This window comes from Vibrio metschnikovii CIP 69.14 (genome assembly GCF_000176155.1).
Classification (GTDB): domain Bacteria; phylum Pseudomonadota; class Gammaproteobacteria; order Enterobacterales; family Vibrionaceae; genus Vibrio; species Vibrio metschnikovii.
Genome location: NZ_ACZO01000006.1, coordinates 1,095,761 through 1,211,103 on the forward strand (window position 1 = coordinate 1,095,761; position 115,343 = coordinate 1,211,103).

General features: G+C 44.1%; 107 protein-coding genes, 1 other RNA gene and 8 pseudogenes (2 of these 116 running past the window's edge). 39 read left to right on the forward strand and 77 right to left on the reverse strand.

What is annotated here, in order from left to right:
• On the reverse strand, positions 1–1,380 hold the 5' portion of the coding sequence (locus VIB_RS08345; RefSeq protein ID WP_004395510.1) for a methyl-accepting chemotaxis protein. It extends 357 nt beyond the left edge of the window; only the first 1,380 of its 1,737 coding nucleotides appear in the window; it begins with the start codon at positions 1,378–1,380; the stop codon falls past the left edge of the window.
• A 259-nt stretch (positions 1,381–1,639) separates the two neighbouring features.
• On the opposite strand from VIB_RS08345, the gene VIB_RS08350 reads away from it, so the two are divergent.
• Positions 1,640–2,113 (forward strand): methylated-DNA--[protein]-cysteine S-methyltransferase, encoded by a 474-nt coding sequence (locus tag VIB_RS08350; RefSeq protein WP_040904856.1) that lies wholly within the window; start codon positions 1,640–1,642, stop codon positions 2,111–2,113.
• Positions 2,114–2,140: 27 nt separating this feature from the next.
• On the opposite strand, the gene VIB_RS17600 is transcribed toward VIB_RS08350, so the two are convergent.
• Together VIB_RS17600 and VIB_RS08355 are read right to left on the reverse strand one after the other, a co-directional pair.
• Positions 2,141–2,317, reverse strand: a complete 177-nt coding sequence (locus VIB_RS17600) for a DUF6435 family protein (protein ID WP_004395512.1) — start codon at positions 2,315–2,317, stop codon at positions 2,141–2,143.
• A gap of 210 nt (positions 2,318–2,527) precedes the next feature.
• The gene (locus VIB_RS08355; RefSeq protein ID WP_040904393.1) at positions 2,528–2,908 is read right to left on the reverse strand and encodes a hypothetical protein; all 381 of its coding nucleotides are present in this window, start codon (positions 2,906–2,908) and stop codon (positions 2,528–2,530) included.
• A 364-nt stretch (positions 2,909–3,272) separates the two neighbouring features.
• Here VIB_RS08355 and VIB_RS08360 point away from each other — a divergent pair, with 364 nt between their 5' ends.
• Positions 3,273–4,913 carry a methyl-accepting chemotaxis protein gene (locus VIB_RS08360; protein WP_004395514.1) on the forward strand — a complete coding sequence of 547 codons (1,641 nt, stop codon included), beginning with the start codon at positions 3,273–3,275 and terminating at the stop codon, positions 4,911–4,913.
• Positions 4,914–5,106: 193 nt separating this feature from the next.
• Positions 5,107–7,287 carry a TonB-dependent receptor domain-containing protein gene (locus VIB_RS08365; protein WP_004395515.1) on the forward strand — a complete coding sequence of 727 codons (2,181 nt, stop codon included), beginning with the start codon at positions 5,107–5,109 and terminating at the stop codon, positions 7,285–7,287.
• A gap of 267 nt (positions 7,288–7,554) precedes the next feature.
• Here VIB_RS08365 and VIB_RS08370 read toward each other — a convergent pair whose 3' ends face one another.
• Positions 7,555–8,421, reverse strand: coding sequence for a LysR family transcriptional regulator (locus VIB_RS08370; protein ID WP_004395516.1), 867 nt, complete (start codon positions 8,419–8,421; stop codon positions 7,555–7,557).
• Between the two features lie 101 nt (positions 8,422–8,522).
• Between VIB_RS08370 and VIB_RS08375 the strand changes: the two genes are divergently transcribed.
• Complete coding sequence (locus VIB_RS08375) at positions 8,523–9,137, forward strand: LysE family translocator (protein ID WP_004395517.1); 615 nt, start codon at positions 8,523–8,525, stop codon at positions 9,135–9,137.
• 358 nt (positions 9,138–9,495) lie between these two features.
• Here VIB_RS08375 and VIB_RS08380 read toward each other — a convergent pair.
• Positions 9,496–9,798: pseudogene (locus VIB_RS08380) on the reverse strand (CatB-related O-acetyltransferase); the annotation flags it as partial.
• Between the two features lie 203 nt (positions 9,799–10,001).
• Between VIB_RS08380 and VIB_RS08385 the strand changes: the two are divergent.
• A pseudogene (locus VIB_RS08385) lies at positions 10,002–11,403 on the forward strand (alpha-amylase family protein).
• 95 nt (positions 11,404–11,498) lie between these two features.
• Here the strand turns inward: VIB_RS08385 and VIB_RS08390 are convergent.
• From VIB_RS08390 to VIB_RS08405, 4 genes are all read right to left on the reverse strand, one after another.
• Positions 11,499–12,863, reverse strand: a complete 1,365-nt coding sequence (locus tag VIB_RS08390) for a TrkH family potassium uptake protein (protein ID WP_004395519.1) — start codon at positions 12,861–12,863, stop codon at positions 11,499–11,501.
• 1 nt (position 12,864) lies between these two features.
• The gene (locus tag VIB_RS08395; protein WP_004395520.1) at positions 12,865–13,518 is read right to left on the reverse strand and encodes a potassium channel family protein; all 654 of its coding nucleotides are present in this window, start codon (positions 13,516–13,518) and stop codon (positions 12,865–12,867) included.
• Between the two features lie 140 nt (positions 13,519–13,658).
• Complete coding sequence (locus VIB_RS08400) at positions 13,659–14,345, reverse strand: response regulator transcription factor (protein ID WP_004395521.1); 687 nt, start codon at positions 14,343–14,345, stop codon at positions 13,659–13,661.
• Positions 14,335–15,375 (reverse strand): sensor histidine kinase, encoded by a 1,041-nt coding sequence (locus VIB_RS08405; protein WP_004395522.1) that lies wholly within the window; start codon positions 15,373–15,375, stop codon positions 14,335–14,337. The genes VIB_RS08400 and VIB_RS08405 overlap by 11 nt, the downstream gene beginning before the upstream one ends.
• 157 nt (positions 15,376–15,532) lie before the next feature.
• Between VIB_RS08405 and VIB_RS08410 the strand changes: the two genes are divergently transcribed.
• A complete protein-coding gene (locus tag VIB_RS08410; RefSeq protein ID WP_004395523.1) occupies positions 15,533–16,453 on the forward strand; it encodes a LysR family transcriptional regulator in 921 nt (306 codons plus the stop codon).
• A gap of 125 nt (positions 16,454–16,578) precedes the next feature.
• The gene (locus VIB_RS08415) at positions 16,579–17,190 is read left to right on the forward strand and encodes a LysE family translocator (RefSeq protein WP_040904394.1); all 612 of its coding nucleotides are present in this window, start codon (positions 16,579–16,581) and stop codon (positions 17,188–17,190) included.
• A gap of 230 nt (positions 17,191–17,420) precedes the next feature.
• Here VIB_RS08415 and VIB_RS08420 read toward each other — a convergent pair whose 3' ends face one another.
• The 9 genes from VIB_RS08420 to VIB_RS08460 form a co-directional block, all read right to left on the reverse strand.
• On the reverse strand, positions 17,421–18,989 hold the full coding sequence (locus VIB_RS08420; protein ID WP_004395524.1) for an ATP-binding cassette domain-containing protein: 1,569 nt from the start codon (positions 18,987–18,989) through the stop codon (positions 17,421–17,423).
• 476 nt (positions 18,990–19,465) lie between these two features.
• On the reverse strand, positions 19,466–19,828 hold the full coding sequence (locus VIB_RS08425) for a RidA family protein (protein WP_004395525.1): 363 nt from the start codon (positions 19,826–19,828) through the stop codon (positions 19,466–19,468).
• 14 nt (positions 19,829–19,842) lie between these two features.
• Complete coding sequence (locus VIB_RS08430; protein ID WP_004395526.1) at positions 19,843–20,889, reverse strand: lactonase family protein; 1,047 nt, start codon at positions 20,887–20,889, stop codon at positions 19,843–19,845.
• Between the two features lie 80 nt (positions 20,890–20,969).
• Entirely contained in the window at positions 20,970–23,423 is a 2,454-nt protein-coding gene (locus VIB_RS08435; RefSeq protein ID WP_040904396.1) for a beta-N-acetylhexosaminidase, read from the reverse strand.
• A gap of 83 nt (positions 23,424–23,506) precedes the next feature.
• Positions 23,507–24,136, reverse strand: coding sequence for a bifunctional 4-hydroxy-2-oxoglutarate aldolase/2-dehydro-3-deoxy-phosphogluconate aldolase (locus tag VIB_RS08440; RefSeq protein ID WP_004395528.1), 630 nt, complete (start codon positions 24,134–24,136; stop codon positions 23,507–23,509).
• Positions 24,137–24,152: 16 nt separating this feature from the next.
• Positions 24,153–25,127, reverse strand: a complete 975-nt coding sequence (locus VIB_RS08445) for a sugar kinase (protein WP_004395529.1) — start codon at positions 25,125–25,127, stop codon at positions 24,153–24,155.
• Between the two features lie 103 nt (positions 25,128–25,230).
• Positions 25,231–26,754, reverse strand: coding sequence for a sodium:solute symporter family protein (locus tag VIB_RS08450; RefSeq protein ID WP_040904398.1), 1,524 nt, complete (start codon positions 26,752–26,754; stop codon positions 25,231–25,233).
• 233 nt (positions 26,755–26,987) lie between these two features.
• On the reverse strand, positions 26,988–27,380 hold the full coding sequence (locus tag VIB_RS08455) for a RidA family protein (protein ID WP_004395531.1): 393 nt from the start codon (positions 27,378–27,380) through the stop codon (positions 26,988–26,990).
• A 51-nt stretch (positions 27,381–27,431) separates the two neighbouring features.
• Entirely contained in the window at positions 27,432–28,877 is a 1,446-nt protein-coding gene (locus VIB_RS08460) for an N-acyl-D-amino-acid deacylase family protein (protein WP_004395532.1), read from the reverse strand.
• Between the two features lie 179 nt (positions 28,878–29,056).
• On the opposite strand from VIB_RS08460, the pseudogene VIB_RS08465 reads away from it, so the two are divergent.
• A pseudogene (locus VIB_RS08465) lies at positions 29,057–30,329 on the forward strand (amino acid deaminase).
• Positions 30,330–30,418: 89 nt separating this feature from the next.
• Positions 30,419–31,282: a MurR/RpiR family transcriptional regulator gene (locus VIB_RS08470; RefSeq protein WP_004395533.1), complete on the forward strand. Its 864-nt coding sequence runs from the start codon at positions 30,419–30,421 to the stop codon at positions 31,280–31,282.
• A 140-nt stretch (positions 31,283–31,422) separates the two neighbouring features.
• Here the strand turns inward: VIB_RS08470 and VIB_RS17605 are convergent.
• From VIB_RS17605 to VIB_RS08480, 4 genes and pseudogenes are all read right to left on the reverse strand, one after another.
• A pseudogene (locus tag VIB_RS17605) lies at positions 31,423–31,518 on the reverse strand (glycoside hydrolase family 3 N-terminal domain-containing protein); the annotation flags it as partial.
• A 269-nt stretch (positions 31,519–31,787) separates the two neighbouring features.
• Positions 31,788–32,510, reverse strand: a complete 723-nt coding sequence (locus tag VIB_RS08475; protein ID WP_004395534.1) for a sulfite exporter TauE/SafE family protein — start codon at positions 32,508–32,510, stop codon at positions 31,788–31,790.
• Positions 32,511–32,673: 163 nt separating this feature from the next.
• The gene (locus VIB_RS18205; protein ID WP_256593103.1) at positions 32,674–32,799 is read right to left on the reverse strand and encodes a hypothetical protein; all 126 of its coding nucleotides are present in this window, start codon (positions 32,797–32,799) and stop codon (positions 32,674–32,676) included.
• Position 32,800: 1 nt separating this feature from the next.
• A pseudogene (locus VIB_RS08480) lies at positions 32,801–33,711 on the reverse strand (EamA family transporter).
• A 147-nt stretch (positions 33,712–33,858) separates the two neighbouring features.
• Here VIB_RS08480 and VIB_RS08485 point away from each other — a divergent pair.
• A complete protein-coding gene (locus VIB_RS08485; protein WP_040904858.1) occupies positions 33,859–34,338 on the forward strand; it encodes a MarR family winged helix-turn-helix transcriptional regulator in 480 nt (159 codons plus the stop codon).
• A gap of 160 nt (positions 34,339–34,498) precedes the next feature.
• Here the strand turns inward: VIB_RS08485 and VIB_RS08490 are convergent, their stop codons facing one another.
• Positions 34,499–35,629 carry an ISAs1 family transposase gene (locus VIB_RS08490; protein WP_004394916.1) on the reverse strand — a complete coding sequence of 377 codons (1,131 nt, stop codon included), beginning with the start codon at positions 35,627–35,629 and terminating at the stop codon, positions 34,499–34,501.
• Positions 35,630–36,085: 456 nt separating this feature from the next.
• Here VIB_RS08490 and VIB_RS08495 point away from each other — a divergent pair.
• The 3 genes and pseudogenes from VIB_RS08495 (at position 36,086) to VIB_RS18210 (ending at position 38,863) form a co-directional block, all read left to right on the forward strand.
• Positions 36,086–37,726: pseudogene (locus VIB_RS08495) on the forward strand (AMP-binding protein).
• Positions 37,727–37,735: 9 nt separating this feature from the next.
• Positions 37,736–38,656 carry a bile acid:sodium symporter family protein gene (locus VIB_RS08500; protein WP_004395538.1) on the forward strand — a complete coding sequence of 307 codons (921 nt, stop codon included), beginning with the start codon at positions 37,736–37,738 and terminating at the stop codon, positions 38,654–38,656.
• A gap of 75 nt (positions 38,657–38,731) precedes the next feature.
• Complete coding sequence (locus VIB_RS18210) at positions 38,732–38,863, forward strand: hypothetical protein (RefSeq protein WP_004395539.1); 132 nt, start codon at positions 38,732–38,734, stop codon at positions 38,861–38,863.
• 234 nt (positions 38,864–39,097) lie between these two features.
• Here VIB_RS18210 and VIB_RS08505 read toward each other — a convergent pair whose 3' ends face one another.
• On the reverse strand, positions 39,098–40,132 hold the full coding sequence (locus tag VIB_RS08505) for a methionine synthase (protein WP_004395541.1): 1,035 nt from the start codon (positions 40,130–40,132) through the stop codon (positions 39,098–39,100).
• Between the two features lie 31 nt (positions 40,133–40,163).
• Entirely contained in the window at positions 40,164–41,138 is a 975-nt protein-coding gene (locus VIB_RS08510; RefSeq protein WP_004395542.1) for a DUF1852 domain-containing protein, read from the reverse strand.
• A gap of 821 nt (positions 41,139–41,959) precedes the next feature.
• Here VIB_RS08510 and VIB_RS08520 point away from each other — a divergent pair.
• From VIB_RS08520 to VIB_RS18350, 3 genes and pseudogenes are all read left to right on the forward strand, one after another.
• Positions 41,960–42,232: pseudogene (locus VIB_RS08520) on the forward strand (molybdopterin-dependent oxidoreductase); the annotation flags it as partial.
• A gap of 9 nt (positions 42,233–42,241) precedes the next feature.
• Positions 42,242–42,853, forward strand: coding sequence for a LysE family translocator (locus VIB_RS08525; protein WP_202598238.1), 612 nt, complete (start codon positions 42,242–42,244; stop codon positions 42,851–42,853).
• 16 nt (positions 42,854–42,869) lie between these two features.
• Positions 42,870–43,280: an AraC family ligand binding domain-containing protein gene (locus VIB_RS18350; protein WP_050782720.1), complete on the forward strand. Its 411-nt coding sequence runs from the start codon at positions 42,870–42,872 to the stop codon at positions 43,278–43,280.
• Positions 43,281–43,303: 23 nt separating this feature from the next.
• Here the strand turns inward: VIB_RS18350 and VIB_RS08535 are convergent, their stop codons facing one another.
• The 3 genes from VIB_RS08535 to tnpA form a co-directional block, all read right to left on the reverse strand.
• Positions 43,304–44,833 carry an IS66-like element ISVme1 family transposase gene (locus tag VIB_RS08535; protein ID WP_004395543.1) on the reverse strand — a complete coding sequence of 510 codons (1,530 nt, stop codon included), beginning with the start codon at positions 44,831–44,833 and terminating at the stop codon, positions 43,304–43,306.
• 89 nt (positions 44,834–44,922) lie between these two features.
• Entirely contained in the window at positions 44,923–45,270 is a 348-nt protein-coding gene (gene tnpB / locus VIB_RS08540; RefSeq protein ID WP_040904400.1) for an IS66 family insertion sequence element accessory protein TnpB, read from the reverse strand.
• Positions 45,264–45,572: an IS66 family insertion sequence element accessory protein TnpA gene (gene tnpA, locus VIB_RS08545; RefSeq protein WP_040904403.1), complete on the reverse strand. Its 309-nt coding sequence runs from the start codon at positions 45,570–45,572 to the stop codon at positions 45,264–45,266. Before tnpA ends, tnpB begins: the two co-directional genes overlap by 7 nt.
• Before the next feature lie 90 nt (positions 45,573–45,662).
• Between tnpA and VIB_RS08550 the strand changes: the two genes are divergently transcribed.
• Together VIB_RS08550 and VIB_RS08555 are read left to right on the forward strand one after the other, a co-directional pair.
• On the forward strand, positions 45,663–46,049 hold the full coding sequence (locus tag VIB_RS08550) for a helix-turn-helix transcriptional regulator (RefSeq protein ID WP_050782721.1): 387 nt from the start codon (positions 45,663–45,665) through the stop codon (positions 46,047–46,049).
• Between the two features lie 1,234 nt (positions 46,050–47,283).
• Complete coding sequence (locus VIB_RS08555; RefSeq protein WP_004395545.1) at positions 47,284–48,966, forward strand: DUF262 domain-containing protein; 1,683 nt, start codon at positions 47,284–47,286, stop codon at positions 48,964–48,966.
• 232 nt (positions 48,967–49,198) lie between these two features.
• Here VIB_RS08555 and VIB_RS08560 read toward each other — a convergent pair whose 3' ends face one another.
• The 4 genes from VIB_RS08560 to VIB_RS08570 form a co-directional block, all read right to left on the reverse strand.
• The gene (locus tag VIB_RS08560; RefSeq protein ID WP_040904405.1) at positions 49,199–49,501 is read right to left on the reverse strand and encodes a hypothetical protein; all 303 of its coding nucleotides are present in this window, start codon (positions 49,499–49,501) and stop codon (positions 49,199–49,201) included.
• A 211-nt stretch (positions 49,502–49,712) separates the two neighbouring features.
• Positions 49,713–49,928 carry a TIGR02450 family Trp-rich protein gene (locus VIB_RS08565; protein WP_040904407.1) on the reverse strand — a complete coding sequence of 72 codons (216 nt, stop codon included), beginning with the start codon at positions 49,926–49,928 and terminating at the stop codon, positions 49,713–49,715.
• A 174-nt stretch (positions 49,929–50,102) separates the two neighbouring features.
• Positions 50,103–50,199, reverse strand: an RNA gene (gene ffs / locus VIB_RS17290) — signal recognition particle sRNA small type.
• A 163-nt stretch (positions 50,200–50,362) separates the two neighbouring features.
• Positions 50,363–51,106, reverse strand: a complete 744-nt coding sequence (locus VIB_RS08570) for a VP0952 family biofilm-associated protein (protein ID WP_004395546.1) — start codon at positions 51,104–51,106, stop codon at positions 50,363–50,365.
• A 52-nt stretch (positions 51,107–51,158) separates the two neighbouring features.
• Here VIB_RS08570 and VIB_RS08575 point away from each other — a divergent pair.
• Positions 51,159–51,460 (forward strand): annotated as a pseudogene (locus VIB_RS08575) (MGMT family protein).
• 194 nt (positions 51,461–51,654) lie between these two features.
• Positions 51,655–52,512: an acyl-CoA thioesterase II gene (tesB, locus tag VIB_RS08580; RefSeq protein ID WP_004395547.1), complete on the forward strand. Its 858-nt coding sequence runs from the start codon at positions 51,655–51,657 to the stop codon at positions 52,510–52,512.
• A gap of 10 nt (positions 52,513–52,522) precedes the next feature.
• Here the strand turns inward: tesB and VIB_RS08585 are convergent, their stop codons facing one another.
• Positions 52,523–52,975 carry an Lrp/AsnC family transcriptional regulator gene (locus VIB_RS08585; protein WP_170905997.1) on the reverse strand — a complete coding sequence of 151 codons (453 nt, stop codon included), beginning with the start codon at positions 52,973–52,975 and terminating at the stop codon, positions 52,523–52,525.
• Between the two features lie 162 nt (positions 52,976–53,137).
• Between VIB_RS08585 and VIB_RS08590 the strand changes: the two genes are divergently transcribed.
• Entirely contained in the window at positions 53,138–54,205 is a 1,068-nt protein-coding gene (locus tag VIB_RS08590) for a PLP-dependent cysteine synthase family protein (protein WP_004395549.1), read from the forward strand.
• Positions 54,206–54,574: 369 nt separating this feature from the next.
• Positions 54,575–55,063: a copper resistance protein NlpE gene (locus VIB_RS08595; RefSeq protein ID WP_040904867.1), complete on the forward strand. Its 489-nt coding sequence runs from the start codon at positions 54,575–54,577 to the stop codon at positions 55,061–55,063.
• Positions 55,064–55,136: 73 nt separating this feature from the next.
• Here the strand turns inward: VIB_RS08595 and VIB_RS08600 are convergent, their stop codons facing one another.
• Positions 55,137–55,457 (reverse strand): DUF1244 domain-containing protein, encoded by a 321-nt coding sequence (locus tag VIB_RS08600; RefSeq protein ID WP_004395551.1) that lies wholly within the window; start codon positions 55,455–55,457, stop codon positions 55,137–55,139.
• Positions 55,458–55,558: 101 nt separating this feature from the next.
• Positions 55,559–56,428: a Tim44 domain-containing protein gene (locus VIB_RS08605; protein WP_004395552.1), complete on the reverse strand. Its 870-nt coding sequence runs from the start codon at positions 56,426–56,428 to the stop codon at positions 55,559–55,561.
• Positions 56,429–56,626: 198 nt separating this feature from the next.
• On the opposite strand from VIB_RS08605, the gene VIB_RS08610 reads away from it, so the two are divergent.
• Both VIB_RS08610 and VIB_RS08615 read left to right on the forward strand, forming a co-directional pair.
• Positions 56,627–57,217 carry a TetR/AcrR family transcriptional regulator gene (locus VIB_RS08610; protein WP_040904408.1) on the forward strand — a complete coding sequence of 197 codons (591 nt, stop codon included), beginning with the start codon at positions 56,627–56,629 and terminating at the stop codon, positions 57,215–57,217.
• A 16-nt stretch (positions 57,218–57,233) separates the two neighbouring features.
• Complete coding sequence (locus VIB_RS08615) at positions 57,234–59,105, forward strand: MFS transporter (RefSeq protein WP_004395554.1); 1,872 nt, start codon at positions 57,234–57,236, stop codon at positions 59,103–59,105.
• 5 nt (positions 59,106–59,110) lie between these two features.
• Here VIB_RS08615 and menE read toward each other — a convergent pair whose 3' ends face one another.
• The 6 genes from menE to VIB_RS08645 form a co-directional block, all read right to left on the reverse strand.
• A complete protein-coding gene (menE, locus tag VIB_RS08620) occupies positions 59,111–60,556 on the reverse strand; it encodes an o-succinylbenzoate--CoA ligase (protein ID WP_004395555.1) in 1,446 nt (481 codons plus the stop codon).
• Entirely contained in the window at positions 60,556–61,545 is a 990-nt protein-coding gene (gene menC, locus VIB_RS08625) for an o-succinylbenzoate synthase (RefSeq protein ID WP_004395556.1), read from the reverse strand. The genes menE and menC overlap by 1 nt, the downstream gene beginning before the upstream one ends.
• 89 nt (positions 61,546–61,634) lie before the next feature.
• Positions 61,635–62,501: a 1,4-dihydroxy-2-naphthoyl-CoA synthase gene (gene menB, locus VIB_RS08630; protein WP_004395557.1), complete on the reverse strand. Its 867-nt coding sequence runs from the start codon at positions 62,499–62,501 to the stop codon at positions 61,635–61,637.
• A 46-nt stretch (positions 62,502–62,547) separates the two neighbouring features.
• Positions 62,548–63,363: a 2-succinyl-6-hydroxy-2,4-cyclohexadiene-1-carboxylate synthase gene (menH, locus tag VIB_RS08635; protein ID WP_004395558.1), complete on the reverse strand. Its 816-nt coding sequence runs from the start codon at positions 63,361–63,363 to the stop codon at positions 62,548–62,550.
• On the reverse strand, positions 63,353–65,065 hold the full coding sequence (gene menD, locus VIB_RS08640; protein WP_004395559.1) for a 2-succinyl-5-enolpyruvyl-6-hydroxy-3-cyclohexene-1-carboxylic-acid synthase: 1,713 nt from the start codon (positions 65,063–65,065) through the stop codon (positions 63,353–63,355). Before menD ends, menH begins: the two co-directional genes overlap by 11 nt.
• Entirely contained in the window at positions 65,062–66,372 is a 1,311-nt protein-coding gene (locus VIB_RS08645; RefSeq protein WP_004395560.1) for an isochorismate synthase, read from the reverse strand. Before VIB_RS08645 ends, menD begins: the two co-directional genes overlap by 4 nt.
• Before the next feature lie 300 nt (positions 66,373–66,672).
• Between VIB_RS08645 and VIB_RS08650 the strand changes: the two genes are divergently transcribed.
• Positions 66,673–67,887, forward strand: a complete 1,215-nt coding sequence (locus VIB_RS08650) for a pyridoxal phosphate-dependent aminotransferase (protein WP_004395561.1) — start codon at positions 66,673–66,675, stop codon at positions 67,885–67,887.
• Positions 67,888–67,950: 63 nt separating this feature from the next.
• Here VIB_RS08650 and VIB_RS08655 read toward each other — a convergent pair whose 3' ends face one another.
• The 5 genes from VIB_RS08655 to VIB_RS08675 all read right to left on the reverse strand — a co-directional run bounded on the left by VIB_RS08655 (position 67,951) and on the right by VIB_RS08675 (position 71,818).
• Positions 67,951–68,400 carry a PTS sugar transporter subunit IIA gene (locus VIB_RS08655; RefSeq protein WP_004395563.1) on the reverse strand — a complete coding sequence of 150 codons (450 nt, stop codon included), beginning with the start codon at positions 68,398–68,400 and terminating at the stop codon, positions 67,951–67,953.
• On the reverse strand, positions 68,397–69,653 hold the full coding sequence (locus tag VIB_RS08660; protein ID WP_004395564.1) for a PTS ascorbate transporter subunit IIC: 1,257 nt from the start codon (positions 69,651–69,653) through the stop codon (positions 68,397–68,399). Before VIB_RS08660 ends, VIB_RS08655 begins: the two co-directional genes overlap by 4 nt.
• A gap of 13 nt (positions 69,654–69,666) precedes the next feature.
• Positions 69,667–69,936 (reverse strand): PTS sugar transporter subunit IIB, encoded by a 270-nt coding sequence (locus VIB_RS08665; protein ID WP_004395565.1) that lies wholly within the window; start codon positions 69,934–69,936, stop codon positions 69,667–69,669.
• 255 nt (positions 69,937–70,191) lie between these two features.
• Positions 70,192–70,662 (reverse strand): hypothetical protein, encoded by a 471-nt coding sequence (locus tag VIB_RS08670; protein WP_172465326.1) that lies wholly within the window; start codon positions 70,660–70,662, stop codon positions 70,192–70,194.
• Between the two features lie 256 nt (positions 70,663–70,918).
• Entirely contained in the window at positions 70,919–71,818 is a 900-nt protein-coding gene (locus VIB_RS08675) for a LysR family transcriptional regulator (protein ID WP_004395567.1), read from the reverse strand.
• 109 nt (positions 71,819–71,927) lie between these two features.
• On the opposite strand from VIB_RS08675, the gene accD reads away from it, so the two are divergent.
• Positions 71,928–72,794 (forward strand): acetyl-CoA carboxylase, carboxyltransferase subunit beta, encoded by an 867-nt coding sequence (gene accD, locus VIB_RS08680; protein ID WP_004395568.1) that lies wholly within the window; start codon positions 71,928–71,930, stop codon positions 72,792–72,794.
• 105 nt (positions 72,795–72,899) lie between these two features.
• On the opposite strand, the gene VIB_RS08685 is transcribed toward accD, so the two are convergent.
• Positions 72,900–73,781 carry a DMT family transporter gene (locus VIB_RS08685; RefSeq protein WP_004395569.1) on the reverse strand — a complete coding sequence of 294 codons (882 nt, stop codon included), beginning with the start codon at positions 73,779–73,781 and terminating at the stop codon, positions 72,900–72,902.
• 61 nt (positions 73,782–73,842) lie between these two features.
• Positions 73,843–74,265: a RidA family protein gene (locus VIB_RS08690; protein WP_040904410.1), complete on the reverse strand. Its 423-nt coding sequence runs from the start codon at positions 74,263–74,265 to the stop codon at positions 73,843–73,845.
• A 94-nt stretch (positions 74,266–74,359) separates the two neighbouring features.
• Here VIB_RS08690 and soxR point away from each other — a divergent pair, with 94 nt between their 5' ends.
• The 4 genes from soxR to VIB_RS08710 all read left to right on the forward strand — a co-directional run bounded on the left by soxR (position 74,360) and on the right by VIB_RS08710 (position 78,402).
• Positions 74,360–74,803: a redox-sensitive transcriptional activator SoxR gene (gene soxR, locus VIB_RS08695; RefSeq protein WP_040904412.1), complete on the forward strand. Its 444-nt coding sequence runs from the start codon at positions 74,360–74,362 to the stop codon at positions 74,801–74,803.
• 297 nt (positions 74,804–75,100) lie between these two features.
• The gene (gene trpS, locus VIB_RS08700) at positions 75,101–76,123 is read left to right on the forward strand and encodes a tryptophan--tRNA ligase (RefSeq protein WP_004395570.1); all 1,023 of its coding nucleotides are present in this window, start codon (positions 75,101–75,103) and stop codon (positions 76,121–76,123) included.
• Positions 76,124–76,394: 271 nt separating this feature from the next.
• Positions 76,395–76,979, forward strand: coding sequence for a 5'-deoxynucleotidase (gene yfbR / locus VIB_RS08705; protein ID WP_004395571.1), 585 nt, complete (start codon positions 76,395–76,397; stop codon positions 76,977–76,979).
• A gap of 97 nt (positions 76,980–77,076) precedes the next feature.
• Positions 77,077–78,402: an anti-phage deoxyguanosine triphosphatase gene (locus tag VIB_RS08710; RefSeq protein WP_004395572.1), complete on the forward strand. Its 1,326-nt coding sequence runs from the start codon at positions 77,077–77,079 to the stop codon at positions 78,400–78,402.
• Positions 78,403–78,413: 11 nt separating this feature from the next.
• Here VIB_RS08710 and VIB_RS08715 read toward each other — a convergent pair whose 3' ends face one another.
• Positions 78,414–79,025 carry a tRNA-uridine aminocarboxypropyltransferase gene (locus tag VIB_RS08715; RefSeq protein WP_004395573.1) on the reverse strand — a complete coding sequence of 204 codons (612 nt, stop codon included), beginning with the start codon at positions 79,023–79,025 and terminating at the stop codon, positions 78,414–78,416.
• 3 nt (positions 79,026–79,028) lie between these two features.
• Between VIB_RS08715 and rrtA the strand changes: the two genes are divergently transcribed.
• Positions 79,029–79,598, forward strand: coding sequence for a rhombosortase (gene rrtA, locus VIB_RS08720; protein ID WP_040904413.1), 570 nt, complete (start codon positions 79,029–79,031; stop codon positions 79,596–79,598).
• A 20-nt stretch (positions 79,599–79,618) separates the two neighbouring features.
• On the opposite strand, the gene sohB is transcribed toward rrtA, so the two are convergent.
• Positions 79,619–80,680: a protease SohB gene (gene sohB, locus VIB_RS08725; RefSeq protein ID WP_040904869.1), complete on the reverse strand. Its 1,062-nt coding sequence runs from the start codon at positions 80,678–80,680 to the stop codon at positions 79,619–79,621.
• A gap of 135 nt (positions 80,681–80,815) precedes the next feature.
• Between sohB and VIB_RS08730 the strand changes: the two genes are divergently transcribed.
• Entirely contained in the window at positions 80,816–81,556 is a 741-nt protein-coding gene (locus VIB_RS08730; RefSeq protein ID WP_004395576.1) for a YciK family oxidoreductase, read from the forward strand.
• Positions 81,557–81,646: 90 nt separating this feature from the next.
• On the opposite strand, the gene VIB_RS08735 is transcribed toward VIB_RS08730, so the two are convergent.
• Positions 81,647–82,588, reverse strand: a complete 942-nt coding sequence (locus VIB_RS08735; protein WP_040904416.1) for a chemotaxis protein CheV — start codon at positions 82,586–82,588, stop codon at positions 81,647–81,649.
• A 126-nt stretch (positions 82,589–82,714) separates the two neighbouring features.
• On the reverse strand, positions 82,715–83,932 hold the full coding sequence (gene mlc / locus VIB_RS08740) for a sugar metabolism global transcriptional regulator Mlc (protein WP_004395578.1): 1,218 nt from the start codon (positions 83,930–83,932) through the stop codon (positions 82,715–82,717).
• Between the two features lie 273 nt (positions 83,933–84,205).
• Here mlc and pyk point away from each other — a divergent pair, with 273 nt between their 5' ends.
• Positions 84,206–85,651 carry a pyruvate kinase gene (gene pyk / locus VIB_RS08745; protein WP_004395579.1) on the forward strand — a complete coding sequence of 482 codons (1,446 nt, stop codon included), beginning with the start codon at positions 84,206–84,208 and terminating at the stop codon, positions 85,649–85,651.
• A gap of 86 nt (positions 85,652–85,737) precedes the next feature.
• Here pyk and VIB_RS08750 read toward each other — a convergent pair whose 3' ends face one another.
• Both VIB_RS08750 and cydH read right to left on the reverse strand, forming a co-directional pair.
• Positions 85,738–86,928, reverse strand: coding sequence for a patatin-like phospholipase family protein (locus VIB_RS08750; RefSeq protein WP_004395580.1), 1,191 nt, complete (start codon positions 86,926–86,928; stop codon positions 85,738–85,740).
• An 18-nt stretch (positions 86,929–86,946) separates the two neighbouring features.
• The gene (gene cydH, locus VIB_RS17610; protein WP_110167917.1) at positions 86,947–87,036 is read right to left on the reverse strand and encodes a cytochrome bd-I oxidase subunit CydH; all 90 of its coding nucleotides are present in this window, start codon (positions 87,034–87,036) and stop codon (positions 86,947–86,949) included.
• A gap of 222 nt (positions 87,037–87,258) precedes the next feature.
• Here cydH and VIB_RS08755 point away from each other — a divergent pair, with 222 nt between their 5' ends.
• From VIB_RS08755 to VIB_RS17615, 3 genes are all read left to right on the forward strand, one after another.
• Positions 87,259–87,861, forward strand: coding sequence for a hypothetical protein (locus tag VIB_RS08755; RefSeq protein WP_004395581.1), 603 nt, complete (start codon positions 87,259–87,261; stop codon positions 87,859–87,861).
• A 630-nt stretch (positions 87,862–88,491) separates the two neighbouring features.
• Entirely contained in the window at positions 88,492–89,952 is a 1,461-nt protein-coding gene (locus VIB_RS08760) for a sodium-dependent transporter (RefSeq protein ID WP_004395582.1), read from the forward strand.
• Positions 89,952–90,053: a MetS family NSS transporter small subunit gene (locus VIB_RS17615; protein ID WP_110167920.1), complete on the forward strand. Its 102-nt coding sequence runs from the start codon at positions 89,952–89,954 to the stop codon at positions 90,051–90,053. The genes VIB_RS08760 and VIB_RS17615 overlap by 1 nt, the downstream gene beginning before the upstream one ends.
• Positions 90,054–90,106: 53 nt before the next feature.
• Here VIB_RS17615 and VIB_RS08765 read toward each other — a convergent pair whose 3' ends face one another.
• The 15 genes from VIB_RS08765 to yceD all read right to left on the reverse strand — a co-directional run bounded on the left by VIB_RS08765 (position 90,107) and on the right by yceD (position 103,252).
• Positions 90,107–90,511 carry a hypothetical protein gene (locus VIB_RS08765; protein ID WP_004395583.1) on the reverse strand — a complete coding sequence of 135 codons (405 nt, stop codon included), beginning with the start codon at positions 90,509–90,511 and terminating at the stop codon, positions 90,107–90,109.
• Between the two features lie 328 nt (positions 90,512–90,839).
• Positions 90,840–92,270 carry a PTS glucose transporter subunit IIBC gene (gene ptsG / locus VIB_RS08770; protein WP_004395584.1) on the reverse strand — a complete coding sequence of 477 codons (1,431 nt, stop codon included), beginning with the start codon at positions 92,268–92,270 and terminating at the stop codon, positions 90,840–90,842.
• Between the two features lie 444 nt (positions 92,271–92,714).
• Entirely contained in the window at positions 92,715–93,482 is a 768-nt protein-coding gene (locus tag VIB_RS08775; RefSeq protein WP_004395585.1) for a TatD family hydrolase, read from the reverse strand.
• Positions 93,473–94,438: a DNA polymerase III subunit delta' gene (gene holB, locus VIB_RS08780; protein WP_004395586.1), complete on the reverse strand. Its 966-nt coding sequence runs from the start codon at positions 94,436–94,438 to the stop codon at positions 93,473–93,475. The genes VIB_RS08775 and holB overlap by 10 nt, the downstream gene beginning before the upstream one ends.
• A gap of 2 nt (positions 94,439–94,440) precedes the next feature.
• Positions 94,441–95,076 (reverse strand): dTMP kinase, encoded by a 636-nt coding sequence (tmk, locus tag VIB_RS08785; protein WP_004395587.1) that lies wholly within the window; start codon positions 95,074–95,076, stop codon positions 94,441–94,443.
• Entirely contained in the window at positions 95,073–96,092 is a 1,020-nt protein-coding gene (gene mltG / locus VIB_RS08790; protein WP_004395588.1) for an endolytic transglycosylase MltG, read from the reverse strand. The genes tmk and mltG overlap by 4 nt, the downstream gene beginning before the upstream one ends.
• Positions 96,089–96,892, reverse strand: coding sequence for an aminodeoxychorismate lyase (gene pabC, locus VIB_RS08795; protein WP_004395589.1), 804 nt, complete (start codon positions 96,890–96,892; stop codon positions 96,089–96,091). The genes mltG and pabC overlap by 4 nt, the downstream gene beginning before the upstream one ends.
• Before the next feature lie 78 nt (positions 96,893–96,970).
• Entirely contained in the window at positions 96,971–98,215 is a 1,245-nt protein-coding gene (gene fabF, locus VIB_RS08800; RefSeq protein WP_040904872.1) for a beta-ketoacyl-ACP synthase II, read from the reverse strand.
• 87 nt (positions 98,216–98,302) lie between these two features.
• Entirely contained in the window at positions 98,303–98,539 is a 237-nt protein-coding gene (gene acpP, locus VIB_RS08805) for an acyl carrier protein (RefSeq protein ID WP_000065130.1), read from the reverse strand.
• A gap of 233 nt (positions 98,540–98,772) precedes the next feature.
• Positions 98,773–99,507 carry a 3-oxoacyl-ACP reductase FabG gene (gene fabG, locus VIB_RS08810; protein WP_040904873.1) on the reverse strand — a complete coding sequence of 245 codons (735 nt, stop codon included), beginning with the start codon at positions 99,505–99,507 and terminating at the stop codon, positions 98,773–98,775.
• Positions 99,508–99,533: 26 nt separating this feature from the next.
• Positions 99,534–100,457, reverse strand: a complete 924-nt coding sequence (gene fabD / locus VIB_RS08815; protein ID WP_004395599.1) for an ACP S-malonyltransferase — start codon at positions 100,455–100,457, stop codon at positions 99,534–99,536.
• A gap of 75 nt (positions 100,458–100,532) precedes the next feature.
• Positions 100,533–101,483 carry a beta-ketoacyl-ACP synthase III gene (locus VIB_RS08820; protein ID WP_004395600.1) on the reverse strand — a complete coding sequence of 317 codons (951 nt, stop codon included), beginning with the start codon at positions 101,481–101,483 and terminating at the stop codon, positions 100,533–100,535.
• Positions 101,484–101,488: 5 nt separating this feature from the next.
• On the reverse strand, positions 101,489–102,514 hold the full coding sequence (plsX, locus tag VIB_RS08825) for a phosphate acyltransferase PlsX (RefSeq protein ID WP_004395601.1): 1,026 nt from the start codon (positions 102,512–102,514) through the stop codon (positions 101,489–101,491).
• A gap of 11 nt (positions 102,515–102,525) precedes the next feature.
• Positions 102,526–102,696, reverse strand: coding sequence for a 50S ribosomal protein L32 (gene rpmF / locus VIB_RS08830; RefSeq protein ID WP_004395602.1), 171 nt, complete (start codon positions 102,694–102,696; stop codon positions 102,526–102,528).
• A gap of 31 nt (positions 102,697–102,727) precedes the next feature.
• Positions 102,728–103,252, reverse strand: coding sequence for a 23S rRNA accumulation protein YceD (gene yceD / locus VIB_RS08835; protein WP_040904477.1), 525 nt, complete (start codon positions 103,250–103,252; stop codon positions 102,728–102,730).
• A 217-nt stretch (positions 103,253–103,469) separates the two neighbouring features.
• Between yceD and VIB_RS08840 the strand changes: the two genes are divergently transcribed.
• Positions 103,470–104,051, forward strand: a complete 582-nt coding sequence (locus VIB_RS08840) for a Maf family protein (protein ID WP_040904479.1) — start codon at positions 103,470–103,472, stop codon at positions 104,049–104,051.
• Positions 104,052–104,112: 61 nt separating this feature from the next.
• On the opposite strand, the gene rluC is transcribed toward VIB_RS08840, so the two are convergent.
• Positions 104,113–105,060, reverse strand: a complete 948-nt coding sequence (rluC, locus tag VIB_RS08845) for a 23S rRNA pseudouridine(955/2504/2580) synthase RluC (protein WP_040904874.1) — start codon at positions 105,058–105,060, stop codon at positions 104,113–104,115.
• A 610-nt stretch (positions 105,061–105,670) separates the two neighbouring features.
• Between rluC and rne the strand changes: the two genes are divergently transcribed.
• Positions 105,671–108,814 carry a ribonuclease E gene (gene rne, locus VIB_RS08850; protein ID WP_208855680.1) on the forward strand — a complete coding sequence of 1,048 codons (3,144 nt, stop codon included), beginning with the start codon at positions 105,671–105,673 and terminating at the stop codon, positions 108,812–108,814.
• An 88-nt stretch (positions 108,815–108,902) separates the two neighbouring features.
• On the opposite strand, the gene VIB_RS08855 is transcribed toward rne, so the two are convergent.
• The 7 genes from VIB_RS08855 to hinT form a co-directional block, all read right to left on the reverse strand.
• On the reverse strand, positions 108,903–109,658 hold the full coding sequence (locus VIB_RS08855; RefSeq protein ID WP_004395608.1) for a DUF481 domain-containing protein: 756 nt from the start codon (positions 109,656–109,658) through the stop codon (positions 108,903–108,905).
• A 270-nt stretch (positions 109,659–109,928) separates the two neighbouring features.
• Positions 109,929–110,468: an alpha/beta hydrolase YcfP gene (gene ycfP / locus VIB_RS08860; RefSeq protein ID WP_040904480.1), complete on the reverse strand. Its 540-nt coding sequence runs from the start codon at positions 110,466–110,468 to the stop codon at positions 109,929–109,931.
• Between the two features lie 86 nt (positions 110,469–110,554).
• A complete protein-coding gene (locus VIB_RS08865; protein WP_004395610.1) occupies positions 110,555–111,424 on the reverse strand; it encodes a phosphotransferase in 870 nt (289 codons plus the stop codon).
• Positions 111,425–111,446: 22 nt separating this feature from the next.
• A complete protein-coding gene (gene lpoB, locus VIB_RS08870) occupies positions 111,447–112,037 on the reverse strand; it encodes a penicillin-binding protein activator LpoB (RefSeq protein ID WP_040904483.1) in 591 nt (196 codons plus the stop codon).
• A gap of 26 nt (positions 112,038–112,063) precedes the next feature.
• On the reverse strand, positions 112,064–112,453 hold the full coding sequence (locus VIB_RS08875) for a YcfL family putative periplasmic lipoprotein (protein WP_040904485.1): 390 nt from the start codon (positions 112,451–112,453) through the stop codon (positions 112,064–112,066).
• Positions 112,453–113,874: a COG3014 family protein gene (locus tag VIB_RS08880; protein ID WP_004395613.1), complete on the reverse strand. Its 1,422-nt coding sequence runs from the start codon at positions 113,872–113,874 to the stop codon at positions 112,453–112,455. Before VIB_RS08880 ends, VIB_RS08875 begins: the two co-directional genes overlap by 1 nt.
• On the reverse strand, positions 113,874–114,224 hold the full coding sequence (gene hinT / locus VIB_RS08885; protein WP_004395614.1) for a purine nucleoside phosphoramidase: 351 nt from the start codon (positions 114,222–114,224) through the stop codon (positions 113,874–113,876). The genes VIB_RS08880 and hinT overlap by 1 nt, the downstream gene beginning before the upstream one ends.
• Before the next feature lie 362 nt (positions 114,225–114,586).
• On the opposite strand from hinT, the gene VIB_RS08890 reads away from it, so the two are divergent.
• A protein-coding gene (locus tag VIB_RS08890; RefSeq protein WP_004395615.1) for a methyl-accepting chemotaxis protein crosses the window boundary here: on the forward strand, positions 114,587–115,343 show its beginning. Its footprint extends 1,235 nt past the window's final position; 757 of the gene's 1,992 nt are visible here — the first part of the coding sequence; the start codon lies at positions 114,587–114,589; its stop codon lies beyond the right edge, outside the window.

Here is a 115,343-nt window from a genome sequence, read left to right on the forward strand (position 1 = left end):
TGACTGTTGAGTTCGCTGGGCAAGAGAGCGAACTTCATCAGCGACAACCGCAAACCCACGCCCTTGCTCACCGGCACGAGCCGCCTCAATCGCCGCATTCAATGCTAGTAAGTTGGTTTGTTCGGCAATAGCCTTAATGACGTCAAGCACATTACCAACATTATTCGATTCATTCGCCAATTGCTGAATCACCTCAGACGTTTTGGTAAATTCGCTTTCCAGCTCACCAAACTCATGAGTCGTTTTATCAAATACCTGCTTACTGGTGCTGGCTTCTTTTTCTGCACTACCGGCGTACTGCTCAGCCATCGTAGTACTTTCAGCAACGGTAGACAATGCCGAGGTCATCTCTTCCATAGCGGTAGCCGCCATTTCTAGCTCTTGGCTCTGCTGATTCGCCACTTTTGCATTTTGCTCAGTCACATCACGAATCGTGTCTGAGATAGCAGAGATAGTATGGTTAACTTGGTTAATTTTGGTAATGGTCGAAGAATAGCTAACCAAGACTTTGTTGATAGTCGAACCAATGATCCCGAGTTCATTATTACTCTTATCATCCACTCGTAGGGTTAAATCTGAATCTTTATCGACTTTTTGGAGCAAGGTTGCCATGCTGTCTATCGGTTTCACGACCTTACGATTGACAATGAAGTAGCCAAGAATGGCAATCACAAAGACAATCACTAATGAGATATTACCGATCAATACGGTATTTTTTACTTTCTGTGCGGCCTCATTCATCTGTTGACTGGTACGATTCTCCAGTTCAGTAAAAAACTTATCAATTGGAGCCATGATTTTGGCTTTTTCTTGATGGTATTGATTACTGTGTAATAACTCGATGGCCATATTACGATCCGGCGCTCTTCTGACGGTATAATTCCCACTCGCATCAGCAAACAGTCCTTTAACCGCATTCATGGCTTTGACTTCCATGTTAACTAACGCATCGGAGTTAGCTTGAGCTTCTCTCAGTAAGCGAAACTCTTGTTCAGTAAAGCCTAGATCACTCATCATTTGATTAAGCGAAATAGCCTTACCATCTCGTTTCGGTTTTTGACCATGTTGTAAAACAAGATCCCAATAAATGGTGTGGTAATTTTCTGGGCGGGGTTTGTTTCCGTTACGAATATCTAAAATATCCATATACATTTTTTCGTACTTTTCATCACCGGTGACGACATAAGTACGTCCTAAACGGGTTAAATCATCAGAGCTTTGGCGAAGTTCATCTGCCGCTTGATAGGATTGATAGCGAACTTGCGCCATATGCTCAACTTGGTGCATTAGTCCATTGAGCTGCAATACGGTTAAGACACTGATAATAATACCCGCACCAATCACAGCAAATACGAGCTTCATAGTATTGTTGATAGTCATAACACTGCCTCTTTGTTTTTATCAACGAAAATAAATTAAGCCGTATTGTTTTTATTATTACTATCAGCATAGAACAGGGTGATGATTCATGAAGGACTTTTTCTGACTTGTGAGAGAAAAAGGAGTACTCATTCTCGCTTGCACCCTCTTTATAATGGCTAACAACAGAAAGACTGTAGAGGTAGAAATAGCTAGTATGTTTGTGAATAATGAATACACTATCCCTGAGACTGAACAGCGCATAGAGACCGTCACTATCATGAATACTTTTACCCATTACCAAAGCCCTTTTGGGGTCATGACGCTACAGGCTTGCCCACAAGGATTATTGGGCGCTTGGTTTGCTACCGAAACCACCATGCCAACAGACTTAGGTATCGAGTCCGCATACTGCCCGCTACTTATCGATACCATACAACAGCTAGAGGAATATTTTACTGGCAAGCGCACTCAATTTTGTTTGCCTTTAGCTGCCAAAGGAACGCCATTCCAGCGATCGGTTTGGCAAACACTGTGCAAAATCCCTTATGGAGAGACATGGAGCTATCAGCAGTTGGCTGAGGCAATCGGTAACCCGAAAGCCGTCAGAGCGGTAGGATTAGCCAACGGAAAAAATCCACTTTCCATTATCGTTCCCTGCCATAGAGTGATTGGAAAAAATGGCAAACTAACGGGCTATGCGGGAGGCATAGAGCGCAAAGCAGGCTTATTAGCATTAGAAAAAGGTGATTAAGTACTGGATACTAAAGCGCTCTCTGTATTACTTTTGTTCGGCTTCTAGACGCTCAATCTGCTTGTACATCTCATCCGCTTCAAAGGTGAGCTGTGAGTAGGTACGAATATCCCCTTTTCTCTGCGCCAGCATCGCATTTTCGAACTTCAGAGCATTTTGTTTTCTAAGCTTTTTGGTTGGGTCAGATTTAAATATTGAAAACATTCAACCATTCCTTGATTTGATAATTGGTTGTTATCAATTTCTACGTACGATCCGTAACCTTAGATCATCGGTATAACATAACGTTTAATGACGCTAACGGTTTCTAAAAATACAAATCGTTTAATAAGAAAAAAGCGCAAGCAAACTTGAATCTGCTCACGCCTTAAATCACGATAATATGATGAATGATACGCTAATTAGCGCTACATTTTACTCTCCATCAATATCGCAATTAGTACAACTTTGCAGGGCGATTTCGTGTTCAAATACAATCGACTCGCTACCATCGACTAACAGTTCTGCGATCTCATCCGCCACTTCTTGCGCATCTTCGGCTTCAACTTGGTCAGCAAGCTCTTCTTCAGAGTAACCAAAGAAATTAAGCAACAAATAATCACGCGCTTCGTCTTTCGTGCACGTCACCTTAACCGAAAGATCCGGTTCGATGCTGTCTTGCGCCGTGATTGTCGCCACTTGTGCTAATACGTCCTCTTTCATCATCGCCGTTAACCAACCCAAATCAGTACTGACTGTGGTTTTTTTACAGTTAAAACAAGGGAGTGGATGAAAGTAATATTGAAAATTAGTCATGGGTTATTTCTTCTTTGTTTGTTATCTAGCAAGATTATCCGCGTTTTGATAAAAAATACCATCTCTATATACCCAAACAACTTTGGCTACAGCTTTAAGCTGAATGGATAACAGACAGTTAAAATGACTAAAGGCTTGCGTTTCAGTGACGTCTCACCGCCCTTGCCTTATCTATAGTGCTGAAATTAACCTCTTTAACAACAACGTATTCATGCATGATTGGCATAAAAGCTAGACACTGTACACAACTTAACAAACTTACTTCTTTGGTCTAATTTACAGAACTCAGTATCATTTGTTACTGTAGATAAATATGAAATCTTAATCATATTATTATTTGGTCATATATCAAGGAGTGATGTTTATGACTTATGTTAGTCTGCGCCGACTTTCTATCCGTAATCGTCTATTTTTACTTACTGCCATCATTCTGGTCATGCTTGCCGTACCTTTTGCAATTACGGTCAAAGACTACCGAGCCGATCTGATGCGAGAAAAACAAACCCAAACACAGTACTTAGTCGAGAGCGCTTATACTTTAATGGAATATTATGCTCAGCAAGCAGATCAAGGCACACTTAGCACTGAGCAGGCACAACATGCAGCAAAAAAAGCAATAGCTCAATTACGTTATGGAACCAATGATTATTTCTGGATTAATGATACGCATCCCACTATGGTCATGCACCCAATGCAACCCCAGATGAATGGTCAGAGTTTACGCAATTTTAAAGACCCTAACGGAAAAGCCCTTTTTGTAGAAATGGCTAATATAACCCAGCAAAATCAACAAGGAGTCGTCGAATATCAGTGGCCAAAACCAGGGTCGAGTTATCCAGTAGATAAAATTTCCTATGTTAAACAATTTAAACCTTGGGGCTGGGTAATCGGCACAGGCATCTATGTCGATGATGTAAATGCGCTAATAATGGCTCGACTAAGTTCGATTGTTGTTTGGATCATTGGAACGCTAGTTCTTTTACTTGCCTTTGCCAGTCTAATTGGGCGCAGCATTACTCAACCTTGTGAGGAAACACTAGCTCGGCTCAAAGACATTGCTCAAGGCGAAGGCGATCTTACTCGCCAGTTAACAGTCACTGGTAAAGATGAACTGGCTCAAATTGGTGAGGCGTTCAATCTCTTCACTAATAAAATTCGCCATATCATCCAAAACATTACCCCGATCACCGAGAGTGTTACTGGCTCAGCGAAGGAATTAACCCAAGTAGCGCAAAACGCTTCAAGCAAAGCTTATGAGCAACACCAAGCTGTCGACACCGTTGCTTCCGCCATGAATCAACTACATGTGTCAAATCAAGAAGTTGCTCAATCGGCTTATCAAGCAGAACAATCGGCGCATAATGCAAATCAAGCTGCGAATCAAGGGCAACGAGTGATCACTCAAGCTTCAACCGAAATGCAATATTTGCGCGACCAGTTGACGCGTACCGAACAAGAAACACAAGCGCTAGCCAGCGAGACTCAATCAGTCAGCGCAGTATTGGAAGTTATACGCGGCGTAGCTGAACAAACCAATTTACTGGCACTGAACGCTGCCATTGAAGCAGCACGTGCCGGTGAACAAGGGCGTGGTTTTGCGGTGGTTGCTGATGAGGTACGGACTTTAGCAACTCGCACCCAAGCCAGTACCAATGAAATTGAGCAAATCATTTCTGGCCTACAAAAGAAAGCTCAAAACGTCTGTCAATCGATGACACAAACGCAACAGCAATCACACGTCACTCAGCAACAAGCAGAACAGGCGCAGCAAATGCTCAATGAGATTGAAACGCAGATTAAAACGATCTTGGCTTTCAACCAGCATATCGCTAGTGCAAGTAGCCAGCAATCTGAGGCCACCAATGAAATTACTCGTAATTTAACTCAGATTGCTGAGCATAGCACCCAAGCTACCGCACAAGCCAATCAAGTCGCTACCGCAAGTGAACAGTTGATGGAAAACGGTCAGCAACTAGCACGTAGTTTTGCTGTGTTTAAAACTTGATATTGTGGTATCTCTATGACGTGTAAGAGAGCTATAGTGCTTATCTTAATTATTGAACGCGGCTTACCCTTTAGGAGAACGGTATAATAGTCTCCAGAAATTAATGATAATAAATATCAATTGCATTTACAGAAAGGGGAAAGGTTCCTATAATCAGTCGCTTTAATAATAACGACAAAAGTAAATAGTTACCATGCTCACTGATTTTCCTATTTCTTGTAAAATAAGCTTAATCTCGTTGGTTGTATTCCACAGCATTCCTCTTCACGCGACTGAAAAAGCCGATGAATCCATTGAGGTGCTTGGTGTACGTTACGCCAAACCGATCACCATCGCTAAGCCCGCACAAACCACTATTGATTTTGATCAGATTGAAGAACAGCAATACGCCAACTTCGCAGAATTGGTTGGATCAGTGCCTGGCGCGACACTGGATGGTGGGGCACGCTCCGGAGGTGAACGGATTAATATTCATGGCTTCAGCGACCCTAGCGACCTTGCAGTGTACGTTGACGGTGCCCCGATCGGCTTTCAACAGTATCGCTATGGAACCTTCTTTTTTGATCCATTCTTAATTGGCGAAACAGAAATTATTAAAGGCACTCACGATTACCGAGCAATCAATGGTAAGTTTGGTGGGACCATTCGCGTTAAAACGAAAACGGTTGATGACCTCCTAGGCCACGGACAGAACTTCGGTACTCGTGTTTCTACCGGTTACAATACCAACGGTAATGAAAATAGCCAAACCTTAAGTGTCTACGGACGCACTGATACCGGTTTTTATTTCTTAGCGAATGGTTCAATCAAAGATTCTAAAGATACACAAGTGGGTGGTGGTGAAACGGTTGATTATTCAGCGTTTGAACAAAACAATCTACTATTGAAAACGGGTTATCAAAGCTATCATCATCAATTGAATATTATTAGTACACGCTACCGCGATGAGGGACGTAAACCTTGGGCTAACCGGCGTGGAAAAATGCCAGAAATCTCTGACTTCAACATCAAAAAATATGGTTCACTTGAAGCGGCACAGTACGCAAATACGGCGTATAATACTTACCAAGACAATACCACCACCTTGTCATACCGCTTTATTCCTTCTAATCCTTATATCGACTTCACACTAACCGCAGCGCGTTCCAAAAACGAACGTCATTGGGTGCGGCCAGATATTGCCTTTGAAAAAATGTTTGTTTCCGTTGGCAATTATGGGCACGAATCTTGGCTCAGTTATCAACGCGACTACTTAGATATTTCCAACCGATCGAGCTTTATCGATCATGAGCTGGTGGTAGGGCTACAATATGAAAAAACGGATCGTCAGTCACTCGTTTATAATGCATCTTATAAAACGAAAGCAGAGAAAAACTATGGTTGGTATACGCCCTACTTTGAACCATCAGGTGAACAATCCACTTATGCCGTGTATGTTGCCGATCACTATCGCCTAAGCGATGCACTGCGCATTATTCCCTCATTGCGCTATGAGTACATAGAAAGTCAGGGTGAAGGTAACTCGGCACCCGATTACAATGATCCGAATGCCGGACATGATTACAGCAAAACTACACATCAAGGTTTAAGTCCTCGTTTAGAAGTGCACTATCAATCAACGCCAAATACGCTGCTTAATTTCTCTTATGCCTATGCGCTCAAAGCACCAACCATTGATGACCTCTATTCGGTGCAGTTTGCTCTGGCCAGCGCCCCCGCCACAGCACGTGATTTAAAGGTATCACGTATTCATGCTTATCAAGCAAGTGTCATTCACAATACCAAGGATCTCATTGGTGATAATAGTACCCTCGCCACAGAGTTGACGGTATTTTTCAACGATATCAATAATAACGTTAGCAATCGACAAGGGGTAAACTTAGACAAAGAAAGCGATAAGTTACAAAGCTGGAATACTAATCTCGATGGCTACACAATTTATGGTTTCGATTGGATTTCTCAATATCGTTGGCGCAATTTCTATTCTGACTTTTCAGCCAGTTATGCTCGCGGTAAAAATAAAGGCAGTTTAAAAGATTCGACGGGAGCCGATGAGAACCGCCCCAATGTACCACCTCTTAATATCAACCTAGGCATAGGTTATGAGTGGATAGACGGTTTACGCACTGGATGGAAGGTGCGCTGGTACGATGCTCAAAACAAAACCGAAAAGGACAGCATGTTATCTAACCTGCCCAGCAGTCAATACACATTGCAAGATATCTACCTTCACTGGGATGTCAAACCAGTCGCAGGGCTACGCACAGGTCTAGTGATAAAAAACTTGACTGACCGCTACTACGAGCCTTATTTGATGAATGGTGTACCCGCACTTGGGCGAGAAATTAAACTACACCTTAGTTATCAATATTAACTCCCTTTCCTGTTTTTCCGGATCTAAAAGAGAGAGCAACGTGGCTCTCTCTTTTAGATTGATTGCTTACCATCCGATGTGTGAATATTTTGAACCGCTTGTAAAAAGATAAAAGCTAACTAAGCGCTCCTGCTTGATCACGAGTGACAGCTGGCTTAAGTTTAACCATAATCCAAAGCGCACATAAACTTATAACACCCTTTGACGATTACCGTTGCCCATGTTCCTTTTATAAAGTGTGTTCTTTAAAACATTTTGATTTTATTTTTATGGGGTGGGCACACACTCTCCCATCTCTTTCTGTAGCCAATGCTGAAACTTAAGTTCAAGCTCTGACAGCATTTTCTCTTGACTCAGTAGAATATAGTTATATCCAGACTTAACAAATCCAAAGGGCGCAATAAGATTACCACGCTCAATCTCATCCACGACTAAAGGATAGGAGCCCATCACTGCACCTAACCCATCGATGGCGGCTTGGATACAGAAATAGAAATGAGCGAAAGATTGTACAGCATTATCTCTCATGTCATAGTGTCCAACACTCATCATCCACTCTCGCCAAGCATTAGGCCTAGTATGACTATGTAGCAATTTCACTGTGCTCAAATCATCCTGTACTTGCTGCCAATAATCGGGGGAGAACACCGGACCGACCCACTCCTCTACCAATGTAGTTTTTGGATATAAATACAAAGGCTCAAAATCATCCCGCCGAATTGCCATTGAAAGTCCTGTTGAACCGAGTGTCACAGGACCTCCCGCGGTCGAAAGTCGCACATCAGCATCACTCTCGTCATTGAAAGTAGATAATCTAGGCATTAGCCAACGCATGGTTAAAGTCGGTTCGCACGACACTTCTAAGCATCGATTTTTCTCTTGGACAAGCTTAGTTACGCCACTTTCTAGTATGGCAAAGGCTTGCTGAGTATGATCTTTGAGTATCTTTCCTTCTTTAGTAAGAAGTAAGTTCCGCCCTTGCTTATAAAACAAAGGTAAAGAGAGGTAATTTTCCAACACTTTGATCTGCTTACTGACAGCACCATGGGTAATATTGAGTTTATCTGCCGTTTCAGTAAAACTCGTCGAAAATGCAGCCACATGGAAAACATGAAAAGCTTTAAGATGCCTCATGTGTGAAATTTTCTCACAGTTACAAGAATTTGTTTCGATTATAGTCTGTCATTAGTTTTCCTACAATTGCATCATCAAAAACCATCAAAACAGGAACAACTATGGAGATTTTTAGTCTTGCCTTATTAGGCGTTCTTATTGTTGTGAGTCCAGGTGTAGATTTTGTCCTAGTGCTCAAAAATAGTCTCAATCAAGGTAGACAAGCAGGGATTTATAGCGCCATCGGGATCAGTCTAGCCATTTCAATACACATCGCCTACTCCATGCTTGGGATCAGTTATTTAATTTCACAGAATGAATGGTTATTTAGTTTGATCCGTTACTTGGGAGCGGCGTACTTAGTGTATCTTGGTTTAAAAGGAATTTTCAGTTCTTCCCACCAACCAGAAAACAATGCCCCCCAATACACAGCTACTCAACAAGTTTGGCCATTTTTCTTACAAGGGTTTCTGTGCAATGTACTCAATCCAAAAACTATGTTGTTTTTCCTAAGCATTTTCAGCCAAGTCATCGACCCAGACTCAGCAACACAACATCTAGCCTTAATGTATGGGGGATACATGATTGTGCTACATGGTATTTGGTTTTCAATTATCGCGGTCTTATTTACCTCACCGAAACTGCAAGCTTTACTGCTGGGTGTAAAGCATAGATTGAATCAAGCCTGTGGGATAGGGTTAGTGCTATTTGGAACCATATTGGGGCTGAAGACATAACGAGTAAACCGTGTTTTAAGGGTACTCTGGAAGTGATACAAACCTCTCTAGAGAAGACTTATACCCAAACAACTTGGAGTTGCAGGTAGGCGGCAAGTGAGTGACAACTTTGTCTGGAACAAATTTGAACAGCCGTAGGCTGGCCTTTGGCGAGAGCCACGGATGGCTCTCATAATCCCCATGAGCATAGATAGACTATGTGATTGGGGCGAACGAACATAGCCAACACCCCTGCAGCTTCAAGTCGGAAGGGTATAGTGAGGTTTGTAGTCCCACGTTAATAATAACTACGTAAAAAATACCATTGTATCTTGTATTGTTTGAACGTAATTTCGGGATGATATTCAAGTAGACATAACTAGCTACATTGCCCTGATTCATAACAGATGATGGCTTGCTTAAGTTTTGCCATATCCGATGCGCACAGGTAAGGTTTGAGCGCCGCGAATTTCTCTTCTGGCCAATCGTACACTTTCAACGCCAGCAGCTCGTCAATCACGTTCGCTTGAAAACGATATTTGACCAACTGAGCAGGAGAGCCAACGACGATACTGTAAGGGGCAACATCTTTGGTCACAACGCTATTAGCCGCCACAATGGCACCTTCACCAATCTTAACGCCCGGCATGATCATCGCCCGCATGCCTAGCCATACTCCATCATACAAAGAGTGATAAAAATCACTCTTTGTAACCATATCAAAATCAAAACAGTTACCGTACAAATTTTCAGCTGTGCCACAATTTTGCCATTTACCGCCCTACACTGTTTGAATTGGATCAATGATTCCCAACCAAGTCATTCACAGAAAGAATGAAATTTATATGATTTCTCTCGATTTTATAATAATAAGAGAAGCATCTAATGAAACCATCGTACCTTATTGCTTACGCTGCGCTGATCAGCGCAGGTTTTACCACCAGCGTGCAAGCTGACGCCATCTTGCATGCTTTTAACTGGAAATATAGTGATGTGACAGCCAACGCAGAGCACATTGCCGCAGCGGGGTTACAAAAACGTGCTGGTTTCACCAGCGATGAAATCGAGTGGCAACGAATGGTGGGCTCGCTATCAACCTCAAGATCTTCGAGTGATTGACTCGCCAATCGGCAACAAAACCGATTTTAAAACCATGGTTAATACCCTACGCACTTATGGCGTTGGCGTTTATGCTGATGTAGTGCTCAATCATATGGCGAACGAAACTTGGAAGCGCAGCGACCTCAACTATCCCGGCAGTGAAATATTAACCAACTACGCGAATCAAGCGAGCTACTATCAACAGCAAACCCTGTTTGGTGATTTAACCCAAAATCTGTTTTCAGTGCATGATTTTCATCCTGAAGGGTGTATTACCGATTGGAGCAACCCCGGCCATGTGCAATATTGGCGTTTATGCGGTGGCCCGGGAGATCGCGGCTTACCCGATTTAGCAGCGAACGATTGGGTACTTGAACAGCAAAAATCCTACTTACGCGCACTAAAGCAAATTGGTATCAGCGGCTTTCGCATTGATGCTGTGAAACACATGAGTCAATACCACATTGATCAAGTGTTTACTCCTGATATTATTGCCGATATGCATGTTTTTGGCGAAGTGATCACCAGTGGTGGCCTAGGTGATGCCACTTATGATGGGTTTCTGGCCCCTTATTTAAATAACACTAACCATGCCGCTTATGACTTCCCACTGTTTGCCTCCATTCGTGCCGCTTTTTCCTATCTGGGTTCCATGACCTTATTGCACGATCCACAAGCTTATGGACAAGCATTGGATAATGCACGGGCGATTACCTTTACTATCACCCATGACATTCCGACCAATGATGGCTTTCGTTATCAGATCCTCGATCCGCAAGATGAACAGCTCGCTTATGCCTATATCCTAGGCAAAGACGGTGGCACGCCGCTGATTTACAGCGATGCCCTCGCGGCGAACGAAGATAGAGATAATGGTCGCTGGGCGAACGTTTGGAATCAACCAACTATGCTGCAAATGTTACGTTTTCATAACGCAATGCAAGGCCAATCGATGACCATGATACATAGCGATACATGCTTGCTGATGTTCAAGCGTGGCAAACAAGGGGTGGTCGGCATTAATAAGTGTGGTGAAGCAAAGCCCATCACTATCGATACCTATCAGCATGAGTTCAATTGGTATCGCCCTTATCAAGATGTATTAAGCGATGACGAGTTTATCGTTAATAACCGTTACCACACGTTATCAATCCCTGCACGTTCCGCTCGGATGTGGATGCAGTAATTGCTTGAGTACCATGGTCTGATTACAAAAGGAGTGATTTTAAATCACTCCTCTCTTCTAGGATCGTTGCCCATGAGCTATTTCAATCCATCTTATTAACCAATGGCTAGTTTGGTTTCAGCATAACGGAGCTTTCTTTTTCGTGGGCTTGCTAAAAAATAAGCCAATGTTAATGGACCAAGTCGTCCCATATACATCATAAAAATAATGATAATTTCCCCCGATAGTGAAAGCTCTCCCGTTAACCCACGAGATAAACCGACTGTACCTAACGCAGACACCGCCTCAAAAATAATATCGAGCATCGGAGCATTTTCACTCAGCAGCAAAGCAAAGATCGCTAACCAAGTCACAACGGCTGAAATCAAGGTCAACGCCAACGCCTTGCTGATGGTGTCTTTAGCAATTTCACGATTAAAAACAGAGACTTGTTCATCACGTCGTAAATAAGCATAAGTCGATAAAATCAGCACCATAAACGTCACGACCTTAATACCACTCGCAGTACTCAACGATCCGCCGCCAATAAACATCAGCATCAATATAATGGCTGTTGTGGCATCTTCGAGTTGATCAATCGCCAGCGTATTAAAACCCGCCGTTCTTGGTGTCACTGCTTGGAACCATGATGCTAACCATTTTCCTAATTCATCGAGCGGCGCTAAGGTATTAGGGTTATCGCGTTCAATCAAATAAATCGCAATCACCGCAACCGCGTTAATCAAAACCGTTCCGATGATCATCATCCGACTATACACGGTTAATTTTGACCAACGACGATGACGCTTTAAATCCATCCATACAGAAAAACCTAAACCACCAACAATAAAAAGACCCGTAATGGTGAAGTTAACGATAGGATCGGCAACATAAGGCATCAAACTATCAGCACTAAGCGCAAATCCAGCATTGTTAAAGGCACTAATGGTATAAAAGAAACCATGAAACAAGCTAGTTTGCCATCCCAGTTCGCCGCTCCACCGTAACGTTAAGATCAGCATGCCTACCAGCTCTACAGCCAATGCAAACATAAAAACGGATTTCGCGGTTGCAACCAAGGTCGAAGAATCGGTTTGATTAAACGCCTCACGAGCCACGGTACGCTCTAAAAAGCCGATTTTTCCACCTAAAGCGATTAAGGTAACAATGGCGAATGTCATTAGTCCTAACCCGCCACATTGGATCAATAATGCTATTACCACCTGGCCAAACTTCGTGAACTGAGTCCCCGTATCCACCACCACTAACCCAGTCACCGTGATGGCTGATGTGGCGGTAAATAAACTTTCAATCCAAGAGATGGGTTCGTGTGTTGCTATTGGCAATTTTAATAACATCGCCCCGACGAGAATTAACAACAAAAAGCTACCACTTAAAATCAGCGGCGGCGCGCCCACTAACTTTTTACCCGCTTTAGGTTTACGCTCAATCGGCGTGATGGATGGATGCCATAAAACCATGTCACACCAACCTTGGGGCAAGATATTTTAGCTCAGCACGGGTTCCACAGAGCAGAATGATGTCTTTCTCTCGCAACACAAAATCATGCGCTATTGAGTTAATGATCTCTTGATCCCGTTTAATCAATACCGTTTGTACGCTGCCTTTAGCATCACCCAGTACTTGACCAATCGATGAGTCGTGTAATGATGCTCGAATATTCACTTCCACGACGTACAAACCATGGCCTAATGAAAGGTAATCATTCACCATAGGATAGTTCAAAGCCTGTGCAACACGCACTCCCATTTCCTCTTCAGGATGGATAATACGCTGCACCCCCAGTTTAGAGACAATGGTATGATGCGCTTTAGTACTGGCTTTGACCCAAATCTCTTTCACCCCCAAATTTTTCAACGCCAAAGTGCACAGCAAGCTCGATTGCATATCTTCACCAATCGCCACTAAGACCGCTTCACTATTACCCAAATCCAACTCACGTAACGCATTTTCATCGGTGGAATCACAAATAATTGCCTGAGTAAGATCTTCCACGTATTTTTCGACAATTTTAGGGTCACGATCAATTCCAGTGACGGTGTGTCCAAGATGAACAAGTTCTAGACTAGCAGCAATACCAAAACGCCCGAGTCCAATAACGGTAAAATGAGCCATGACGGTTCCTTTATTATGTGTTGAAATATCGATAATTACGTCGCTGTGGCGTAAACGCCACTTGGTGGTTAATCCTATAATTATCAGGTTTACTGATTAACTTTTTCTCTAATAATGTGGATAAGTGATTAGTGATAAGATCACTCTGCACAGACCAAACGATAGCCGATTCCAGACTCCGTTTTTATTACCTGCTGCTCATCAGCACTATCATTGAGTTTTTTGCGTAACTGACTGACTAACACTCGCAGGTAGTGCGTATCTTCTGTGTGGCTGGCTCCCCAAATCTCGCGCAGTAAATCGGTCTGTTTCACCAATTGACCGGGAGTGCTCATCAGCATTTCAATAAAGGCAAATTCCTTTTTGGTCAGCTCAATTTCTGTGCTTGATAGCCAACACTGATGAGTGTCCTTTTGTAATTTCAGCGCCCCAAAAAGAAGGGTATTTGGGCATTCAGCGTCTGAAACTAAATCTCTTACCAACACCTTAACTCGGACAATGAGCTCACGAACACCAAAAGGCTTACTCAGATAATCATTAGCACCGGCTTCAAGTAAACGGATTTTCTCTTCTTCTTGATCTCGTGCGGTTAATATCAGGACTGGTGTTTTACTCATGGTACGAATATGAGTCAGAAAGCCAATACCATCGCCATCAGGCAACCCCAAATCAAGCACCACGACATGAGGCTGAAAACGAACAAAGGTTTCTCTTGCCATTGCGATAGAGTCTGCCCCCATGTAATCAAATCCTTCTGCCGCTAACGAAATACGCATAAAGGTTTGAATTTGCGGCTCGTCATCGACTACCAGTATTTTATAATTCACGATCCTCTCCTTGCTCACCGAATGGTAGCGAAATACGTATCAAACATCCCTGCTCAACATCGACAGATTCAATACTCCCCTGGTGGGCGCAGATCAGACCTTTAGCAACACTCAAGCCTAGCCCTGAGCCCGAGTCAGCGTTGTTATTGGTTGAGCCTGAATAAAAAAGCTCAAATACCTTTGCCGCCTCATCCGAGGTAAGTTTTTGACCTTGGTTATAGATGTCAACGACGACATTTTGCTTAGCTTGATACACGGTCACGGTCACCGCTGTATGATGAGGTGAATAACGCAGCGCATTATCCAATACATTCAACAACGCTTGTTCAATCAAAGTTCGACTAACAGGGATAGGCCGTATAACCCCATTGACCTGAATATCGACTTGCTGCGCCGAGCAAGATAGACGCTCAACAACCGTTTTCAGAATATGCACAACCGATTCTGGTTGTTTTTGGATACGAACCACGCCGTGTTGCAATTTCGTTGCTTGCAAAAGATTCTCGATATACTGGTGCAAGCGATGGCTTTCTTTTATCGCACTATCCAACAACTCATTTTTTTCCGCTTCTTTAAGTTGCTGTTGGTATTCTTGAAACGTAGTCAAATTGCCAATCACGCCTGCCAATGGCGTCCTTAAATCATGAGAAACAGAGAGCAAAATTTGGTGACGTAACTGAACTTGTTCGAGTGCACTTTGCGAACGACGATAACGCGCAGCAAGCTGACTGGTTGTAAACGCCACCACCACAAAAACCAGCAGATTGATGATGTCATCCCAATGAAACATCTGTAGCGAATAACGAGGCGTGGTAAAGAAAAAATTAAAACTCAATGCCTCGATAATCGCAGCCGCATAGGCTATCTGAGAGTGACATTGCAGGGCAATCACCACGATCGACAACTGCAATATCAGTAATACTGCGATAGTTGAACCTAACCAATGATCCAGCACTAAAGAAACGAATAGCGCACTGAAAAAAACTAAAGTAGAGAGTAAGTAGCGATTGTTAAACCAACGGATAACCATAAAAAGTGCAACACGATGCAAAACATGTTGCTCACTCTATCAGATGCCGAAAAAGGCTTCGCGTAAAAAAAGCGTAAAAAATTTATATATGTCTTTTTTATTGCTATGATGCCCATATGCATGGGTCAGCATTTGAAGCAACACGAGTCCAGAAGCGATGTTTCAAAATATCAATTTAAACTTATTGAAGTCATTACATATTATTTTGCATGAAACTCATGTAAGTAACGCGGCCAAACGCCTTTACATTACACAATCCGCTATGAGTAGACAATTAGCTCAGCTACGAGAAATATGCCAAGATGAACTACTCGTCCGTAATTCTAATTTTTATGTTCTAACACCTAAAGCTGAGCTACTAAAAAAGAAACTTGATCTTTTTTTCTCAGACTTCGAACACTTATTAAATGATGTTAAATTTGAACCTAAAAATTGGCAGGGTGAATTTGTTATTTCTTCCAGTGACTACGTAGCTCAATATATATTACCTCATATATGCTCTACACTTGGACAACTCGCTCCAAAGTTAGACATTTCTTATCAGCTATGGAACCCACTGCACATAGGTAAATTACATGAATTGGGAATAGATATAGCCTCAACCATGCTGAGCGAAAAACCTGAAGGTATTTCCAGTCAATTCATAGGCAGTGATTATTCCGTACTTGCAATGCGTGCAGGGCATCCTTTATCGAATAAAGATAAAATCAGCATCAATGATTTAATCAGCTATCCATATATAAAGATAACAGGAGGAGCAGATAAAGATTATTTATTTGATCAGTACATAGATGCTCTAAAACTTACCAGAAATATAAAACTAAAAGTCCCATTTTTTTCAGGTGCAACGACACAATTAACTCAAACAGACTCACTCATGGTCATTCCTCTACATATTGCCAAAACGCTCGAAAAACTATCATCCATCACTTATAAGCAACTACCATTTGACATTGGCATTAATAAGTATTGGTTAATTTGGCACCCTAAATTTGATAATGCCCCAAGCCACAAATGGATAAGAGAACAAATCATGTTGATAATGCAAGAGAATGAATATTCTATTCACATTAGTTGATTAACAACTCACCATCATTCCCCCAAATCATCCCTAGTATGATTTATCATGATTTCAAATCATGGCAATCTTCTTGTATGGTTCAGAAACTGCTTTTAATAAGGCAGGATACCTAGGAGAAGTACATGACATTCACATTTATCGTTACCTTATTAACCATATGTTTATTGGGAGCAATGTCCCCTGGACCTAGTCTGGCTATCGTAGTCAAACACTCACTAGCTGGCGGGCGCTTATACGGGATGCTCTGTGCTTGGTCACATGCCTGTGGCATATTTATTTATGCACTCTTAACGATCAGTGGATTATCCATTGTATTTCAGCATTATCCTGTTTTATTCACCACAATCTCGTATCTAGGTGCTGCGTATTTAGCTTATCTTGGGATTCGTTCTTTACTGTCAAAAGGGGGAATTCGTGACAAACTTCAATCAGGCGAGCCAGGTAGCGTTATAGAAGCAATGCGAGATGGCTTTGCAATATCTATATTAAGCCCTAAAATTGCGCTATTTTTTATCGCACTCTTTAGCCAATTTATTACAGAAGGTCAAGCTGGTACCGATAAAACGATAATAGCTTTCATGCCAGCTATCATCGATGGTCTTTGGTATACTATAATTGCGGCTATATTTTCAAGTCATTCTGTTGTAGAAAGAATACGTTCTAAAGCTGCCATTATCGATAAAATAACAGGATTAATTTTAATCTCATTAGCCATAAAAGTTATTTTTATATAACCAAAAAACTAACAGTTATATACCTCACATCACTTAATTTACAGTAAGCTTGGTTAGAGATAATAGATAATAGCCAAAATATTATAAAACCGGTCGCAATGAAATATTGATGAACGCTAAGGAAAACTAAAGATTTTTGTAAAAAATCCTTATATAAAGACAAGGCGTGATTTAAAGTCACTCCTTGTCTTTCTTAGTCACGCACTGTTATAAAAATCAACATTCCCTCATCACAGCTCAATTTGCCTCTTCACGCCCGAATCTGTGGCAAAATCATCATCATGACTGACGAGAATAAATCCGCCACGATAATCATATAAAGCTTGAGCTAGGATGATTTTAGAATCCAAATCAAGATGATTATCCGGTTCATCAAGTAGCAGTAATGGCTGCTGCGGTTGATGACTGGCAATCAACATGGCTAATTTCATCTTCTCACCGCCGCTTAAAGTCCCGCCAAGACGAAAGACACACTCACGACGAAAGCCAATACCCGCGAGCAATGTTCTAGCTTCTCCCGCTTGCATACCATCACATTGCTCTAGCAGGTTATCGAGCATTGACAATTGCGGCACAATCACCGCGAAATGTTGATCAAGATAATAGATTGGCGCGCTCCGTTGCAGCGAGCCTTGCTTAAGTGAAAGCTTGCCGAGTAAGGTTTTCAACAAGGTTGATTTACCACTGCCATTAGCGCCAATAAGGTGAATTTTTTCATCCGCTTTCACTTGCCAGTTGATGGGTTGATTGCGCCCGAAAGCCAATACCGCATCGAACAAGGCAACAGCATGACGCGGTCGATTAACGGTATCCGCCAAATAGAGTTTTTGCTGACTTATCGACTCTTTCCTCGCCTTTAATGCTTGTTGTTTAGTCTCTAAATGAACTTGACGCCGCTGCTGATTTTTAGTGCGATTGGCGCTATGCGCGGTGGCTCTATCTTGCTGAAAATCCAATAAGCTTGTCGCCTGACTACCCGATTTACGTAATTTGTTCCCTTGCGCTGCTCTTTGCTGTGCTTTTTCACGATTTCGCTGCGCTTGTATCATTAATTGCCGTTGCTGCTTGTCAAGATTGGAAAGCTGGCGCTCTAACGCCTGCGACTCGTGACGCTTTTGCTCGGCGTACACATCATAATTTCCGCCAAAGATTTGCAGACCAAGGCTAGATAACTGCCAAATCTCCTCCATCTCTCGCAAGAATAAACGGTCATGGCTAATCAGCAAAATCGCTCCCTTGAAAGCCCGCATCGCCTCAAGCAACCACTGCTTGGCCGCCCCATCAAGATGGTTAGAAGGCTCATCAAGGATCAATAATTCAAACGGACTACTCAACAGTTGCCAAAGCTGCAATCGCGCCAACTGTCCACCGCTCAGCTGTGCGCAAGCAAAGTGAGGATCAGCCGGTAACCCGATGGCGTTTAGTTGCTTTGTCAGTTGCTGCGGCAAATCCCACTGCTCGCCAATCACATCGAACCAATGCGCTGAGCAATCACCGGACTCAACGTGTTTTAGCGCTTCAAGTACATCGGCTTTACCTAAAAACTGAGCAATAGACAGGTCGCTAGCTAATAAGTGCGAAGCTTGCTGACGATAAATGGCCATCGACTTCGTTCGAGTTATCGTACCACTCGATGGTGGTAGATCACCGCTTAATATCGCCGCTAATATCGATTTGCCTACCCCATTACGGCCAACTAAACCGATACGCTGACTTTTGATGGTAAACGACAATGACGCAAACAACCTATCGCCATTGGCAAATTGATAGCTGATATTATCAGCCTGTAAAACTGGCATGATTTGCCTCCTGTAAGTCAGGGACAATCGCCGCCGCTAAGCTGTAACGAAAATAAGATTCAAAGCCTACACACACCCTGATTGAAGAGCTATGCGGGTAATGAGGCAAAGAATGATCGGAAAGTGAGCTACGCCGACTAACCCTGTCGATCCAAAAGTAAATGAAAAAAATGGATAACAGGCTCAGTTATTCATGTGGGCGTACTCTCCTAAAGAAATGAGGCAACCAGATTAGGAGATTTCAGCTAGAGAAGTCAAGAGGATAAAAAAGGGGTTAGCTTAGCAAATCTATCATCAATCTTGTGCTTGTTTTCACCGTGGTGAGCTTAGTCGTCGCCTCTTTGTGCTCTAAGAAATCGCTCGATTAGACTAGATCGCACTAACTAGCTAAAAGCCCAAAGAGACATCAACAAAAATGCCACTCTGTTCAATACAAGTGGCATTTTATTATCCCGACAAGAGCTAACGATGAGTGGTTATTGGTACTTCTCACCTGCTGCAGCGACGAACGCCATTTCTACTAAGAGTTCAGGATTCGCCAATTCAACTTTGACGCAAGCACGACTTGGTGCGCACCCTTCAGGGAACCATGTATCCCATACTTCGTTTAGCGCATCAAAGTTAGCAAAATCCGTCACGTAAATCGTCACAGATAGAATGCGTGACTTATCGCTATCAACATTGGCTAACATTTGCTCAGTTTGGTCGAAAATCTGTTGTACTTGCCCTTTCATATCCGCAGTGGTATCTGCTTCTGCCACCTCAACAAAGTTGGCAATGCCGTTGAATACCGTAACATCAGACCAACGTTTGCATGGATTAATACGATGAATTGTCATGTTATTTCTCTTAATTATTGTTTCTCAACCAAACACACAGGTGCACCAACATCACACGAGTATCCGGTTGGAGTGATAGCGCCAGTTTCCGGATTCCTATGAAAGCTAGCGACATTATTCGAATGTTGATTAGCAACGAGCATCCACTGCCCGTCACGGGATAAAACAAAATCTCTTGGAAACTTACCGCCACAATCGGACATCGCAATTTGAACCGGGATATTACTCGTTACATCAAATGTACTGATCACGTTTTGCCCACGGCATGAGACATAGACAAAACGCTCATCCGCAGAGAGGCGAATCGCAGATGCCGCTTCTTTGTTTTCTTCATCGGCTAGCAGCTTAACTTGCTGAGTCAGATTCCATTGCTCGTCGTACTTACAAAGTACCACCAACGTTTCGGACAATTCACACACCACGTATGCAATAGACTCTTCACGGTTGAAAACCAAATGACGAGGACCTGATCCAGCAGGCATAGCAACGCTTTGTATGAGTGAAAAGTTGCATGCCTCACCATCATTTTCAAAGTCATAAAAATGGACACTATCTGTGCCTAAATCGACCACAGCAAGTTGTTTGGTGTGATTAAGAAACGTTGCTTGATGCGCATGAGACGAGGCTTGACGAGCAATATTGGGCCCCCTGCCTTCCACATATAATTCTGCAATAGATTTCAACGGTTTACCACACTCATCAATGTGGTAAACACTTACATTGCCGGAACCGTAGTTGGCCACAGCAAGTAGCGGGGCTTTGATGTCGACATAGCAAGGATAGTCGCCTTCAATTGGCAATGCATAGCTGTCTGTATTTTCAGCAAAAATCAGCTCTGCACCTTCCAAACGTTCTACTTCATTAAAGGTGTATAGGCCATGTTCGGTAACCGTAAGATAAGACGGATTGCGTGTCGTTCTCATCGCGTCTGGCACGAGGTCGTGATTGATTGTCAGTAAGCCAGTAGTCGAATCGAGAGAGACACATGCGATACCATGACTTTGACTTGGTGAATCGGTATAGGTGCCCACATAAAAATGTAAGTGACCATTTAATGTCATGAGAAAACCTTTCAGAGATATAATAATGCTTAACCGATAAGATTCCGCCTGTGATACCAGACAGCAATCCCTTTTAGTTATCAATCGGTTAAAGTGTGAAGCAACTGCTCAGTTGGTACGACAATAGCGACAATAGTTTCATCAAAAATAATCGCATTTTCATTGATGATACGTTGATACGCTTCAACATCAGATTGGCCCATACCACTGCCCTGCTTAGCAAGTTTAATCAAGGTTAAACCTAAATCGGCAACTTTAATGGCAGCTTCTGCAACTGGCACTGTTTCTACCGACGCCACATTTGCCGCGAAAATAGGTTTGGCTTGCTGCGCCGCTAAACTAATGTTTTGATAATGCATCGCTAACGCATCCAACGCAGTTATATCACCTTGAGCATAAGCCACGACCAAATCTTGCATCTCGTACACTGCTAGGCTTTCTACTGGTAATGCGTCCGCAAAGCGGTTTAATCGTTCGTACTGGTTGTATAAATCGCCTTCGTTTGGTGTAGCGATCCACTTCTCCCAGTGACGAGCGTAGTATTGAGCAGGCTCAATGTACTTCGCTAACGTTTGTAGCGGTGTTTCGTCCGCACCATTGGCAAGACGTTTCAACATCATATTGGCATCGGCATGATGACGCAAGCCAAGCGAAATTTCAGACCATGTATCTATTACCTTCATGCGCCTGTACATGCTGCGTTCATCAGTCAGGTCTTGACTCGACCATAGACGCTCAGCAATTGCGTAGCTTCTCGGCCATAAACGTTGCTCGATGGTCATTGAATCGAGGTTCTCTCCCCAAATGGTGATTTCTCCCCCCAAGATTAGCTGCTGTTCTTTCTCGGTCAGCTCTGCCGGATAACCGCCATTAGGCTCGGGAATTACACTACCTTCCATGTCACTGCTCGCTACTAATTCTCCAGTCGTAGGCCAACGAACATTGCCAATCAACTGGTAACTACTATCTTTCAACTTGCCATCCGCAAAGTCATAATTGAACTCGGTATAAGACATAAAGTTATCGAAGTGGCCTCTAAATTTCACACCCGGTACGTACTCAATGATGAACACCTCTTCGCGAGACTTACCGTTGTAATCGGTAAACGCACGGTAGCTGCCGTCTGTCGCTTTAATAATGGTTAGATTACCTGTACGCGGACCACCTTTGTTGCGCGGTTTCGCCCAATTATAAGTCGCGAATTTCTCATCTTGATATAGTTGGTCATCTACCGTAATTCCTTTCGGTATTGGGTCATTGCGGTAGTGATAGCTGGTTGGTTGCGGCTGGTCTAGGTAATAACCGGTTGAGAGAATACCTTGGTAGCCCTCTTTTGCTGCTCGACCAATACTGTCGTGCCCTTGCCAGCTTTGAATCACAATCGAAGTGGGAAGATCTTTGTGCCAGATTTCATCCCAACCTGTCATCTTCTTGCCACGTGCTTCCAGCATTTGTTCAACCTTAGTGTTCAAATACGATTGCAGACCACGCTCACCATCTAAGTTATTGTCTTTGATAAATTGCTGAATCTTAGGGTTGTCTTTCCACTGTTGGTAATTAGGCTCATCACCACCGATATGGAAATACTCATCTGGAAAAAGCTCGACCACTTCGTCAAACACGCTCGCCAGCATCTTGTAAAGTTCGGGATTGGTAGGGTCCATTAACGGTTCAAACACACCCCAGCCACGTTGGTGCGGATAAGATTGCTCACCCATACCAGACATCAATTCAGGGTATGCGTGCGCGACTGCCGAAGCATGTCCCGGCAAAGAGATTTCAGGGATAACTCGAATGCCAAGGTTACGCGCATAATTCACCACATGGCGAATTTCATCTTTGGTGTAGTAATCACCATCTGCAGTGTCTTGCCACAGTTTTTGGTAATTATCGAGTTGGATACGGATCGCTTGGTCATCCCACATATGCCAATGGAAAACATTCATTTTTGCTGATGCCATCGCATCGAGTTGGCGAAGGATCACATCGAGTTCAATAAAGTGACGGGAAGTGTCGTAAGAAACACCACGCCAAGGAAAACGCGGCTCATCTTGAATCGACACTACAGGAACAAAGTACCCTGTCGCATCCGTAGTCACTAACTGCAAAAAGGTTTCTAAACCATGGAAAGCACCGTAAGGGCGTTCGGAGCGAATGATGATCTGACCATTGCGCGATTCCAGTTGATACGATTCATCACTGTTAATGTCTTGCACCTCTGACTTAGGCGCATTGCGAATATCAATCACCAAGGTTGCGTCTTTTTCCGACTCGGCATGCCAGTTCAACATTGGTAAGCCAGTTTGGCGATATAAACGCTCCATAGTGCGCTTTATGTTGAACTGCACCCGCGGCGAATCGTAGCCTTTGATGTAAATACTGAAGGATTTATCCAGTGAGATTTTCCCCTGCCCCAGCTCTACATTTTGTGGGTAAGGCATTAGGTTAAGATCGGTGTTGGTAGTCATCGCCATCGCTGCCGTTGGAATTGTGATTAAGCCTGAAATGAGTAGTACTAATGTTCCTTTGTTCATCCGCGCCATCCTATCGTTGTTATTCAACCCGAGTCACTCTGTTTCAAAGAAGCATGTGACTCGGTCAAAACACTTTGTTTGAGTTATGCGACCAGCTCCACCGCTTCACGAACCAGCTTACCAACCTCGTCCCACTGTTCGTTTTCAATTAAGCTCGGTGCAACCATCCAAGTACCACCGCAACAAACCACACGGTCGATGGCTAAGTAATCATTGACATTATTTTTGCCAATACCGCCCGTCGGCATCAAACTCACATCGACATAAGGTGCCAGTAGCGATTTCACCATCGCAATACCGCCGCTCGCTTCCGCAGGAAAGAATTTGAGGAAGGTCAAACCTAGCTCAAGTGCTTGTTCAACCTGACTTGGACTGTTCACGCCCGGTATGATTGGCATGTTGATTTCTTGGCAGCGACGTACCGTATTTGGATTCAACCCCGGCGCGACAATAAACTCTGCACCCGCGTCTTTCGCTTGGGTAATTTGCTCTGGCGTCAGTACCGTACCAGCACCGATGCACATTTGCGGATAAGCGTCACGCATGGCTTTAATCGCATCGGCTGCCGCTTCTGTTCGAAACGTCACTTCTGCGACTGGCAGACCGTTTTCTACTAGCACTTTCGCCAATGGAATCGCGTGCTCAACCTTGTTGATTTGGATAACTGGAATAACTTTGAATTGCTGAAGTTGTTTAATCATTGCTTGGGACATAATACGTTCTCGGAAGTTATCGAATGAGATGAGTCATGGCGTCGTTTGGAATGATCGCGCCAGGATATTGAATAACGGTTGCGGCTAGTGCGTGACCGAGTTGAGCAGACTGCTCACAGCTTTGTCCGGTCAATCGCCCAGCCAGATAACCAGCGGCAAAGGAATCGCCAGCGGCACAGGTGTCGATCACTTTCTCAACCTTCTCGGCAGCTACGTAAGCACTTTGCTTTTCTACGTTTTGATGCCTGAGGTTTTGTTTGTCATCACCTTGCGACCAAACCAGTTTGCATGGTTCGCAACCACGTTTGATCACGATTTCTGGGCAGCCAAAGCGAAGGCAGCGCTGCTCGGCACTTTCTTCTTCCCCCCACACGAAGACATCATCGTCTTCTGTGATAAGTGCAATGTCGACTAAAGGCAGAATTTCGCTGTACCAATGTTTCGCCTCTTCTGCAGACCAAAGTTGAGGACGGAAATTATTATCAAAGATAATTTTGCCTCCACCTTGTGAGAACAGACTTAACGCCTTTTTAAGCCTTACCTTGCTATCGTGATTTAAAATCGCAATGCTGATGCCACTTAGGTAGAGGTAATCCAGTTCTTGGTTCGTAATCGCAGACTCTAATTTATTGAGTGAAGAGGTAGAGAAGTAGCTTTTAACAGCTGCGCTATCACGCCAATAAAGAAAGCTGCGCTCGCCTTCTTGATCTGTCTGCACCATATACAACCCCGGCAACTGAGCTGGGAAGATCTCGACAAGATCAGTTGCAATGCCTTCTTGTTGCCAGTTTTCCAGAAGTTCTTGAGAAAGTACGTCTTCCCCAAGACCGGTCGCGTAAGACACTCGGACAGGTTGCTGATTAGTCAAGCGAGAGAGGTAAAGTGCAGTATTGAGCGTGTCGCCCCCAAAGCCTCTGCGAATTGGGTCGCCGCTCAGTTCAATCATGCATTCGCCAAAGAAAGCAATTTTAGTATGGGATGAATCCGTCATCGTTCACCTAATTTGGATAGATTTAGAATGGTGGCTCGGGGGAGCCACCAGTTTGTCAGGCGCTTATGAACAAGTTTCCGATCGAGCCGGAAACTCTCTTCTGTTAAGCATTTTGATTTGCCGCAGTTGTGCGGTTCTGTAGAGAAGCATCTTGTTCCAGAAGACCTTTATCAGACAATTCCATTTCCATCAGAGCACGCTCATCATCAAGGATTGCTTTCGCCATTTCTGGTGAAACTTGGTTAGCTGGAGTCACTAGGCTTACTACCACACCTGCGGTTAGGGCAAATAAGCAAGATGGAATCACTGGGTTGCCCCAAAAAGTGGTCAGGTCTGGGCTCATCATTACTGCAAATGAAGCGATCGATGCGCCTGCCAATGTTGCCAATGCACCTTGCCAGTTGTAACGCTTCCAGAAGCGACCCAACATACCGCAGACAAACATACCAGACATGACTGTCGAGATCATCTTAGTGATGTAGCTGATGATGTCGTTCGAGGTTAGTGCGAACAGCAATGCACAACCGATCACTACAATCAAAGCCAAGCGAGAGTAATTCAACATGGATTCTTTGTTTGGCACGCGACCTGTGAACATGACGTAAACATCACGTAGTAAGATAGACACGCCCGCAATCGCATCTGAACTTGCACTCGACATGGTTGCCGATAAGCCCGCAATCATAACAATAAGACCGACGCCTGCTGGCAATATCGTTGCTGCGATATACGGAAAAGCAAAGTTCGCGTTGTTCAGTTCAGGGTTCATCGCATGTGCCGCCATGCCAATAACTGCAGGGATGATTGAGAAGAACAAGTACAGCACACCAGACGCCACGAATGAACGACGGATGGTTGATACATTTTTACCTGAGTAAATACGTTGGCGGAATGAAGGCGTTGCAAGTACACCCACACCAATCACGACAGCAAGAGAAACCGCAGGAATTAAACCAAGCTTATCAATAGCAAGGAAGCTAACTGCTTCTGGGTCCATAGCAGAATAAAGGTTGTCTAAACCACCTATGTGCTGCACAGACAGTACCGCCATTAGAATGAAGCCGACAAACAAGATGATGGCTTGAATGGTATCCGTCCAAACTACGGCAGTGTAACCGCCAATTACAACATAAATGGTAAACGCTGCTGCGATAATCATCTTCGCAGTGCTGAGCTCAATATCGGCAATCCACGCTAAGTACATACCACCTCCAAGGATGTGTGCGCCCAGCCAGCCAATACAAGCGATAAAGATAAGCAGACCAACCACGTTCTTCACGATGCGGTTTGCACCCACGTAGTAGGCAAGCTCTTCACTCATCGTCATGAAGTTAAGTTTACGAACCGGTGCAAACCACAGCGCCAATAGTAAAATACCAATTGCACCGCCAATGCCGTAAAGCGCACCAGCCCAACCGTTTGAGTAACCAAAGCCGACCGCGCCCATACTTGAGCCCGTGCCAACCATGGTTGCTATCGTGGTACCTAATACGAGAAACAGAGGTAAGCTTCGACCACCGAGTAGAAAGTCTTCACCTGATTTTTGGTTACGAGAAACAAACCACCCCAACCAAATTAAAAATAAGACATACGCACCGAAGCCGGTAAGAAATAGTGTACTGTTCATTGAACACCTCTTATATAAAATCCATCTTTCAGATTGATATAATTCCAGCAGCAAGTATTAGATTTTATTCCATATATTATCTAATTTTATTTTTATAGCTTTCGCTAAATATATTACGCACTACTGCTTTATGAAATTACATTTATGTAGGGAGTGAGAGTGCCAAAAGGGTAATAACAGGAAAGTAATTATTTCCGGCACTCTATTTTATTTAATTAGGTAAAGTATGATTTCTATCGGCGATCTTCGCGATAGCAAGTCACATCGACCTCAACTTTCACGTCCACCACGAGATCACACACCATGCAAATACGTGCAGGTGGGTGATCACCGAAGAACTCTCTGAATACCTTGTTAAACGATTGGAAATAACGAGAATCTGTTAGTACCACTTTTACGTGTACCACGTCAGCTAGCTTGTAGCCTGCTTCTTCCATAATATCGACGCAGTTTTGAATCGCTAAGCGAGACTGGTCAACGATGCCGCCTTCTACCACTTCGCCGTTAGTCATTGGTGTTTGACCTGATACATATAAGAAGCCACCCGCTTCTGTTGCACGTGCAAATGGTAAATGTTGACCGCCAGTACCTATGCCACCTTCTACACCATAACGTTTAATTGACATAATATTCTCCAGTGATAATGCTTAATTTATAAAATTAATTAATTTTATAAATTATTGATAGGTGTTATTTCTATAAATAAATACACCATTTCTATTGTCGGTGACTTTATCTTTTAAATAAGATAGCTCACCATTTACAAATACAGATTCAATACCTTGCGCGACAGAAATTGGATTTTCGTACGTTGCAGTATCTTTAATTGTATTTGGGTTAAATAAAACCAAATCTGCGTAAGCGCCTGCTCTTATTTCTCCACGATCTTTTAATTGGTAACGTGTGGCAGACATACCCGTCATCTTATGAATCGCTTCTGCCAATGGGAAAAGCTGCTCTTCACGACAGTAATGCCCCAAGACTTTCGGGAATGTGCCCCACAAACGTGGATGTGGATGCGGGTCGTTTGGTAATCCATCTGAGCCCACCATGGTCAACTTATACTTAAGTACACGTTTAACGTCGCTTTCAACCATACAGTGATAAACCGCGCCCGCAGGTTGCAACGCTTTTGCCGCTTCCATAAGAGGCAGGTGCATCTCGTCAGCAATGTCTTTCAGCATCTTGCCAGCGTGCTCTGGTTTGCTTTCAGACCAGGTAATGAAGATATCAATTTCATCCGTAACCTGTTTTAAATCCAGTGTCGAAGAGCTAGCGGAATATGGGTAGCAATCGCAAGACACGTCTTGATGCTCAGAAACCTTGTCCATCAAATCCAGTACTTCTACCGTACGTCCCCAGTTGCCTGCACCTGCACATTTAAGATGAGAAATCACCACTGGCACTTTGGCGTACTGCCCTGTTTCAAAGGCTTCTTCCATTGCGCTGATGATTTCTTCAAACTCGGTGCGCATGTGTGTGGTGTAGATACCACCGTGATGACCGAGAATTTCCGCTAGACGCATGACTTCGTCCGCGTTCGCCTGCTTGGCACTCGCATAAGCAAGACCCGAGCTTAAACCCAATGCCCCTTCTTCCATCGCTTGCGTCAATGTTTGGCGCATTTGGTCGATTTCTTCATCGGTTGCCGTGCGCAGTAAATCGTCCATCACATTGTTACGTAATGTCGTGTGACCGACTAACGCCGCGACGTTAACCGCAGGGCTAGCCGCTTGCACCGCCTTCGCATATTCCGCAAAAGTTGGGTATTTGAAATCTTCCTGCTTGCCCAATAGATTCATTGGGTCTGGCGGAGTACCACTGAGTACCGCAGGGCTTGCGCTAATTCCGCAATTGCCTACGATAACCGTCGTCACGCCTTGGCTAATCTTTGCTAAGCAATCGGGGGAACGAATCACATTGATGTCATCGTGCGTGTGCACATCAATAAATCCCGGAGCCAACGCAAGACCTTGACCGTTGATAACCTTCTTTGCAGAAAGCTCGTCTAGCTGACCCACTTGCTCAATACGATCTTGACGAATTGCAACATCAGCCATGAATGGTGCTGCACCTGTACCGTCAAATACCTCTACGCTTTTGATAATGGTGTCGAACAGCATACTTCACTCTCTTCGTCCGTAATTAACATGATTCCATCTTAATAATTCTTGAAATTTAAACAGTGAATAAACACACAAAAAACCCATATTTGTTTGATACTTTTTAACATATTGTTTATGGTGGTTAGCAACAAACACTTAATATCAATCAGTTAAACCATGTTAGAAGTAGGTGCGCTATGAAAGACAATCGCCAAAAGTGTGATAAAAACTATCATAATGAGTTTGTTACCACGCCAGGTTACGGAGAAAAGGCTCAACCTGTTGCGGGCAATTCGGCAGGATTACACAGTTTGATCCATGAAGAGATCACCCTGCCCGCTGCGGTGATCAAATCTTCTTCATTAAAGAACAACCTCGATTGGATGCAGCGTTTCGCCAATCAACACAAAGTGAAGCTGTCACCGCACGGTAAAACCACCATGACGCCTGCTTTCTTTCAGCAGCAATTAGAAAACGGCGCTTGGGGCATTACCGTAGCAACACCGGCTCAGGCAGAGATTGCGGCTCTCGGCGGAGCGAAAAATATCATCATGGCGAACCAATTAGTGGGGCGCGCGAATATGACCATCATCGCCAACTTGATTAAATCCCATGGGATCAACTTCTATTGCTGTGTGGATTCAAGCCGAAACATCAAAGCGCTAGAACGTGCGTTCTCTGAACATCAATTGCCGCTTAATGTACTGATTGAGTTTGGTGTCGAAAGGCGGTCGCTGTGGATGCCGAAACCAGCAAGATGTGGTTGAGCTCGCTACTCTCATCCACCAGCAACCTCACCTTACGCTTAAAGGTATCGAGGTCTACGAAGGCGTCATTCATGGTGACAATGCTGAACAGGACATTCGTGACTTTCTCAACACCACATTAGAAATCGCGGCTCAGCTACAAAGCAAAAAGTTGATTGAGTCCAAACCTCTGGTTACTGGTGCAGGCTCTGCTTGGTATGACGTGGTTTCTGAATGCTTCGCCAACCTAGAAGATTTTGACGCCATCATTCGCCCAGGTTGCTACGCGATTCATGACACAGGCATTTACCTAGACGCACAAAATAAAGTCATGCAGCGAGCTGAAAACAACCAAGGGGCTGCGTGTGATTTAGGCGGTGATTTGGAATCGGCTCTAGAGCTTTGGGCTTATGTCATTTCTCGCCCTGAGCCAACTAAGCTAGTTGCTGGCTTCGGTAAACGTGACGTTGCATTTGATGCCGGATTACCAATCCCTGAACGCGCATACCGCGATGGTGAGCCAATCTCTGTTCAAAGTGCGATAACTACCGCAGTGATGGATCAGCACGCCTTCATCGAAGTAGACGCAAATAGCGACCTTCAAGTGGGTGATATAATTGCCTTCTCAACCTCTCATCCATGTTTAACATTTGATAAGTGGCGTGCCGTGGCAATTTGTGATGATGAGTATCAAGTCACTCATTGGGTGAAAACATGTTTCTGATGATGAGCTTAGTGAAGCTTTTCGCTATACTTCATGCCAAACCTGTAGAGGCGGCACAATCGCCTCCATGTAAAAGATAGGAACACAGCTTGAGTTTAGAAATCGATATTATTTCGCAAATCACTGAGCGTTTCAGTGCGCTGCGCGATGCCGAAAAGAAGGTCGCTAAGTTGATCCTAGACGACATTCAAACTGCCGCCAATGCCAGCATTACTGAACTGGCAGAAAGCGCAGAAGTGAGTGAAGCCACCATTACCCGTTTTGCCAAAGCTATTGGCTGTAAAAACGTGCGAGATATGAAGATCAAATTGGCACAAACTTTAACGGTTGGACAACGATTCATCCTTGAGCCTCCTGATCAAAGTGGCTACCAAGGTATCTATGAGTCGATCAAGCAATCCCTTGACGTAAACCACCGTTTGATTGTTGAAGAAGATATCGACACTGCCGTGAACTGGCTACACAACGCAAGACAAGTGATTTGTATTGGTATGGGTGGCGGTTCAACCATTGCAGCACAGGAGATGCAGCATCGTTTGTTCCGTCTGGGCTATCCTGTTGTGGCCTATAATGATGGTTTGTTATCGCGCATGATTGCGGCGACTGCAGACACAAACGATGTGTTAGTGATGATCTCAGCTACAGGCTATACCCCTGCGATCATTGAAACCGCGCAATTAGCAAAGCAGTACGGCGTAAAAGTCATTGTGATTACTCCGAAAGACACGCCTTTGACCGAGCAAGCCGATTTGGTTCTGCCTATCGAGCACCAAGAGACAGATTTCATCTACAAGCCATCCGCTTGTCGTTACGCGATGTTGGCTTTGGTTGATGTGCTTTCGATGTCATTAGCCGTTAATCATAAGCGACGCTCTCGCGATAAACTGCGCCGACTCAAGGTTGCCCTCGACTCTTATCGTGGCGGTTTAGAAAGACAGCCTCTCGGAGATTAAACCGAGGTAACTCCTTCCGATGACAGTCGATTCCGAAAACGACAAAGCCCGATGTTCAACATCGGGCTTTTGTTTATTCGTGACTTGGTAAAGGGATGATTGGAAAATGTCCGTTACTCACCATGCTAGACCACATTCAGTATGTATTCCCCCATGTTCGTGCTGTCTGAAATAATAACGCCTTCAAAGCCCATATTTTGACGCAGCAGTTGCTGTAAAATCGTCGCCGATAAGGATCGCATCCAACTGTGGCTACGCCGACTAACCCTGTCGATCCAAAAGTAAATGAAAAAATGGATAACAGGCTCAGTTATTCATGTGGGCGTACTCTCCTAAAGAAATGAGGCAATCGGATTAGCGGATTTCAGCTAGAGAAGTCAAGAGGAGAAAATCAGAGTTACTCCTCCTGATTTTGTCATTGATGTGAACGTAAGAACGTCGCACAGATTGTCGCCATTTCGTCACGCTGATAGTGAAATCGGCGATCAGAAGAGCAGATAAGTAATTAGAATAATCCATGCCATACTGCGGTTGCGCCGCTGACTAAACAAAGTACCAGCGCTGCAACGCGGATTTTTTCTTTCGGCAATGAATACGTGGTTTTACGGGCTAACACATAGCCTAACCAAGCAGCGGGGATCAACGGTAAAGTCAGCAGTACATGGTGCCACGTTAAAAAACCCGTCGGCCACTGCACCATTAACGAGATGATCGAACTAAATACAAAGAAAGCCGATAAATTACCGCGCAGTTGATTAGCTTCTTGATGCTGAAGCAACAGCGCCATCGGAGGGCCACCGATGCCACTACTGGTTCCAAATACGCCAGAGAAAAATCCCGCGATGCCCATCCGAGTTGGATTTGGTTCAATACGCAGCGGCAGCAAACTCACTGCTACCGCAAACAGCACTAGCAAACCCAGCCACAGAGCCAAGGCCTGAGTAGAAATCCACATCAACAGTAAACCACCGACAATCGAACCCGGTATACGCCAAATTAAGGCCATTTTTAACCCACCAATCGAAATGCTCTCGCGATATTTCATCGCATTAAGCACCGAAATAAATAGCGCGACCAAACAGATCGGCGCTGGCACATAATCTGGAGAAATCAGGAACAACAACGGCGATGCAACCACAGCTAGCCCAAAGCCGATCGCGGTCTGTACAAAGGAGCCTATGAAAACCAACATTATGGCCATCCACACACTCACGTCTAAATATTCCATTTCGTTGCCTTGAACTATCATGTATCGAATGGCACTGACGGTATCAGTTCAGCAATATTTCGCAATAGAAACGTTTTGCCCAAATTGACCATGTCACGGTGCACAGACGAAAGCGCTGTCTCGTAGGCACTTAGTAATCACTATTCTGCCAGACACTTTCATTCTAAAACGGTAAATCCAGTATTTCGATCTGATTAAAATGTGGTTCTGCAAGGCCTTTTAAGTAGTTCGCTACATTCAAACTTTGTGAGTGTGCGCTTTGACTGCCAAAAATAAGAGTCAGTTTCATATCAATTTCTTTTTAAACTGCAAGCCAGTGTTGTTGAATAAGTGGTTGAGGTGGAAAGCGGGATAGCCAGCACGATCGAGATAAAAATCGCCCCTGCCCCGAAAATTTGCGTCCAAGTGAGTGCTTGATCGAGAATGACATAACCCAGTAAGCAAGCCGAGACACTGCTCAAAAAACCAAGAAAGGACACCGTGACCGTTGGCAGTTGCTCAATACCACGGAACCAGAGAAAGTAAGCCAGCATAGCGCCAACCACACTCAGGTATCCGTAACCGAGGTAGTTAAGCACAGTAATTTGCTCTGGTACGCCTTCAATCCATAGGGTCGGAGGCAGCAAAAACACGCCACCAAACAATAATTGCCAGCCGGTAAATCCAAGTGTGGACATGCTTTGAGGACGCCCCCATTTTTTGGTCAGTACTACGCCAGAGGCCATACTGAATGTTCCCAAACAGGCGATCAATAAACCTTGTATGCTCAAAGATGCGGTTTGATTAAGCACTAATAGTCCGATCCCAATAACACCAACCCCCCCCCCCCCGCCGCCCACTGCAAAGGGGTGATGCGTGCGCTCAGAAGAATCCAACTCATCATCATCACCAACATAGGTTGGAATGACATCACCAATGCTGCCATTCCTCCTGGTAATTCAGTCGCTGCAAAAAATAAGCAGTAAAAGAAGAAACCAATATTAAAAAAGCCCAATACAGGTAAACGCCACCACCAATTTCCAGTTGGTAAAGTTCGAGCAAACAGTACTAGCAATATCCCAGCAGGCAGAGCTCGTACTAAAGAAGCCATGAGTGGCGCATTTGGCGGTAGTACTTCGGTGGTTACGATATAAGTGCTGCCCCATACGATAGGTGCGATAGCAGTAAGCAGCATCGTCTTGATTCCTGACGTTGTATTCATTTTTGACCCTATTTAGTGGCGTTAACTTCCATAAAAGTATCTCTTAAAAAAGATACTTTTTAGAAAATAATAGAGAAATGGTTTTTAATCAAGTATCTTTTCAAAAAGATATATTCAGAGGGAGAGATCATGTCATCAGATAACACCATGCCAAATGACAAAGTGGATGCCATTCTTGCACAGTGGCACAATATCAGACCGGATCTAGATTGTTCTTCGATGGGCGTTGTTGGCCGATTAAACCGCACTTATGAACTTTGGAAACCTCAATTAGATCAAGTCTTCCAGCGCTTTGATTTAAGCTCAGTTGAGTTTGATATTCTGGCGACCATCCGTCGTAGCAATACCGCCATCACGCCTACTGAGCTGTACCAAACCTTGATGCTCTCTTCCGGTGCGATCAGTACACGCATTGAACAACTGGTGCAACGCGGCTTAGTGCAGCGTATGGCCAGCGATCAAGACAGACGAAGTTGTAAGGTGATGTTGACCGAACAAGGACAAAGTTTGATCGACCAAGCCTTGAATGCCCATGTCGACAATATGAATCGCATGTTAGAAGTGCTCACGGAACAAGAACAAATACAGTTAGAGCAGCTCTTAAAAAGAATTCTGCTAGCGGAATAAAAACCGAAAGAGCAAAACTGATTGAGAAGGTGTGCAGATAGCAGATAAATAAGACAAAGAATGATCGGTGAGTAAGCTGCCTACGCCGATCAATCTTGTCAATCCAATAGTAAATTCAAAGATGGCTAACCATCTCACGGAAATCGCATGAATACCCCCGTCATTCAAGGGCTCCAAGTACCTTACCTAAGTACTCCACATCCATCGCGCACTTCATTCGTTTGCGTTGAATGCCTCCCTTAAAGCTCGTTTCTTGCTTTAAAAGGTTCAAACATACTTGCCTGATCCTTGAAAAAGCCTCTGCGCGATCATCGACTCGAATGCGACATGCATCTTCTCTAAAAGTAACATCAAGTTGCCAGTGCATCGACTCAATTCCCCAGTGAGAACGCGTTGCATCATGTAACTCTTTCGCACTGAGTTTTTTCGAGCTGATGTAGAAGCGGACAGACATATCTTGCTCTGTCGCACGCTCTTCTGTTTTACGCATGTTGACCATGATGCCGACACTTTTCAGGTTTGGCCATTCAAGCTCTAAATCACCTAAAAATGACAACTCATGCGTGACTAATGCACAGCGTGTTTCCTCGCGGCCATGCCCTTTTTCTTGGCTCGCATAACTGTCGCCCTCTGCAAACTCCTGCAACATCGAAGGGCGATAAAACTCACCTATTGCTTTCTCTAACGAGCCTTGGTTTCCCTTTACAGCAAGTAAGTAATCGGCATTTTTATCGATTATCTTTTGCGCGATTTTTCTTTGACAACCCATAGCATCAATCGTCACCAAACAACCAGAAATATTTAGCAATTCCAACAACTTAGGTATTTCTGTGATTTCATTGGTTTTTGCATTCACCTTAGATTGACCAAGACAAAGCCCTTGTGCGGTTGCAAATGCATTGACCATATGAATTGCAGAGCGTTCTTCAGATTTGTTATAAGAGCCGCGAACGGTTTTACCATCGATTGCAACCACTTCGCCATCTGTGATTTGATGACAATCTTTCATCCAACTAATGAACGCTTTTTGCATCGCTGACGGGCTCACCATCCCCATAACGCGAGCGATGGTATCTGACGACGGAATACCATTCTCAAAATCACCCAATGATTTAAGAAAATCGGTTCGGCTTTCACCAAAATCACAGATACCTTCCCAGGTATCAAAGCCGGAGAGCACACCACAGATCGTCAACAAAATAATGTCTGACAATTTGTGTTCTACCTTAGCGGCTTGACGGTAATCTTTTATCACTTCGAAATGCATAAATGGGTTCGTTATTGTCGTCATAATTTGGCTCCGTTTAAGTACAGAACCATTAAAAAACACTCAAAATGATCTACAAATTGATCCTTAATGAGTTTCCAATATTGTGATGGATGCTAAAGAAATACCTTGTAAATTAGAAGGCACTAATTTGACGAAAACCCTTTAAAAATAGGCATATTCATGCGATTTCCCTGCTAACCATCTTCAACCAACACGACCACTTCAAGTCGTTAGGATAAATCACACTTACGAATATAGAAATTCAGAAATTGCTGACTAAAATCAGCACCTTCTGTGGTTTGTGCTATACGTTAATGAGTCAGATATCAAAACAACGATAACTTGTTAAGTGAGCGCTTCATGTCTAACGATGCTATTTATGACCAAGCCCCTTGGGTCAAACTCTACAGTCCGGAGCAACTGGCTTTGCATCAAGGCCATGCTAAAGACAGCCATGCTTGGCGCAGTATTCCTGAAATGCTCAGTGAAGCGGCCGCCAAATACAGCCAACGTAAAGCTTTTACCACCTGCATGCCCAATGGCATGAACGGTAGCCTTACTTTTGGACAAGTAGATGAGATGTCGACCGCTTTTGCTCATTACCTACGCGGCGAGCTTGGCTTGCAAGCCGGTGATCGCGTTGCGGTGCAAATGCCAAACTGTTTAAGCTTACCCGTTGCCGTGATCGGGGTGCTCAAATCTGGCTGTATCTTAACCAGCGTTAACCCGCTGTATAGCCGCCGTGAAATGAAACATCAGTTCAGTGACGCTGGGGTAAAAGCCATTGTCATTTGCGATATGTTCACCGATAAACTGCAAGACGTCATCGAACAGACGCCGATCCAGCATGTTATCGTGACCTCTTTAGCCCAATGGTTTCCTCCGGTGGTACGCGGCATTCTTAAGCTGGTCTTGAAATATTGGAATAAAGTGATTCCCCCACATCAGTTAACTCATCATTCCATCGATCAAGCGATTCACCTTGGCCGTCTACGCCAAAAAAACGACAAGCTGGATGTGCAAGAGTATTGGCAAGATTTAACTCGCGATGACACCGCGCTGCTCCAATACACGGGCGGTACCACGGGCGTTGCGAAAGGGGCGATGCTCAGTCATGGTAACTTACTCGGTAACGTAGAGCAGATGGATAGCTTGGTCCAAGGGCATATCACGAGCGGCCAAGAAACCGTACTCACTGCCCTACCGCTGTATCATATTTTTGCTTTCAGCGTTAACTTGTTGGAGTTTTGGCATCAAGGGGCGCATAACATTCTAGTGCCGAGCCCAAGGCCGATCCAAAACTGTCAGCGCGCGTTTGATAACTACCCTATCAGTTGGATGACTGGCGTGAATACCTTGTATAACGCGCTACTCAATGAAGAGTGGTTCACGACCTTTCCGCCTAAACACCTTAAAGCCGCGTTAGCCGGCGGCACCGCGTTACATGCTACGGTTGCCGAACGCTGGCAAAAAGCCATTCGCTGTCCGCTAGTGGAAGGTTATGGCCTAACCGAAAGCTCGCCAGTGCTCTGTTTTAATCCCTTAACCGATCCACGTCCTGACTGTATCGGCATTCCAACGCCTGGTACTCAGTTGCGCTTAGTGGATGATGACGGGCATACCGTCCCGCTTGGTGAGCCGGGAGAACTGATTGCTAAGGGCGTGCAAATTATGCAGGGCTATTGGCAGCAACCGGAAGAAACCGCTCATGCGCTGCGCGAGGGTTGGTTATACACTGGCGATATCGCCATCATGCATCCCGATGGTCGCTTACGCTTAGTCGATCGGAAAAAAGACTTGATCCTTGTCAGTGGTTTTAATGTCTACCCCAACGAAGTGGAAGAAGCGATCGCTGGCTTAGAGCAAGTGATGGAGTCAGCCGTCGTCGGCGTTCCCGACCCGCTCACGGGAGAACAAGTTCAAGCTTATGTGGTGTTGCGTGAGCAAGGATTAGATGAAACCAGCGTGAAAAAACACTGTAAAAAATAACTCGCCGCTTATAAGGTTCCGAAAAAAGTGGTCTTTGTTGATGAGCTACCGAAAACGCCCGTCGGCAAGGTTCTGCGCAAAGATGTTCGTGCCATGGCCCTTGGCCAATCGACCCATTCTGATCATTAGGAGGCCATCATGTTAAGCGCTTTTGAAGAAACCCTATTATCGGTAATGATGATCATCATAATGTTTGGCATGGGTGCAAGCCTAACCTTTCGTGATTTTCGTATCGCCTTTAAACACCCTAGGGCTATCGTTGTCGGATTCAGCTCGCAGTACGCACTGATGCCTTTTATTGCTTTTGCTTTGGTTTGGCTACTTAACCTCACCCCTGCGCAAACGGTCGGCATGGTATTGATTGGTTGTATGCCCGGTGGAACCACTTCGAATATCTTTGCTTACTTTTCACGCAGTCTACTTAGTTTGAGCATTATGATGACCATCTGCTCAACCATAGCGGCTTTTGTGATGGTTCCGTTGCTGATGCAATTCTATACCCAAGGAATTGATGACTCACTGCGTATTCCACCCGATCAAATTGGTCGCTTATTGTTTGCGCTCCTTATCCCCACTCTGATTGGTATCTGGTTACGGCGTAAAAATGCCAATATTGGCGCTGTGGTTGAATTAACGGGTGGCGTGTTAGGCGCATTGGTGATTATTTTCTTGCTGGCCACTTGGGTACCACGTAACTGGCAACTGCTGCTCACCACTCATTGGACGGTTTATGTTGCCGTTATCATGGTCGGGTTGATTGGTTTTAATTTTGGCTATTTCTTCTCACGCTTGCTTGGCCTTAATCCGCAAAAAGCGCGCACAGTATCATTAGAAACGGGGATTCAAAATGGGCCTCTCGCGGCTTTGGTGGTTAGCTTAAGTTTTGCCGGAGAATTACAGCAACAAATCTTGTTAATTCCAGTCATGTATTCGCTGTTTATTGTTATCAACTCCACAGTAGTGACTTTCTTTTACCGTAAGCGCACCTTTAGTGAAGAGCTAGCACGCGATCAGGCAAAAATCGAACCCGCCAGTAGTACTAGTTCATCAAGTCAGTAAATATGCTGCTCACCTCAGTTATCTCTATCAAGGCCGCTAAGCGGCCTTTTCAATAACGAATGGCATGTTAATTAGATGCTACAATCAACAGCCCTGATCGCAGTATTGATTGATGCCCATGGGGATTTACCTGTGCTTACCAGCAACCGTAAGTGGCTGATGATGCAAGAACTAAAAATAAGTTTTATTGATAAGAAAAAGGATTAAATAACCAAATCTAATCTTGGTTACCCAATTGTTTATCACACCATTTTTCAATATCGGGTGCATAGAGAGCCAATAAACCAATGCTCATCGCAATACCACAAATAATGTAAATCGCTACCATGTTGCCACTCCCGATTGTATCTGAAAATCCATTAACTGGCTGTCCTTGCATCGTGTGCTTAAAACGCTCAACCGTTTATAGTCTAGCTAAATACGTGGCTATTTGCTAACACACTACGACTTCGCTAATAGTTCATTTCTCACAATTTCAGCACCAGCGCTTAATGAGTGGAGTTTCGCTCGTGCTACCGCTCTAGACAACGGAGCCATGCCACAGTTTGTGCATGGATAAAGCTTATCAGCATCGACGTATTTCAGAGCATTACGCAGGGTGGCCGCTACCGCCTCTGGTGTTTCAATGCTGTTGGTTGCGACATCGATAGCACCGACCATCACTTTTTTGCCGCGTACCAGTTCGAGTAACTCCATTGGCACATGAGAGTTATGGCACTCTAAAGAAATAATATCGATATTCGATTGTTGCAGTTTAGGAAACACCTCTTCGTATTGACGCCACTCACTGCCTAAGGTTTTTTTCCAATCCGTATTGGCTTTGATTCCATAGCCGTAACAAATATGTACCGCGGTTTCGCATTTTAAACCATCGATAGCTCGCTCAAGAACTTCAATCCCCCAATCATTGACTTCGTCAAAAAAAACGTTGAACGCCGGCTCATCAAATTGAATGATATCGACACCAGCAGCTTCTAGCTCTTTAGCTTCTTCATTGAGAATTTTCGCAAACTCAAACGCCAGCTCTTTACGAGATTGATAATAGCCATCGTAAAGGGTATCAACCATCGTCAGCGGCCCAGGCAGAGCCCACTTGATGGGCTTATCCGTTTGAGAACGTAAAAACTTTGCATCTTCTACGAACACCGATTTCTGCCGAGATACAGGGCCAACCACGCTTGGCACGCTAGCATCGTACCGGTCACGAATTTTCACCGTTTGCCGATTCTCAAAATCAACGCCATGCAAATGTTCAATAAAGGTCGTCACAAAGTGCTGACGGGTTTGTTCGCCGTCACTGACAATGTCTACCCCTGAGATTATTTGTTCATGCAAGGCAATACGCAGAGCATCGTATTTGCCATCTATTAACTCTTGTTGCTGTAATTTCCAAGGTGACCAAAGCACTTCTGGCTGAGCTAACCACGTCGGTTTTGGCAGACTGCCTGCCGTTGAAGTTGGGAGTAATTTTGTCATAATGTTGGCTATTCTACTGTTTGGTTGACGATTAAGCGCACTGAGCGACCCATTGTTCAAGAACCGATTGATAAGGTTTGATGAAGACTTCTTCCGCATACTTACCTTGTTTTATCGCCAGTTGGGTGCGCTCTTCGCGGTCATAGACAATATCCGTTAACGAGTGGGCATCGCTTTTCAAGTTCGCTTCATAACGTTCACCAGCTACCCGGTTGGCAAAATAAATCTCAGGGCGATAAATCTTTTGAAAAGTTTCCATGGTGCTGATGGTGCTAATCAGCTCCAAATTGGTGTAATCGTTCAGCAGATCGCCAAAGAAGTAGAAGGCAAAAGGCGCAACACTGTTTTTCGGCATAAAGTAACGAGCTTTTAAGCCCATTTTCTGGAAATACTGTTCCGTTAACGATAAATCCGTCGGCTGGTATTCCACACCCAATATTGGGTGTTGGTTATTAGTGCGGTGATAGACTTTGCTGTCTGACACACTCAAACAAATCACCGGTGGCTTGGTGAAGTTTTGTTGGTAACCTTCTGAGTTAATGAATGATTTAAATAAGTTACCATGCAAAAGACCAAAGTCTTCTGGTACAGAGAATTGCGCTTTGCCTTTATTGTAATCCAGTAGACGCACACTAAAATCGTAATCACGAACATAAGAAGAGAAGTTATTCCCGACAATACCTTCAATCCGTTGACCCGTTTTGCTATCCAAAATACCGGTTTTTAGCACTTCAATCGATGGAATGGTTTCGCTGCTATTTTCTACTTTGATATTGGCTGAAATAATGTCTAACTCGACCGAGTAGCGATCACCCGTTGGGTTATCCCAACAAGCCAACTCATTAAAACGTTGGTCTATCATGCGTAATACGCTACGCAAGTTCTGTTGACGATGTTCACCACGCGCTAAGTTAGCAAAGTTCGTGGTAATACGAGTGTTGTCTGCTGGATGATAATTTTCATCAAGACGAGTCTTTTTAATGGTAAAAGTAAAATGTTGAGTCATCAGCGTTATCTTCCGTGTCAATCAGATGAAACCAAATGATCATCCGTTCAATTCATGACTCAGTTATAACTCGCCCATGATTAAGTTAACAATGTTGTTACTTAATGTTCATTGTGAAAAAAATTCATGTTCGGTGTGCTTCAATAAAAAATAGTAAGGCAGAAGGTGGGATTGCGTCTGTTAGTCAACTGAATAGCTAACTTTTTATTATTCAAAATTGGGGAAATAAACAACAGTTTTGTACAATACTTGTGTGAAGGAGAGTTCTATTGTGTAGCTCAATTACTGCTGCGTAAAGGACTATACAATGACACCAAACAACGGCATTTTTTGGCTTAGGCAAACTCCGCAAATAACCTGTGTAGCTACGCTGGGACCTGAAGGCTCAAGCAGCCAATATGCAGCTCAGTACCTGTCAAGGCTTATTGGGGCCCCATTAGAAGTACTATTATTCAGCACCTTTGAACAAGCCTCTGAGCATGTTGAATCCAATGAGTCATGTTTACTTCTTGTTGCTAATGCATACCAGAAGGTTGATAACTTTTACATGAACGAGCGAACGCTCCTTTTGGGTTCGTTTTTTTTTGCCCCCCCGCCTATTACTTGGCATGTAAAGATATATCTAATCTGACATTCAAAATATTGAGTAAAAATACAATATCTATAGCGTCTCATCATGCTCCACTGTCTCGATTAGACGGCCTTATACGATCGTCCGAAGAAAATGTTCCTGATATACGAAAAGCTCAAATTGAAGTACAGCTCACTGATTCTACCAGTGGTGGTGCTCAACAAACAGCGGTTGACTTGACAATGCTTTTGGAAACAGAGCCATGATCATTTGGGCTATCGATGGTGCGGCTTTGTCGTTGGAAGAAGGCTACCCAATTAGGTTGGTTGATTTCTCATTATATCGCTATAAGGGAGTCAAGTGTCTATCAGAGTTACATTTAACCGATGAATTTGAGCAGGGATATTGGGAGAGGCAAGCGGGCGATTGCAAGACTGGCAAGATCAAACCCAAAAGATATCGAATCGTTGATTTACAAGAACATCGCTTTATTAATGGCACTGGCGAAGTTACGGATTTTTAAGGAACAATAATGATTTCACAACTAATAGCGATGGCAGCTTTTGCCTTAGTGACTTCGATCTCACCAGGCCCAGTAAACATTTTAGCCACTGTTACTGGAGCGAATTACGGATATACCCGTACTATACCTCATATCACTGGCGCAACTTTCGGGTTTGTATCCATTTTGTTTTTGTTGGGCTTTGGATTATCGCAATTCATTGCCGAAATTCCTTATTTAGCAAAGGGCATGACATATGTAGGAGGAAGTTTTCTATTATATCTCGCTTATAAAGTGACTACCCAAGAACCTACCACTAAAAGTAAAGATTCAGAAGAAAGCAAATCAGCGCCATCGCTCTTGCAGGGTATGATGTGTCAGTGGCTGAATCCTAAAGCATGGATCGTTTCGCTTGCTGGTATTTCAGTTTTTTATACAGGGCAAAACGTAGGACTAGAGGTATTACTTTTATTCTGTGGCATATTCTTTGTCGTTTGCTACATATCGCTCTCAGTGTGGGCAATACTAGGGGTTACCATCAGTTCTGTTATAGAAACACCTAAGCAGTTCAAGCTGTTTAACATCTCTATGGGACTACTACTAGCGTTAACTGTTCTATATACTTTCTTCATATCTAGTTGAAAGAGTATTCGTTGATATGGCTAAACAGCAATTTTATCGATCCAATATAATTCCTATAGAACTGCGTTGTTCCACAAATTCAAACGCATGCTATGGTAAACATACTCACGAAGAGTTTTCTGTTGGATCGGTAGATTGTGGTCAAAGTGATTATTTTAATAACAATATGGAAAGCAAAATCGAAATGGGCTCTCTTGTCATAGTGAACCCATTGGAAGTACATTCATGTAACCCCACTCGAGATACCAATTGGAGCTATAAGATGCTTTATGTATGCCCGAAGTGGTTAGGTAACATACAATCTATGATTGTAGATAACCCCTCAAAAAATTTTATACCATTCTCGATTATTCATACTAATTCCCCAGAGCTCTACTGGCAGTTTCAATCATTGGCAAACTCAATCATAGACGATGTCGATCAGTAAGCGCCTAGTTAACCAGTGAGACCTTATTCAGCCTCGCTGATTTCTACATTCCATGGCATAAGATCAGTTAAATCATCGCTTGGTGAACGCTTCGGTAACTCCCTGAACAGGTGCACGAAGTAGAAGTAGGGATTGATGTCGTTGGCACGGCAAGTCATGACCAGGCTATAGAGGTTTGCGCTGGCCTTTGCTCCGTCTACTGAAGTTGAGAACATCCAATTTTTGCGCCCCGTGGTAAACGGACGCACATCTCTCTCAGTCACGTTATTATCGATGCTGATATGACCGTCTTCAAGATACGTAAGAAGTTTTGGCCACTGGTTTATCGCATAGTTGATGGCGATCCCGAGCTTACCTTTCGGTAGTTGTGTTTCCTTAATTCCGACCAACCATTGATGGAACTCATCGAGTATAGGCTTGGCTTTTTGTTGCCTTATCTGTCGCCGCTTTTCTGGGCTTAGTTTTCTAGTCTCCCGTTCTATACCGTAAAGCTTCCCGATATAGTTCAGCGCTTTTTCTACACGGCCAACTTTCTTGGTCGGTTGAGCTTTTTGAGCATCGGTGAACTTACGTCTTGCATGGGCCATGCAACCCGCTTGCGTGACATCTTTAAGAGTGTCATATGCGGGATACCCATCCGACAGCAGATAACCAGAGTAATCACCAAGGAAGGTGTTGAGGCAGTTTGCCCCGCGCCCTGGCTGATAATCATAGATAACCACAGGTGACTTATGGAACTCGCCACTGCGATAGACCCACATATAGGACTTGCTTTGCGCTGTTTTCCCTGGCTCTGACAGTACCTGTACCGTGGTTTCGTCTGCGCAGATTAAGCTTTCAGATAACAAGCGTGCTTTCATCTGGTCGATAATGACGTCAACGTTGTTCCCTAGCTGAACACACCAGTTGGCCAGCGTACCTCGGCTAATATCGATGTCGCCTCGCTTAAGAATATCAACCTGACGGTATAGCGGTAGCGCATCAACGTATTTGGCAGTAACGATGGCGGCGAAGGTTTCTGGACAACCGATACTTTTCGGGATCATGCTGGCGGGTTTGGGGGCTGTGACGATCTTGCTGCTGGTTTCGGTGTGTTCACACTGACGGCAGGCATATTTGGTTCGTTCATGGCGGATCACACTGATTTTCTGAGGGATGATCTTCAGCTCTTCAGAGGTTTCCACCCCACATTTATGTAATTCGTGCCCACAACATTTGCAGTGTGGGGCATTCAGAGTGTGAACCTGAACTTCTCGCTCCAGCTCTTCAGGTAGCGGTTTACGTCCTTTTTTATGATGAGCTGGCTCTGGTTTGTGCAGTGCATTTTGCTGCTCGGCTTCATTGAAGGTACCTTTAACCACCTTTTCACTCTGGGAAGAGAACCGTTTGGATTTACTGAGGTTGAGTTGCTCAAGCAGGAGTTCCACCCGTGTTTTAAGCTCAGCCATTTCTTCTTGCTGGGCCTGTAGTTGCCTGTCCTTCGCTTTGTTTTCTTCCTGAAGTGCTAACAGTATCGCTTTCAGTTGTTCTACATCGTCAGGAAGGTGATTCATCGGTCAGGCTGCTCTTGGTCAGGATTATGCTGTTAGTCTGACAGGGTAAAAGGATCGTTCAAGTCCTTTATCACGATCATGGTATTGGCTCACACTTCAAGGCCATATAAGGGCTGATGAGCTTTAGGGTGTTCCAGATTAAGCCCAGAGAGTAACCATTGAAGTTGCTGTCTGGAGATAGCGACATGACCAGATGCATTGGGTTTAGGCCAGTTAAAACGACCTTTTTCCAGTCGGCGGTAATAAAGCCAAAAACCATTAGTATCCCAGAACAAGATCTTAATTTTGTCTCGGCCGCGGTTGCAGAAGATAAACCAGGCTTCACTGAACGGATCCATTTCCAACACATCAGCCACAATCAATGACAAGCCATCAATAGACTTGCGCATGTCAGTTATGCCCGAGACCAGGTAAATACCCAAGTTCGGTATTAACACGTCAGAGCCTGTAACCAGTTTTGGATTTGGTGTGCTGGCATGTTAGAGGGAAATTCAACGGTCATTCCTGTTGGTAGTGAAAGCATAACCGACTGGCGTTCCCCTATGCTTTTCGGGCTATCTTCTATCAGGACAGGATGCACCACTTGTTGCTGTTCGCCCCCATAAAGCTTTTTGCGCCAGTAGTAAAAGGTATTTACCGTCAGTTGGTTTGCCTTGCAAAACGCGACAATGGATAACTCACTTTGGCTCTGTTGCTCAATGATTTCTGCCCAGAATTGAGTTTTGTTCGATTGGTTCATAGTGACTCCTTGGTTGCGAAATCACTATGCCTAGAATGCTGAGTTATTGGTAGGTGGGTTTAAATAGACGCTTACGTCGATCACATAAAAGTGGAGGAAGAAAGCATCGAATTTTTCTCCAATTTATTTCGCAATGCCAACGCCATAGATATCGATGAGTTGAGCCTAACAAAAGCAAATATCGCCAGAGCTCATCGCTTTATATGTGACAACTTCAAAAACAACATCTCAATCAGAGAGATTGCTCAACACTCTAGGTTAAGTGAATACCACTTAATTCATTCATTTCGAAAATCTTATGGGATAACCCCCCATGCCATGCAAATTGCCATGCGAATAAATGAAGCGAAGGTGTTGCTAAAGAAAGGACATAATATTGCATCAGTTGCCACAGAATTAGGGTTTAATGATCAAAGTCACTTTCATCGTAATTTTAAGAAACTAGTAGCAGCCACTCCAGCTCAATACAAAGATTAATCTACATTAGTTCTGCTGTGAATGTTTGCTACGCCATTTTGTATGGAAACGGATTACTTCGTCAGAAATAAATATAAATATAGAATGCTCTTCCGACACTCATTACACCGAAAGCATGATGTAATCGATTAGTATATCGACTAGATTCGACGGTTTGATAAGCGGTGAAAAGCTTCTCTGACGTGCATGGAAAGAGAGGTAAGATACAATGCGATATACTCTCGTTTCTATCCCTTCTGAAAAGGGGATTTGCAATACACCATCTAATCTGTAACTTTCTAATTTAGTAAGCGCTGTAACTCACAAATGTCGGATAGGCGGCACCTGTTGCCAGATGCCTCCCTCCTCAGAACCGTACGTGCAACTTTCACTGCATACGGCTCAAGCCTCCACAAAGGCACCGTTAAGCACCCAGTAACTAAATTACCTTTGCGATACATGCTTAAAGCTTTAAAACTGCCCCAATGGTGACTCAGTGAATAAGAAACCAAGGTTCGTTGTCAGAAGACGCACTAATTTCATTCGAAATCATCATTTGCTTTTCTTCTTTAATAAAGTTCTTCAAGCTATTTCGCAACGGGAGACCAGCTAGAAGTCAGCTCGCTTTCGCGCCAGATATAAACCTGTATCCCCTTCATTACAAAGGGGCATTCGCTTTCTCTAGCCTCCTTTACCTGCATACCTATCGGCAACCCTCACAGGCTGCTTTCCCATAGGGAGGTATACAGGCTTACCCTGTTCCGTATGTCGCGTAAAATGTCAACTTAGATGCCCACTATAGTGCGAAGAGTACGCTGATCACGAAAGAGTAATGTCCAATCTCTTTCCGACTCTCGCTGCCATTTTGGCTACAGCGTATTAACCACTTCCGCTGCTTCATCATATAACGCACCTTACATGGATTCACATTACATTCATCATATTGACTCCCTAGCACTCACCCGAATTGTGGTTCTCAGGAGGAACATCCTCTCACGATTCCGTTCCCACTCAGCCTAACGTCTGAGTTTCGTTACATTGTCGGTTCCGCTGCTTTATTCAGGAACCTAGGATCATCTGGTGATACAGACGGTTCACTCTTGTCGTGGTAAACAACGCTTCATACGACTTCAGGTCGCACGGACATAAATGAGTTACGAAATGCATTTCTAACCTATCGAGCAAAGATAAAACATGATAGTGCCTCATACATAGGATAATATATCTACATCAATAGCTTATGCAGGAAACTCTTATGGCAAAACAGTTTATGTTAATGGAACCAAAAAATGAGAATTTTAATGAGTTAATTGGTAGTTCAAGTAAATACTTAGTTCCTAGATTTCAACGTGATTACGCTTGGGATATTGAACAATGGGAAGACCTTTGGAATGACATAAATGCCCTCGATGAAGAAGGCTTCCATTACATGGGCTACATAGTTTTGCAACAAACTGAGCAGTATCAGTTTGAAGTGATTGATGGCCAACAGAGATTAGTGACTCTTTCACTAATTGTCCTTGCAGCAATGAAGGCTCTTTCGGGTATGATTGAAAGAGGCGAAGACGAAGCCGATAACAAGGAAAGACTCGCTGAGCTTACCAAGAAGTTTGTTGGTAACAAAAATTTAGTTTCATTAAAAGTTGTCAGTAAGCTGGAACTAAATCGAAATAACAATAGATACTTCCAGAAGATATGCTCGACACTGGAAGCGCCAAATCACCGAGGGATTACATCTACTAACAAGCTCATTAGGAAGTGTTTCGACTTTTTTAGCACAAAAGAATTCGGCGCTACTGGTGCTGAGATTGCGCAGTTCATCATGAAGTTTTCCTCGGCAATGATCTTTACCAAGATTATTGTGCAAGACGATTTAAATGCGTACAAAGTTTTTGAGACTCTTAACGCACGAGGTGTTCAACTTTCAACCCCAGATCTATTGAAAAACTATTTGTTTTCAATAGTTACTAAAAACGATGGTATTGAAGATGATGAGTTAGATGAGTTGGATGAAAATTGGTCTGAGTTGATTGCTCAGCTTGGTGAAAGCAATGTTTCTGACTTTGTTCGATACCACTACAACTCTCATAGGAAGATGGTCACTAAAAAAGAGCTTTTCTCATCTATGCGTAGAGTAGTTACTACTCCTCCAGAAGCGTACGCTTATCTAAGAGAGCTAATCGATTATGCCCCGATTTATGCGTCATTAATAAACCCTAGTGATTCATGGTGGGCTGAGCAAGCTCAAGAGTATAGAGATTCGCTTAAGTTCTTAGTTGGTATTCGGTTGTTCAATATTAAACAACCACTAGCTGTTCTGCTCCCAGCATTTAAGCACTTCACGCCAGAAGAGTTTGTAAAAACAGTAAAATATTTATACGTTCTATCTATTCGATACAACGTAATTTGTCATTTGTCGCCAAGTGAACAAGAATCACTCTACAACCAAATAGCAATAAAGGTATCAGGAAAAGAGTACAAAAGAGCAAGTCATATAAAGAATAGCGAGGAGTTCAAGAGATTGTACCCAAATGATGATACGTTCTTTAATGCTTTCGAGTTTCATCGAATGCCAAGCAGACAAACGGCTAAAAAAATCAGGTTCCTACTTGCTGAGATTGAAAACCACCTCGGCTTCCATTGTGACTTTAACAAAACAACCTTGGAGCATATTTGTCCATATAATCCTGAAAAGCAATGGACTGCTAGCTTCGGTGAAGGCATAAATGACGTTAAAGATCGTCTAGGTAATATGCTTCTACTTGATAAAGACGACTTAAAACGAGCAACGTTTGAACAAAAGAAAGATGCGTATAATAACGCTCCATACTATTTGGCTCAAAAAGTCACTGAATACTCCGAATGGAACTTAGACACTGTTAATGAGCAACAAAAGTGGATGGCCGAGCAAGCGGTTCAGACATGGCGCGTTGATTAACGTGTTTCAATACCACAGATAAATAACAGCCCTGCTCTCGTGTAATATAGAATTGCCCCAAACACACTTTGGGGCAAAAATGAGTTTACTCCGGCATAGCTCTGAATTTAAGCGAGCTTGATTCATCGTTCAGATCAAGAAGCTAGGCTTAACTTTCTGGCTTTATTCAAAACTTATAAAATAAAGCCTTTGATACCCCTACAGCCACAATTCACTTTGATTAATGGCCGCACTAACGCTTTTGCTGAATATCGTAGCTGATTTGCTTATCGGCGTTCTTTAATGGTACCCCTACCTGATTAAACGCCTTTTGAATAGTAGCTGAGACATGCAGGCGGCCTTCTCCCTGTAAAAAGTTGGCTCGATGCTGATTGGTTTCAAATACGCAGACTATTGCTAAGCTTTGTGGAAAAGAAGTGTATTTGACCGTATGAGTCACCCAAAGGAAACCATCGTAATCTTTTAACGTGCTTTCACAAACTTCGGTTAACACTTCTCTAATGAGATTCTCAACCTTCTTATCTGACTTGCGCATAAAACAAACTCCCGATTGAACCACGTTAAAAACCTGTCAGTCTACCTTGTCTTAAACAACATTGGGCAGTGAAATTGACTCCAGCTCACTTGGCACCTCTTGGGACAAGCGACAAAAGCTATTGCAAGGCATCGTCACGCTGCGATGTTAACGCGCAATAAATCTGCAAGGTGGTATGGAGAAAACGTTTAAAGCGTTGCGAAGGGAGCAACTACTTCCAGCCTTGACGCCATTTTTCCTCATTTTTGAGTTCAAGCCAGTCTATTGAATATTCATTTCTCGACAGCACGGATTCAAGTAAACATGACATCACTGCACCCTCTTCATCATACTCAACCTCTGAAATCAAAAAATGCTTTTCCCGTTTAAGCGGCTTTACCGCCGTCCATTTACTATTTCGTAACTTAGCTGGGTTTATCTGGTTCATACTAACTCCGTAATAAACTGAATTTATTGAAAATAATAATCAGTAATACGAACGATAGCGGTTTAAGTTCAGTTCGCTGTTCCGTTTATATCGAGACAGATAGGCTGAAAGTGTGGGATATTTTATACGTTTAAAAGAATGAGATTTGAATTTCAGAGACAGCTAGATGGGTGGAAGCCCCAGCCACATCCCGGCACACACGTCATTCGCTGTGGCTGCTTCCTTCCGGACCTGACCAAGTTCACGAACTAGTGTTGCGGGAGGACCAGGGCCTCCATAGAGCACTTTAGCGCCTTGGCTAAAGAGTGCGAGGATTATCCGGCATCCCCTCCTCTATTGCAACCCTCCGCTCTCATAAAATCAATAAAGGCGGGTTAACTGGGCAGCAATTGAGCAATCTTTTTATTCTCAGGCAATGATGGTGGAGTTTTGTACTACTCTATCTGCTCTTCACTGCTTTTCAGTAGGTAGTCCGTCATCCACGCTGTCGCGAGCAAGCATAGCCAAACCACAAAGACCGGTTTGGGTACTTCGATGGCCGGAGCCAGCACGATGCCCATAAACGCCACCGACGGTAGCGTCCAGCACAATAACGTTGGCCAATGCTCTGCTCTTTGCTTCACAAGTTTATTGATGATGGCCATTAACCCAGTCACGCACAATGAAATAACAACCGCGAAGGTGAATTCAGCAATCCACAAAGGCAGCAACAATAATAATGCCCACCAGTGGCGAGCCGATGAAGGCGTGTATTTCCAACTATTAACCGCCCACCATATCGCGCTCACCGAGAGTATTTGTAATACCGTCATGACCGGAGTGCCATCAAGCTTACCTGCTGATTGCGTGGTCATAATTCCGACTTGCAGCGTCAGCAAAATTAAACCACAAATCACCATAACCCCTTTATGGCGTGGCGCAGAAAAAGCGACCATCAGTAATGGGAAGATAACCCACATACTCACAGATAACGCGGCTGGCTGGTAAGACAGCGTGAAGCCATAGACCAGTAAACCGCCCAACAACACCAAGCCCGCATTACCACTGCGAGGCAACACCCACAGTGCTGGCACTAATAAAGCGATCAATGACCAATTGCCTTCACTCAAACCTAGGGCTTGACCACAGACAATCGCTAAGATTATGGTGATCATAAATTGCATAACCGACACTATCATACCCTCTCCTTATACCTATCCGTGGTAACCATTGAACTAGGGCTTTATGAGTATGGACCAATTTCTCAACAAATCTTTGCCGTGGTGCACCAAATTCCTTTTGGTCGAGTAGCGACCTATGGGCAAGTTGCGCATTTAGCGGGCTATCCGGGCTATGCTCGTCAGGTAGGAAAAGTGTTAAGCCGATTGCCGCAAGGCAGCAAACTACCTTGGTTTAGAGTGATTAATGGCCGAGGTGAGTCATCGTTGAGCGGGGCCGATAAAGCGCGTCAACACGCTTTACTGCTTGCCGAACAGGTTGTGATCAATTCATCTGGAAAAATTTCACTACGCCAGTATCAATGGCGACCTTAGACGTTTATCTCATCAGCAAAGGGGCGAGGGATCGTTTCAACATGTTTCATAAATCACATTCCCTCTTGACAAATATTTGACCTATTTCACAAAATAGTGGCTAATACTTAAGTGAACTAATTTTAGTCTATACCCAAACAACTTGGAGTTGCAGGTAGGAAGGGTATACAAACAACCATCATTAGGTGAGGGTCATGAGTAAACCACTAAGCGAATTATTACGCCTACTACAGCTTGAAAAGCTTGAAGAAGGTTTGTACCGAGGTGAAAGCGAGAACCTTGGTTTACCCCAAGTCTATGGCGGTCAAGTGATTGGGCAAGCGCTCTCGGCGGCCCGTTACACGGTAGATTCCGATCGCACCGTCCATTCCTTCCATAGCTATTTTTTGTATCCGGGCGATCCTGAAAAACCAATTATTTATGATGTAGAAAACCTACGTGACGGTCGTAGCTTTAGCACCCGCCGAGTAAAAGCGATTCAAAACGGTCGACCGATTTTTTATCTCACCGCTTCTTATCATGGTGAAGCGCCGGGGTTTGAGCATCAAAATGCGATGCCTAATATTTCCGGGCCAGAAAATTTTGCTTCAGAATCTGAGCTAGCGGCGCAAATTGCCCATTTATTGCCAGAAAAAATTCGTAACGCGTTTTGCGGTGAGAAACCGATTGAGATCCGCCCTGTGACGGTGATTAATCCGTTAAAACCACAAAAAGAACAGCCTAAACAATATTTATGGATTCGCGCGAATGGTGAAGTGCCTGATGATCAGTTAATTCATCAATACTTACTCGGTTATGCGTCAGACTGGGGATTTCTCGTTACCGCGCTGCATCCTCATCAAGTCTCACTGATGACGCCGAATTTCCAAGTGGCGACGATCGATCATTCGATCTGGTTCCATCGCCCGTTTAAAATGGATGAATGGCTGCTTTATGCAATTGAAAGCCCAACCGCGAGCAATACCCGTGGTTTAGTGCGCGGCGAGATTTACAACCAGCAAGGGGCTTTAGTGGCAACAGCGGTACAAGAAGGGGTGATGCGTTTTAAATAAAACGCTTCCTTTAAAGCGGTAAGGCGGTGGTGTATTTCAAAGACTCCATCGCAAAGGTGGAAGTGACATTGTTTAAACCATCGACACTATTGACCAGTTTTTTATAGAACTGGTCAAAATTTTTCATGTCTTTGACCAGTACTTTCATCATGTAATCATACTCACCAGCCATGCGATAAAATTCCATCACTTCCGGAAAATCCTCCACGGTATTAACGAACCGTTGATACCACTCATGGGAGTGATCACTGGTTTTGACCATCACAAAAGCGATAAAAGACAGCCCTAAACGTTCTGGATCGAGCAGCGCCACCCGTTGGCTGATCACCCCCGACTCTTCGAGCTTTTTCAATCGTTTCCAACATGGCGTGCTGGTTAAATTGACCGCATCGGCTAATTCATTGAGCGATAACGTGCTGTCTTTTTGCAACATCGCCAGTAACTGTTTATCAATTCGATCCATATCCACCACCTTTTATTTCTATAGCAATTATATTATAGAGAAAATAATTCTCTTAAATTAGCAAATCAAAGGCAAGATAACCAAGTTTTTCTCCCTCACACAACGTACATTATCAGCATTAACTCATGAGCAATTGCTCACCATGACTGTGAGAACGCCACCATGTGTACCGACCATCAATGGATTAATAACGCGATTCGTAAAATCGAAGCCGATTTTCAACGCTCGGCTGATACCCATTTAATTAAGCTCGATCTGCCTAGCATTGCGGGGATTGACCTTTATCTTAAAGATGAGAGCACGCACCCCACTGGCTCGCTCAAACATCGCTTGGCTCGCTCTTTGTTTTTGTATGCGATATGTAATGGCTGGGTTGGTCCAGATACGCCAATTATTGAAGCCTCTTCTGGCAGCACTGCGATTTCTGAGGCCTATTTTGCCCGCTTACTGGGCCTGCCTTTTATTGCGGTGATGCCGAAATGCACCGCGCGTAAGAAAATCGAACAAATTGAGTTTTATGGTGGCAAAGCACATTTAGTCGATCGCAGCGATCAAATTTATGCTGAGTCTCGCCGCTTAGCACAAGCATTAAACGGTCATTATATGGATCAATTTACTTATGCAGAGCGAGCCACCGACTGGCGTGGTAACAGTAATATCGCCGATAGTATTTTTCAGCAAATGCAACGGGAAGATCATCCCATTCCAAGTTGGATTGTGATGAGCCCAGGCACCGGCGGCACTTCCGCGACCATTGGCCGTTTTATCCGTTATCAGCAACATAATACTAAGCTGTGCGTCGTCGACCCAGAAAACTCGGTATTTTTCGATTATTACCAAACGCGCAATAGTGAGTTAACGCTGCAGTGCGGCAGTAAAATTGAAGGCATTGGCCGACCACGTGTCGAGCCGAGTTTTATTCCCAATGTGGTTGATGAGATGAGACAAATCCCCGATGCGGCCAGTATCGCTACCATTCATTGGTTAGAAAAGATCGTGGGAAGAAAAGCCGGCGCATCAACCGGAACCAACCTTTATGGCGCACTTCAGCTAGCCAGTGAGATGAAACAGCGCGGTGAGCAAGGCTCAATTGTGACCTTATTATGCGACAGTGGTGAGCGTTATTTGGATACTTATTACAACCCAGAGTGGCTAGCACACAACATCGGTGACTTAGCACCTTACGCCGATAAGTTAGAGACGTTTCAGCTTACAGGCCAACTGGATTAAAGCTATCCTTGACGATTGAAAATTAATAGATCTATCTCCAAACGACTTGGAGTTGCAGGTTGGCGGTAAGTGAGTCCCCATGAGCATAGACAGACTATACGATTGGGATAAACAAACGTAGCTAACACCGCTGCAGCTTTAAGTAGGAAGGGGATAACATCAAGCTATTGATTATGTGGCTTTTGTTTTAACGATGACCGTTCTCTGACAGCGAATGTCGAAAACATGACGCCTATCTGACGCGGTTAACGTTCATTTGATGAATAATAACGACCTCAGTCACCAACGACTTCACACCGTCGTCGAACGGCTCATAGATAAGGCCGGTGGCTATCACAACGTCCGTTTCAATTGAAGGTATAGAATATGATCAAAAAATCTCTTTTTGTCGTCAGTGCACTGACCTTAGTGTTGGCTGGCTGTGATAATCAACAGCAAGCCTCTGCCCCTGTAGAGTCACAAACCGCTCCCGTGACCATCGATGTTAATGATGATGAGTCAGTAATCGATGAAGCGTTTAAAAGCGAACACACCGCTTACAATAGTTTAGATTGGCAAGGAACCTATCAAGGCGTACTCCCCTGCGCAGATTGTGCCGGCATTGAATATACCTTGGTATTAAATGATGATCTGACCTATCAACTTACTCAAGTTTATCAAGGTAAAGAGCAAGCAGCTCCATTTGTCTCTCAAGGAAAATTCCACTGGGAAAACAATGGCAGCGTCATCACCTTAGACGGGGAATCGGATTCACCCAATCAATACTTTGTCGGTGAAAACATGTTGATGAAATTAGACACTAATGGCGAGAGAATTACTGGCGATTTAGCGTCTTTGTATAATCTTAAAAAACAATAGCCGTTGCTTCGATAAATGCTTTTCACTTATCCCCAACCACCTAAAAATAGAGTGTTTGGGGATAAAACCAAGATTAAGAATTTTGCTGGCGTGCGGCAAAAGCCGCCGCTTGCTCTGGTGTTGCAGGTAATTGATAGTTAGCTTTCCACTCATCATAGCTCATGCCATAAATGCGCTCACGCGCCTTATCAATATCCATTTCAATCCCTATCGTCTCAGCTTCCGCTTGATACCATTTACAAAAACAGTTACGACAAAAACCAGCCAAAATCATCAGGTCAATATTCTGAACGTCCTTATTATTATCTAAATGCGCTAACAGACGACGAAAGACTGCCGCATCGATTTTATCTTGTTGTTCTTGAGTTAAGTGTTGAATGTTCGCTTCTGACATGATGTTTCCTTTTTAGTAGTGAGCGGTAGCATTAGCTTATCTCAAGATAGCAAAACGCCCAAGACAAGCTTGGGCGTTCATCAATCATCCAACGCTGATCATCAGCCTTGAATACCAACAATTAACCATGGCGCGTTAGGTTGCGTTAAATCACGCTCTAAATGCCAAATATCTAAAATTTCTTCTTCCGTTTCATCGCCTAAATCTCGGCAACGACCCGTAAATTGTAAGCTAAGTTGCGCTTTACGATCATCGTAATCGGCACGAACAATCTCCGCGTCCACATACATCACTTCAGTTTGTGGCTGCTGGTCAAGCTTTTCTCTTTCGGCTTTCAAATCAGAGAATAAACTTTGCGATACGTATTCCTCAATCGTCTCAAGCTGGTTATGGTTCCAAGCACCCTGCAAAATACGGTAGTGCTCACGTGAACCATTAATGAAGGCGATTTTATCAAAACCAGGTGGGTAGTTATGGGGCACATCGTTATGCATGGTTGAACCAAATCCAGAACTCGCTGCAGGTTTAAATTCCTGCTCAGGAGCTTGCTCAAAACTTTGACGATGGACATTGGTGTTATAAGCTGGCTGACGAGGATTAAGGCTACCCTGCTTACCGGCCAGAAAATGACGAGCAAGCTTAAAGAGTGCAAACCCTATCAGACCGAAGATCAAAATATCCATAAATTGGATACCTTCAAAGGCACCACCAAAAAACGCGGCCAGTAGGCCACCAGCCAGTAAGCCACCCATTAGGCCGCCCATTAAGCCTCCGCGACTGTTGGTCGCAGCAGGTTGCTGATTATTTTGCTGACGTTGCGGAGTCGCTTGTTGCTGTTGATGATTTTGTGCAGGCGCGGTTCGATGGTTCTGACCAAACGATTTACCACCGCCCATCCGTCGAGCTTCAGCATCAGGAATCACCATGACAGTGATCATCAGTAACGCCATAAAAGAAAACAAACGCTTCATATATTTCCTCAGGGGATGTCATTAGGTACAAAAGGCTTTTATTCTTTGTCATCATAGTCACTTCAAGACGCTAAGCAAACCTTTTGCCTGACTGACATGTATCAGAATATTGCAGCCTTATTGAGTTGACGCTCTCCCAGACACTCTCTAGAATATCGAACATTGTTCTTTTTTGATTATGCGGTTTAACAACAACTTATGGCCAGACGCAACGATCATACTCGCGAGGAGTTGATCTCTCTTACCTTAAAAGCCAGCAAAGCTTTCTTAAGCAAGCACTCTTATCACGAACTTAGCCTAAGAAAAATCGCCAGTATGATAGGTTATGTACCAAGCACCTTGGTCAATGTGTTTGGTAGCTATAACTTGCTTCTTTTACATGTTGTTGCACAAACGCTCGATGAGCTGGCTTCAGAATCTAAGTTAGCCGTAAAAAAATGCACAGACCCTAAAAAAGCGCTGTATAAACTAGCCTACTGTTATCATGACTTTGCTCAAAAGCACCCCTACCGTTGGCAGTTGATTTTTGAACACAATATGAATGGCGAAGATCTTCCAGAATGGCAAGCAGAACGAATCAATGGCATGACCAGCATGCTAGAAGCGCTATTGCAAGTAATTGCACCTCATCGCAGCGCACAAGAAGTATTACGCACGAGTCGCGTATTATGGGCTGGCGTGCATGGTATTACGTTATTGAGTGTTGATGATAAATTTTTTACCGCTGAGCCGGTCGATGGTAAAGCATTGATTGAAGATTTACTGAGCCAATATTTGGCTAACTGGTAACCATTAAGGCAAAACCATGCACAGTTCTCAATCTTCATTGTTAACACAACGACGTTTTCTTCCCTATTTTATCACCCAATTTTTTGGCGCATTTAACGATAATATCTTTAAAAACGTGTTGTTGCTGTTTGTGGCTTTTGCCGCTGTGGATACGTTATCCATCTCCAGTCACCTATTTATTAACCTTGCTGCCGGCTTATTCGTGCTACCGTTTTTCTTATTTTCAGCCTCAGCGGGGGTATTAGCCGATAAATACGAAAAATCGTGGTTTATCCGCCGCGTAAAACTGTTTGAAATCGCCATTATGTGTATTGGCGCGATAGGTTTTATCACCCAAAGCTATGATCTTCTACTATTTATGCTGTTTTTAATGGGCACGCAATCGGCGTTTTTTGGCCCCGTCAAATACGCGCTGCTGCCTCAACAATTAAAAACCAATGAACTGGTTCCGGGCAATGCATTAGTGGAAACGGGCACCTTTCTCGCTATATTACTCGGTACGATTGGCGCTGGCGTTATCGCTTCGCTCGATCATGCTCATTATATTGCCGCCGGAGCGGTTATCCTTTTCGCCCTACTCGGCTATCTTGCTAGTCGCTCTATTCCTATCGCCCCTGCCAGCGATCCAAACTTGGTGTTTACTTTTCGTCCTGTTCAGCATACCCGCACTACGCTGGCGATTGCCAAACAAGATAGAACCATTTTTCAATCGATCATGGCGATCAGTTGGTTTTGGTTTCTAGGCGCGACTTATCTCACCCAGTTTCCAAATTTCACTAAACTGTTTCTTGGTGGCACCGAAAGCGCGGTGTCATTTTTGCTGGCCTTATTCTCTGTTGGGATTGCGATAGGCTCACTCACCTGTGATAAACTCTCTAACCATCGCATCGAAGTCGGACTGGTGCCACTCGGCAGTTTAGGTATTAGCTTATTTGGCTATCTGATGGCCGCCAGCCTTCCCGCTGTTTTACCTCCTTTTACACAATTTAGTGATTTTATTAGCCACCAAGCTCTATGGCCCCTGTTTAGTTATTTACTGTTATTGGGCGTCTCTGGCGGTATTTTTATTGTGCCACTTTATGCTCTACTTCAGCAAAGAGCCAAAGTCACTGAACGAGCACAAGTCATCGCGGCCTTAAATATCTATAACGCGCTATTTATGGTGGGCAGCGCACTGCTCGGTATTGTCTGCTTAAGCCTACTTGAATTAACCATTGTGCAGCTGTTTATTCTACTTGCCGTGCTCAATGTGTTAGTGACAACTTACCTGTTCTTACAAGTACCTATTTTTGTGCTGCGCTTGGTAGTGTGGGCCTTAACCCACAGCATTTATCGAATGAAGCATAAAAATTTACACCATCTGCCTGAGCAAGGCGGCGCACTGATTGTCTGTAATCATGTCAGTTATATGGACGCCTTATTGCTCAGCGCGGTTTGCCCACGTTTGATCCGCTTCGTGATGGAAGAAGATTACGCGAATATTCCTATCTTAAGGCCGTTACTCAATCGAGCTGGGGTGATCCCGATTTGTGCCAATAAACGCAGTTCGATTCGCCGCGCCTTTGCTGAAGTCGATCAAGCGCTGCAAGAAGGCCACTTGGTGTGTATTTTCCCCGAAGGTCGCCTAACCAGTGATGGCGAGATCGCTCCTTTTATGCGCGGGATAGACGTGATTTTAAAACGTAGCCCAGTACCGGTGATCCCGATGGCAATTAAAGGCTTATGGGGTAGCTTTTTTAGCCGTTACAAGGGCCGTGCCTGTCGTAGTTTACCCCGTAAGCTATGGGGTAAAATTGAGATTGAAGCAGGCGAGGCAGTGACCAGTGGACAGGCCAACACCGAGCTAATGCAACAAAAAGTCGCTCAGCTACGTGGTGATTGGCGCTGATAGATCTAGTCTAGTGGTGTATAACGACTTTGCTGATCGGCAAACCAGTTTTTCACCGCTTGACGTGAAATCTTAATACCGCTCTCGGCCAGAGTGTCAGGCAGCTGCCAGTAAGCGATAGGATGTTTGAATTTTTCCAGCTTATCCGCCAACCATTCACCGAGTAGCTTTTGATCAGGTAATGAATGACAACGCAGCACGGCAATGCTGCGCGCGCCAAATTCGACGTCTTGCACGGGGACAACTACCGCTAACTCAATCTGAGGATGACGAGCTAACACGGTTTCAATCTCTTCACTGTGAATATTTTCTCCGCCCGAGATAAACAAGTTATCCGCGCGGCCAATAATGCACAGTTCATCGTTATACCAAGCCCCCAAATCACCACTATCAAACCAACCATCTTGATTGGTTAATGGCGTGAGTATCCCTTGTTGATAATAACCACTGGCTAGGGTTTCCCCTGCTATCCAAATCCGCTTATCGACCACTTTTACTTGCCGTTTCGGTAGCACTTGGCCAGCACTCGCTGTCTCATCTACTGGTTTGGCGGTCACCGTAGACGCTGCCTCCGTCATCCCATAACCAATCCAAGTTTCGATCCCTTGCTGAGCCGCTTGCTGAGCGAGGGTCAGTGGAATATGACTGCCACCCAGTAAAACATGGCTTAAGCTAAGGGGTTGTTGGCTGGCTAACAGTCGTTGCAGCTGCGTCACCACCAAAGAAGCATGACTGACCTGTTGAATGTCATCGAGTAATTGACCTGTTGCCAGTTTTAAACAGCCGCCTACCGCTAGCCAGCGATAAACAATCGCCAGTCCAGAGACATGATAAAGGGGCAAACTGAGTAGCCAAGTATCTTGCTCGGTAAACGCAAACCGCTCTAATAAGCCCTCAGCAGAAGCAAAATGCTGGCGATGAGTATGCGCCACCGCTTTAGGGACGCCCATGGAACCAGAGGTAAAAATAAGCGTCGCCAGAGTATCTAGCTCATAAGCTGTTGACGAAGCAGAGACTCCGTCCATTTCGGTGTCTGATACCGCACTTGAAAACGGCTTAACCGGGGGAAGGTCAATAAACTGCAATGGCGATGAATAACACTTAGCCAGTTCATCAACCAATGAATTCAGCGACGGGGAAATCCATAACCAAGCAGGGTTTGGACCGTATAAACGCGCTAACTTTTCTGTCAGTTGCGCAGTTGGCTGCGGCATAGTGATGGCACAAATAACCCCTTGCTGCATAGCGGCTAATAACCACAGCAGTATCGATGGCTGGTTTTTACCCACCAAGGTTAATACATCACCAGAACGTAAACCGTCCAGCTCCAACGCTGCAGCGTATTGATCCACTTGTTCGGTCAATTGTTGCCAAGTGAGTGTTTGCTGCTCAAGCTGCAACGCAATACGCTGCGGATCGCGCTGCTGCCACTGTCGCCAAGGAGTGTTCATTAAGCCGATTGCCACACGAGCGTTTGTTGATCTAAAGTGTGTACTGGTAAGGTGCAGCCCGGCCAAGGGGTTTCTAGCTGAGCTTTAAATAAACCGATCGTGTCTAAGCCCGGGATGGTCTCTGGCAACAACCAATGGGATAACCGAGCGAGCTGAGTTAAACCTAAGCTTGATTCTAAACTCGAGCTAATCACCGCTTGAATGCCCAAACTGCGCGCTTTTTCAATCAAAGCTTGGCAAGTTTGCACTGAACCAATCAGCGTCGGTTTAATCACGATCGCTTTGGCCCCAGTTAAATCTTCTAACTGAAAATCCGCTTGCTGCACCGCATGTTGTAAGGTTTCATCCCATGCGATAGCAATACCGCTATCAATGGCAAAAGCAAGGCTATCGCTTGGTGAGCGGCAAGGTTCTTCTAAAAACGCTATCCTGCCGCGCACCGAAGGCGAGACATATTGGGAAAATTTAGCCGCTTTCTCTTTGCTCCATGCTTGATTGGCATCAAGTCGCAATTGCAGATCTGGCATCGACTCTAAAAACAAATTCACCAGCATGCCATCGCGGATCGGCTCATACAGACCAACTTTAACTTTGGCGACTTTCTGCCCCGGCATAGCGTTAAGTAGCGGGATCAACTCATCAGGGTCGCCACTGCACAATGGGGCGCAATGGTATTGCCCCTCGGAACTAAGCTCGCCTGCCAGCTCCATCTGCGCCATCGATAAACCAAAGGCAACTGAAGGAAAGTCATTGCCAATCTGAACCTCTTTCCCTTGTACCCATAAGGCTAATTGCTCTTTCGCTAACGCTCCTGCTTCTTGCAAAGACTCGCGACTAAAGCCTATCAATGGCGCAATTTCTCCGCGACCAATTTGCCCATCTTGCTCTAGTTCAACAATAAATCCTTCACGTTGAGTCAGTTTTTGATCGCGAAGAATCACTCCGCTATCCATGGGTAATTGATATTGATAAAGCTTGGCACTGCGCATGGTGAATCCTTTTAGTTAAATGCGGTGGAAGACATCTATCCCTCATCAGTTCCAATATGGCCGATAAGAGATAGAGCTAAAGAGGTGAATTACGGGTTACGGGGAAATTTATTAAAGTCAGGACGACGTTTTTCATTAAACGCGTTACGTCCCTCTTGCCCTTCTTCGGTCATGTAGAACAGCATGGTCGCATTGCCCGCTAACTCTTGCAGGCCCGCTTGCCCATCACAGTCGGCATTCAGCGCCGCTTTTAAGCAGCGCAGCGCCATTGGGCTGTGTTGCAGCACTTCACGGCACCAGCGTACGGTCTCTTTTTCTAAATCTTCAACCGCCACCACCGTGTTAACTAAGCCCATATCTAAGGCTTCTTGTGCATCGTAAAAACGGCATAGGAACCAAATTTCCCGCGCTTTCTTCTGCCCTACGATGCGCGCCATATACGACGCGCCCCAGCCGCCATCAAACGAGCCAACCTTAGGGCCGGTTTGACCAAACTGAGCATTGTCGGCAGCAATGGTTAAATCACACATCATATGTAATACATGACCACCACCGACGGCCCAACCGGCGACAGAAGCAATCACAGGCTTAGGGCAAGTGCGAATTTGACGCTGGAAATCCAGCACATTGAGATGATGAGTACCACTATCATCTTGATAACCGCCGTAATCGCCACGAATTTTTTGATCGCCCCCAGAGCAAAATGCTTTTTCACCGAGGCCAGTTAAAATGATCACCCCAACACCCTCATCGTAGCGAGCATCAGCTAAAGCCTGGATCATCTCTTTTACGGTCAGTGGGCGAAAAGCATTACGCACCTGTGGACGCGCAATGGTGATTTTTGCAATGCCATCGGCTGATTTATGGTAATGAATATCTTGATAGTCGCCGCTGCAATCTTGCCATTCAACGGGAGCATAGAGTTCTTGTTCTGAAATGCCTACTGTTTTAGCCATGGTGAATTTCCATTGTTATTGTCTAGGTTATCGAAATCAATCAACGTTAAGTTCTGTTATTACTTGAGGCGACCAGCCGAGTGACAAGGTGAGCAAACGACTCAGGGCACTCGTGATGAACATTGTGTCCAGCCTGCTCGACAACGTGGTAGTGCAAATCACTTTGCTGGGCGAGCTGGTAAAACTTGGCATCGTTTTGCCCACACACATAATAGACCGAAAACGGCAGACATTGCAGCTTAGGCAACGTATCCGGCTGACGAGCAAGAGAAGTGGCGAGCAACGTGCCTGCGACCGCAGAACCAAGGTTATCACTACGTAATGTGACTAAGGTTTGTCTTTGCTCATGATTCAGTGAAGAAAATACCGCTTGCTGATACCAATCGGTGAGAACTTGAGCAATCGGTTGGTGAGCAAAGCGCGCGGCCCAATGTTGGTCGTGCTGCCAACGGGCGTTCTTCTCTTCCTCAGTGGTTAACCCAAAGTGGCCGCCTTCAATGACTAAGCCTTGAATATTGAGCGCGTCAAACCAACCCTGAGTACAACCCAGCATTGCCAATCTTGCCCCCAGAGAGTAGCCAACCAACCAGAGAGGCGTTGTCGGAGGGCAATGAGCGGTGACAACTTGCGCTATCTGCTGACAAACATCGGCAAAATCGCTGCAACCAAGATGGCGACTCTGACCGTGCCCCGGTAAATCAATCAATAGTAGTGAATACACGCCACGCAGCCGCTCGACAACCATTTGCCAATCTTGACTCGAGCCCAAAAAACCATGCAAAAAAACCACCACCGGCTGCACAGCGTTATTCTGTGCAGGTTGAGCCGGCTCAATCTTCGGTAACCACTGACTATAAAGCATGAATTTGTGACATCAGTTGCTTAAGATGTTCAGCGGCTTGTTGTGATGGGGTTATCACCTCAATCACTAACGTCCCTTTTCCGGCCTTTAAGTGCTGATCAATGGCTTGTTGATAAGCCACTAGAGTTTCCGGCGCTTGATAATCGAGGGCAAATTGCTTAGCCGCAAATTCAAAATTTAAGCCATGTGGCATCTGATATAACGCCGTTCGCTGCGCTTCGGGAACCGGTAATAAATCAAAAATCGCGCCGCCATCGTTATTGATCACCACAATCACTAGCGGTTGTGGTGGCGTGCGTACTAAAGCTAACGAATTGAGATCATACAATAGTGAGGTATCACCGAGTAACATCAACATCGGCTTATTCAATGCTCGCTGAACCCCTGCAGCCGTCGCCACCAGTCCATCAATGCCTGATGCGCCGCGGTTGGAAAATACCTCACGCTGTTTGAGCTCACTGAACATATCCACTAAACGCACGATCAAACTATTACCAATAAACAGAGTACTGGCAGCGCCACGCTCGGTGAGATCCAAAGCCACCGCCACTTCACTTAACTGGGGTTGCGATAGATGCAGCTTTGCAAGCTGGGCAATGCTTGAGGCATACGCTTTCAGCTCATCTGCCCAACCAGCATGTAGCGTTTGTAATGCGTGCTGCTTAGCCAATTGATGCTCAACCCAAGATACCGCATCGCACAACCAATGCTGCTGCGCGGCATGGCTAGGGTTATTGCGCGCGACTTGGGGGCTAATGTAAGTGTAACCACAGCTCGCTTTTGTCAGTTGTTGTTCTAACCACTGGCTTAAACGTTTGGAAACGATTCGAGCGCCAAATTGAACCACATGCTGGCATTCACTCAGCAGGGCTCTTGCCGTGCTATTTTGTAGCCATAAATCGTAGTGGGCCCATTCACTGCTCACCCCAGATTGAGGATCGCACAACACCGGCCAACCAAGTTGCTCGGCAAACGTTAACGCCGCTTGAGCTTGAACTAAGGGTAAAGAACCAATGATCACTAGCCCTTTTTGGCTTAACAACGCATTATCACTTGGCAATGGTGCGCTCAGGGTTTGATAACGTTGGCTGTAAGGCTGCTGACCTTGACGCCATGCGTCAACCGTCGCGAGATAGTCTGCGTATAATTCACGCTCATGACTAGAATAAAGTGGCTCTGGATAAGGGCAGTTAATATGAACTGAGCCACCCAGCATCCTTTGTTGCTGCAAGGCATCGTCAACCGTGGTTAATAACCAAGATAATGGCAAGCGCAAAGTTGGGCTTGGTAAATCAATAGCTTGAGTCACATGCGAGCCATAAATATTATTTTGCACGATCGCCTGATTAGCCCCACAATCCACCAGCTCACGTGGCCGATCGGCGGTTAATACTATCAATTTTTCTCCGGTCAACTTCGACTCAGCAATCGCCGGCAGTAAATTAGCCACGGCGGTACCGGAAGTGACAATCACCGCCACCGGTGTTTGACTGGCTTTGGCTAAACCGAGGGCTAAAAATCCTAGACCACGCTCATCAAAGTGAGTATGGATTTGCAGTTGTTGATTAGCCGCGGCTTCTAAAGTCAGTGGCGTCGAACGCGAACCGGGCGCGATACACACTTGAGTAACGCCAAAGCGAGTCAACTCCTCTAATAGAGTCTGCGACCAAATTCGATTCAGTAATGCTTGGTCTTGATTCATAAGGCGGTCCCTAATGGTGGTTGATTGGTGATCAAACTGAGTAAGGTGGACATTTTTTTATCCAGCTCTTGCCATTCATGCTCAGCGATAGAGCCCGGTACAATGCCGGCACCCGCATAAAGCTGAACACAATTTTCCACCACCAGCGCACTGCGGATAGCCACGCAAAATTGCGCTTGTTGGTGACTAAAATAGCCCATCGAACCCGCGTACCAACCGCGAGCAAACGGTTCATGTTCGGTGATAAAATCTAACGCGGGTTGACGAGGTAAGCCGGCCACTGCGGCGGTAGGTTGTAGCGCGCTCAGTAGCTGCACCCCATTGATGCTTGGCTTGAGCTGCGCGACAATATCACGCTTTAAATGCTGCACTTGACGCAGCGTAAGTAACTGCGCGTGGCTTTCCACTTCAACCTGCTCAGCCAAAGGGGTTAAACGCTCAATAATATCATCCACCACATATTGGTTTTCATTGAGGTTTTTACCATCATGAATGAGCCAATCCGCCAGTTGTTGATCCTGCTCAGCCGTATCGCCACGGCCAATGGTTCCGGCCAAGGCTTCAGTTTGTAACTCTTGGCCTTGTCGGTAGTATAGACGCTCTGGCGTTGAGCCGATAAAACTGTGTTTACTATCCAGAGCTAACAAAAAATGAAAACTACGCTGGTTATCAGCAATGCTAGCTTTGAGTAATTGCGCAGCGCTGATTGGGTTATCAAGGGTTAAACGCGTTTGGCGAGCTAACACCACTTTTTTAAACTGCTGCTGCTCAATGCTGGTTAATGCTCGACTGACCAACTCACTCCAATGGCTTTGCTTGGGTAAATGCTCGACCTGCAAAACCTGACTATGCAAGCGCGATAGCGGAGCCACCTCGCGATGTAACTTCTCCAAGGTCGCTAACGTGCGCTGGCGATCTTGGGCAATAAAATTGGCAGCCACGCTCCAACTCTGATCAAAACGGATAATTTCCACTTGCGGTAAGAAAAAAAACGATGACATGCAACGCCGGTTTTTATCGGTCTGACCATCAAACGAGCGTCCCCCCCAGACTCGCTGATTATCACCTAAAATCGCGTAAGCTGGCGCTGGTTCGGTAAAGGTATACAATTGACCAACAGCCACCACCTCTTCGCGTCCATCACGAGACTGCCAATAAAACTTAGGAAATAGAGGCTGGGCTTCAAGCCAATCGATCAACGCAAAAGGCGGTGGTCCTATTAATGTTTGGACAAAACGAACGTCGTTATCCTTTGCGTTCTTGATTTGCTCTATCAACCGAGCAATGGCTTGATGAAAATGAGACAAAGCGACCTCGTCGACTATGAGATTCGATTAACAGCGGCTACTCTATTGACAGCGTTGGCGTAAATCAAGGTTGCAACTACTCTTTTTTGACCTTCTCCCGCCTCTGAAGGGATCTATTTAACTATTTAACATTACTGTGGGCCATTAAAACCCATCAAGGCATCTACTGAACTGATATCGCTAATCCTCAGCCCTAAAGAATATCGTCACGAAAACCCCTTAGCTATAGATTTATATTCTTAAAAAAGGCAATCTAGACTGGTTTAATAAAGTTTTTTAATAAATTTCAGGAATTTTACAATGCAAAATATCGGGATGTCGTCAAAACTCGATAATGTCTGCTACGACATTCGAGGTCCAGTACTCAAACATGCTAAACGCATGGAAGAAGAAGGGCATAAAATACTAAAGCTCAATATCGGCAACCCGGCCCCGTTTGGCTTCGATGCCCCAGATGAAATTTTAGTTGATGTGATCCGCAACCTCCCTACTTCCCAAGGTTATTGTGATTCAAAAGGGATCTACTCCGCTCGTAAAGCGGTGGTTCAGTATTACCAAAAACGCGGTATTCGCAGCCTCGATGTCGAAGATGTCTACATTGGTAATGGCGCGTCTGAACTGATCGTCATGTCAATGCAAGCGTTACTCAACAACGGCGATGAGATGCTAGTCCCAGCTCCAGATTATCCATTATGGACCGCTGCGGTGGCTCTCTCTGGCGGCACTGCGGTGCATTATCTGTGTGATGAACAAGCCGATTGGTATCCGGATCTGGATGATATTAGAAAGAAAATCACCCCTAAAACTCGTGGCATTGTTCTGATTAACCCCAACAACCCGACCGGCGCAGTGTATAGCCGAGACTTCTTGCTGGAAGTGATTGAGATTGCTCGTCAACATAAGTTGATGATTTTTGCTGATGAGATTTACGATAAAGTTCTCTACGATGGTGCCGTGCACACTTCAGTCGCTACACTAACCGAAGATGTATTAGTAGTGACATTCAACGGTTTATCGAAAGCTTATCGCGTGTGTGGTTTTCGTGGTGGTTGGATGTTCTTAACTGGCCCTAAGCATCAAGCCGAAGGCTATATCGCCGGCCTTGACATGCTCGCCTCCATGCGTTTATGCGCTAACGTGCCGATGCAGCATGCGATTCAAACCGCCCTTGGTGGTTATCAAAGTATTAATGAGCTTATCTTACCTGGTGGCCGTTTGTTGGAGCAGCGCGATCGTGCTTGGGAACTGATCAACCAAATCCCTGGTGTCTCGTGTGTGAAACCCAAAGGGGCCATGTACTTATTCCCGAAAATTGATACCAAAAAATACAGTATCAAAGACGATCAAAAAATGATTTTAGACTTCTTGATCCAAGAAAAAGTACTACTGGTGCAAGGCACTGGCTTTAACTGGCCAAAGCCGGATCATTTCCGCATCGTAACCTTACCGCACGTTGAGGATTTGGAAGTCGCCATCGGCCGCTTCGAACGTTTTTTAAGTACTTATAGTCAATAAATCTTATTTAAATAGCAGCCCTCAAGTTATTGAGGGCTTATTTGATGCCATATTTATAAAAAGTTAATATTGCTTCAGAATCTTCACAATATCATCTTTGCTTTCTGCAGAAATGATTGCATTTATGTCATCATCATTTTGGAATAATTCAGATAAAGCGACAATGGTTTGAATATGACTGTCTGAATCTACTGCTGCCAGAGTTACTGATAAATAAACATCGCCATTATCTTCCGATTCTAGATCTACACCGTGTTTAAATATCGTTACTTGTAAGCCAGCTTCATTAACCCCATCTTCTGGTCGAGCATGCGGCATGGCAATTTTAGGTGCCAGCACATAATATGCACCAATTTCTTGATGTTTTTCTTTGATCGCATCTAGATAGCTTTTATTCACTTTACCTTGAGCGATGAGTGTCGAACAGGCGAGTTCTAATGCAGCGTCAACAGTTAAGTTTTTTTCGTTTGAAATAACAATTCCGTTGTCGCCAATTAAATTAAAAATACTCATGAGACAACCCATCCAAGAATCAAACCTACAACACCGAAATCGAAGTCTGCAAACGTTGTTGCTTCAAGACCTAAACCACCCAGTACAGGTAACAGCATCATCGGCAGGAACGAAATACATAAACCCTGAGTAAAAGAACCAAGGATTGCACCACGCAAGCCTCCCATTGCATTGCCGTATACGCCTGCTGCACCGCCGACAAAGAAATGAGGTACTACACCTGCAACAATGATTGTCCAGTCAAGTGCACCCTGTACTGCCATTGCGACAAGGCCAGCAGCAAATGAGGACAAGAAACCAATTAATACCGCATTAGGCGCTACGGGAAATACCATTGGACAATCGAGAGCAGGACGAGCACCCGGCACTAACTTATCAGAAATGCCTTTAAATGCTGGTACTATTTCAGCAATAAGCATCTTCACACCTTGCAGTACGATATAAACACCACCAGCAAATATTAGCGATTGAATAAAAGTAAATACTATCCAGTGTTGACCACCTGAAACGATTTCTACGAATTCACCACCCGCAAAAATAGAAGAAATCATAAAAAATAGCGACATTGTTACCGCTACTGCAACTGGCGTATCACGTAAAAACATTAAACTTTTAGGAACATTCAAGTCTTCTGTTGACCTTGATTTGTCGCCAAACTTAGAGCCAATAAAACCAGCGATAATATAAGAGAATGTCGAGAAATGGCCCATAGCAAGCTGATCAGTATTCATGACCTTTTCTGTATACTTCTGTACCAGTGCTGGCATAATTACCATTAACGACCCAACAATAACTGAGCCGATTGCTACTAATAATGCGCCTTTGATTTCCGCAGTAGATAGGATGACCGCAACCAACATTGACATAAACATGGTGTGGTGACCGGTTAGGAAAATAAACTTTAATGGTGTAAAGCGTGCTAACAAAATGTTCACCATGAAAGCAAAGAACATAATCAATGCCATTTCATAACCAAAAGCTTCTTGTGCTAGAGCCACAATCGCCTCGTTATTTGGAATAACACCACTTACACCAAACGCTTCAATAAAAACGGTTGAAAAGTTATTGAGAGCACCCACAAGAGCACCAGCACCAAAACCTAAAATCAAAAAACCCATTACGGTTTTTATTGTCCCTTTTAGGATGGTCGAAATATCAGACTTTTGTGCCACTAAGCCGATAAAGGCAATAAGACCGACCATGATCGCTGGCTCTTTTAACAAGCCAAGCATAAATTCAAAGAAATTTTCCATCGTTCATAATTCCTTATATGAATTTTTTTAATTGTTCTTCGATTGAATTTTTATCGAAAATATTTGCTAGGCTTACTATATTTTCTTTACCTTGGTCTTTTAATTGATTAGCAATATCCGTTGCTGCTACCCAAATATCCGCTTTGCTTGATGAGGCAGAAGATAAATCTTCATGGTCGATCTCTGCATCTAGACTCATTTTAGCGACGACCTCTTTCACTGCCATTTCCATCATTAATGATGTGCCAAGGCCATTACCACATACAACCATAATTTTTTTCATAATATTATTTCTCTGTAGAGTTAATTAAGAATATTTTTTCATTCCCATTACTGGATGAAAAAATAATAACCAAATGACAAAAAAATAAAATGACAATCATCACAAAGTCAGATTGACCTCGTGACGCAGATCACTAAATAACAAAGTATTTTATCGATAAAACTCGACACGAAATATCAACATAAAATATGTGATCGAGAGCTAGTGATTTTTTATGGATAGGGTAAAGCCCCTAAATAGTACGATAAGATGCGACTATTTACCGTAATCAGAAAGCATCTTTTTGAGTAAGCTATTAACATCTTTAGTTTTTTTGCTTCGCTTAGTTAAAGCAGTTAATGATGTGGGTAATTTAACGGGTTGCTGTGATGGATCCAGTGATTCATCACTATCTCGAAGTTTTTGTACCGCAGCCATGATCATACGCACTTGCTCGCCTGCGCTGTTTTCGAGAACCACAATATTCTCAGACTCAACTTGCACAATCGTGAGAGTGCCGTGTTTTACCGATTCAATTTTCTCACCCACCATTGAAGATTGAGGGGGAACTGAACGATCAAAAACTTGACCATTGCGCAACTTAGCAGCTGTAATTGACCGAATATTTCCTGTATTTTCAAAAGCGACAATGACTGTATGGGTATTGTAGTATTCAACAACAACAACATAGCCATGCTTTTTAGTTTCAAATCTTGCACCGACTTGCATATCATGGGGTGCATCCATTTTTTTAATTAACATCCTAAATTCCTAATACTACCTTTACCACTTTCGTATCGAGACAAAGAAGTGGCTCGCTCAAAGTATATATGCTCTACAGCTTGAGAGAAACGATTAGGTTCTATTGCTAGTCATTTAGCCTCGTTAATGAGAATGCAAAAGTAAGATAATGCCATAGCGGCTCCTAATCATGATCCGCTTTTTATGTTCTGTGACGTCTTTGCTGGTTGAGAAATTGAGTTTATGGATCCTTGTAGACCTCTCAAGCAACGAGACTGGCGTGATATTTTAGATGTTCAATGAAGATCGGAATTTTTTTCGCTAAATGCCGGCGGGAAGCATAAAAAGCATACAGCACGAGATCGTCAGGCTGATATTCCATCTCGATGACCTCTAACATGCCAGCTTGTATCTCTGCTTGGCAAAATGCCCTAGGTAATATCGCAAAACCTAAACCAGAAATAGCCGCTGTTTTTGCAAGATGTCCGCTGTTGACCTTAAACGAAGACGCTACTTTTTGCGTAATCAACTGACCTTTAGCATTTTTAAATATCCACGGGTTGCCATGCAATACAGTAAAACTATTGATACAGGGAACCTGTTTCAAATCGGCAAGCTGAAAAGGTCTGGGAAAACGTTGTAGGATTTTGGGGGAGGCCACCACAGCACTTTGCCAGCGTTGAATTTCCCTAGCTACCCAACTATTGTCTTCAAGTTTTCCCCGCTGAAAACTTAGCACAATATCAAAACCGTCCAATAAATCCTCTTTAGGATTGATGCTGGTATCGCAACATAATGAAACTGACGGATACTGGTTACAAAAAGAAACCACGGCCTCGGCTAAAGCTGGCGAATCTGGCATTAAAATCTTCAATTCTCCCACAACGGCATGAGAATGCTGAGCGACCTCTTCAAGAGCCTGATTAAGCTTATCCAACAATGGCTGCGTACACAAATAAAGATGCTCTCCAGCATCTGTTGAAATAATTCGGCGTGTGGTTCTGGTAAATAATCGAGTATCTAATCGCTCCTCCAATAACGCAATATGACGGCTGATGTTGGATGTCGGTAACCCTAAAAATTCTGCAGCCCGTTTAAAACTGTTGTGTTCATAAACACAGTGAAAACTGGTTAACCACTGCGGATCAATCTTATCAAGCATCGCACTTAGTCCCATAAGGTGGGATTGTAAAACCAATAATCAACACTTTATTACCAGAAATAGGCTTATACAATACCCTTTACTAAAGTTAACTGGATTAAAGTTTCCCATGAGTTGGTTAGAAAGACTGTTAGACAAGAAGAATAGAATTAGTAATCGCAAGGCATCCATTCCCAAGGGAATATGGACTAAATGCCCTGCTTGCGAACAGATCTTATACCGGATTGCACTGGAAGAAAATTTGGCGGTGTGTCCCAAATGTGATCACCATATGAGAATGACTGCCCGTCAACGTTTGGATCATTTTTTGGATAGTGAAGATCGCATTGAAATTGGCAGTGAATATGAACCTAAAGATGTGCTCAATTTTAAAGATCTACAACGCTACAAAACACGCCTTGCTCTCGCTCAGAAAAATACCGGAGAAAAAGATGCACTGGTGGTAATGAAAGGGAAACTAATGGGTTTACCTATTGTTGCCTGTGCCTTCGAATTCTCTTTTATGGCTGGCTCAATGGGCTCTGTGGTGGGAGCACGTTTCGTGCGGGCAGTTGACACAGCTATTGATAACCAGTGTGGATTGGTGTGTTTTTCTGCTTGTGGTGGCGCTCGAATGCAAGAGTCACTCACCGCTTTGATGCAAATGGCCAAAACCAGCGCAGCTCTCAGACAACTGGCCATGGCTAAATTACCCTATATCTCTGTCCTAACCGATCAAACTTATGGTGGTGTCTCTGCAAGCTTAGCGATGCTGGGTGATATTAATATTGGCGAACCAAAAGCAAGAATCGGGTTTGCAGGGCGCCGAGTGATAGAGCAAACCGTTCGCGAAAAATTACCCGAAAATTTTCAGCAAAGTGAGTTTCTCTTAGCACATGGCGCTCTAGATATGATTGTCGATAGACGTGATATGCGCCAAAGAGTCGGCAGCTTAATTGCAAAGATGACCAAGACGACAATAGCTGTGGATCAATAACAATAGGGTTTTAATTATATAAGAGCTACATTGTCATGGTTCATTATTAGCGCTCAGTCTGCCTCTCTGATTATGATCTATGTCTTCTGTCCTTAATCACTTCGACTACGCTTTCTGTCCATACTTTACAGCCATTTGATGCATTAGAAGGGCCGATAAAATAATCCCAAGAGCCAGCCATGATGTAATCTGGATAGTATCATTAGCGATCAGCGCAGAGATTAATACACCTACTGCGGGCACAAGATAATTGGTCATCGAAGTAAAAACAGCACCTGCGTTCTTGATACTCATCATATAAAGGTAATAAACCACTCCCGCACACATGACACCAAGATAGATGACAGCAGCAAAGGCACTCAAAGAGGGCGGTTTTTGTGTAAATGTCATCGTTGTGGTAAGAGAAATTATAATTAATTGAATACTCGCCATAAAAAGAACATTTCTTGCCACTATTAGTGGATGTTCTTCTTTAACTCGGTTAAGTAGGAGCAAGGCAACAGCAAAGCATACCGCAGCAAATAATACTGCAATGACGCTAATGAGACTAAGTCTTGAAGATGTTGACATTAAATCTGGGTAAAAAAGGACAACTAAACCACTAAACCCAACGATGACACTTAGCAGATTGCCTTTACTGATCCTTGCATTCTTTATAAACACAGGAGCAAGAAGCAGTGTATAAAAAGGCAGTGTACCCATTAATATCGCTGTTACTGAACTGCTCAACTCTTTTTGAGCAAAAGGTATAAGAATGAAAGGAATCGTTGCTTCAAGTAAACCAATAACAGTATAAAGTCGCCACTGTTTACTATCACCACTAATTCGCATGACCCGGCAGATAATAAACAAGGTGATTACACCGAATATTGCACGCAATGTACCTATCCATACTGGATTGAATGCCTCTAATGCATTCTCTTGAAAAATAAATTGTGATCCCCAAATCAGCCCAATGCCGAGTAGAGTTAAGTAGTTTTTAAACATAATAAAATACCAATGCATTTAATAAGCTTGTAGTGTCAAAAAAGTGATCTTGAATATAGTGCTACAGTCGAGCTGACTTAAATGCAATGGTATCAACCTCAATTAGCATACCATCAAGGGCTAACTTAGGTACTGGAATTAAAGTACTTGCGGGTAACGTATCTGACGACCAGCGTTTTTGCATCTCTTTACTCCAAATATTCAGCTTTTCACTATCATGATCAACGATAAGAACAGTGATCTTTAGAACATCATCAAAACTAAGCTCATGGGAAGTAAGTGCAATTTCTAGGTTTGATAATAAAGTGCAAGCCTGATAACGAAAATCACTACTAAGCTTATGTTCAATACCTTCACCACCACTTTGGCCCGAAATGTAAACTAGCTCTCCTTTGCTTGGTGCCTTTACTGTATGACAAAAACCAAATGGTGTTGGATTAAAAATCTCTGGTGGATTATGGAAGACTGGCTTTAGTTTTAGCATAATAATGACCTTTTATACGTTGAATTCAAAAGTAAGCAGGAGTATAAAAGCTCAAGTTAACTTTAAGTAAAGCGATAATTTAACAAAAGTTGAAATGACTGTGAGCAGAAATGATTATCTAACTATTGGACGACTAGCCGAACGTAGTGGTGTAGCCGCATCGGCTTTACGTTTTTATGAAGCTAAAGGTTTAATTGCTTCCTTTCGAACCAATGGTAATCAACGCCGTTATTTACCTTCGATGCTACGTAGAATTGCACTCGTTCAAGTCGCTCAATCTGTAGGGTTTACATTAGAAGAAATAGCAAAAGAGTTAAGCACCTTACCAATGAATCAAGCGGCCACAAAGCAAGATTGGGAGAGAGTTGCAAATAAATGGCAGCAAGACCTCGACCATAAAATAGCAAAAATCCAATCATTAAAAGACAATCTTTCAGGATGTATCGGGTGTGGCTGCTTGAGTATGAAGAAATGTCACCTAATTAATCCAGAAGACAACCTGAATCAGCAAAGACAAGGAGCGCAGAGAATTATTTGATCATACATTAGGTAGCCCACTATGTTTATTAAAGCGTTTCAATTTCCCTCTCTGATAACTGTGTTTTAGCTAAGTTTATCAATAAGAAATCGCTTCTCTATAAAGTTGATTTTCAAAAGAATTGTTGATAAGTTGCAAAAATGAAAAACATTTCCAAACCTTCATCATTATTTTTCTGGTGGCGCTCTATTTAGAGCGGCACGGAATTTTTACATTCTTAAGCTGCTGGAAGGTAGCTAAGACTGTAATTTCTCTTGTATCTCCAGTAGCAATCTATTTTTACTAGGAGATCTATCAATGAATACAACTCAATACACTGAAAAATCGGAAGTAATTTTAACTGGCGATAGAGCTACTGGCCCATTGCACTTGGGGCATTATGTCGGCTCTTTAAAACAACGGGTCGCTTTACAAGATATTCACGAGCAAACTGTTCTTGTTGCTGATATGCAAGGTCTTACAGACAATGCTCACAATCCGAACAAAGTATCATCTAATATTCTGAATGTTGTCGCGGATTATCTTGCCGTTGGTATCGACCCCTGTAAAACGACAATTTGCCTTCAATCACAACTTCCTGCTCTTGCTGAATTGACTATGTACTACAGCAATCTTGTGACAATCAGTCGATTAGAGAGAAACCCAACGGTCAAAAGTGAAATACAAAGCAAAGGCTTTGAACGATCAATTCCTGCAGGCTTTTTAACCTACCCTATATCTCAAGCAGCTGATATTACTGGCTTTAACGCAACATTGGTTCCAGTTGGGGATGACCAGTTGCCAATGCTTGAACAAACTAATGAGATAGTTAGAAAGATTAATTTATTAGCAGGACGAATCGTTTTGAACGAGTGTAGGCCCTTGTTAAGCAATGCATCACGTTTACCTAGCACAGATGGTAAAAATAAGATGTCTAAAACAATGGGAAATACCATTAATCTTGGCGCGACTGAAAAAGAGATCTCCGCAGCAGTGAAATCTATGTATACCGACCCTAACCACCTCAGAATCCAAGATCCTGGTACTATTAAAGGCAATATTGTATTTACGTACCTCGATGCGTTTCACCCCGATCAAAACTATATCAACCAGCTAAAAGATCATTATCAACGTGGTGGGCTCGGAGATGGCACGACAAAAAAAGTATTAGAGGAATGTTTACAAGATATGCTCAGACCAATAAGGACAAGAAGAGCTGAATTTTTAAGTGATAAGGCTCAATTAATTGATATATTGGCGAAAGGTAGCCAAGTATCTAGAGAAAAGACGGAAAAAGTACTTTTTGTTGTAAAAGATATCTTTGGACTAAATATTTTCTGAATAACTTAACGTTTCAGCTACGCATCCTGTGATATGACCAATCTATCGAGCAAACTTTTACGCCGCGTTAGGCTAACCTTTGGTGAGAGCCATCAATGGCTCTCATATCCCCATAAACATAAAAACACGTTACCCTGGTGAACGAATGTCACTCTACTCACTGCCGCTGCAAGTTTGTCGCGGCAAAGTGCTAACTTCAAGTCATAGAGAGATAACGTTATACTCAGTTGACGAGATCCATTAATCCCATTAAGCAAGGATGTCTATTGCTATGAAAGAGAGCCACTTTTTTGCTCACCTCGCACGGATGAAATTAATTCAACGCTGGCCGCTGATGCGTTCTATCTCCAAAGAAAACGTTTCTGAACACAGCCTGCAAGTGGCGTTTGTTGCTCACGCGCTGGCTGTGATAAAAAACAAAAAATTTGCCGGGCAACTCAACCCTGAGCGTATCGCGTTATTGGCCATGTATCACGACAGTAGTGAAGTGTTAACTGGCGATTTGCCTACACCCGTTAAATACTTTAACCCTGATATTGCTAAAGAGTATAAAAAAATCGAAGCCGCCGCTGAACAGCGCCTACTAGCCATGTTGCCGGAAGAGTTTCAAGACGATTTTAAACCTTTTCTACTCACTGAAGCGGCTCACAGTGAAGATGCCACCATCGTCAAACAAGCCGACAGTTTGTGCGCCTATCTGAAATGTTTGGAAGAGCTGAGTGCTGGCAACCACGAATATGCTCTGGCTAAAAAGCGCTTGGATGTTACGCTAAAAGAGCGTCAGACCCCAGAAATGGTCTACTTTCTGCAAACTTTTGCTCCAAGTTTTGAATTAACACTCGACGAAATAAGCTAATCTACTCTGTAGCTAAACAAATTGTATAGCCAAATAACTTGGAGTTGCAGGTAGAGAGGGTATACCTTTTACAAACATCCTTTAGGAGTCGCTCAGTATGCAGATCACCCTTCCACCAGAATGGCACGCGCGTAATGATGATGAACATAAGATTCGCCGTGATGATCATCGCAGCCCTTTTCAGCGCGACCGAGCGCGGATCCTCCACTCGGCGGCTTTTCGGCGTTTACAAGCCAAAACTCAAGTTCATGGCACCTACTTAAATGATTTTCACCGCACGCGTTTAACCCATTCTTTAGAAGCCGCGCAAATTGGTACTGGTATTGTGGCTCAGCTGAAACTTAAACAACCGGAATTTCGTAGTCTGTTACCTTCTGACAGTTTGATTGATGCGTTATGCCTTGCTCACGATATTGGCCATCCGCCTTATGGGCATGGCGGTGAAGTGGCGCTCAATTATATGATGCGTGAGCATGGTGGGTTTGAAGGCAATGCGCAGACGTTTCGGATTGTCACCAGTTTAGAGCCTTATACAGAGCATCATGGGATGAATCTGTCACGTCGTACTCTGCTGGGGCTATTAAAATATCCCGCACTATTAAGTCAGACTCGCGCTGAGAAAATTCCTGAAGCCGTGCCCCACCAGCGACAACTAAAAGCCAAAGCTTGGTCTCCGGCTAAGGGCATTTATGACGGTGATCAGATAGGGTTTGAATGGGTTCTCTCACCGCTGAGTGAACAAGATAGGCAACAACTGAGTGAAATGCGCGACCAAGCCTGCGCCCCTTATCAGCATAAGAAAACCCGTTTTAAATCGATAGATTGCTCGATTATGGAGCTGGCCGATGACATTGCTTACGGAGTGCATGATTTAGAAGATGCGATTGTGCTTGGTTTAGTCACCAAAGCGCAGTGGCAGCAAGCAGCGGAAATCCCACTGCTTAACAGTGGCGACGCTTGGTTTGCAGAGCATGCTCATACGCTCACTGACATGCTCTTTTCCGGCCAGCATCATATTCGTAAAGATGCGATAGGCGGCATGGTCAACGCGCTATTAACCAGTATCAGCATTCATCCGGTCGATCATCCATTTGCAAGCCCATTGCTGGCGTTTAATGCTTATCTACAGCCAGCGATGGCCGATGCGTTGGAAGTCTTAAAGTCATTTGTCAGCCAATATGTCATTCAAGTGCCACAAGTTCAGCGTTTTGAATATAAAGGCCAACAAATTATTATGGATTTGTTTGAAGCGCTGGCCGCCGACCCTGAACGTTTATTACCTCATGGAACACAAGAAAAATGGCAAAGCGCAGAGCAGCACCTCGGTGGTGGGATGCGGGTGATTTGTGACTATATTGCCGCCATGACCGACGGCTATGCACAAAGGATGCATCAAGAGCTGTTTTCCTCCCATAGCTTGTGAGTTCGGCGTTTTTATTGATCTTGAAGATAGTGCTTAGCAAAAATCTCTGGCGGCATGTGCTGAATCTGGGTATCGATCATCTGTGAAAACACCGTCAGTAGTGGTGAATAATCCTGCTCTGGTTGCGCCAACTGCAATAGGTGGTAACCCGCTTCAACGGTCGATAAGCTATTTTCACTGGGCGCTTTACGGATCCGGTAATTACCTTCGAGATCCGTGGGCAAATGCAAACAAGGTAGCGGATGTAAATTGGTCGATAGCTGCCACATTTTATACGCTTTCTTCCAAGTACCATCGAGTAAAATGACCCGCAGTTTGTGAGGCCGACCAGACCATGGCTTACTCGAAGCGCAGATAGATTGCTGGCTAGGATACAGCACCATATGCTGCACCTCTTCCTCAGCCAATAGACGATTAAGCTCGGGGTGTGTCGTGAAATCCTCGCCGATCAATAAACGGCTGTTAGGGAGCGATAACGCTAAAATGCGCGCCGTCCCAAGTGGGCGATTCTGCTCAGTTGGGTGCTGGAGTATGATAAGCTCAATGGCTGACTCTAACCGCACGATAGCTGAACAAAAACAAACTTTATGAGCTTTACCACATTGAGAACAATATCGAGACATAGCGTGAATATCTACCTAGGGTTAATTTTGCTGAGCTTAGCCTGTTTAGGCTTACAGTTTTCCCCACTCGCTGAGTTCAGCGCTTGGCAACTGACCGAGATTGAGCGCGGCCAGTGGTGGCGGATCCTAACAGGAAATTTCACCCATACCAACTTTGCCCATTTAGGGATGAACCTCGCCGGTCTCTGGGTTATCGTCTTTTTATTTATGCCTAGCATTAAGTCATTATTCTTCGTCTTAAGTATGCTGAGTTTATCGGTCGGGATAAGTATTTTTTTTAGCGACATGACACTGTATGTTGGCCTGTCTGGCGTACTGCACGGTTTATTTGCTTACTTTGCTCTACTAGAGTGGTTACATGGCCGCCGCAGTAGCTTATGGCTAGTGCTTGGCGTCATCGCTAAAGTCGCTTGGGAGCAGTGGTTCGGGGCATCCATGATGACCGCTGAATTAATTGAAGCCCGAGTCGCCACCGAAGCCCATTTAGCAGGCACCCTAGGTGGACTGACGTTAGGTTTGATTCAGTTTCTGCTGATAAAAAAACGCCGCGACTTAAGTCACGGCGCGGATTAGAAAACCAAGTTCTCTTTATATTACATCAAAGGACGCTGCCCACGGCTGAGCAATTTCAGCAGTACCGCATCCGCTGCTTGACTGGCCGTTCCGGCGAGCTTATCGGCGAGTTTTTTCTTACGCACATAACGCACCGCAAGAACGGTCTTTTCTTTGCATGCGTTGACGATCAAATCATCTGACGTGGCAATCTCATCCACTAAGCCTAATGCTTTGGCTTGACTGCCAAACCAATGCTCACCAGTGGCAACTTTGTCTAGATCAAGTGCTGGGCGGTGGTCACGGATAAAGTCTTTAAACAAACCATGGGTTTCTTCCAGCTCTTGCTTAAATTTCTCACGGGCTTTATCGGTGTTTTCACCAAACATCGTCAAAGTTCGTTTGTATTCGCCAGCAGTAAGCTGTTCAAATTCAATATCATTGCGTTTAAGTAATTTATGAAAATTAGGGATTTGAGCAATAACCCCAATTGACCCGACAATTGCGAACGGCGCGGCAACAATTTTATCGGCGATACAAGCCATCATATAACCGCCACTGGCAGCCACTTTATCGACGGCAATCGTCAAAGGAAGCTGAGCGGCTTTGAGGCGATCAAGCTGTGATGAGGCCAGTCCGTAACCATGAACCATGCCACCACCGGTTTCTAACCGAACCAGCACTTCATCGCCTGGTTGAGCCACGGCCAAAATTGCGGTCACTTCTTCACGTAATGAACTGACTTCTTTGGCGTCAATACTGCCATGAAAATCGAGCACGAATAGATGCGGCTCGCGTTTAGAGTCTAGCTCACCCTCTTTCTCTGCCTGTTTGAGTGCTTTTTGCTTGGCTTTTTTCTGCTCTTTTTCCGTTTTCTTCTCTGCTTTATCGCGTGCTTTCAAAAACGCTTCATCATGCAGATAAGATTCTAAACGCTCTACGGTTGCTTTATGTTGCTCGGTTAAGTCGGTGATTTCTAGCTCGCCTTTATTGGCGCCTGATTTACCACCACCCGATTTTATCATCACCAAGATCACGACTAACGCCACCAACACAGTGACAATCTTGGCTAGAAACAGCCCGTAATCTAATAAAAATTCCAAAGTGCTCATCCTCTTTAATACGAATTGGTGTATTGTAACCACCTTGTCACAAAGACTTAAAGTAAAACCTCATCTCGGACGGTTGAACTGCCAAAGTTGGATTAGATTCGAGATTATAACCAAAAGGAATCTGACGTGAATTACTCTGTTGCTGTTGATGCTTTACAAAATAAGGTTATTTTAGTCACTGGTGCCAGTGATGGTATTGGCAAACAAGCTGCTATTACATACGCCGCCCATGGCGCAACGGTCATTTTACTCGGTCGCAGCGAAGATAAACTGCAACAAACCTACGCTGAAATTGTCAGTGCTGGATACCCTGAAGCCCGAGTGATCGCCTTAGATATGCAAAAGGCCAGCAGATACGATTACCAAACCTTGATCCACAATATAGAGCAGCAATGTGGTCAACTGGATGGGTTATTGCATAGCGCTGGGTTATTAGGCGAAATCAGCCCCTTTGAAGCGATTACCGAACACACTTATGATCAGGTGATGCAAGTCAATGTCAAAGCTCAATTATTGCTTACTCAAGCCGCTTTACCTTTGATTAAGCGCTCGCCACAAGGTCGAATCGTATTTACCAGCTCGACGGTGGGTCACAGTGGCCGTTCAGGTTGGGCCAGCTATTCTATTTCAAAATTTGCTACTGAAGGGATGATGCAGATCCTCGCCGATGAGCTACGTGATACCCCATTACGAGTCAACGCGATTAATCCTGGTGGGACACGTACCGCCATGCGCGCCAAGGCGTATCCACAAGAAGATGCTAACCGCTTGAAAACGCCGCAAGAGATCATGCCGCTTTATCTCTATTTAATGGCCAGAGAGAGCCAACACGTGCATGGCCAATGTCTTGACGCACAACCGAAATAATCCACTTCAAACACATTCACTCGGAAAATAGAAACCCCGTCGCTAATTCGATATCAACGACGGGGTTTTGAGTCATTCGTTATGCGCTGATCATAAGGTATCACGTAATCGGTCTTGTACCGCTTGCACCAGTAAATCAGGCTGGAATTTGGAGATGAATTTATCACAACCGACCTTTTGTACCATCGCCTCATTAAAGCTACCACTGAGTGAGGTATTCAGCGTAATGTACAAACTCGCCATGCGCGGGTCGTTACGCACTTCATAAGTCAGCTTATAACCATCCATTTCTGGCATTTCGGCATCGGTGATCATCATCAACAGCTCTTGATTGATATCTTTACCTTCATCACACCATGATTTTAGTAGCTTCAAGGCTTCTAAACCATCCCAACACTCGATAATATTTAAGCCAAGTTGAGATAAAGTATCTTTAATTTGCTTGCGGGCGGTGGAAGAGTCGTCAACAATCAAAATGTTACGCCCAACCATTTCACCTAATATGTCATGATCTAACACATGTTCAGAAATCGAGACATCATAGTCGATGATTTCAGCGAGTACTTTTTCTACGTCAATCACTTCAACAATATGGTTTTGATTTTGCTCTTTAATGTGCGTAATCGCGGTCAGGTAGTTTGAACGCCCAACCGACTTTGGTGGTGGCTGAATCTCGGTCCATGCGGTATTAATGATATTGCGTACCTGACCAACCAAAAAACCCTGCACGGTACGGTTGTATTCGGTAATGATTAAGTTGTGCTCTTGATTATCCAGCTTGGTTTCAGGAAAACCAATCGCTCGACGAAGATCAATGATCGGAACCGCAACACCTCGTAGAGAAGCAACCCCCATAATGTTCGGATGAGAACCGGGCATTTTAGTCGTTGGCGGTACCTTGATTACTTCACGTACCTTAAATACGTTGATCGCAAAAATCTGTCGACTATTTAAACTAAACAGCAACAGTTCTAGGCGGTTCTCTCCCACCAAATTGGTACGCTGATCGACCGTATTTAAGATACTCGACATAGAAAATCCCGCTAATAGAAAAGCACCATCGTTTACAGTATATACCTAAATTTCTGTGAGGCACTTGGGTAGATCATTAATTTAGGCGAACAATGTAAACTGTCGTGCAAAAAAAACGAAGAAAAATTATCCTTCAACCACTTTCATTAATAATAAACCATCGTAGAGCGCTTGCTTGATTAAAGCCGCTCCTGGCATTGTGGCTTGTTTATAAAAACGGGATTCAACCAACTGCAGATGTTGGTGATAGGCAGGAAGGCTTTGCTCTTCAATACAGCGCTGAATCGCAGGATACAACACCGTTTTTGCTTGATTCATCACCCCACCAATTAACACTTTGTCAGGGTTAAACAAATTGATCACTATCGCAATCGCAGCGCCTAAATAACGTCCGAGTTGCTCAATCACGTCTACGGCGAGCGGATCACCATTGGCAGCCGCCAAGCAAACGTCCTCAATCGAAATCGTCTCTTGTTCGGCTAATGACGACGGTTCTCCTTGAGCAATTCGTAACGACACCTGATCGCGAATCGCTTGCGAGCTCGCCACCGTTTCAAGACAGCCAATATTGCCGCAATGACAACGTTTACCTTGAGGATCAATTTGAATGTGCCCAAGCTCACCAATATTGCCATAACGACCTTGTAATACTCGCCCATCAACGATAATCCCGGCCCCTAATCCGTGGTGAATAGAAATCAATATCGAATTATCGACATCTTGAGAGTGACCGAATAATTTTTCTGCCAAGGCCCAAGCTCGAGTATCATTCGCAACAAATACCGGCAACCCAGTAGCTTTATAAATCTCAGGACCTAACGCCAAATTTTTCACATTATAATGGGGCATTTGTAATACCATGCCCTGCTGTGAATTGACTAAACCCGGCAGAGTAATCGCAATGCTTGTCACCCGATCTAATTGGGCGGCGTAGGTTTGAAAAAACTCTTCTATTTCAAATAATAATCGCGCCAAAACATCATCTTGATCGATTTCATGAATATCAATTTTGGTGTCAATCAATACCTCACCACCCAACTCATGCAACGCAATCGTCAGATAGCCTCGTCCCAAGCGCATGGAAAGAAATTGCCAGCCTTGATTATTGGTTTGCAGACCAACGGCAGGTCTGCCACGACTGATCGCTTCTTGAACCGTCGTTTCATGGATCAAGTGGGCATCAATTAATTCGCGAGTAATTTTAGTAATACTTGCCGGAGCTAATTCACTCTCTTTAGAAAGGTCAATGCGCGATATAGGGCCTTTTTGATCTATCAATTTATATACACGACCAGCATTGACCTGTTTAATATGATCAATATGGCCTGGTTGAGCCATATACATGGTGCACTCCAGATTTCAATAACCTGCCAATTTTTTTACTTTGCGAACTAATTGTGAAGCAACTTGATGTATAGCCGTGACAGCCATCACGCATATAAATTTGAGTTTGTGTTTTTAACCCCAAAACCACAGATTTCACCACCAAAAGACCCAAGATGGGTGTTGGATCGAGAAATCGTCATTTTTTTTCTAAACCCTCTATTTTTAGAGACTTAGGTCTATACTGAGATCCAATAGGTTGCGCTTATTGGCCGGACTTTCAAGGAGAAAAATATGACCGCAGCGTTAAGAAGAACAAAAATTGTCGCTACACTAGGTCCATCGACGGATCAAGGTAGTGTGTTAGAAACGATTATTCGCTGTGGGGTGAATGTAGTCAGAATGAATTTTTCCCATGGCTCGGCAGATGATCACCGTTTACGAGCGGAAAAAGTTCGCGAAATTGCTCAACGATTAGGTCGACACGTAGCGATATTAGGCGACCTGCAAGGTCCTAAAATTCGAGTATCGACCTTCAAAGAAGACAAGGTTTTTCTCAATGAAGGCGACAGTTTCATTTTAGATGCAGAACTCGGACTCGGTGAAGGCACACAGCACACCGTCGGCATTGATTACAAAGCTTTGCCAAATGACGTTGTGGCAGAAGACATTTTATTACTCGACGATGGCAGAGTTCAGTTGCAAGTCACCGCTGTAGAAGGAAGTAAAATCCACACTACCGTTCTTATCGGCGGACCATTATCCAATAATAAAGGCATTAATAAAAAAGGCGGTGGCCTTTCTGCTGAAGCCTTAACAGAAAAAGATAAGCGAGACATTGTGCTGGCAGCTGACATTGGCGTCGATTATTTAGCGATCTCTTTTCCACGCAATGGGAAAGATATGGATTATGCTCGGCGTTTGGCTCGCGAAGCAGGACTGAATGCAAGATTAGTGGCCAAAGTTGAGCGTGCAGAGACGGTATCTTGTGATGAAAATATCGATGATATTATTCGCGCCTCTGATGTCATTATGGTTGCGCGAGGCGACCTTGGTGTCGAAATTGGTGATCCTGAGTTAATCGCGGTGCAAAAGAAACTGATTCGTCGTTCAAAAGAACTCAATCGCATCGTGATAACCGCAACTCAAATGATGGAGTCGATGATCACCAATCCAATGCCAACCCGAGCAGAAGTGATGGACGTCGCCAATGCCGTACTTGATGGCACTGACGCAGTCATGCTTTCAGGAGAGACCGCCGCTGGTAAATACCCAGTAGAGACCGTCAAAGCTATGGCCGAAGTCTGTGTCGGCGCAGAAAAAATGATTGAAGCCAGCCAACAAAATTATCGTATCGATCGCGCTTTCCAAACCGAAGAAGAAACAATAGCGATGTCGACCATTTATGCCGCCAATCATCTTGAAGGAGTAACAGCGATGGTCACGTTAACGGAGTCAGGGCGAACTGCGCTAATGACCTCACGCCTTAACTCGATATTACCTATCTTCGCCATGTCTCGTAATGAGCATGCTCTGAACCGTTGCGCGCTCTATCGAGGGGTAACGCCATTCTATTTTGATAGCAACCATGGTCAGGGAGCGGAGGTGGCTCAAGCCGCCCTACAAGCCCTAAAAGACAAAAAGCTCCTCGAGTTTGGCGATCTGGTGATCATTACTCAAGGTGATATTATGGATGTAGAAGGAACCACCAACTGTATGCGGATCTTGCCGGTATTTTAATCTGAGCGGTAGGTACAGGGAACGTACCTACCCGAATGACATTGAGTTTTATATGGGAAAAAGAATACCAATAAATCACTCTCCTCCTATTGATCGCCATAAAAAGGATCAATGACAGGAGGATTAGGACGCTGAGTCACGAGTCGCTTAGCCTGTTCAAAGGTTTCAATAAATCGGTAGCCAGCTTGTAGACCTAACTCGTAGTCATAAAGCAACGCTTCCTGACTACTGAGTAAGGAACTTGATTTCAGTGGCTCACTTGGCACAATTTGTAAAATAAATGCATCATCTGGTGGTGTATGAAGAAAGTCACTGGTCAATGAATAGGTTTGATAATGGACCATCAACATATCTGCGAGCCCCGCATCAAATTTATTCCCCAACAGATGGCTTAACCGATAAATATTGTCGGCACCAAACAACCAACGTCCACCATTTAACACATCGAGATGTTTTTGCTCTTTCTTGAGCTGTTGAGCCTTGGCGATTTGTTGCTGAAGAAAACCACTCCAATCTTGCTTCCACTGCAACATTTTATTTTGCCAATGTTGCTGGATATGATTCACCGATTCACGTAACCATTTAACCTGAGAATCAGACTCTTGCTCTGCGAATGCATTTTGTTGGTCTTCTTCCTCTAACGTTTCAGTCCGGATGACCGTGATAAAACGTGCTTCTTGACGCCAAGCCTGTTGAACGGGGATGGATGCTGACACTCCACCATCAATATAGCAATGTTGACCTAATGAAACCTCTTGAGTATATAAGCCTGGAATCGCGCAGGTAGCGATAAGCACTTCTCGCCAATCGTCACCCAACATCGGAAAATAAGCATCGGTTAATGACTGAGCCTCCGTCACCGCAGCAAAAGCTTGGCGCTGGCCCAAGACATGTCGCCCCATGTCCAAATCTAAACGATAAGGATAATCGCTGATTTTATCGAGCGCCCAGTCTAAATTCATGTATTGTTTACGTCGAATATAACTGAATAAATGAAAAAATTGCGGATCGGTGGTTAGCTCGAGAATGAAAGCTTTACCTAAACCGTGCTGACGACATAGATAGGAACAAAGATTTAACGCGCCCGCTGACGTACCATAAAATTCATCAAACGGGTCAAAATTAGACAGCATAAAAGCATCTAATACACCTGCAGTAAAAATCCCCCGCTGCCCTCCACCTTGGGCGACTAAGCTATTTTTACCAGTCAGAAACTTCGAGAGCCGAACAGTGTCGACTCTCGATTCTAGCCCTGAGACTGTTCCACTGTTCACCATAAGCAGAACCTCTAGCTTTTAATTGGCGATAGTAATTAAACCATATCCGATAAGAACAGCAAATATTGCCGCGGTAATCATTAATGCGTGTTTAAGATCGCGTTCCATACACCTCTCCTTGAGAATCACTGAATGACAACATAAGCATACACTAATCCTTTATACTGTCGTTTTTTTCCACACAAATATCAAGTGATTATCACATTTATCCTCGCAGAACGAGCAGCAAACAAAGCTTTTACTCTTAGTTATCGGAGCAGTGGGAGTCTTCACTCACTATCCTATCCTATCCTATAGTAGGATAGATAATTGTACTTAAGGAGTATCACAATGCGACATCATGGATTGCTATTCTACCCCCAGTTTATGCTACCCCTACTATTGAGCTTACTCGCCTTCCCAGTAAAAAGTGAACTGTATGTGACGCCTTACTTTGGCTATACCTTGGGTGGCAAAGTGGAAGATCAGCAGCAACGTCACTACGACATTAAACCATCGGAAAATATCGCATTAGCCATCGAAACCTCCTTTCAAACCGGACGCATCGGTTTTTTCTATAGCCATCAATCATCACAAGTTGAACAAATCGATAATCAAGCCACCATGCATTATCTGCACTTCCAAAGTAGTATTTATTACCCTCTAGAATCCAAAAGTTCTGCGTTTATTGGTGTAGGACTGGGTGGCTCATACGCTGATGTTGACTGGGTTAATAATAAATATGGCTTCTCGTCCAGCGTGTTTGCAGGTATAGACTACAAGATTGCCTCGAACCTCACCATTACATCGCATTTCCGATGGCTTGGCACTATGGTTGACAACGATACCAGCGCTATTTGTCAACTTGAGCAAAATAATGGCTGTGTGATTGGCTTTCGCTCCAATTGGATGAATCAATTTGCTTTTAATCTAGGGCTCGGCTTACGTTTTTAAGCTATTCATCGCTGGTTAGTATGGAAAACGCTTTATCGTCTCCCTGATTGCGAATCATAGCTATGAAGCCATTTATCTCCAACCAAATTTAACCTTACAAGATCAATCGTTACTAGAAGTACCGACCACTAACTGGTGATTTTTTAGTCAAGCACTCTGTTGTTAAATACAGTTTTATCAATGGATAATGACGTTCAATAGAGCGAATTGATTCAGTTAACAACCAAAAGCACAAATATATCCCTAGATTTGTGCTTTAATAACTTGAATGCCGCTATCTATCACTAACAACAAACCGTTTACATTGTATTGCCATTTTTAAAAGTTCTCTGTAGTCTCTCAATTAATGCGCAGCTGATTATTTCAGATTACGCAAACACACATCGACAACAACAGAATAATATTCCAACAAATAACCACATAGACCACAGGTAAATCTACGTTTTTACACTTTCATGGATGATGGAACAATATTTTAACAATTAGACCTATACTCATACGATGATCTTTTCGGCAGTCTACTCTGGCAAAAGTGAGCGGTAACGGGAAGGCTTGCTTCCACATCTCAATGAATGAGTAAACAAGGTCTAATGAGGCTTCATACCTCAGGGAATGATTAAGGAGAAATAAATGAAGCGAGAACAATGGGGATCCCGTACCGGATTCATTTTAGCCGCAGTAGGTTCTGCGATTGGCCTAGGTAACATTTGGCGTTTTCCCTACATGGCTTATGAGAATGGAGGGGGCGCTTTTTTCATCCCTTATCTATTTGCCATGCTAACAGCCGGCATTCCTTTTATGATCCTTGAATTCAGTATGGGTCAAAAACATCGCGGCTCTGCACCAACGACTCTTGCCAAAATTAACACAAAATTTGAATGGCTTGGTTGGTTTCAAGTGGGTATCGCGGCAACCATTGGGGTGTACTATGTAGCCGTGATTGGCTGGGCAATCTCCTACTTCGGCATGTCATTTACCCAAAGTTGGGGAACGGATACCAATAGCTTTTTCTTTAGCGAGTACTTAGGTCTGGGTGATAACTCGCCGACTAACCTTGGATCGATTCAGTGGAAAATTGCTTTTACGATGGCGATTGCTTGGGCAATAACTTATGCGGCTATCGTTGGCGGAGTTAAATCTGGTATTGAACGTGCTTCTAAAGTCATGATGCCGGTATTGTTTATCATGGTACTACTCCTAATTGCACGCATGATTTTCTTACCGGGTGCATTAGATGGCGTCAACTATATGTTTGAGCCTGATTTTAGTAAGATTTGGGATGTTAAAGTCTGGGCAGCCGCTTATGGGCAAATCTTCTTTACGCTCAGTATTGGCTTTGCGATTATGCTGGCCTATTCAAGCTACCTACCACAGAAATCTGACATCACCAATAATGCTTTTATGACCGTCTTGATCAACTGCGGTTTTTCAATTCTCGCTGGTATCATGATTTTCTCAGTTCTTGGTTACATGGCTCAAGAACAAGGCAAACCGCTGACTGAAGTCGTTTCTGCTGGCGTTGGTTTAGCTTTTGTCACTATCCCTGCGGCTATTAACCTACTTCCAATCCCTTACATTCTAGGCCCGCTATTTTTCTTAGCGTTAGTGGTCGCTGGACTAAGCTCACACATCTCGATCTTAGAAGCCGTCACCTCCGCGGTGATTGACAAACTGGGTTGGAGTCGTAAAAAAGCAGCTAATATCGTTATCGGCTCAGGCTTTATTATTTCTATGGCATTTGCGACCAATGGCGGTTTACTGTTGCTCGATTTAGTCGACCACTTTGCGAACAATGTCGGCATTATGGCGAGTTGCCTAGTTGAACTCATTCTCATGACTTGGTTGCTGAAAATTTCCGACGTGCGTAAATATGTTAACTCCATTTCTGATTTTACGATTGGAGTATGGTTTGATATTTGTTTGCGCTTTGTCTCCCCAGTCGTTTTGGCGATCATTGTAGTAACTAAATTACGTGCACTGCTCACTGAAGGGTATGGCGGCTATGATCTGACTCTAGGCTGGACCATTATTATCGCGTTACTGGCGCTAGGTGCCATCGTTAATCTAACTAATCGCAAGGAAGCAAACTAATGACTACAGGTGCAATTATCATGATGATTATCGGCCTCGGACTCACTTGGGGCGGTGCAGCCATCTGCATTAAAAAAGCCATGGCGAAACAAGAAGAGTAATCTCCTCTTAATTTAAGGCCACGAGCAGCTAATCTGCCGTGGCCTTATTGATTTTAGAAGCGATAAGTAACCCCTAGCGCCGCGCCCAGTTGCAAATTGATGCCTGAATGGAGGTTTAACTCTGGATGAACTTGACCATAGACATCAATATTACTGTTAATTGGCCAGTTAACCCCTAATGGTACGCGCGGACCAAAATCACCATCCCATTCTCCCCAAGCACCAATCCCAACGTACCAATCCAAAGGAACGTCAGCTCGATCAAAATTGCCACGGCGCATCAAATAATCAAAAGCGGCACCTTCATTACCAAGAATAAAACGATATTGCTCATCAACCTCAATGACTGCACTCAACTGTTGATCTACGGCCATACCTACTTTTAAACTCGGCTCTTGTTGAGCATAAACACTTACTGGTACGCTGAATAACATCGCCACTGCAGCTATTTTTTTCATAAGTCACTTATCCTATATCGTCTGGTATTTACTCAAATGTCTAAGATTGAGAAATAAACTCCCCGATGATGTCCAATTGCAGCAAAGTCGGCTCCGTCAGAAGAAAGAATAAACATGACACGCATAATCCAACCAAGTGCAAAATAAAATCAAAGGAAATAACGGCAGTCTAACGAGGAGTGTACTGAGCAATGTCAGCAAAGAGGTAAAGATAGGTTAAGATAGAGTATAGGTAGAGGCTAAAACATCATTGATAATGAGCGCTTTCAGCAAACCGATAAAAAGGAGACCGAAGTCTCCTTATTTATAGGGGAAGAAAGAATGAGCATTAACCGTGGTTGCGAATCCACTCATCCATTTCTGTTTTTAAGTTATCTGATTTAGTACCAAAAATAGCTTGTACACCACCAGACACCACAACAACGCCAGCAGCACCGAGTTGTTTTAGTTTCGCTTGATCAACCAACTCTGTCTCTGCAACCGATACGCGTAGGCGAGTAATACAAGCATCTAAGTTAGTGATATTTTCTTTACCACCAAATGCCGCTACTAATTCACCTGCTAACTCTGACCCTGTTGAAGTATTCGCATCAGCGGATTCATCTTCACGGCCCGGTGTTTTCAGATTCAAGGTACGAATAACAAACGTAAATACCACATAGTAAAGCACAGCATAAGCAATACCTAAGCCTACCAGTAGCAACATGTTTTCTGCACGAGGAGATTGAACAACAAAGTCAATAAAGCCGTTAGAGAACGTGTGGCCATGAACAATGCCTAGCGAGTTGGTTAGGACATACGCCAAGCCAGCAAGTACCGCGTGAACCGCGTAAAGTACAGGAGCAATGAATAGGAAAGAGAATTCAATTGGCTCAGTAATACCGGTTAGGAAAGAAGTTAATGCCGCAGAAGCCATGATACCCATGATTTTTGCACGGTTCTCAGGTTTAGCACAATGCGCAATCGCAAAAGCCGCTGCAGGAAGACCAAACATTTTAAATAGGTAACCACCGGCTAACTGACCGAAACCATTACCCGCTTCGCGAGTCACATCATTCGCAGTCAAGAAACAGGTCATAATACCTGTTGCTGGTTGACCGGAGTTAGTCACACAAGAACCTGCTTCGTAGAAGAAAGGTACGTTCCAGATATGGTGTAAACCAAATGGAATCAGTGCACGCTCAACAATACCGTAAATACCAAATGCAGTGACTGGGTTTTGATGCGCAGCCCAATCAGAGAAAGAAGCAATAACGCCACCAATCGGAGGCCAAATTACCGATAAGAGAATACCTAGAGCAATCGACAAGAAACCGGTAATAATAGGTACCGCACGTTTACCCGCAAAGAATCCGAGATATTCTGGTAGCTGAATTTTATAGAAACGATTGAACGACCACGCTGCAACACCACCCGCAAGAATACCGCCAAGTACGCCTGTTTCGATGCCATCAACACCCATTACCTCTGCCATAACGTTCAAGGTCGCAACCATGATGCCATAGCCGACAATAGCAGAAAGTCCTGATACACCATCGTTATTGGTAAAGCCTAGGGCGACACCAACGGCAAACAAGAGTGCCATTTGACCAAATACCGAGCCACCAGCTTGTTCCATTAAGTGGGATACGACTTCTGGCAGCCAACTAAAGTTTGCCGCCCCAACACCAAGCAAAATACCTGCAACAGGTAAGACTGATACTGGAAGCATCAGTGCTTTACCTACTTTTTGCAGGTTAGCAAAAGCGTTCTTTAACATGTTTATGCTCCTGATTAAGTTATTAGAATTTTTCGGGTTCCAACGGCACACCCCCGTAGCCTAAATGTTAGCACCCAATGAAAATGTAACCACAAATGTATTATATTTTCCGCCTCTAAATATATCTTGATGCCCCTCAAACTTTCCAGTTCGTAAAGAAATTTAGTTTCAAAGTAATAGACAGATCACACAGCCATCACTTGTCGACAAGGCAACAGAAGCATTCTATCCTATTGTTTATATTAATAATAATTTTCCATCAATTAATTTTACTTGGTAAATTAAATTGATGAGGTTGTTATTTTTAGTAACAAAATTACCAATTGATTAGTTTAGACTAAATATTCAACATATTAAGTAAACAAGGCTAATTCTTGATGATAATTTGAAGTAAAGCACGTAAAACAGCCATTCTAGGCGTCTTACACCTATAAACTTTGATTTTCATCGCAAAAAAAGATCTTGGAAGTTTTTGCTGGTTTTTTCTGCAACTTCGCCCAAAGAAAGCCCTTTAAGTTGAGCAATATAAGCCGCAACCTCAACCACATAAGCCGGCTGATTCTCTTTACCTCGATGAGGTACTGGCGCTAAATAAGGCGAATCGGTTTCAATCAACAACCTATCTAATGGTAGTGCCTTTACCACGGCTTTGAGCTCTGTTGCTTGGCGAAACGTAACGATCCCAGAGATCGAAATATAGAAGCCTAAATCCATTGCCGCCTGCGCAAAAGCCCAATCTTCAGTAAAACAGTGTATAACCCCGCCACAACGCTCTGCGTGATGTGCTTTGAGTATAGCTAAAGTATCTTCTCGCGCTTGACGAGTATGAATAATCAATGGCTTATTGAGTTCAACGGCAGTATTAATATGCTGAATAAAACGCTGTTGTTGTAATTCCGCCATTTCTGGCTGATAGTGATAATCGAGCCCAGTTTCACCAATCGCAACCACTTTAGGGTGACGAGCATAAGTGTGAAAACGCTCTAGATCAAAATCACTTTGCACGTCGAGAGGATGCACACCACAAGAAGCATGAATATTATCGAAGGGAGTAATCATCGCTAACATATTGGGAAATGAGTCTAACGTCACACCCACAGAAAGTAATTGTGTCACTTTAGCCCGTTCGGCTTTAGCAAGAACATCGCTGATATCTTGGTGTAAATCTTGATAGTTCAGTTTATCAAGATGACAATGTGAATCTACAAACATGTTTCCTCATTAAATTTAAATAACCAATCAGCAATTAAAAGTTCACTATTTAACCCACTAAATCCCTGTAATTGATTGATCAACTGCGCCAATGAATCCGTTTGTTGTTGTAATAAAGACAAAGAACGAGCTTGAGCAAGCCACTGACTTTGCGGAGTAAAGTAAGGCTGCCATACCCCAAAAGCGGTTTTTTGGGCGTCAGTCAAGAGATACCAAAGCCAACGTAGTCCACTGAGAGGCTGGCCACTGATCGTTTTCGCACAATTTAATAATGCCGAAATGTCGCCTTGTAATGCCTGAACAAATTGCTGCTCAATCGCCAAATAATTTTGGAGTTCACCTTGTAAAAGAAACGCTCGAGTCAGTAATGGAGCATTACCATGAATATGAGCAGCAAAAGCAGGAATCGATTGTTGACACTGTTCGGTTAACCACGGCATAACAGCTTGTGGCTGCGGTTCTGGAATAATAATTTGTTGGCAACGACTGACGATTGTCGCCAGTAAACGGCTCACTTGATGAGTCAGTAAAATGAAAACACATTTTTCTGCGGGCTCTTCAAGCGTTTTCAGTAAAGCATTCGCTGCTGATTCATTCATTGCTTCGGCAGGCTCAATCACGATCAACCGAAAGCCTGAGAGCTGTGAAGACTCTTGTGCTAATCGATTCGCTATACGAATTTGCTCAACCGTAATCGACTTGCCCTCTTTTTCAGGACGAACAAGATGATAATCCGGATGCGTGGCCGATAGCATTAACTCACAGCCATGACAAAATCCACAGGGCTCACTACGCTGTGTAGTACACATTAATGCCTGCGAGAATTTCTCAATCAACTGCTCTGCGCCTACTCCGTGTGGAGCATTGATTAAGGTTGCTGAAGCAAAGCGCTGATGCTCAAGCTGTTGCTTCCAACGCTCCCATGCCTCGCTTAACCAAGGATATACTGCGTTCATCATTAACCTTTATGTTGATTTAACCAGTTTAATAACGCTTGCTGAATATCTTGTGTCACCGCTTGTAGGGTTTGCTGCGCGTTAATAATCGTAACTGATGGATTGTCCTTAGCCAGTTCTAGATAACGCTGTCGTGTACGCTCAAAAAAACTCAAGTCCATTCTCTCAATACGATCCAACTCCCCTCGCCCACGAGCTCGCTCTAATCCGACTCGCGGGTCGATATCTAAGTATAAAGTAAAATCTGGGCTAAACGCCCCTAACGCTAACTGCTTAAGCTGCTGCATCGTCGCAGGGCTAATCTGCCGTCCGCCGCCTTGATAAGCTTGCGAAGACATGTCATGGCGATCGCCCACGACCCAGCATCCTGCCGCCAATGCAGGTTTAATGACGTTTTCCACAAGTTGTACCCGTGCGGCGTACATTAGCAGCACTTCCGTCACATCTTGTAAAACTTCACCAGGGTGATCTTCTTTGACTAAAGCACGCATTTTTTCAGCCAATACCGTGCCACCGGGCTCACGAGTCTGGGTAATCGACTCAATACCAAAAGCTTGTAACGTATCGATCACAACCTGAATAGCCGTGCTTTTTCCTGCGCCTTCTAGCCCTTCTACTACGATAAATTTTGCGTTCATTGTCGACTTCTGATCACTTGTAAATAGGCGCGAACCGCGCGATTATGTTCTGCTAATGTTTTTGAAAACACGTGATCACCATGACCACTGGCCACAAAATAAAGGTAATCACTCTGTTCCGGATTTAAAGCGGCCTTAATCGAAGCAGGGCCAGCCATCGCGATCGGCGTCGGAGGGAGTCCATTGATCACGTAAGTATTATATTCTGTCGCTTCACGCAAATCAGCACGGCGAATCCGCCCTTGATAACGATCACCCATTCCATAAATAACCGTAGGGTCCGTTTGTAAACGCATTCGCTTGTTTAATCGATTAATAAACACCGAAGAGACTCGCTCCCGCTCCGCATCGATCGCCGTTTCTTTTTCAATAATCGACGCCAAAATAAGGGCTTCGTAAGGAGTTTTCAATGGCAAATCAAGCTGACGATGCTCCCATTCATGCTCAAGCAGACGATTGAGCTTACGATGCGCTCGACGAAGGATATCAATATCCTTCTCCCCTTTAGTAAAATGGTAGGTTTCCGCCAAAAATAAGCCTTCTAACTTTGCATTATCGATGCCTAATAATTGGGCGATGTCTGCCTCTGAATGCTCAGTCAGCGTTTGTTGTAAGTTAGGATTTTGCGCTAAGCTAGCACGCCATTCAGAAAAACGGCTTCCTTCAATAAAGGTGATCGAAAACTGAAATTCTCGCCCAGAAACCAATAACGCTAAACTATCTTGTAGCGATAACCCGGGCTGTAATTGATACGTTCCCGCTCTAATCGGCGTTAATTCAGGGTAGAAACGACGTAATAACTTCGAGGCCAAAGGATCATCAACTAACCAAGCTTGATCGGTCATTAATGCCAACGCTCTATTTAAACTCGTCCCACCATGAATAGTGATCAACTGCGGTTCAGTGATCAATAACGGCTGCGCGAGGTAATCATTGGTCTTTTTAACCGCATAAAAGTAGCTTGCAGTAGCAAAAACAATGATGACTAAAATTAAGGCCAGTAATTTTTTAATCACGAATTAAAACTCTCCTGAAAATATCGTACATAACGGCCGATGGTATACAAATGATGTGCAATACCGATGACAGGCGCGACTTCAATGATGGCATTAGAAATAAAAACCTCATCAGCAGCAATTAAATGCTCCATTGGAAACTGACCAATTTCCACGGTCAACCCGAATGATGTTGCCGATTGTAAAATCATCCGCCGCGCGACACCAGCAACACCAGCATTATCAAGACTCGGCGTATATAAAGTGCCATTTTTCACCCAGAACAAATTTGCCATCGTTGTTTCAACGATATGATGATTAAGATCCAAACAAACGCCATCGTCATACCCTGCACGATCCATTTCACCACGCAGTAAAACTTGCTCTAAGCGGTTATTATGTTTATGTCCCGCCAGCAATGGGTTGAGTCCCATGCGCTGCTCACAGACGCCTAATCTGATCCCTTGACGTTGCCATTGATGATAATGAGCTGGAAAATCAAAGTGACTCAATGTAATTCTTGATGAATGTTGTTGGCTTGGACTATAACCTCGTCCTCCTTCGCCACGGCTAATATGCAGTTTCATTCCCGCCAGTGACTTACCTATCGCCGCTTGATTCAACGCAAGTTCTATTTTCAACCAATCAGGAGATGGAATCGCCAAGTGCTGTAAGCAAGCCTCCATTCGCTCTTGATGATAATCCCAGAGCTGAATTTTACCTTGTTTAATCAATAGAGTACTAAAGCAGCCATCGCCATATTGGAAAGAACGATCACTGGCGGTAATTAGGGGCTCGTTGAATCCATTTTGCCCAATCATGCTTGACTCCCTGAAAAAATAAACGGCCTAATGCAAAGCACCAAGCCGTTTAAACTCAAACTCAATCAGATAGATTAATTATACGCGTTTAAAAATCAGTGAACCGTTGGTACCACCGAAGCCAAACGAGTTGCATATCGCATAATCCATACCTGATACTTTACGCGCCGTATGGGGCACTAAGTCTATCTCTAACCCTTCTTCTGGGTTATCAAGGTTAATGGTTGGTGGAACAATTTGGTCAACCAACGACATGATGGTAATGATCGCTTCAACAGAACCTGCTGCACCGAGCAAGTGACCCGTCATTGATTTGGTTGAAGAGACTAATACTTGTTTAGCGCCTTCTTCACCTAATGCTCGTTTGATGCCTTTTACTTCCGCGACATCACCGGCCGGAGTTGACGTTCCGTGAGCATTAACATAACCAATTTGAGTCCCTGTGACTCCAGCATCACGCATCGCGGCTTCCATCGCTAGAGCGCCACCAGAACCGTCTTCACTTGGTGAAGTCATGTGATAAGCATCACCTGACATACCAAAACCGACCAACTCAGCATAAATTTTAGCACCACGAGCTTTAGCGTGTTCATACTCTTCAAGCACAATCACACCAGCACCATCACCCAATACAAAACCATCACGATCTTTATCCCAAGGGCGTGAAGCTTTTTGTGGTTCATCATTGCGAGTGGATAACGCTTTCGCAGCACCAAAACCAGCCATACCTAAAGGTGTGGAGGCTTTTTCTGCACCACCCGCAACCATGGCATCGGCATCACCGTAAGCAATCATCCGTGCGGCATGACCAATATTGTGCAATCCAGTGGTACAAGCGGTTGAAATTGCAAGATTTGGACCACGTAAACCACGCATAATAGAAAGGTTACCTGCAACCATGTTAACAATGGTTGAGGGAACGAAAAATGGGCTAACCTTACGTGGACCTTTTTCGATTAATGCCTGATGGCCAGATTCAATTAACTCAAGACCACCAATTCCCGAACCAATGGCGACACCAACACGTGGCGCATTAGCTTGCGTAATTTGCAGACCGGAATCGTCTAGAGCTTGAATACCCGCAGCAATGCCATATTGGATAAAAAGATCCATTTTTCTGGCATCTTTTTTAGACATATACTCTTCGCAATTAAAGTCTTTGACTAGACCTGCGAAACGAGTTGAGAAATTTGTAGTATCAAAGTGCTCAATATTAACAATACCACTTTGACCAGCTAGCAGGGCTTTCCAAGAAGATTCTACAGTGTTGCCTACTGGTGACAACATACCCATGCCAGTGACAACGACACGACGCTTGGACACGATCATATTCTCCGGGATAGAAACATTCTATGAGAGGGATAGATGACTAAAAAACTCAGGCGGCCAGAGGGCCGCCTGGGGAGAACATTACTGAGCGTTGCTGGTCACGTAATCAATCGCAGCTTGAACAGTAGTGATTTTCTCTGCTTCTTCGTCAGGAATCTCAGTATCAAATTCCTCTTCAAGAGCCATAACTAATTCAACAGTGTCTAGAGAATCTGCACCTAGATCTTCAACGAAAGAAGATTCATTTTTTACTTCTGCTTCGTCTACACCTAGCTGTTCAACGATGATTTTCTTTACGCGTTCTTCAATGTTGCTCATGTTTTCTTTTCCTTTACAGATTTCGCCTAATGCGATGATTCCGTAGTTTATTCGAACTAGTGAAAGTTGCAAGGGGGACCTTGCTGGTCAAACCACAAATTTACCGATTTTAACCGAAATTCACACCATTTTTGACATAAATCATGCACAAATGTTGCGCACCTAAAAACCAACTGTTAAGAAAAGTCAGCATTTATTGACGACTGTCGCTTAACTTCTCCAAACACTTGGCATTAAACCATGTACATTCCGCCGTTGACGTGCAGAGTCTCACCCGTAATGTAAGCTGCTTCATTGGACGCTAAAAAAGCCACTGCAGAAGCAATTTCATGAGGTTCACCCAGACGACCCGCTGGAACTTGCGCTAGTGTAGCAGCACGTTGCTCATCATTCAGCGCTTTTGTCATATCTGTGGCGATAAAACCTGGTGCAACTGTGTTCACAGTCACACCACGGGATGCAACTTCACGTGCCATCGACTTGGTAAAGCCAATTACGCCCGCTTTTGCCGCTGCATAGTTAGTTTGTCCAGCATTACCCATGGTACCAACAACCGAACCGACATTAATGATTCGACCATGGCGTTTTTTCATCATGCCACGTAATACCGCTTTCGATAAGCGGAAAATCGACGTTAAGTTGGTATCTAAGATATCCATCCACTCTTCGTCTTTCATACGCATCAATAGGTTATCACGTGTGATACCGGCATTATTCACTAAAATGTCGATGCTGCCAAACTGTTCATTGATCGCTTTGAGTACCGATTCGATCGATGCAGGGTCAGTCACATTCAAAGCAAACCCTTTACCCTTCTCGCCTAGATAAGTACTGATTGCATCTGCGCCACTATCGCTGGTTGCTGTTCCAATCACGGTTGCACCGCGTGCGACAAGCACTTCTGCGATTGAACGACCAATCCCACGACTTGCTCCCGTGACTAGAGCGACTTTACCTTCAAGGCTCATGAATTCATTCATGTTTGATTCCTACTTTATTGCACAGCTTCGAATGAAGCGCTATCGTTTACGGCTACCGCATCCAGTGTTTTCACTATGCGTTTGGTTAATCCAGTTAACACTTTACCTGGACCAACTTCAATAAGTTTTTCAATCCCTTGGTCACTCATGCTTTGTACCGCTTCTGTCCAACGTACCGGATTATAAAGCTGACGCACAAGGGCATCTTTAATTTTTGCAGGATCCGTTTCAGCCAGCACATCAACGTTATTAATGACCGGAATTGATGGGCTATTAAACTGAAGTCCAGCGAGCGCAATGGCTAATTTTTCTGCGGCGGGTTTCATTAATGCACAATGCGATGGCACTGACACTGGCAAGGGTAATGCTCGCTTGGCACCCGATTCTTTGCACAGTACACCAGCACGTTCAACAGCCTCTTTCTGCCCAGCAATCACGACCTGACCTGGGGAGTTAAAGTTTACCGGAGAAACAATTTGACCTTGAGCGGCTTGTTGGCACGCGTTGGCAATCGCCTCATCATCAAGACCAATGATCGCATACATTGCTCCCGTGCCAGCAGGTACAGCCTCTTGCATTAATCGACCACGTAATTCAACTAAGCTGATCGCCTGCTGAAAATCAATCACCCCCGAGCATACTAACGCAGAGTATTCACCTAAACTGTGTCCTGCTAAGACTTCAGGTTGAGGCAAGTTCAATGACTGCCACACACGCCAAATAGCAACCGATGCAGCAAGGATAGCGGGTTGCGTACGATGAGTTTGGTTAAGATCTTCTGCTGGGCCTTGTTGAACTAATGCCCATAAGTCATAACCTAATACTTCAGAAGCTTGGCTAAACGTCTGTTTTACAACATCATACTGTTCACCAAGCTCCGCAAGCATACCGATTGCTTGTGAACCTTGGCCTGGGAATACAATAGCAAACTTGCTCATGTTCTTTCCTTAACCTAATAAAATGGATAAAGAGTCAAGCGACTCTTCAACGTCAAATAAGTGATTGGGGAGCAATCAGAATTTAACCAAGGCAGAGCCCCAAGTAAAACCACCACCAAACGCTTCTAACAGCAATAACTGGCCACGTTGAATGCGTCCATCGCGCACCGCTTCATCTAATGCGGTTGGTACCGTTGCAGCTGAAGTATTACCATGGCGATCTAACGTCATCACAACTTGATCTAATGACATAGAAAGTTTCTTTGCAGTAGCAGAAATAATTCGATAATTGGCTTGATGCGGCACCAGCCAATCTAATTGCGACTTATGTAAATTATTCGCCGCTAAAGTATCTTTGACTAATTTTGATAATTGAGTCACGGCGACTTTAAACACTTCGTTACCGGCCATATGCAGCCACTTATCAACATTACCGCCACGCTCAGGCACTTCAAGACTGAGTAACTCACCAAACTCACCATCGGCATAGATATGAGTTGATAAGATACCGGGCTCTTGACTAGCACCAACCACCACCGCTCCTGCCGCATCACCAAATAAAATAATGGTTGAGCGGTCGGTTGGATCGCACGTTTTCGATAATGCATCCGCACCAATCACCAGTACTTTTTTACACATGCCTGATTTAATGTGTTGATCAGCAACCGACAATGCATACACAAAACCAGAGCATGCTGCAGCCAAATCAAAAGCTGGACAACCTTTGATCCCGAGCTTAGCTTGAACCTGACAAGCAGAAGAGGGAAAAGTATGACTGCCGCTCGTCGTGGCAACAATAATCAGATCAATCTCATTCTTATCAATTTGCGCCATTTCGATGGCTTTTTCAGCAGCATAAAATGCCATATCGGCGACGGTTTCGTTATCAGCGGCAATTCGACGCTCACGAATCCCCGTCCGGGTCACAATCCACTCATCATTGGTATCTACCATTTTCTCTAAATCTGCGTTAGTACGCACTTGAGATGGCAAGTAGCTGCCAGTACCTAAAATTTTGCTATACATGAAGACTAATAATGCCTCTCGAGTAAAACCGCTTCCAAACGATCGCTTATGCGGCTGGGGACTTGTCGTTTCACTTCATGAACCGCTTCACCTATCGCATTGACGACTGCGGATACATCGGCACTTCCATGACTTTTAATGACTATGCCGCGTAATCCTAGCAAACTTGCGCCGTTATACTGGTCGGGGTTCAAGGTTTTTAATTCATAAAACAGTTCAGAAAACACTTTTCGGGCAATCCAACCCTTTATGGATGAGGCTAAAAAGAGATTTTTTAACTTATCAATAAAGAGTTGTGCAGTCCCTTCACAGGTTTTTAAACAAACATTACCGACAAATCCATCACACACCACAACGTCGGCGGCATCCATCAATAACTGATTCCCTTCAATATAGCCAATAAAATTCACCGCTTGAGTTTGCTTTAGCAGCTGTGCACAACGCTTAACCAGATCATTACCTTTTATCTCTTCCGCGCCAATATTTAAAATCGCCACGCGGGGGGAACGTTGTAAATGTTGCTCAGCCAATGCCGATCCCATCACTGCAAATTGAAACAGGGAATCAGCATCACTAGAGACATTCGCACCAAGATCCAATAACCACGTTTTACCACCCGATATCGTGGGTAAAGCGGTTACTAATGCCGGACGCTCAATCCCAGGGAGAAGCTTTAATCGAAAACGTGAGAGTGCCATCAGCGCGCCGGTGTTACCAGCACTGACACAAGCATCCGCCTGTTGTTGAGCGACCAGATCGATAGCCAAACCCATTGAACTGTCATGGCTATGGCGTAATGCTAGTGAGGGTTTTTCTGAGTTAGCGATCACTCGATCACTGTGCACAATACTCAAACGAGGATCGGGTTGGTAACCTAGTAAAGATAATTGCTGAGTGATCGCGCTATGATCACCCACTAATATCACTTTTAGCTCTGGGAAATGCGACAGTGCCTGCACGGCGGCAGGCACTGTAACGCGAGGACCGAAATCCCCGCCCATTGCATCAAGTGCAACGGTTAGATTTTGCAAAGGTCACAACCTTACTTGTTGATAACCTTTTTGCCACGGTAGTAGCCTTCAGCGGTTACATTGTGACGTAGGTGAGTTTCACCTGAAGTTGCATCTACAGATAGTGCAGCTGAAGTTAGCGCATCATGTGAACGACGCATACCACGCATTGAACGTGATTTCTTGCTCTTTTGTACGGCCATTGACCCTACTCCTGTGTTATGGATTGAAGATTTACTTCTTCAAACTTTTTAAAACATCGAATGGATTCGGCTTATCATCCAACACTTCGTCGGGGATCTCACCAAACACCAAATTGTCTGAGTTAACGCTACAATCCGCTTCATCGTGCATCGCTACTTGGGGTAAACCAAGAATGAACTCGTCTTCAACTAACTGAATCAAATCAATCTCACCGTACTCGTTAGGATCTACCAAATCGTACTCATCCGGTGCATCTTGCTCACTTTGCTCACTGTAGTAAGGAGTATAAGTAAACTCAATGGTGCATTCATGTGCAAATGCTTGATTACAGCGCTGACACTCTAAATCAACTTCGATGTTAGCTTTACCAGAGATAACAACCAGTTGCTGTTCATCCATCCCAAATGACAATGAGACTTGTGCGTCGCGTTTTACGCCATCAACTGACTCTTCTAAGCGCTTTAAAAGACTGGCTTGAATGATACCATCATAATCCAATCGTTTTTGAGCGGCTTTTGCCGGGTCAATCGTTCGCGGTATTTTTACCTTTTGCATAGGGCGCGAATATTATCTTCCAAAATTGTTTTAGTCAAAGAAAAAGGCAAAAAAGTTGCTATGCCTTATTTCGCTATTGGCTTAAGAAGCACGTTACTATTGTATGATAAATACAGGATTAATCCGTCGTAAGGTGTACCATATCGCTCACTTTACTTGAGACGATCTGCCAGTTTCCGGTATGCTACTCATACACTGAAGACAATTGTAAATCAAAATGCAAAATTACCAACTAGTTTTGGCTTCAACCTCACCTTATCGACAACAATTACTAGAAAAACTGGCTATTCCTTTTGTTACCGCTAGTCCTGATTGTGATGAGACACCGTTGACTGACGAGACACCAGAACAGCTGGTGATGCGCTTAGCGACCAACAAAGCGCGCTCTTGCCAGCTATCATCACCAAGTCTAGTGATTGGTTCAGATCAAGTATGTGTTATCAATGGTCAAATCATTGGAAAACCATACAACCGAGAGACAGCGATTCATCAGTTACTGCAACAAAGTGGTCAAACCATCACTTTTTACACTGGTCTCGCGCTACACAATACTCAAACCGAACAAACGCAAGTCACTATCGATACTTTTAAAGTACACTTTCGTTCGCTGACACCAGATATGGTGGCTCGATATGTCGATAAAGAGCAGCCTTTCTACTGCGCTGGGAGCTTTAAAAGCGAAGGACTGGGGATTGCTCTATTTGAACGTTTGGAGGGGGATGATCCCAATTCATTAATCGGTTTGCCACTGATTAAGCTAATTAAACTCTTAGAAAGTGAACAGATTAGAGTGATTTAATCATCGAACGAATCTCACCACGACAATACACACCGAGGCGAGATTCATCCCCAAAAAACCATCAAGCTTGGCGCATTTGTCCTAATGCACGTTCTAAGGACGCGTCCAATGGTGCACTGATATCCATTTTGTCTCCTGTTGCGGGATGCATAAATTGAATATTGGCAGCATGTAAAAACAGTCGATTAATGGAAAATTGACTCACGTAGGCGTCAAATCGGCGATCACCATATCGGTCATCCCAAGCGATGGGATGACCCGTATATTGAGTGTGTACACGTATCTGGTGCGTTCGCCCTGTAATCGGGCTTGCTTGAAGCAAAGTTGCCTGGGCAAACTGTTCGAGCACTCTAAAACGAGTTTCTGATGGTTTACCATTAGGGTTTACCCGAACAATACTATTAATCTCATTTTTTAATAATGGTGCATTGACCACTTTAACATTCGCAGGCCAACGCCCCATCACCAATGCAAAATAGTATTTTTGTACCGTTTTCTCACGAAATTGCGCTTGTAAATGACGTAAGGCCGAGCGCTTCTTAGCGACCAATAGAATACCAGACGTGTCTCGGTCAATACGATGGACGAGTTCTAAAAAACGTGCCTGTGGACGCAATGCCCGCAAAGCTTCAATTGCGCCAAATTTTAAACCACTACCACCATGTACTGCCGTTCCAGAAGGTTTATTGAGAATCAAAAGATGATCGTCTTCATAGACGATACACGCTTCTAGTTCAGCAACGCGATTAAGCTTGATACTGGGTGCGGCCGGTTCTGAGTCATTGACCTCCATCGTCACCGGAGGAATACGGATGCTATCGCCTGCGGCCAGTTTATACTCAGCCTTAACGCGCTTTTTATTAACTCGCACTTCTCCTTTGCGCAAGATTCGATAAACCACGCTCTTAGGAATATTTTTTAATTGGTTACGCAAAAAATTATCAATGCGTTGACCAGCCATATCTTCATCGATATCGACGAACTGGACTTGGGTTTTAATTTCGCTCATAACCGCCATTTTAACCTTAATTGGCGGAAAATCACCTTTTTCTTCACAGGAAAAAACTACGTTTACGATAAATGCCACTTCAAACTGGCGAAAATAACAGCAAATCTTCGTTACACCTTGAAACACCTATGACAGTGAATCAAAGAATCACAAAGTTATTGACGTTTTTCGTGACGTAGACCTCGCGAACTGTGATCTTTTTGTACAGACCGTTAAAAAAATAAGGAGTTTCTTACAATGCCGATTGCTGAGTTTAGCAGTCACTGCTATAGTTCACAGCTGCAAAGTATGAAAGGTTTGGCATGTTGTTTAGCCTTTTATTCCTTGCAAAAATGTGAGTAGTTCTCTGACTATTGATGTGCAGCATATGGCGTAAGACACGATTGATAGCGGTTTTCTTGTTGTTCTACTCCTCGCCTTTTCATGTTGAGTACCTACCGCCACCGCGCGGTTCACAAGCAAACGTATGCTTGTGATAACTGAAGTGCCCTCAGAGCATCCCCTCCAGCCGGGAGGCTGTAATCAATAAGCCATGGGATCTGGCACCGTGAAAACGAAATACAACAACAAGAATAATAATCAAAACAAAGAAAAGATAACGAGATTTTAAATGAAAAGAATGTTAATTAACGCAACTCAAAAAGAAGAGTTGCGTGTCGCTTTGGTTGATGGCCAGCGACTGTTTGATTTAGATATTGAAAGTCCTGGACATGAATCCAAAAAAGCCAATATCTACAAAGGCCGTATCACTCGTATTGAACCTAGTCTCGAAGCTGCATTCGTTGACTATGGTGCAGAAAGACACGGTTTCCTCCCTCTTAAAGAAATTTCCCGCGATTATTTTCCTGAAGGTTACACTTACCAAGGTCGTCCAAGCATTAAAGAAGTGCTGCGTGAAGGCCAAGAAGTAATTGTTCAAGTTGAGAAAGAAGAGCGTGGCAGTAAAGGCGCAGCCTTAACCACCTTTATTTCATTAGCCGGAAGTTATTTAGTTCTTATGCCCAACAACCCTCGTGCTGGCGGAATTTCTCGCCGTATCGAAGGCGATGAGCGTACCGATCTAAAAACAGCATTAAGCACCTTGGTCTTACCACAAGGTATGGGACTTATCGTCCGTACTGCGGGAGTCGGAAAAAGTGCTGAAGAACTGGAGTGGGATCTGAATGTTCTCCTCAATCATTGGAGTGCCATTAAGCAAGCCTCTGAGTCCAACCCAGCGCCTTTTCTCATTCACCAAGAGAGTAACGTCATTGTTCGTGCGATCCGTGACTATTTACGTCGTGATATTGGCGAAATCCTCATTGATAGCAATACCATTTACGAACGAGCGCTTGAGCATATCCGTCTTATTCGCCCAGACTTTGCCAGTCGCGTAAAGAAATACGACGGTGAGGTTCCGCTATTCAGTCACTTCCAGATTGAAAGCCAAATTGAATCGGCCTTCCAACGTGAAGTTCGCCTGCCTTCTGGTGGCTCGATTGTTATTGACCCAACCGAAGCCTTAACGTCGATCGATATCAACTCGGCTCGTGCAACCAAAGGCAGTGATATCGAAGAGACTGCCTTAAATACCAACTTAGAAGCTGCGGATGAAATTGCCCGTCAATTGCGTCTTCGCGACTTAGGCGGCCTAGTGGTGATCGACTTTATCGATATGACACCAGTTCGCCATCAACGTGAAGTTGAAAACCGTTTACGTGAAGCCGTGCGTTTAGATCGCGCTCGCGTACAAATCGGGCGGATCTCTCGCTTTGGTTTGTTGGAAATGTCTCGTCAACGTTTAAGTCCTTCTCTAGCAGAAGCCAGTCATCACATTTGTCCTCGCTGCTCAGGCACTGGGGTTATTCGTGACAATGAATCACTGGCATTATCTGTACTGCGCCTTATCGAAGAAGAAGCACTAAAAGACAATACGGTTCAAGTTCTTGCCGTGGTACCTGTTTCAATCGCGTCTTATTTGCTGAATGAAAAGCGCCGCTCGATTAACCATATTGAACGTAATCAAGAAGTGAAAATCACCATTGTCCCTAACTCGGATATGGAAACGCCACATTTTGAAGTGCTACGTATTCGTGAAGGCGAAGAGCAAGAGATTCTCTCTTACTTGATCCCAAATAAACTGGAAGCAATGAGAGAAGCCGAAGGGAAAGAACTGACTGACGCTGAAATTAAACCTAAGCGTATTGAAGAGCCAGTACTGAAAGGTTTTGCTTCTCCAGCCCAAAATGCACCGGCACCGAGGGTTCAAGTAGAAACAGCGCCAGCAGAACCAGTAACAGAAAAGCAGCCGACACTTGTCAGCCGTTTCTTTAAAGCACTATCAACGCTATTCAGCTCAACGTCTGAAGAAGTGAAAGAACCCGTTGTGCCCGCTCAAATAGAAACGAAACCCGCACAACCTCGTCGTGAGCGTAATGAACGTCGCCGTAATCCGCGTGATAAGCACAATAAACGCAAAGCGGATGACGTGGTTGAAAAGGCAGACAAAGAATCAGCAACACCTGCACCACGTAAACAACAAGATCGCAAACCTGCCCAAGAGCGTCCTGAGCAGCCTCGTCGTAATAAACCACAACGAGACAACAACCAATCGCTCAAACTTCAAGAGCAAGGTCGTCAACTGGCTGAAGAAGCACAAAAAGAGGCCGTTCCATCCCCTCGTGCCGACAAAGCCATCACGCCAGACATTCAAGAAGTAAAACCAGCGGTTGTGAAAGAACGCCGTCAACGTCGTAAGTTGGAGAAGTCGATTCGTGTTAAGGATCAACAAACTTCAAATCCTGTCGTTGATGAGTCGATAGTGTTAGCGCCTGATGCGGAACAAGCAATACCAACACTGGTTGACACCACACCATTAGCAGCTATTGAAAGCCCAGTCGACCAAGAGCAAACCAGTCATGCTGATGCTCAAGATCAAGACGAACAGAAACAACGCCGTAATCGCCGTTCACCTCGCCACTTACGTGCCAGTGGACAACGTCGCCGTCGTGGTCGTGATCGCCGTCCAAACCCTTTCCGCTTACGTAAAGGAGGAGTGGCATCGCCTGAAATGGCAATGGGTAAAGTCATGCCGCGTTATGACCTTGCTAAACCACATGGGCAACAGCATCAAGCAGTAGCAACGCCAACAGAGGTAACGACCCATCAACCGTCTGTTGATGTCAATACTGAGGCTTCGCCAGTGACACCAACTGTCGTGCTCGGTGGATTTGCTTTCCCAGAAATGGCCATGGGTAAAGTGATCATTCGTCGTACTGAAACAGACGTTGTATCACAAGATGCGCTAGTCACGACCGTCGATAGTCAGCAAAGCGTTGTTGAGCAGCCTATAACAAGTGAAGCAACGCCTGATGCAGAAGTGCAGATTATTGTCGCTAGCGAGTCAATAGAGACCTCTGTTGAGAGCATAGAACAGTGTGCTCCACAATCAGAGACACAAAATGAGACCGTTGAAGATCTACAAGAGCCATTGGTGATCAGCGATACGGATATTGAACCTGTGATTGTTGAAACCGATGACTTATTACCTGAAGAAGCACCGATTGTCATTAACGCCCCTACGTTAACCAATCATGCTCGCAAACAAGGTTATGCGTTTGCTCCAATGGCAAAAGCCCCGGGTTCAGCAGACTTAAAAGAGATCAATGTCGTGGCAGCTCCAGTCCGTGACCAACGTTATCAGCCTCAAGGTGCTGGTAGCCAAGCTGCACGTACACAAGCAGCGGCAGGCATGACCAAACCTCAGTCTTTCTAACTCGTTATACCGATTAAAAAGGCGTCCTTATTAAGGACGCCTTTTTTATTAGTTAACTAACCACTCGTCAATCAATCTCTGTGACAAACTAAAAAGCATAGCTTAAACTAAGCGTACTATAAATTTCATCGCGGCTCTTTCCTTTAGCAACCGTGCTGTTATTGATGTACTCCGTATCAAAAACCAAAGCTAAACGTTCAGCCAATTTATTGGATAATGAGCCTTTTATGCTCGTCGTTGTATTGCTATCACCATAATCGACTCGCGCTGACGCACCAATCGCTAAATTTTGGCTAATCGCACTTTGCGCTTGTACAAATGCATTCGCAATCCATTCATTATCACTACGTGAACCCTGCACCGTCGAAGAAGGCTGACGTACCGAATGACGAAAACCTGGACCTAAACCTAGATCCACTTTAGTGGTTTCTGTATCCAGTAATGTCGCCCCAAGTCCTCCAACTGCTAAAGCTTGATGACGATAGGTCGCATACTGATCATGCTCATACTTACTATTACCAAATACGAATAAGTGCCGGCTGATATCATGTTTAATATCGTAAATAAGGCGATACTTGTTCGTACCATCATCATTACTGTCAGATTTATAGGAATAAAAGGTCGCTAATGCTAACTGCTGTCGCCATTGCTCCTGTTGATATTTAACCAGCGCACCTGAGTTTACCGACAGTGTTGATGCACTATTTTTAGAATAAATAAACCCAAGCTTAGCATCACCACTCCATGGGCTTTTTGTATCGGTAGCGTCTGCTACAGCAAAACTAGAAGTCAATAATCCGATCCAGAGTGTACTCAATGAAAATGGAATCGTGTGTTTCATCATCAGCGTTTATCCGTTCATTAATCGAAATAAACGGTCACTCTAACAAACCTATTGAATACCTAAGTAAGAATTATGTTAAAATCTTTCTATATTCATCGACTTAACATAGATCATTATTGTTTTACATGCGTCATTCTCTTGATGGTAAATACGCTGCTTTATCGCTATCTCTTGAGCGTATGAAGGATAATTTCAGATCACCATCAAAATTGATTACATAAAAAAGCAGCCATATAACTGGCTGCTGAAATCAAGGTTCATCGAGAATCATTAAGCGTTTTTGAACGCTTTGATAGCCTGTAAATGCTGAGAGATTTTTTTGAATTTGTGTGGTTGCTCTTCATCCCATACAATCGAATAATAGGCTTGTAACTGCTGTTCCGTTTGCTGGTTATCTAAAACTGCATCCTGTCGTGATAAGAAAACTAGGCAGCGGCCTTTATTTTTCATGCGATACTGCTCAACACATTTCGTGGCAATATCTTCATACTCTTCTGGCCTGTCAATTTTTCCTTGCATATTGCGTTCTGGGTGCAAATTGGGGTTAAACATTACTTGCTTAATACCACACAGAAAACCTATTCGCTCAGCCCAATATCCGCCTAATCCAACACCGCAAATCAGTGGATGGGGATCATCTGAACGTTCAATCGCGCGATGCACTTCTTTTAGTAAATGCTGCATATCATGCTTAGGATGTTGTGTGCTATAGCTGATAAAGTGCACATCATCATCAATAAATTGCAGTTGTAAAATTTTCTCGTGATTGCCCGGACTGGTTGAATCAAATCCATGTAAATAAATAATCATACGCTTCCCCCACTGCTTTGAATGTTTAATCTACCACGAAAGCTAGGGATTAAAATGTTATCTACTGCATTATTCATGACTTCAACTCAAGCTTGCTGAGAAAAAACCGCTAACGTTTGTTGTAATTTAACCGCTTGCTGCAAATAAGAGTCATCGCCCCAAAGCTGAAATGCGAGTAAATACCACAACATCGCCATCAATTGGCAGCGAGGTTGCCACATTTTTACACCAGCAATCCATTCATCAACCTGATCGATCTGACGATAGTGGCAATAACGAAATACAGATTCCAATAATGGCAGCTCACTCGCTTCAATCATCAAAGCAAGATCCAAACGAGGATCAGCAAGAGTGGCGTATTCCCAATCGATCACTCGGTAGCCTATATGGGTTTGAATAATGTTGTAACCAGCAAAATCGAAATGACACAAACTCGCAGGTATTGACGAGCAACTCGGTGCTGATCGCCATTGATGATAGAGGGCTTCATACTCGGCACTCTTCAATTCATCGGGTAGCTGCAACCAATAGTGATCGACACGTGCGGTGTAATTAAAAGGGGCTACGGGTAGACGAGTTACCGAGGTTTGATGGATCTTGGCGAGCAACGGAATTAATGAGTCACCGGGCAAGCCTTCCATCAACGCTTTACCCGCTACCCATTCAACCAATAATCCTTGATCATTAATGGTGATGGCTTTAGGTCCGAGCTGTGTTTGCTCTATCGCTTTTAGAATTTGATATTCTTGAAAACGAGAAATAGCGAACGCTTTAGTGATTGTGGTAACGGGCCGCCACACATAGTGCTGATCAGCAGAGTGTTCAATCCGCCAACAGCGATTGGTTAGACCACCGACTAGGGTTTGTGCATATTCTGGAGGAGAAGGAAAAAAGTGAGTTAATGACGCTAACGTCGTATCCAGTCGACATGCTTCACGCCACGACATTTTCGCCATCACTCACCTCATTACTGTATACTTACCAACCAAATAAGCTTCTAGACTGCTGTTTACGTATTTCTGTTTCATCAGCCCACTCAATCAAACCCGTTCTCAAGTCCATTAAGCGCATGGTCATTTTGTAATAGACATCTTTATCATTACCGGCACTTTTAACAATGCTTGATAAGTTACCGTACAGCATGTATTGCGCACCGACCATTTGTCCAAATTGAATCGCGGAACGTTGGTCAACCAACTCATCGGTATTTTGGAAATTCAGTTGCTTACGTACCGCTTCAACACGATCCATATCGACAAACCGGAATTTACCTGAATTGAGCATTTTGGTACTAACAGTGTCAGTGATCGATTCAGTATCAATATGCTCACTGGTTTTATTCTTAATCCGTTCCACAAAGACGATAGGACGTGCATCGCGAGTGATCGCTGCTACGGAGCCCGACATCATCATGCTATCGACCATCTCTGCCGCGATTTTTTGTAAATCCGTAGAACCAAAGTCGACAGTTACTGTTTCCACCGCTTGTGCATCACCATAACTGACTCGGTTCGAACATCCGCCCAATAAAACCGCGACACCAAGCAGTGCAATTACACTCTTTCTCATGTTGTTTCCTCAATTCATCTGATCAATTAATTATTTAACTCACGGATTTGTAATCGAAACTGCGTTCCTTGCGGATTAACTGACACTTCTGACATGGTGCGTTGTTCACCACCACGTAACATCAGTGCCTGCCAAGTTCCCGGCTGTGGATTAACTTCAAGCCCATTATCATCATACCAATAAAAACGATATTGAAGATGTTGATCACCGCGATAACGACTGAGTACTTGTACTACGCCTCGAGTATGACCATGAGCTTGAACGGTTTTAATCTCTTCTATTTGTACTCTTCCCGCCAGCACATTATCAGCAAATAACACCCGTTGACTCATACCATCAACTCGCATACCGGCGGTATTACTGGCACAAGCCGTTAGAAAAAAGAGCGCCAATACACTTACTATGATTGTTTTCATCATAACCTTCCTAGTTGTCGGTGCCAGATGGTGGCTTTACTTCCTTGCCGAGAAACCCACACTAAAGTCGTACCGCCTTCTGGCACATTAAAGGTATAGCTTAGACCATCAGAAGTCAGAGTTTGCTCACCTGATTTTACGCTATGATGCGTCGCATAAACACGACCGGGCAAAGTTATCCAACTTCGAGTGTCCGGTTGCTCCGTTAACGTATTAAACACATTCAGCAAAAGGCTACTCACCCCATCACCCTGTGTACTCTCTTTACGAATTTGATCTTTGGCAACCACCCGCAAAGCTTGACGAACCACCATACTCGGCATACGTTCGGAGAGGTCATGCCTTGCCATCAAATTAACATCGGTCAGTAAATCACTTGGTAACACTTGTTGATTTAAGAATAGTGGAGAAAAACGCGTCGGTGCGGCTGTTGGATAATAAGGTAATGCCAAAGAGTATAATACCGTATTCCCCCGCCGATCCGAGAGAGGGAGTGTCAAACGCCAATTCTGTCTCGCATCAACAATCCCCTGCTCCTCAATAATAATCACTTGACCTTGCTGAGCATGCAGCGCTGTTCTTTCACCATAGCGTTGCGTCAGTTGAGATAAATGCTCATTCATACCTAAACGCTTCGCGACCCGCATCGTACCATCAATCACGGCACGATTGGATGGCACCACCGCTAATGCTCGCCGATAATCAACATAAGCACTGTTTAGGTCATCAGCGGCTTCATACAACAACGCCGACACGTACAACAGATAACCACTCTGTACTGCTTGTAGTGTCTCTCCTGCATCCGGGTATTGCGCTAAAATACTGCCAATATTGGGAGTAATACCACTTGCTCGTAACTCTTTCTGTGCTTTTTCTAATTGCGCTTGACGGTTTTTACGAGCTTGCTCTTGTACCTGATTCGCGCGACGCATTTCAACCAATGCACTTTCTAATTGATTACTATGCAGGTAGTTCAAGCCCAAATAAAGGTGTAAAAAACCGAGCTCATAATCAGCAGGCGTATATTCTTGCAAGTTATCATTGATAGCCAATGCACCAGCACTGCTTGCTGTCGCACTTAATGAAATAACGGCTTGATCTTGCTGACGTTGAACAGCCGCATCAGATAAGGCGAATGCCGAACGACTCTGTTCAAATTGCTCAGCAAGTAAATAAACCCGCCCTTTTTCGAGATTATCTAAAATATCACCAGCGACATAATCCGATAACGTTGCACTAGCTTGAGCATAATCGCCCTCTTTTACGGTCTGATGTAATCGAGCATTTTGCGCACTGTAATGGCTAAATAAGTTGCCAGCGGTAAAACTAGCACAAGCGCTCAGTAATACGCAGACCGAAAGCAAACCGCTGCGCAGCAGATAAACGTTCACTCGGTGCTTTCTCCCCCGCAAAGTCAGCATCAACTCATCAACAGCGGACCTAAAGGTCGGCCACCAACCAAATGCATGTGAATATGGTAAACCTCTTGACCACCGTGTGCATTACAGTTGACGATCAGACGATAGCCATCGGCTGCAATTCCTTCTTGCTTAGCTATTTTTTTAGCCACGGTAAAAAGACGCCCTAAGGCTAATTCATCCTCATCGGTCACATCATTCACAGTCGCAATCAATCGGTTAGGGATAATTAAAATATGGCTTGGTGCGCGTGGATTAATATCGCGAAATGCGGTAACCAGTTCGTCTTGATAAAGAATATCAGCAGGGATTTCTTTACGGATGATTTTGCTAAATAGGGTTTCTTCAGCCATGACATACTCCATTAATCGAGATGAATAAAATCGTTTCCGTTGAGTATGCGACAAGGGACGATAAAGCTCAATACAAAACACGGCCCACTTAACAGAATGGCTTTCAACTACTTACGCAACCGACGTTTTGTTGCCCGGATCATGAAATGCGTGTGTCATTATCAATACAATACTGACTAATTTGTTAATTTTTTATGACTGCCATTCATGCCATTTATTGTTGCACGTCAAACACGAGAAAGGTCACCCGATTGACAACGTTCAATCATACTAAGGGGCTGCGAGTCTGACGAAGAGTACAATCTTAAATGGAATGAATCTTGTTGAGTCATTTTGCTACAAAGTACTTCATGGAGAGAAATATGCAAGGTTCTGTTATTCGACGAATGTACGCAGGCTTTACACTGATCATTATCATGTTCGCCATTACCGTGACCATCATGATGGACAGCATGCGTCAGATCCACCAAAATTTCGAAGGTGTAACGAGTTCGGTATTACCACTGGTCTCGTTATCTAATCAAACCAGTGTCCAGCTCCTTTCTGCGGATAAATCGTTTAAAGATTTTTTGACCACCCAAAATGTTGAGCTGATGAATCAACGCCGTCAGGAATTTACTCAAGCACAAAGTGAATTCCAGCTCTTGATTGATAAACTAGCCGCAGCGAGCGCTCAACATTCGGTACTCGAAGAGCGGATCAGCGCTTTACGAGAACTAGAACAACGCTACTTCAATGAAGCCTATTTAGCGATGACCAACTATCAAGCGATGTTTGATGCGCAGGCTAAAGTGCAGCAATCGACTCGTGACTTTCAACGCCTGCATTCATCACTCAGTGTTGGTATGAGGGAACTGGTTGATCAACAAACCAGCGTATCGATAAAGATGATGGCGAATGGTTATTTTATGCGCCTAAGGGATGCCGAGCTAATCACCTCTGATGCCCTAGCAAGTTCAGATCGAGAGTTTGTCGATAAATCTCTCGCCAGAAATCGGCGCGCAGTCTCTCAACTCAATGATGCATTCAGAGGCCTAGCGGCTCAATTACCAGAACTTAACCGAAATTTTAGTGAATCTATCCAACAGTTCACTCTAGATGTAGGTCATAAAGGTGGCG

Excerpts from the sequence above, each read along its gene's own strand:
- rluC (WP_040904874.1), bottom strand. The coding sequence starts at position 105,060 with ATGAGCGAAATTAAAACCCAAGTCCAGTTCGTCGATATCGATGAAGAT.
- VIB_RS08390 (WP_004395519.1), bottom strand. The coding sequence starts at position 12,863 with ATGGTTTTATGGCATCCATCCATCACGCCGATTGAGCGTAAACCTAAA.
- VIB_RS08685 (WP_004395569.1), bottom strand. The coding sequence starts at position 73,781 with ATGTTTAAAAACTACTTAACTCTACTCGGCATTGGGCTGATTTGGGGA.
- VIB_RS08500 (WP_004395538.1), top strand. The coding sequence starts at position 37,736 with ATGTTAAGCGCTTTTGAAGAAACCCTATTATCGGTAATGATGATCATC.
- VIB_RS08755 (WP_004395581.1), top strand. The coding sequence starts at position 87,259 with ATGCGACATCATGGATTGCTATTCTACCCCCAGTTTATGCTACCCCTA.
- menH (WP_004395558.1), bottom strand. The coding sequence starts at position 63,363 with ATGCTTTATAGTCAGTGGTTACCGAAGATTGAGCCGGCTCAACCTGCA.
- rne (WP_208855680.1), top strand. The coding sequence starts at position 105,671 with ATGAAAAGAATGTTAATTAACGCAACTCAAAAAGAAGAGTTGCGTGTC.
- VIB_RS08505 (WP_004395541.1), bottom strand. The coding sequence starts at position 40,132 with ATGACAAAATTACTCCCAACTTCAACGGCAGGCAGTCTGCCAAAACCG.
- VIB_RS17600 (WP_004395512.1), bottom strand. The coding sequence starts at position 2,317 with ATGTTTTCAATATTTAAATCTGACCCAACCAAAAAGCTTAGAAAACAA.
- VIB_RS08690 (WP_040904410.1), bottom strand. The coding sequence starts at position 74,265 with ATGCTAAAACTAAAGCCAGTCTTCCATAATCCACCAGAGATTTTTAAT.
- VIB_RS08875 (WP_040904485.1), bottom strand. The coding sequence starts at position 112,453 with ATGAAAACAATCATAGTAAGTGTATTGGCGCTCTTTTTTCTAACGGCT.
- VIB_RS08475 (WP_004395534.1), bottom strand. The coding sequence starts at position 32,510 with ATGGAATATTTAGACGTGAGTGTGTGGATGGCCATAATGTTGGTTTTC.
- VIB_RS08415 (WP_040904394.1), top strand. The coding sequence starts at position 16,579 with ATGACATTCACATTTATCGTTACCTTATTAACCATATGTTTATTGGGA.
- VIB_RS18205 (WP_256593103.1), bottom strand. The coding sequence starts at position 32,799 with ATGAAACTGACTCTTATTTTTGGCAGTCAAAGCGCACACTCACAAAGT.
- cydH (WP_110167917.1), bottom strand. The coding sequence starts at position 87,036 with ATGGAACGCGATCTTAAACACGCATTAATGATTACCGCGGCAATATTT.
- VIB_RS08560 (WP_040904405.1), bottom strand. The coding sequence starts at position 49,501 with ATGCGCAAGTCAGATAAGAAGGTTGAGAATCTCATTAGAGAAGTGTTA.
- VIB_RS08425 (WP_004395525.1), bottom strand. The coding sequence starts at position 19,828 with ATGACAATTCATCGTATTAATCCATGCAAACGTTGGTCTGATGTTACG.
- menB (WP_004395557.1), bottom strand. The coding sequence starts at position 62,501 with ATGGCTAAAACAGTAGGCATTTCAGAACAAGAACTCTATGCTCCCGTT.
- VIB_RS18210 (WP_004395539.1), top strand. The coding sequence starts at position 38,732 with ATGCTACAATCAACAGCCCTGATCGCAGTATTGATTGATGCCCATGGG.
- tmk (WP_004395587.1), bottom strand. The coding sequence starts at position 95,076 with ATGAACGCAAAATTTATCGTAGTAGAAGGGCTAGAAGGCGCAGGAAAA.
- VIB_RS18350 (WP_050782720.1), top strand. The coding sequence starts at position 42,870 with ATGGCTAAACAGCAATTTTATCGATCCAATATAATTCCTATAGAACTG.
- yfbR (WP_004395571.1), top strand. The coding sequence starts at position 76,395 with ATGAAAGAGAGCCACTTTTTTGCTCACCTCGCACGGATGAAATTAATT.
- VIB_RS08650 (WP_004395561.1), top strand. The coding sequence starts at position 66,673 with ATGCAAAATATCGGGATGTCGTCAAAACTCGATAATGTCTGCTACGAC.
- VIB_RS08765 (WP_004395583.1), bottom strand. The coding sequence starts at position 90,511 with ATGAAAAAAATAGCTGCAGTGGCGATGTTATTCAGCGTACCAGTAAGT.
- VIB_RS08615 (WP_004395554.1), top strand. The coding sequence starts at position 57,234 with ATGCACAGTTCTCAATCTTCATTGTTAACACAACGACGTTTTCTTCCC.
- VIB_RS08840 (WP_040904479.1), top strand. The coding sequence starts at position 103,470 with ATGCAAAATTACCAACTAGTTTTGGCTTCAACCTCACCTTATCGACAA.
- soxR (WP_040904412.1), top strand. The coding sequence starts at position 74,360 with ATGACTGTGAGCAGAAATGATTATCTAACTATTGGACGACTAGCCGAA.
- menC (WP_004395556.1), bottom strand. The coding sequence starts at position 61,545 with ATGCGCAGTGCCAAGCTTTATCAATATCAATTACCCATGGATAGCGGA.
- VIB_RS08420 (WP_004395524.1), bottom strand. The coding sequence starts at position 18,989 with ATGCCAGTTTTACAGGCTGATAATATCAGCTATCAATTTGCCAATGGC.
- VIB_RS17615 (WP_110167920.1), top strand. The coding sequence starts at position 89,952 with ATGACTACAGGTGCAATTATCATGATGATTATCGGCCTCGGACTCACT.
- VIB_RS08450 (WP_040904398.1), bottom strand. The coding sequence starts at position 26,754 with ATGAACAGTACACTATTTCTTACCGGCTTCGGTGCGTATGTCTTATTT.
- VIB_RS08570 (WP_004395546.1), bottom strand. The coding sequence starts at position 51,106 with ATGATAGTGTCGGTTATGCAATTTATGATCACCATAATCTTAGCGATT.
- ycfP (WP_040904480.1), bottom strand. The coding sequence starts at position 110,468 with ATGATTATTTATTTACATGGATTTGATTCAACCAGTCCGGGCAATCAC.
- VIB_RS08590 (WP_004395549.1), top strand. The coding sequence starts at position 53,138 with ATGTGTACCGACCATCAATGGATTAATAACGCGATTCGTAAAATCGAA.
- VIB_RS08585 (WP_170905997.1), bottom strand. The coding sequence starts at position 52,975 with ATGGATCGAATTGATAAACAGTTACTGGCGATGTTGCAAAAAGACAGC.
- VIB_RS08445 (WP_004395529.1), bottom strand. The coding sequence starts at position 25,127 with ATGACGGATTCATCCCATACTAAAATTGCTTTCTTTGGCGAATGCATG.
- VIB_RS08455 (WP_004395531.1), bottom strand. The coding sequence starts at position 27,380 with ATGTCAATTAAACGTTATGGTGTAGAAGGTGGCATAGGTACTGGCGGT.
- VIB_RS08600 (WP_004395551.1), bottom strand. The coding sequence starts at position 55,457 with ATGTCAGAAGCGAACATTCAACACTTAACTCAAGAACAACAAGATAAA.
- VIB_RS08775 (WP_004395585.1), bottom strand. The coding sequence starts at position 93,482 with ATGTTTGTAGATTCACATTGTCATCTTGATAAACTGAACTATCAAGAT.
- VIB_RS08715 (WP_004395573.1), bottom strand. The coding sequence starts at position 79,025 with ATGTCTCGATATTGTTCTCAATGTGGTAAAGCTCATAAAGTTTGTTTT.
- menD (WP_004395559.1), bottom strand. The coding sequence starts at position 65,065 with ATGAATCAAGACCAAGCATTACTGAATCGAATTTGGTCGCAGACTCTA.
- VIB_RS08555 (WP_004395545.1), top strand. The coding sequence starts at position 47,284 with ATGGCAAAACAGTTTATGTTAATGGAACCAAAAAATGAGAATTTTAAT.
- VIB_RS08405 (WP_004395522.1), bottom strand. The coding sequence starts at position 15,375 with ATGGTTATCCGTTGGTTTAACAATCGCTACTTACTCTCTACTTTAGTT.
- VIB_RS08365 (WP_004395515.1), top strand. The coding sequence starts at position 5,107 with ATGCTCACTGATTTTCCTATTTCTTGTAAAATAAGCTTAATCTCGTTG.
- VIB_RS08655 (WP_004395563.1), bottom strand. The coding sequence starts at position 68,400 with ATGAGTATTTTTAATTTAATTGGCGACAACGGAATTGTTATTTCAAAC.
- VIB_RS08660 (WP_004395564.1), bottom strand. The coding sequence starts at position 69,653 with ATGGAAAATTTCTTTGAATTTATGCTTGGCTTGTTAAAAGAGCCAGCG.
- VIB_RS08535 (WP_004395543.1), bottom strand. The coding sequence starts at position 44,833 with ATGAATCACCTTCCTGACGATGTAGAACAACTGAAAGCGATACTGTTA.
- acpP (WP_000065130.1), bottom strand. The coding sequence starts at position 98,539 with ATGAGCAACATTGAAGAACGCGTAAAGAAAATCATCGTTGAACAGCTA.
- VIB_RS08675 (WP_004395567.1), bottom strand. The coding sequence starts at position 71,818 with ATGCTTGATAAGATTGATCCGCAGTGGTTAACCAGTTTTCACTGTGTT.
- fabG (WP_040904873.1), bottom strand. The coding sequence starts at position 99,507 with ATGAGCCTTGAAGGTAAAGTCGCTCTAGTCACGGGAGCAAGTCGTGGG.
- accD (WP_004395568.1), top strand. The coding sequence starts at position 71,928 with ATGAGTTGGTTAGAAAGACTGTTAGACAAGAAGAATAGAATTAGTAAT.
- VIB_RS08435 (WP_040904396.1), bottom strand. The coding sequence starts at position 23,423 with ATGAACAAAGGAACATTAGTACTACTCATTTCAGGCTTAATCACAATT.
- tnpA (WP_040904403.1), bottom strand. The coding sequence starts at position 45,572 with ATGAACCAATCGAACAAAACTCAATTCTGGGCAGAAATCATTGAGCAA.
- VIB_RS08880 (WP_004395613.1), bottom strand. The coding sequence starts at position 113,874 with ATGCTGACTTTGCGGGGGAGAAAGCACCGAGTGAACGTTTATCTGCTG.
- VIB_RS08820 (WP_004395600.1), bottom strand. The coding sequence starts at position 101,483 with ATGTATAGCAAAATTTTAGGTACTGGCAGCTACTTGCCATCTCAAGTG.
- VIB_RS08510 (WP_004395542.1), bottom strand. The coding sequence starts at position 41,138 with ATGACTCAACATTTTACTTTTACCATTAAAAAGACTCGTCTTGATGAA.
- trpS (WP_004395570.1), top strand. The coding sequence starts at position 75,101 with ATGAATACAACTCAATACACTGAAAAATCGGAAGTAATTTTAACTGGC.
- VIB_RS08610 (WP_040904408.1), top strand. The coding sequence starts at position 56,627 with ATGGCCAGACGCAACGATCATACTCGCGAGGAGTTGATCTCTCTTACC.
- VIB_RS08490 (WP_004394916.1), bottom strand. The coding sequence starts at position 35,629 with ATGACGACAATAACGAACCCATTTATGCATTTCGAAGTGATAAAAGAT.
- pyk (WP_004395579.1), top strand. The coding sequence starts at position 84,206 with ATGACCGCAGCGTTAAGAAGAACAAAAATTGTCGCTACACTAGGTCCA.
- VIB_RS08710 (WP_004395572.1), top strand. The coding sequence starts at position 77,077 with ATGCAGATCACCCTTCCACCAGAATGGCACGCGCGTAATGATGATGAA.
- VIB_RS08350 (WP_040904856.1), top strand. The coding sequence starts at position 1,640 with ATGAATACTTTTACCCATTACCAAAGCCCTTTTGGGGTCATGACGCTA.
- VIB_RS08670 (WP_172465326.1), bottom strand. The coding sequence starts at position 70,662 with ATGGATGCACCCCATGATATGCAAGTCGGTGCAAGATTTGAAACTAAA.
- VIB_RS08355 (WP_040904393.1), bottom strand. The coding sequence starts at position 2,908 with ATGACTAATTTTCAATATTACTTTCATCCACTCCCTTGTTTTAACTGT.
- VIB_RS08525 (WP_202598238.1), top strand. The coding sequence starts at position 42,242 with ATGATTTCACAACTAATAGCGATGGCAGCTTTTGCCTTAGTGACTTCG.
- mlc (WP_004395578.1), bottom strand. The coding sequence starts at position 83,932 with ATGTATATGGCTCAACCAGGCCATATTGATCATATTAAACAGGTCAAT.
- VIB_RS08440 (WP_004395528.1), bottom strand. The coding sequence starts at position 24,136 with ATGTCCCAAGCAATGATTAAACAACTTCAGCAATTCAAAGTTATTCCA.
- VIB_RS08460 (WP_004395532.1), bottom strand. The coding sequence starts at position 28,877 with ATGCTGTTCGACACCATTATCAAAAGCGTAGAGGTATTTGACGGTACA.
- lpoB (WP_040904483.1), bottom strand. The coding sequence starts at position 112,037 with ATGAGAAAGAGTGTAATTGCACTGCTTGGTGTCGCGGTTTTATTGGGC.
- VIB_RS08375 (WP_004395517.1), top strand. The coding sequence starts at position 8,523 with ATGGAGATTTTTAGTCTTGCCTTATTAGGCGTTCTTATTGTTGTGAGT.
- VIB_RS08605 (WP_004395552.1), bottom strand. The coding sequence starts at position 56,428 with ATGAAGCGTTTGTTTTCTTTTATGGCGTTACTGATGATCACTGTCATG.
- VIB_RS08760 (WP_004395582.1), top strand. The coding sequence starts at position 88,492 with ATGAAGCGAGAACAATGGGGATCCCGTACCGGATTCATTTTAGCCGCA.
- yceD (WP_040904477.1), bottom strand. The coding sequence starts at position 103,252 with ATGCAAAAGGTAAAAATACCGCGAACGATTGACCCGGCAAAAGCCGCT.
- holB (WP_004395586.1), bottom strand. The coding sequence starts at position 94,438 with ATGAACGCAGTATATCCTTGGTTAAGCGAGGCATGGGAGCGTTGGAAG.
- VIB_RS08865 (WP_004395610.1), bottom strand. The coding sequence starts at position 111,424 with ATGGCGAAAATGTCGTGGCGTGAAGCATGTCGACTGGATACGACGTTA.
- ptsG (WP_004395584.1), bottom strand. The coding sequence starts at position 92,270 with ATGTTAAAGAACGCTTTTGCTAACCTGCAAAAAGTAGGTAAAGCACTG.
- VIB_RS08855 (WP_004395608.1), bottom strand. The coding sequence starts at position 109,658 with ATGATGAAACACACGATTCCATTTTCATTGAGTACACTCTGGATCGGA.
- VIB_RS08750 (WP_004395580.1), bottom strand. The coding sequence starts at position 86,928 with ATGGTGAACAGTGGAACAGTCTCAGGGCTAGAATCGAGAGTCGACACT.
- VIB_RS08485 (WP_040904858.1), top strand. The coding sequence starts at position 33,859 with ATGCCAAATGACAAAGTGGATGCCATTCTTGCACAGTGGCACAATATC.
- VIB_RS08565 (WP_040904407.1), bottom strand. The coding sequence starts at position 49,928 with ATGAACCAGATAAACCCAGCTAAGTTACGAAATAGTAAATGGACGGCG.
- VIB_RS08735 (WP_040904416.1), bottom strand. The coding sequence starts at position 82,588 with ATGTCGAGTATCTTAAATACGGTCGATCAGCGTACCAATTTGGTGGGA.
- VIB_RS08665 (WP_004395565.1), bottom strand. The coding sequence starts at position 69,936 with ATGAAAAAAATTATGGTTGTATGTGGTAATGGCCTTGGCACATCATTA.
- VIB_RS08370 (WP_004395516.1), bottom strand. The coding sequence starts at position 8,421 with ATGAGGCATCTTAAAGCTTTTCATGTTTTCCATGTGGCTGCATTTTCG.
- tesB (WP_004395547.1), top strand. The coding sequence starts at position 51,655 with ATGAGTAAACCACTAAGCGAATTATTACGCCTACTACAGCTTGAAAAG.
- VIB_RS08430 (WP_004395526.1), bottom strand. The coding sequence starts at position 20,889 with ATGACATTAAATGGTCACTTACATTTTTATGTGGGCACCTATACCGAT.
- fabD (WP_004395599.1), bottom strand. The coding sequence starts at position 100,457 with ATGAGCAAGTTTGCTATTGTATTCCCAGGCCAAGGTTCACAAGCAATC.
- rpmF (WP_004395602.1), bottom strand. The coding sequence starts at position 102,696 with ATGGCCGTACAAAAGAGCAAGAAATCACGTTCAATGCGTGGTATGCGT.
- pabC (WP_004395589.1), bottom strand. The coding sequence starts at position 96,892 with ATGATTGGGCAAAATGGATTCAACGAGCCCCTAATTACCGCCAGTGAT.
- menE (WP_004395555.1), bottom strand. The coding sequence starts at position 60,556 with ATGAACACTCCTTGGCGACAGTGGCAGCAGCGCGATCCGCAGCGTATT.
- VIB_RS08410 (WP_004395523.1), top strand. The coding sequence starts at position 15,533 with ATGTTTCAAAATATCAATTTAAACTTATTGAAGTCATTACATATTATT.
- VIB_RS08360 (WP_004395514.1), top strand. The coding sequence starts at position 3,273 with ATGACTTATGTTAGTCTGCGCCGACTTTCTATCCGTAATCGTCTATTT.
- hinT (WP_004395614.1), bottom strand. The coding sequence starts at position 114,224 with ATGGCTGAAGAAACCCTATTTAGCAAAATCATCCGTAAAGAAATCCCT.
- VIB_RS08395 (WP_004395520.1), bottom strand. The coding sequence starts at position 13,518 with ATGGCTCATTTTACCGTTATTGGACTCGGGCGTTTTGGTATTGCTGCT.